Below are 115,343 nucleotides of genomic sequence, written 5' to 3'. Positions count from 1 at the left end.
CGAAGGTGGTCGCTCTCCAGCATCTGGTGCTCTCCCACCACAACCTCGGCGAGTGGGGCAGCCCCGTTCAGCCGCAGACCGCCGAGGCGGTCGCGCTTCATCATATTGACGCTATGGATGCGAAGCTGCAGATGGTGGAAGATGCGCTGGATACGACACCCGACGCCGAGGAGTGGACGCCGTTCATCCGGGGTCTGGAGAACAAGGCGATCTACCGTCAAAAACTCTGAACAGCTCCCGGCAGGGGAGTCAGGCAACAAGCCAACCGGAAATCCGGTTGGCTTGTTGGCGCTGGAGCAGAAGGCGTCCCTAGCTGATCTTGAATTGTCCCACATAGGTCTCGAGTTCATCGACGAGCGTGCTTAACTCCTCCATCTCGTCGGCAATGCCTTGAGCCGCCTGGGCTTGTTCGCCGATTGCCGCGGCGGCTTCGCTGATCTGGCCGGAGATTTCCTGAATCAGACCGCCGGCGATCTGCATGGACTGATTCATTTCTCCGCCCGCGACTTTCTGCCGGGCGGCATCTTCATACATCTGCCCGGACATGGTGCCGAATTCGGCCGCATCCCTGGACAATTGGTCGAACTGCTCCAGGATGGTAGAAGCTTCGGCCTGTACGCCGGTCATCTGCTCGAAGACGGCGCTGGAACCGAGCATGGCCCGGTCCGTCTGGCGGTAAATATCCTGAAGCTCGCCCGCGATGCGGCGGGTCTGCTCATTGCTCTTCTCGGCCAGCTTGCGGACTTCGCCGGCCACTACGGCGAAGCCGCGGCCGGCCTCTCCGGCCCGGGCGGCTTCGATGGCGGAATTGAGCGCGAGCAGATTCGTCTGTTCGGCAATGTCGGCGATAACCGCCACGATCTCCTGAATACTCCGGGTCTTCTCATACAGGATGCTGACCGTCTCCCGGGTATCGTGGGACTGATTCACGGCTTCTTCGATAGCCTCCGACATCGCATGCGCCGCTTCGGTGCCTCTGCCCACAGAGTCGGCTACGAGACCGGAACGTTCGCGAATGTCTCCCGAGAAGGCGCTGACCTGACCGGCGATATCCGAGATATGCCCGCTCTGCGCGACGATCTCCTGAATCCGCTCGGCCACTGTACAGGCGTTGCCTTGCATCTGCTCGGAGCTGGCCGACAATTCCTGGGTCGTGGCGCTCGTCTGTTCGGCAACGGCCGAGACGCTGAAGGTAGAGTCATGCAGTGTGGCAACCGTCCGCTTCAGCGTCGACAGCATGGACCGGAAGTGCTCCATCAGCACGTTGAAGCCGTCGATCACCCGGCCGATCTCCCCGTCCTGGACCAGATCGATCCGTCCGGTGAAATCGTTGACCAGCACCTGCTCCGAGCAGTCCGTAATCTTGCGGAAGGCCAGCCGGATCTGGCCGGTAAGCAGCACGGTCGCGATGCCCGACATGACCAGGGAGATGACGAGCAGCAGCGCAATGCCGGGTACCGCCGATTCCAGAGCGAGATAGCCGGACGCGCCCAGCCAGATGAGAATGAGCAGCATGCCGACCGGGTAGATCACGGAGAGCAGCAGCGTCAGTCCGATGCGATGCACGATGCCGATGGATTGGTAGGGAAGAACGGCTTCGGTGGCGCGGATCTCGGGCAGTCCCAGAAAGCGCGACACTTCTTTCCCCGTGAGAAAATAATAGAGCGGCATGGAGACCAGGCCGGTCAGGGCGAAGAAGGCCATCATCACTGCGAACTCCTGCCCGGTGGCGTAGCCCAGCGTCAGAGCGGGCACATTCATAAGGCTGCCGGCTAGGACTAACCAGCGCAGCAGGATGGTCATTGCTTCCGCCACTGGCAGCCGGGCGGCATTGATTTTGGCGGTGCGAAACAGGTCTTCGTCCCGCTCCCCGCGTTCAATCAAACGAACTGCCGACAGAATCGGCCGCATGTAGTAGGACTTGACGGCAAGGCCCGCAGCAAGCGTGACAAGAACGGCTGCGGTAGCGGCAATCAGGATATATCCCCAATGCTTCTGGCCGATCTCCATATGAACCAGAATGAAATAGAGGAGAACCGGAACCGGCAGCAGATAGGTGCTAAGTTCCTGCTTAATCACAAGTCTTCGATACATGTGTTGAAATTGAGTCATGGCAATCCCGCCTTATTCGGAGTAGTCTTGATGCTTGGGGAAGTCCCCTCTCTTTCTTTTATCGGCCTGAAAGATCTTATACTTAAAGAATTTGTGAGTGGATAACTCTGGGAATGGGGTAAGCGCCTTCAAAACGGTTAAGCTACTAATATCCGATTAAATTCCAGTCTGTCGATTTGATTCGTGAGCGAGGAGGATGCAAGATGGAGCAGCTTCCCGAGGTGATGTCTACTCTGTACGTGGTCGCTTATGCGTTCTGCCTGTTTCTGGGCATCTATACGTTCGCCGCCAGCGTGAACCGGATGCTCGGGTTCTTGTGCCTTGCTCTGTCGTTGTCGCTCTGCATATGGGCGTTCGCCTGCGCAGCGGGACTGCCGGCCCTCGAGTTCGGGTCCGTTCGCTTCCGGCGCGTTCTGTCCATTCTGGGACTGGGGGTCTGTTATACGCTTGCCTCGCTGCTGATGATCCGGCTTCGCCGTTCCCGGGTGACTGCGCAGCGGGAGCGCAGGCTGCTGCTTCTGGCCGCAGCTCCTGCGCTTGGACTTGCTCTCCTGACGGATGAGCTGCTCCGGCTTGCGTCTCCCGGCCCGATGGCGAGGCTCGCAGGGCTTGTTCCGATGCTCCCCTACCTTCTGGTCCTGGCCGCCGTTCGCCGGAACGGCATGCTGCGGCAGACGGAACCCGAAGACGAGGAGATTCTGTCGGGAGCGGGCACGCTCGGACTCTATAACCGGCTCGCCCTGCTTGCGGTCGCCGCCGGTATCCTGCACGCGGTCGTTCCCTATTTCGTAAGCGGCCCCGGGCCTGCGCCGGCTGCGCTTCGCTTCAGCGCTCTGCTGCTGCTGCTCGGAGTGCTGATCCGTCTGATCGGCCAGCTCCGCTTCAACTCGGCGGCCAAGCTCTACATGAGCCTGGCTCTGTTCGTTCCGGTCATTCCGGCGGTTACCCTGAATTTCCAGCGGGAAGCGGCCTTGAATGTCTGGGCATTCCCGCTTGCCTTGATGCTGTTCGCCCTTGTCTTCAGACGCCGGCTGCTGCTGGTCGCACTCACCCTGACGGCGGTACTGACCCAGAGCGCCCTCTGGCTGTGGGTCCCCCGCACTGCCGTGGAAGTGGGGGCAGGCGATTATCTGGCCCGGATCGGTATCTTCGCCATGTGCTTCGTTATCGCCTACTACGTACATAGAACCTATGTATACCGGCTTCGCCATAACGAGCGCCAGCTTCAGCTTCAGAAGCTGATGACGGAGATTTCCTCTGATTTCGCAGCCGCCGGCCGAGGCGGGATCGAGCAAGCGGCACATCGGACGCTGGAGGCGCTGGGACGGCATTTTGAACTGGACCGGGTCGTCATCTTCCGCAAGGACCGGGAAGACGGAGGAGCCACCAGCCTATGGGAATGGCACCGCCGCGATCTGGTGCCGCTCCGGCCGTTTCTGCCGCATCTGACGCGCAGCCGGCTGGAGTGGTGGTTCGAGCGGATGAAGGACGGCGGAGCAGCGATCCTCGACGTTCATGACTTGCCTGACGAGCCGCCGGTTCAGAAGGACAAGCTTCATGCGGAAGGAACGGCTTCCGTCGCCATGCTTCCGATCCCCGGGCAGAAGGAATGGCTGGGCTGTATGGGGCTCGCCGCCGGGAAGCCGGGCATCCTCCGGGACTCGCTGTCCGACTTCCTGACCATCATGGCGAATCTCTTCTCGGGGGCGCTGAAGCGGATGGACAGCGAGGAAGAGGCGGATCAGCTGGCCTTCTACGATTATTTGACCGGCCTGCCGAACCGGATTCTGTTCCGGCGCAGAGCCGAAGAGGTCCTGAGCCGGGAACAGGCGCGGGGCGGAATGGCGGCTGTCCTGTTCGTCGATCTGGATTCGTTCAAGAATATCAATGATACGCTCGGACATGAAGCGGGGGATGAGCTGCTGGTCTGTGTGGCCCGGGAGATGCAGGCGGCGCTTGGCCGATCCTGCATGCTCTCCCGGTTCGGGGGAGACGAATTTCTGGTGCTTGCGCACGGAATCCGGGACAAAGGCGAGGCGATCGGCGCAGCGGAGCGGCTCATGGCGGCTTTTCGGCGGCCGGTCCGGCTCCAGGAACAGAAATTCTATATTACGGCCAGCGCCGGAGTAGCGCTGTATCCTGCGGACGGCAGAGATGCCGAGACGCTGGTGAAGAATGCCGACATCGCCATGTTCCGGGCGAAGGAGAGCGGCAAGAACCAGTACCGGTTCTGCTCGGCGGCGATGAAGGAGGAAGTATCCGAACGGCTGAGTGTGGCCAACAGCCTTGCGGGGGCGCTGGAGCGGGGAGAGCTGCGGCTGCTCTATCAGCCGCAGCTCAGCCTGCATAGCGGGCGGATCATCGGCATGGAAGCGCTGATCCGCTGGGAGCGGCCGGGGATCGGCAGCGTGCCGCCGCAGCTCTTCATTCCGATTGCCGAGAGTACCGGGCTGATCAGCGCAATCGGCGATTGGGTGCTGCGTACCGCATGCGAGCAGAACAAAACGTGGCAGGATTTGGGGCTGCCCCGGGTCCGCATGGCCGTGAACATCTCGGTGCATCAGCTCCGGGACCCGGGATTCGCCTCCAAGGTGACCGGGACGCTGGTTGCGACGGGGCTTGATCCCGAAGACCTGGAGCTGGAGGTGACGGAGAGCGGAGCCATTCGGGAACAGGATCAAATCGTACAGGTGCTGGGGGAGATCAAGCAGAAGGGCGTATCGATCTCCATCGACGATTTCGGAACGGAATATTCGTCGCTGAGCCGGCTGAAGCAGCTGCCGGTAGACAAGGTCAAACTGGATATGGAATTCGTGCACGGTATTGAAGAGAGCCCGAAGGATCAGGCGATTACGAGAGGAATGATCTCGCTGGCCCGGAATCTCGGGCTGAAGGTGGTTGCCGAAGGGGTGGAGACGCAGGCCCAGCTCGACTTCCTGGAGAGCCGCATGTGCGATGAAGTGCAGGGCTATTATTATTATCGCCCGTTGAGTGCGGAGGAGATGGAGGAAGTGCTTCGGACAGCCGCCGCCGGCGAGCGGGAACCGGACCGCAGGGTAATCGGTCCCCGCTAAAGCGGGCGGTCGCGTTTAAGACGGGCGGATACCCGGCGAAGCGGGCCGTTAGCCCAGCAGCTTCAGTCCGATGGCGGAGCCGACGATGGCCGCTATGCAGACCAGCCGCCGCCAGTCGCGGGATTCGCCGAAGCGGACCATGCCGAGAAACGCGGCCCCGGCGGTTCCGATGCCCGTCCAGATGGCGTAGGCGGTAGCCATCGGGATGCTCCGCATGGCCAGCGAGAGCAGCGAGAAGCTGCATCCGAAGGCGGCCAGCAGCATAAGGGCCGAGAGGAGGCCCGGCTTTCTCGTCATCCGCTTGATGCCGGCAACGCCGGCGATTTCACAGCATCCCGCCAGGATCAGAGCGATCCATTCCATCAGGAGCGCCCCCCTTCTCCGGCCGGTTGGTCGGTCAACAGCTTCAGACCGATGATGCCGGCCAGCAGGACGGCGGTCAGCAGCATTTTGGAAAGACGGAAGGGCTCTCCGAAGAACCAGACCTCGGCGACGGCGGAACCGGCCGTTCCGAGTCCCGTGAAGACGGCATACACCGTGCCTACGGGCAGACGGGAGGACGCCCGGATAATCAGCCAGAAGCTGGCGGCGATGGCGGCTGCCGTGAGCGCCCATTCGGCGGCGGTGGAAGCGTGCTTCAATCCGGACACCCAGAACACTTCCACCAGGCCGCCGACCAGAACATAGAGCCAGTTGCGATTCATGATGATCTCTCCTTGCGGTTAGCTGTTACATTCCAATCGCTTGGAACTCTTCACACTATAAAGTATCCTATAAGGGTAGAGTCAACTGTCCGAAGAAAGGAAAATCATGAGAGAATATCTGTCGATCGGCGAAGTCTCGAAGCTGAAGGGAGTCAGCGTCAAATCGCTGCGCTACTATGATGAGATGCACATTCTGAAGCCGGCTTATGTCAACCCTGACACCGGCTACCGCTATTATACCCAGGAACAGCTCGTAACACTGGATGTCATTATGATGTGCGTGGAGCTGAATATCCCGTTGAAGCGCTTCGGAAGGTATCAGGATGAGGGCGGGGCGCTCCGTCTGGACCGCATCCTGGAGGACGGGCAGGAGATTGCCAGACGCCAGGCCGCCCGGATTCAGGCAACGCTTGCCCGGATGCGCCGGCTGGCGGACAGCATTGAAGCTTATCGGAGCTATAAAGACCGGAAGGGCGAGTACCGCCGCTTTATCGGTGAACGGCACCTGCTCACCGAGCCCTGGAACGGAGCTCCGGACGATGCGCGGCTGTTCATGCGCACCGCAAGCGGCTTGTTCCTGCGCGCCGAAGAAATGGGACTGACGAGCGTCTATCAACAGGGACTGGTTTATTTTTACCGGCAGGGGCGGACGGACAAATATGTATTCATTGAGGTGCTGGAGCCGGGTCCGGAGGCGCCCGGCCGGATTAAGCTGCCGGGAGGCGAGTACCGGTGCCTGCGGCTGGACGTCAGCGGAATCGAAGGGACCGCCGGGCGGTTCGGATGCGCCGGGGAGGAGCTGGAAGGCTTGTGGGCTGTAGATGTGGACCTCTATGATGCCAGTCTGGAGCGCGGCGGGTATCCGGTCGAGCTGCAGCTCTTCGCCGGGGGAGCGGACCGCGCCTGAACAATATAACCGGCGGCAAGCAGCCGCCGGTTGCAGGAGGATATCAGGCCGACGCGTTATACCAGTTCTTCCTCCGGTTCCGCCAGCCCGATCAGCGGGCCGGCTTCGGCGGACGGGAGCTCTTGGACGGAGCGGAGCTTTCGCTCGATCGTCCGCGTTTTGCGGGAAGCGGTCTCGATGGTATTGCTGGCTTCCTGCAGCTTCTTGTAGGTCTTGTCCAGAATGCCGCCGAAGGTGCCGAACTCGGTCTTGACCGCGCCGAGAAGCTGCCATACGTCGCTCGAACGCTTCTCGATGGCAAGGGTGCGAAAGCCCATTTGGAGACTGTTCAGCAGGGCGGCCAGCGTCGTCGGTCCGGCCGGCGTCACGCGGTATTCGCGCTGGAGCGTGTCCGCCAGACCGGGGCGGCGCAGCACTTCGGCATAGAGGCCCTCCGTCGGCAGGAACATAACGGCAAAATCCGTCGTATGCGGAGGGTCGATATACTTGGCCGTAATCGTCTTGGCCTCCAGCTTGATGCGCTGCTCCAGCTTGCCGACGGACTCGGCCGCAAGGGCCGCATCCCCGGCCTCCTGCGCCTCCAGAAGCCGCTGGTAGTCTTCCAGCGGAAATTTGGAGTCAATGGGCAGCCAGATGAACGGCGCATCGCCGCTTTTGGACGGCAGCTTGATGGCGTATTCCACGCGGTCCGCCGAACCCGGACGCGTGACAACGTTCGCTTCGTACTGCTCGCTGGTCAGCGTCTGCTCCAGCAGGCTGCCCAGCTGCACTTCTCCCCAGGTGCCCCGGGTCTTCACATTGGTCAGCACCTTCTTCAGATCGCCGACTCCGGTCGCCAGCGTCTGCATTTCCCCCAAGCCCTTGTGCACCTGCTCCAGCCGGTCGCTGACCAGCTTGAACGATTCTCCGAGCCGCGTCTCCAGCGTGTGCTGGAGCTTCTCGTCGACGGTGGCGCGCATCTGCTCGAGCTGGCCGCGGTTGTCTTCCCGCAGCAGCCGCAGCTGCTCCTCGACCCGCTCCCGCAGCTTGTCGATCCGCTCCTCGTTGTGCCTCATGTCGTTCTTTAGGAGAACCGACAGTTCCCCGATCCGGCCCGTGACCGCATCGCTCGACGTCTTCAGCGCAGCCGAAAGCTCCCGCTTCTGCATCTCCGACAGCCGGGTCATCAGATTGAGCTGGGCGCTTCCCGCAGATTCCAGCCGGGCGTTCAGCTCGTCCCGGGTAAGCTTGAACTGCTGCTGAATCTCGGAGCGCAGCTGCGCAGCGCCTGAGTCGGTGCGCCGGAACAGCAGCAGGCCGATCACGGCCAGATTGAGCAGCAGGCTTGCTGCGAGCAGGGCATTTTCCATAGAATCCATCTCTCCTTCTCTATTTAGATTCTTCTCTATTAGAATCATTGTACACCGGCGGCTATCCGGCGGTAAGAGACATTTCCGGCGAGTGGAGATAGAAGGATGGAGCAGGGTGTGTTATAATTTGGGAATTTCTAGTGTGGGGGTCCTATGAGGACCTGTCCCTGGATGTGAACAGAGGAGAAGTGCTGGCGATCGTCGGCAAGAACGGGTCGGGCAAAAGCACGCTCCTTAAGCTGATTGCCGGTCTGGCGAAGCCGGACCACGGCCGAATCGTCTTTCAACGATGTCTTAAAGGCTACTGGATCGTTCTCCCTTCCAGCAGGATATACTGGGGGGTCTGATTTAGAGTGCGTTCCCATTCACGTGTGAAGATTTCATTGCTCTTTATCGCGGGCCGTGGACGAGGGAGCGACTCCAGGGTGACCCCGCCTTTGAAGAAATAAGTCGGATGCAGATCTTCCTGTCCTTCGGGAATCAGGTGTCCGGATATATTTTTGGCGGTTACCGATAGTCTCATCTTATGGTGGCCGCTGAAGGTCACCTGATTCCAAGTGAAGGAGAGCGGCCGAAACGCTTCGTTGGATAGGATGGATGTCTGATCCAATTCGGATGCCAATTGAAATCGTTCCAGTGTTTGTACGCGATCCTCCTGGATCGTCAGCATCTTCGTTTGTTGATCCCAAACGCCATTGAGCCCAAGCCCGTTCAGGAGGAGGCGGACGGGGACGTAAATGCTTTGTTGCCGGATCTGAACCTGGTCTGCTTGGTTGTGGTTATGAATTTGAAGCCGATTGGATTTGAACAAGATATTTGCAGTTGCAGTATCTGAATCGTAGGTCACCTGGGCACCCAGCAATTCGCTCAGGGAACGCAGCGGCAAATACAACCGGCCGTTGTCCACATAGGGGGAAGCAGGAGCGGTGTAAAGGACATAGTATTGATTTATGCGAAGATGAACAGGAGTGGCTGCTGATTTTCCCAACGCGCTGCAAGGTATGGGGAGAGAGAGGATCAATAAGAAAGTAACAAGAGAGGACCTTTTTAACCAATTCATCGTTTGTTCGTCCTTTCAACAAAAGGGAGGAGGGTTATTAGGTTTGCTTTCAACGTAGTACATAACTTCATGATTTTTCCTCTTTTTTTGCATAAATTACAATATAATCATATGGATAAAATATAAAAAATTCAAATTCATCCATCGGCAAATGATTAAGATTTACGTTTGCTGGTTTAGTATATTGACGTTATACAGCTTGATTTAACCCCGTATGACTAATTTTACTAGTTGATTTACTAAATTATCTTTATTAGAATTCCCGGGCAGATCGCTGTTTTTCCCCGGTACAGGCACTTCCGGGCACCCGCCTACATAGAATGAACTGACCATGAAGCCGAAGCGAGACGGAGTCACGGGTACATGTGCGGGAGGTGTCGCTTAAAGTGCCGGGATTGCTCAGCACCATTGCGCTGCTGATTCGAGAACTGACGCTGCTGGTATCGTACGTGAGGAACAATGCGTTCCCCCAGCCTCTCTCGGAGCAGGATGAAGCCAAATACTTAGGAATGATGGCCGAGGGAGACGCCAAGGCCCGTAATTTGCTGATTGAACATAACCTGCGGCTGGTCGCGCACATCGTCAAGAAATTCGACAACACCGGTGAAGACATGGAGGACCTTATCTCCATCGGCACGATCGGGCTCATCAAGGCGATTGAGAGCTACCGACCGAACAAAGGGACGAAGCTGGCGACGTTCGCGGCGCGGTGTATCGAGAACGAGATTCTGATGCATCTGCGCTCGCTGAAGAAGACCAAGAAGGACGTCTCCCTGCACGACCCGATTGGAACGGACAAGGAAGGCAACGAAATTACGTTAATTGATATTCTCGGCTCGGACGCGGACGACATCGTGAAGGAAGTCGATCTTAAGATCGAGAAGAGCAAGATTTACCGCAACCTCGACATTCTAGATGACCGGGAAAAAGAGGTCGTGGTCGGCCGCTTCGGCCTGGACACCGGCGGGGAGGAGCGGACGCAGCGGGAGATTGCGAAGGAGCTGGGGATTTCGCGGAGTTATGTCTCAAGAATAGAAAAAAGGGCGCTCATGAAGTTGTATCATGAGTTTTATAAGGCGAAGCGGTAAGAGGTATCGGGTCTGTCTTTTGACAGACTCTTTTTTGTCGAAATTGAGAAGTCTAGTCCTAAAGAATTGCATAAAAAGTAGGATTTCCATGTAAAAAATTTGAAGTCCGATGTTATAATTTGGATATACATGATTCTATCTAACGCAATTTGGAGGGGTAAAGGTGGCTCGTAGTTTCGGAAGTACAGTTAACAAAATCATTAAAGAAACTGCAAAAGCGCAGCGCGCAGCAGAAAGATCAAGGAATGCTGCTATTCGGGAGCAGGAAAGACATTTAAGGCTGCAACGACAATATGAACGCGAGAATGAGCGAGTTATTAAACAGTCTATACGTGAACAAAAGGCTTATGAAAAAGAACAAAAGGCACTCTACATAGAAGGACGTAAAGAGGAAACGAATGATTTAAATGCTGAGGTCCTTTACCGGATAAACGAATTTAAATCGATTATAAGTGAAACGCTCAACGTTGATGACACGATTTCTTATGAAACATTATATAAGAAGGATGAGTATCCTGCATACGTGGAACCCTATGTTAAGCCCGTGCCAGAAAACCCTGTACCGCTGAGAGAAAATTATTTTACAAGAGTTACTATGAAACCCTCTTTTATAGAAAAGATTAGTGGCCTTGGGAAAAAAGCGCGCCTAAGAGTAATTGAAATAGCGGAGAATACATATAATTATGCCCTTCGTGATTATGAGTCTGCAGAAATGAGAAGAAACGAACTGATTAAGGAAAATGAAAAATTCCTCAGCACTGCTAGAGCAGAATATGACGAAGCAAAACGTTTGTATTTAGAGGAAATAGCATCTCATAATAGTTCGATTGATGATTTTAGAATAAGTTATTTCAATAAGTATAAAGAGGCAATTGAAGCTTACAATACAATGGTTCTGGAACGTTCTAATTACAGTGACATTTTTCCACAAACCTTTAATCTGTTTTATTTAGAAGAGAGTAAAGAATTATTAGTAGAGTATGAATTGCCGGATGTGACGGCTGTACCACAGAATAAGGAATATAAGTATACACAGAGCCGGGATGAGATCAAAGGAGTTCCTTTTAAACCCAAGGAATTGAATGAGATTTACTCTTTACTTGTAGCCTCCATAGCTCTCCGTACACTTCATGAGCTGTTTGAAGCTGACCAAGGCGCACATTTGGATTCAGTCGTGTTTAATGGAGTGGTATCCACGGTGGACTTAAGTACAGGTCTCGACATCCGGCCGTGCATAGTAACCATTCAGACCGGGAAAGAAGAATTCATGAAATTTGACCTTGCCAGAGTGGATATTCTTGCCTGTGTAAAAGGCCTCAAAGCCCAGCTCTCCCCTTCAGTAACTGAACTCACTCCAGTCAAACCCATTGTCGATCTCGACATGTACGATAAACGATTTGTGAATGAAAGAGATATGATATCTACACTTGATACACGAACTAATCTTTTGGATATGAACCCTTTTGATTTTGAACATTTGGTATGTAACTTGTTTTCGGAAATTGGTCTTGAATCCAAACTGACACGTTCTAGCCGAGACGGTGGAGTCGATGTCATTGCTTTCGACCCGCGCCCTATATTTGGCGGAAAATATGTGATTCAAGCAAAAAGATATAGAAATACTGTTGAGGTAGCTGCAGTCCGCGACTTATACGGAACTATGATGAACGAGAATGCATCGAAGGGGATCTTGGTTACCACATCTACGTATGGTCCTGATGCCAGAAGCTTTGCAAAGGACAAACCTATTGAGTTAATTGATGGCCGGGTGCTGTTGCATATGTTAGAGGAGCAGGGGATCTATGCGAAGATTCAGTTGTAAAGTGCTCAGTGTAGTTGATGATAAATAGAAGCTATTAAGGAGGAGGAAATAATGAACCCGTATCGCGAATTTGTCGCAAGTATTTCAGCTACAGAATTTGAAACGTATTGTTTGGAAATATTGAATGCATATGCTGAGGCTGAATCGCTTAAAGATTTTTCTATACTTCATAACCAAAAAGTTCAGACTAATGATGCAGAGTACCAGATTGATATTATTGCTGAATTTGTGGCACTGTCTGTAGGCTTTAAAGTTATTGTAGAATGCAAGCGATATACACGACCAGTAGAACGTGAAAAGATAATAGTTTTGGCGGACAAGGTACGCACCTTAGGTGCACATAAAGGAATATTAATTTCCACCTCTGGCTTTCAAAGTGGAGCAACAGAATATGCTAAGAAGCATGGAATTGCATTGTTGCAAATATTTAATAAGGAAGTAATGCATATTCAAGCCTCGAGCAATCCCCAATTAGATTCAAAATTTATAGAATTTATTAAACAGTCACCTAAATTCTACGCTTATCAATGGAGCACGATGTTAGAAGATTTCCCTGACAAAAGAATCTTCCCCTCAGAAACGATGTTATTAGAAATTAAAAAGAAAATAGTGGAGGGCTAATACCCAAATGACCCTACTCTAACGTTTGTTCATTAGTAGTCTATAAAGAAAAAGTTGAATAACAATAGCTGTTAACCTATTTAACATCTTGGTAAATAAAAGGAGAGTACTGAATGGCTGTTTATTTTGGTAAATTGGCTGGAAAGGTAGCCTATTTCGCTTTAACATTCTTTACGTTATATTTTTTGAGTTTCTACTATGCTCTAAGAATCGTAGACACATTTGGTATAGATGAATCTATGCACTCAATAAGAATTTTAGCGTATGGAACTATGATCGCTTCAATTCTATCATTTACGGGGACTATATTTTTGCATGTTCTTTATAGATATATTGGTAAAGCTAACAACTTTGCCCCGTGGTTTAGAACAGTTAATCTTATATTTTTATATGCTTCTGGTCTTATAACAGCCATAGCAGCAATGAAGGGACTCTTACTAACTAACAATTTTATTAAAGGAAATGAAAGTATTTTTGATGATAGATTTAGCTTAATGGCAGTAATTTTCTTTATTGGTGTATTTAACTACACCCTTTATAATGCTGTTGTTTTATCTAAACCGAGAGAGATCCCGGTGATTGAATGGTTTTCTGAATTGCGTGACCATTGGAGAAGACAATTGTGATGTGGTATGAGTTTAAGTGTTGGGTGAAAATGACGGCTTCTGCTCTTGTTTATGACACTTTAGCTCTACTTTGGGAAAAAATTATACAGCCAGTACACTGCTTGCATCTTCGAGAAGTTTAGTGGGAAGAATCACACTATGCAAAGAGGACATATCATATAATTTAATAGAAAAAATTCAGAAATACTGGATTTGAGGGATGAGTATGGATAAGGATCGATTATTATATGCACTTGCTGAGAATGGCTATAATGTTGTTTTTGGTGCAAGAAAACACTTTGCTACTTACGACATCATTGAAAAAATCCCAGGTATTTTTGCCTTTTTTGGTTTGATTATTGGGGTGTGGCAAATTTACTATCCGACATTTAAATATAATACTGAAGTTTCATTAGTGTTGATCTTCCTTAGTATCATTGCCCTGTATATTGATCCATATAAATCTTCAAAAGAAGGCTACAAAGACCGTGGAGAAAAATTAATCCAATTACATAATCAATTACGCCAATTGTACTACAGTGTCAAAAGTAAATCAGTCAATGATAGCTTTATACAGGAAGAGAGTGAAATGAATCAAATTCTTACACAGTACAATACAGGTAATATCGCCAATCAAATTTTGTTTAGTGATTGGTATGCACATTATAAATTGTTTGCAAAATCGCAGTATGACTGGATTGATGAACAGAAGCACTTTAAATTCAGGGATAAGTTCCCCCTTTCTTTCCGTTTTTTTGCTTTTATAGTCATTATCGGAATTTTACTTTTGTATGTATATCGTTATTTGTAAAGGACGGATAAATATGCTCTCAAGTTCCTTTGAAACGTTTGTTAATAGTCTAAAAGTGACCGACGATGACCATTCAAAATTTAAGGTACATTATGACGAAATCGCCAAAAAACTTAATGAAATTTATTGGAAACTTGAGGACTCTCTTGATCATGCTAAATATGTAGGCTCAATTGGCAGAAAAACTGCTATTTCAGGTGTTAGTGATCTTGATATGCTATTTATCTTGCCAAAAACGGAAAAAAAACGTTTTGACGATTATCAGGGTAATGGACAGTCTGCATTATTGCAAGAAGTAAAACGGAAAATTAAAGAAATACCATCTGTAAAAGACGCTATTGTGCGTGGAGATGGGCAGGTTGTTGTAGTTGATTATTCAGAAGAAGGTTATTCTATCGAAGTATGTCCCGGATTTGAGCGCACCGACGGAGCTTTTGATTACCCAGATAGTAACGATGGTGGTAAATGGAAAAAGACTGATCCCAATCCTGAAATTGATGAAAGCATTGCCATGTCTAAGGAAACCAACGAACACTTTAAATATCTTACCCAACTCCTTCGATCGTGGAAGAATAATGAGGGCTTTAAATTTAGTGGGTTATTAATTGATACTCTCGTTTATAATTTTCTTGAAGAAAACCCATCACATAAAAGTACATCCTTCAATCTCTACCTACCTTTAATGAAAGACTTATATTTATACTTAAAAAACCAAAAAGGAGAGCAAAAGTATTGGTATGCTCTTGGTAGTAATCAGCATGTATACAACAAGAAAGGAAAGTTTATAAAGAAAGCTAAATCGGTCTATGAGAAAATTAAAGATTTGACTGAAACAAGCGAAAATGTTTATGAAGTTCTCCAAGAGGTATTCGGATTAAGCTTTCCGATGGAAGAAAGCTTTGCCAAAAGCACTATTTTTGAAACTGCAAGCTTTTCAAGAACCGAACAATACATTGAATCGACGTACCCTGTGGACATAAAATTCACTCTTCGTATAGATTGTAAAGTCGAGCAAAATGGTTTTCTTGTGGATACCCTTAGAAATGTATTAAGAAAGGGGTTTAAACTTCCACAATCTCGAAATTTAACTTTTAAAATTGAAGAAAATGAATTGAAAGACTGGCTCGATAAATCAGGTTTGTCAAGGAATTATAAAGTTTATTGGAAGGTACTTAATCGTGGGGAAGAAGCCATTCGGAGAGATATGGTACGTGGGCAGATACTTAGAGATGATGGTAAAGAGCAAAGAAAGGAACACTCTGATTTTAATGGTGAACACCTAGTTGAGTGTTACATCATTTATCGTGGGGTTTGCGTTGCGAGAGATCGAATACACGTTCCAATTATGACATAGACAAGTATCGGCAGCCTTGTCGATCAGACCACTACACGCCATTCCTGAAAAAAGATTCCTAACGATTAAAAGGAGAAGGCCACACATTATTAATTGCTGATTTTTATCAATTGAAACATCGCTAAATGAGTTTTTGACATCGTATCGTGTCCACAACCTCAAGAAATTCGACAACACCGGTGAAGACATGGAGGACCTTATCTCCATCGGCACGATCGGGCTCATCAAGGCGATTGAGAGCTACTGGTCGAACAAGGGAACGAAGCTGGCGACGTTTGCCGCCCGGTGTATCGAGAACGAGATTCTGATGCATCTGCGCTCGCTGAAGAAGACCAAGAAGGACGTCTCCCTGCACGACCCGATTGTAACGGACAAGGAAGGCAACGAAATTACTTTAATTGATATTCTCGGCTCGGACGCGGACGACATCGTGAAGGAAGTCGATCTGAAGATCGAGAAGAGCAAGATCTACCGCAACCTCGATATTCTGGATGACCGGGAGAAAGAAGTGGTGGTGGGACGCTTCGGCCTGGACACGGGAGGGGAGGAGTGGACGCAGCGGGAGATTGCGAAGGAGCTGGGAATCAGCCGCAGTTATGTGTCGCGGATTGAGAAGAGGGCGCTGATGAAGCTGTATCATGAGTTTTATAAGGCGAAGAAATGAGCATATCGGGCCTGTCTTTTGACAGGCTCTTGGTGTTGTCTGAATTTGGACATGTAGGTCCAAAGAAGAAAAAGGCGTGATCTTCCAATAACAGGAGAACCGCTGCCTCTTTAATAACAGTTAGAATCAAAATGGCTTGGTCAGCCCCTTTGCAGATAGATGGCAAGAATTCAATTCACGCTTTGGTTGAGCGGCAGAGCGGAGTACGGATGAACCGCGATACGCATTGGAGGCTCGGCGAGGAGATCAATGATCTCGTCACGGAGTTCGTCGGCAAGGGCGCTGGTTTCGTAACCTTCCTTCGCTTCGGCGGAACGGAATACCTCGACGTTCCAGAGCACATCCGGGTCGTCGTCTTCGCGAAGGATGATGAACCGGTCGGACGCACCGGACTTTTCCATACCGATGGTGGCGAGTTTAAACAGCTTGTCGCCGTTTCCGGACTTGGCGCGCATCTTGATGATGTACGCGGGTTGGTCTTGAAGGTTTACGGTTTCTGATATGGTTTTTATAGTCATGCTAATCATCCTCCTTCGGGTGTTTATCATTGGTTATCGCCGCCTGTTGACTTTGCTCAAATAGAAATTTTAAGAAATCCCTCCTTTACAAAAAATCTAACACTGTAAGATTAAACCTTACAGTGTTAGATGGTATCATGGACTTTTGAACTTTGTAAAGCTTAAACTTACACCGTTAGATATAAAAGTGTCTGTCTTGCCTGCGTACCTTTGGCCTGAAGAGTCAGGCTTCCGCGCGGACAGTGATTGCTGTAATCAAGAAGGCGCATCTCCTCTGCTTGTCATGCCTCTTGCCGGCTCACTTCGTCTCTTGGATCGGCGCGGTCTTGTTTCCACCTTTCCATGCGGCGCCTTGGCAAGGACGATCACTGTCGATAGAATCAGCCCAAATCCTACCAAGTCGATGATCTCAAAGGTTTCATGGAGCCATACCGCGGAAAGGATGGTAGCGATTACCGGTTCTACAGAAGAGAGAAGGCTTCCTTGGGTCGCTCCGATCCGCTTCACCCCTTCCAAGTACAGGGTGTAGGATAATAGAGTTCCGATGAATATGATCGCGCCCATGGCCATATAGGCTTGTGTACTGTGGATACCGCTCGAATGCCAAGGTCTAAATATCAAGAAAAGAACCGCGCCGCCCACCAGCATTCCCCAGGCCGACACGACCAGAGTCCCCATCTTGTTCATTAACCGCTGCGGCTGAGTGCTATAGATGCCAAAGGAGGCGGCGCTTACCAATCCCCAGATTAAAGACTCCCGAGAGATGGATAAGGAATGGATATTCCCATGCGTAGCTACAACAAAAATTCCTGCCAGGATCAGACATACGGCGATAACTTCAAAGATGGCGGGTTTTCTTCGGGTCCCTATTAAAGTATAGAAGATAATAAATATGGGGCTGGTGTAGCTGATAAATGTGGACGTAGCGGCATTCGAAGTGGCGACCGACGAGAAATACGAGTATTGGCATAGAGCGGTTCCTAATATTGCGAAAATCAGCATATCTATCCTGTTGTTTCTCTCTTTCCAGACAGCCAATACGGGTTGGCCTTTGAGGATAAGCAGGATAAGCAGAAGAGCGCCTGCGCTTAGAAGTCTGACCGATACGAGCCATTCGGAAGTTAACTGCTGATACTGAAAAAGGTATTGACCGCATACCCCCGATAGCGCCCAGCACGCGCCTCCTAATATCGCGAACAGACGCCCTACTTTTTTACTGTCTTGCATTCCATCTCCTCCGGTATTTCAATATAATATATACCAAAAAATAACATGGATTGTTCAGCTTACCTGTAGTATAGGCTACAATCCAGTGAATCTTGTCGGGAGGGTAGAATGGTAACAATAAAGGTACCGGAGTCGTTATATCCCTATTTCCAGCAGGCCGGGAACAGCATGGGAGTCCGCCCCGGGGAACGAATCTATATGCAGGGGGATCAAGCCAACCGCCTGTATCTGATTACCAAAGGACGAGTGAGAGTCTACTGCATATCTAAGGAAGGGGAGGAACTGACGATTGAAATCGTGGAGAAGGGACGTATCTTCGGGGAGTCCTCCTTTCTCTACGAAGCGACAAGGCAAACAACCGTAGATGCCGTGAATGAGGTGGAATTGGTATCGTGTACCCTGGAAAGTCTCTCTCCTTATCTGAATCAATCGAAGGAGCTTACCTTCATTCTGTTCCAACTCTTATCCAGCACATGCAGTCATTTGTCTCATCAGCTCAAGCGTTCGAACTTGTATAATCGCTATGAAAAAGTAGCCAGTTTCCTGCTGGATGAAACGGTATACCCGAATAAAGACAAGGGAATCCGGGAGAACTGCATTCCGTATTCTCATGAGGAACTGGCTGTATGCCTGGGATTGAACCGGGTTACGGTTACGAAGGTGCTGAATGACTTCAAGCAGCGAGGATGGATTGATTTGCAGTATAAGAAGGTCATTATCCTCAATCGGGCGGCATTGAGCGAATTTATAGGATTCTAGACGATCCCTTGAATATCGAGGAACAAAGCGCCTGATACGAGGCGAGCTCGTCTCCAAACATCTCACGGATGGTATTCAATACATCGGTAAAATCATGGAAGGCGGGTTCGGCCGTCGTCAGCACATGCAGTCGATCGGCAGCGGCAATCAACATGCTGCGCGCTGTCGACGCATTCGGGTTCGCCGTTTGTACATCCCAATAGACCTCCGGAGTGCCCGAACTGATCCGGGCCAGCAAGGCAAGCAGGGTGGAATGGGGAGGCGGCGCAAGAGCGCTTAATTTGGCGATATCGACATGGAGAGCAGAGAGCGCCAGTCCAAAAGATAGGATACTGGCATGGGTAAGCGCCTGCATGGCCGCCACCAGTCCATCATGTTCTTCGGCTTCCAGCCGTTCTACGCGTCCCCCCAGACCCGATAATAAGTCGAGCAGTTCCGCCGCACGAGGCCCCTCGTTCCGGATAATGGCTGCGACCGGACGGCCTGCGATGCCTAGATCCGGTGCGAACATCGGATTCAGCCCCACGACCTCCTGTGAGATGCCCAAAGCTTCAATCTCCAGGGCCATAGGCTTCTGTACCGAAAGCGTATGAACGAGCAGCGAGTCGCTCTTCATCAGACGGCTTACCGGGAACACCGCGTGCAGAGCCGCTTCTTCCGGCAGGGACAGCATCACCAAATCTGCCGATTGGATCGCTGCTGCGGCTTCGGGAGTCGGCGAGGTGATATCACATTGAACCAGTTTATATTTGACAGCGGAGAAGTGAAGGTCGATCAGAGAGACTTCCGCTCCGGCTTTGGCCAGAAGAGCGGCGAACATGCTGCCGACACTGCCGGTTCCCCCCGCTATGACGCATCGACGAAGGAGCCGGGTCATGTGAAGTCACCCGACCAAGCCAGACTTGCCGCGTCCTGACTCGACATGGTAATGGCCGAGATCATAGCCCGAGCCTTCACTTGTGTCTCCTCATACTCTTCTTCGGGGTCCGACAAAGCCGTTATGGCGCCCCCGACTCCAAAAGTAACGCTATCTGCACCGACGACAATCGTTCGTATAACGATACTGAGATCGGCGAGGCCGCTTAGTGCGAACCAGCCAATTCCTCCCGAATAGATCCCGCGCGGCCCGTCCTCCAGCCGGTCAATGATCTCCATGGTGCGGATCTTCGGAGCGCCCGTCATGGATCCCCCCGGAAAAGCTGCCCGTATACAATCCACCGTCGATTTATCCGGACGGAGCGTGCCTCGAATCGTTGAGATGAGCTGATGCACAGGTTTGTAGGTTTCGACATAGAAAATTCTGGGGACATGGACGGAGTTGACCGTACATACGGTGTTGAAATCATTCCGGACCAGATCGACAATCATCAGATTCTCTGCGCGGTCTTTCTCCTGGCTAAGCAACTCATTGCGTAATTGTTCATCCTCTGAAGGAGTGATGCCGCGTTTGCGCGTGCCTTTAATGGGCTTGGATTCCACCACGCGTTCCTCATTAATGGTCAGAAATCTCTCGGGAGAGGCGCTGAGCACCGAGAGGTCAGGGTAATGCAGGAACGCGCCATAAGGGACCGGACTTATGCGACGCAAATGAGTATACGTAGTCCATGGGTCAATAGTGGTAGGTAGGGTGGCCATGTTAGTCAGACAAATTTCGTAAGATTCCCCATTCCGTATCTTCTCCTTACACGCGTCAATTAATTTCAGGTAGGATTCACGGTCATGACGGAATTTGAGGTTCAAATTATGCTCGGGGACCGCCGTAAGCGCCGGGGACGGATCTTGCGTGTTCAACTGGCGCGGGAGCCGGGCCAGGCGCCGCTCCATGGAATCGAACCAGGCGATCGCTTCGCGATCATCCGCATCGACCGAGAGGCATACCAAATACGTGGTCTTCTCCAGGTGATCCAGAACCATGAACCGATCGGCAAACAGCAGGGCCGCATCCGGGGTGGCGGAATCGTTCCGATTCCTTCCGCATGTCTCGGCTTTCAGTTCGTAGCCAATATACCCTACATAGCCGAGATTGAAGGCAAAAGGAAGACCTTCCGGCGCTGGCGTATGGCGAAGCTGAATTTGCTCATCGAGGTAATCAAAGAACGGCTGGTGAACGGACAAGGTTTCTTGGCCGTTACGATGAATTCGGACTACGCCTTCGGCAACTCGATAGGTCATGTACTCTGCGTGTACGCCGCTGCCGTCGCCCATGTAGGAGAAACGCGAGAGACCTTCGACAACATGGCTGCTGTCCAGCCAAAAGCCGTGTTCGGAAGTTAAGAAGAGTTCCCGGAATGTTGTCTCGGCATCCGGAAAGACGTCGAGTCTGCGGTATTGAATCCGGTACTTCGCAGAACTGGAGGCTGCAACTGGATCGACCGCTTGCTGAGAGCGTACCCGCTCGGTGCGAGAAGGGGTCAGATCGCGGAAATTGGTTAATAGTTCTCTCCCGAATTCACTGCAGATTGATTCCGGGTGAAACTGTACGCCCCAAATGGGAAGAGAGCGATGCCGAAGGCCCATCACTAAGCCATCCGGACTCCACGCGATAGCCTCCAGGTCTTCGCTTAGCTCTGTCGCAACCAGGGAATGATAGCGTACCACGGAGAACGGAGAGGGCAGGCCGGAGAAAATGTCTGTACCCTTATGGAACACCGGTGAGATACGTCCGTGCATAGGTTCGGGAGCGTGATGAATGCGGCCTCCGAACAGATGCGCAATCCCTTGATGGCCCAGACAGACCCCCAGAACGGGTAGTCCGGAATGGAGTATGGCCGTTGCGCTGATTCCAAAATCATCCTCCCTGTCCGGTCTGCCCGGACCCGGAGAAATGACAATGTTGTCTATATTCTCAAGCGGAATGGTCCTCCAGTCCGCATCATTGCGAACAACAACGGGGGGCGTGCCATTCACTTCGCTGATAATTTGGTACAGATTGTAAGTGAATGAATCGTAGTTGTCGATCAGAAGGGTATGAATCTGGTTAGGCATTACGGTTGTCCTCCAACTCCTGTATGGCCGATGATGATATCTTCAACCCGGCAGGTCTCTGAAATGATAAGTTCGTACAATTGCCTTAGAAAGTCTGCTCGAATATGAGAGGCTTCAGCAAACTGTGCCGCTCGTTCATGAACAAAGTGAATCCGGTTCGGCTGCATCATCGGAATGTGATGTTCGCGCTTATGCAGCGCAATCTGAACGCAACAATCCAGACGGGCTTTTATCGTATTCAATAATTGTACGTCGATCTTGTCCAGTTCCCCTCGTAAGGCTTCAAGCGTGTGGTCCTCTACCATAGTGGTTCCTCCTTTATAATCCTTTACAATCCTAAGTCAACACTACGTTGGCTTCCTGAATTTGTAAATAGATAGATTGGACTAAGGAGATGAGATTAATGGAGATAATCCCTATCTATTAGTAGAAATGAATATAGACTCATTCACGAATATGCAGACTAGATCCTTTTGGAAGTCTGTCCCAGCAGTTCCGCCCGGTAGTGCTGGGGCGAGGAGCCCTTTACCTTCTTGAACATCTTGGAGAACAGCAGAGCGTCGTTATACCCGACGGATCGGGAAATGTCAGCAATCGAGAGCTCGGCATTCCCCATCATTTCGCATGCTTTGCGGATTCGGTGGCGGATCAGATACTCCTGAATGCTGAGATGCATGCTCTGCTTGAACAAGGTGCAGAGGTAGCTTCGGTTGAGGCCGATGGATTGGGCAATATCCTCTACGGTAATTTTGTAGGGATAATTCATTTCGATAAAGCTTCGGACTCTCTCGGCGTAAAGCTCGCCCCTTGATCCCGCGGGCTCGGCGGAAGCCGACGGTGCCGGGCTGGACTCAATGAGCAGGGAGAGCAGCAGATAAATCAGACCGGTCAGCGCAGCTTCCCGCGCTTGGCCTAACCCCTTGGAATCCTGCATCCACTGCAAATACTGCTCGATCCGGTTGTCCTTCCCGTAGCGGAAGACCGGGGAATTCCGGGATAAGCCCGCTTGCTTCAGCAGCAGCTCGGAGGAGGTCCCGGCGAACCCGAACCAGCAATAGGACCAGGGATTCGACGTGGAGGCCTGATAATAGGTAATGACCCCCGGACAAATGAGAAATCCCTGTCCTTGGCGCAGCGGATAACGTGCGCCGCCTACCTCGTAGAACCCCTCTCCGTCCAGCACATAATGGAGCAAATAATGCGTTCTTATGGCCGGTCCAAAGAAGTGGCCCGGAATGCAATCCTCCCTGCCGAACTGCGTCAGGTGCAGCTCCGAATGCTGTTGGCTGCCGGGCAAATATTCAATCACTGCAAGGCTCCTCTCTTGAACATATCTAGTATTATGCCATATTTAGTGATCATCTTGCTATGTACTTGATGCTTGAAGGTGGTTTATCCTTGCAAGTATTAAACCATAAAGGGAGTTGCGGTCATGGGCATCATCGTTCAGGAACAGACCGGCCTGTTCCACCTGACGTCTACAGGCATGAGTTATATTTTACAGATTATAAACGGGTATCCGGCGCATATATATTGGGGCAGCCGGCTGAAGCACCGGGAATCGCTGACGGATCTGCTGATCCATACCCCGAACCAAGCCGGACTGGACCGTCTTCCGCAGGAATATCCGCAATACGGGAGCGGGGATTTCCGGAATCCGGCCTATCAGGTTGAGCTGGAGGACGGAACCCGGATTACGGAGCTTACCTACAAGGGATACCGGGTGAATCCGGGAAAGCCGGCTCTGCCCGGTCTTCCCGCTGTCTATACCGAGGACGAGACGGAAGCGGAGACGCTGGAACTGGAATTGGAGGATGCTTACTCCGGTCTGCGGGTGAAGCTGTCCTACACGATATTTGCGGAGCGGAATGTGATCGCCCGCTCTGTCCGCTTCTGCAATGAAGGGCAGAAGAAGCTGCGGCTGCGCCGCGCTCTGAGCGCAAGCGTCGATTTTGCCGGAAAAAGCGATTATGAAATGGTCTATCTGTCCGGCGCCTGGGCCCGGGAAGGCAACCTGACCCGCAAGGCGCTGCATCAGGGAGAAATCCGCATCGACAGCAAAAGAGGGATGAGCAGCCATCAATTCAACCCGTTCGCCGCTCTGGTGGCTCCAGGGACGACGGAAACCCAAGGGGAAGCCTACGGCTTCAGTCTGGTCTACAGCGGCGGCTTTGAAGCGGACGCCGAACTGGACTCCTTCGGTTCCGTGCGTCTTGGTATCGGAATGAACGCTTTTGACTTCGCCTGGCTGCTGAATCCCGGCGAGAGCTTCCAGACACCGGAGACGGTGATGGTCTATTCCGCGCAAGGATTGGGCGAAATGTCGCGGACTTATCATCGCCTGTACCGTACCCGGCTGTGCCGGGGACAGTACCGGGACCGGGAACGTCCGGTTCTCGTCAACAACTGGGAGGCTACTTACTTTAACTTCCATGCGGATAAACTCGTAGCGATCGCGGAAGAAGGGGCCAAGCTTGGCATCGAACTGTTCGTGCTGGATGACGGCTGGTTCGGTCAGCGCGATTCCGACAATTCCTCTCTCGGCGACTGGTTCGAGGACCGGCGGAAGCTTCCTGGCGGATTGGCGGATGTGGCGAAGCGGATCAACGGGCTTGGATTAAAGTTCGGGCTCTGGGTGGAGCCGGAGATGGTCTCTCCGGACAGCGAGCTCTACCGCAAGCATCCCGACTGGTGTCTGCATGTCCCGGGCCGCAGACGCAGCGAAGCCAGATGGCAGCTGGTGCTGGATTATACCCGCCGCGAGGTGCGCGATTATATCTTCAATTCGCTCTCGGCTATTTTCTCCATCGTGCCGGTTGCTTATATCAAATGGGATATGAACCGCTGCCTGACGGAGATCGGCTCGGCCGATCTGCCGCCCGAACGCCAATCGGAGACGGCCCACCGCTATGTATTGGGGCTGTATGAACTGCTGGAGCGGATAACGAAGGCCTTCCCGGACATTCTGTTCGAGAGCTGCGCAAGCGGGGGCGGACGCTTCGATCCCGGTATGCTCTACTATATGCCGCAGACCTGGACCAGCGACAATACGGACGCCGCAGAGCGGCTGAAGATTCAATACGGCACCAGCCTGATCTACCCGGCAAGCGCTATGGGAGCGCATGTATCGGCCGTGCCGAACCACCAGGTTGGCAGAGTGACGCCGCTTGATTTCCGCGGCCATGTCGCGATGTCCGGGAACTTCGGATACGAGCTGGATCTGACGGCGTTTACCGAAGAGGAGAAGACGGCGGTCCGGCGTCAAGTTGCGGATTACAAAGAAATTCGCGGTCTGGTGCAGAAGGGCGATTTGTACCGGCTGAAGAGTCCGTTCGAAGGAAACGAGGCGGCTTGGATGTTTGTATCGGAGGATAAGGAAGAAGCCTTGGTCTACTGCTTCCAGGTCATGGCGGTGCCCAATGCGCCCCGGCGCACCGTACGTCTGGCTGGCCTTGAGCCGGAACTGGAGTATGAAGTCAGGTCCGGAAATGACGGGGCTTGCTCCGTCTACGGGGGGGACCGCCTGATGGAGTTGGGCTTGCCCCTGGACATGAAGCAGAACGATTATGAGAGCGTCTGGTTCCGATTGAAGACGGCAGGCGCGATGAGAAAGTAGACCGGAGCTTTATCATACTTCAGTTGGGATAAAGATGTGTAAATAAGGGGATAAACCGAAGATTGAAGAGGCTCGTTCCAACAGGGAACGGGCCTCTTTATTGCTGATGGAAGGAAGGGACCGGCCGTGTTATTCTATTAGGCAACAGGGAGGCGACGACCATGGAAGGACCCCATATCAAGGTCAGGGAAATCACGCCGGACGAAGCGCCCGCGCTGCTTGAGCTGCAGCTGGAGAACCGCGACTGGTTTGAACGCTTCTCGCCGGCGCGTGCACCCGGCTTCTACACGCTGGAGCATCAGCTCCAGCTAATCCGGAAGCAGGAGGAAGCCAGAAGGCAGGATCAAGCCTACGAGTTCGGAATCTTCACGAACACCGGCGGCAGGCTGATCGGGACGATCAGTCTTTTTCAAATCCGAAGAGGTCCGCTTCAAAGCGCGCTGATTGGATATGATCTGTCCCGCGCCTGTAACGGCAAAGGCTATACGACAGAAGCCGTCCGGCTTCTGGTGGACTGCGGCTTCCGCCGGCTGGGGCTGCACCGGATCGAAGCGGGGGTCATGCCGCATAATATCGCCTCCATCCGGGTGCTGGAGAAATCCGGCTTTCAGAAGGAGGGCCTTGCCCGGCAGAACGTCCGGATCAACGGCCGGTGGGAGGACCACCAGGTGCTGGCGATTCTTAATCCTGACGACGGAGAAGAAGGCGCAGAGCCGGAACCAGGACAGGCCACGGATAAAATGGAGAAGCGCCAATAAAGGGGACACTCGGATGAATCAACTTCAGTTGCTGCAGTTCTATCAATCCTATACGCCCAGCACGAACCCGCATGAACTTGCTTACTTGTACGAAGATATGCCGGAGGACTGGAGCGAGCTGTGCCGCTTGATTAAGTGCCAGTTGATTCACCCGGCGGCGGTCAGCAAAGTCCGGCACTTGCTCGCTTCCCATACGAAGAATGAGGACGAGCATTTCTATACGGTCCATGACATGCTGGAAGCGCTGCTGGACCGCAACGCGAACGGCCTGATCGATGAACGGCTTCCCCGGGAAAGGCTGATCCTCTCCTGCCGGTTCCATTCGATTCTGCTTCTGTCCATCGCCCGTTCCAAAGGGATACCGGCCCGCGGAAGAGTAGGATTCGCACGCTACCTCTCGGAGAATGAACTGAAATATATCGATCACTGGATTTGCGAGGTGTGGGACGAGAGCGGGGGACGGTGGGTACGGATCGATCCCGATATGCAGATTGTCGATCTCCGGGGAGACGGATATTTGCTGGCGGGAGAGGCTTGGCTGATGGCCAGGGACAAAGAGATCAACCCGAAGCTGTTCGGGGTGAAGAAGTCCTGGGGAATGCATTATATCCGCAACAATCTCTGCTATGACCTGCATGCGGTTCTGGGCCGGGAGCTGCGTTACTGGGACTATCCTCCGATCTGTCAGAGGAATATGGAAGACCTGGATTTCGAAGAGCTGCAGCTGCTGGATGAAATTGCGGTCTGTCTGGAAGATCCGGACTCCCACATGGAAGAATTGCAAAGGATTCTTGAGGAGAATGAAGCTCTGCAATTCTAAGCCTGAGAGAAGGGACAAAGAGAATGAAAGACCTTGAAGTGTACAATGCCAGACTGCATAATCTCCGGAACATCACAACGTCGATTCCGAAGAATCAATTTATCGTCGTCACCGGGGTGAGCGGATCGGGCAAATCCAGCTTTATCTTCGATACGCTCCATCAGGAAGGGCAGCGGCTCTACCTGGAGGCGCTGGGCATGGCGCATGAAGTAGTCAACTACGATTCGTTCGACATGATCCAGGGACTGAGTCCGACCATTGCCGTGCAGCAGAGGACGGTCAGCAATATGAACCCAAGGTCCATCGTAGGAACGGTCACCCGGCTCCTGAATCTGATGGCGCTGATCTATGTCAACGAAGGGACCCGGGAAGGGGAAGAACGAAGTTCGTCCCCCGGTTATATTCCCGGAATGTTCATGTTCAACTCTCCTCACGGCGCCTGTCCGACCTGCAGCGGCAGAGGGACCATCAGCGAAGTGAACATGGCCCGCATTCTTCCTTCGGAGCAGGAGACCATCGAGGCCTGGCATGAGCAGGCCTATCAATTTCCGCAGCGCAAGAAAGAAGAGAAGGAATATGTGTCCAAGCGGTTCGATAACTTTATCAAGCAGTACGAAGTGGCCGCAGATACGCCATTCTCGCAGCTGACCGATGAAGCCAGAGAGGTGTTTCTGCACTACCGGCCCAAACGCTCCCAGAGCAAGGGACATCTCATCTTCTACGGCGTGAAAATCGTCATCGAGGAGAAATTGAAGAAGGTGAACCTGCAGCAGCTGCCGGATCTTCATACGACCCGGACCTGTCCGGCCTGTCAGGGCTACCGGCTCGGGGGAAGAGCGCTTTCGATCAAGATAGAAGGGAAGCATATCGGAGAGCTATGCCGGCTGAATCTGTCCGGGCTGGGCGCTTTCTTTCGGCATTACCTGGATTCCAGACCGCACAACGCCTTTGTAGCTCATCTCCTGAAAGAGATCTTGAGGAAGCTGGACGGTATGGAAAGGGTCGGATTGTCTTACCTGGATTTATACCGGGAGCTGCCATCGTTAAGCGGCGGAGAAATTCAGCGGCTGCACATGATGACCCATCTCTCCGCTCCAATCGACTCCATCATCTATATCTTCGATGAACCGACGGCCGGCCTGCATGAGAGGGAGAAAGACAAACTGATCGAGAGCTTTCGTTCCCTGCAGCAGCAAGGCAATACCGTGATTGTGGTAGAGCATGATGAGAGCGTCATCCGCGAAGCCGATTATATTCTGGATTTCGGGCCGGAGGCGGGAAGCTTGGGCGGTTCGATTGTCTATCAAGGCGACTTGGCCGGGTTCCTTGGGAGTTCGGAGTCGATAACGTCACGATATCTGCGTCACAAGCCGATGCCGCCCAAGGATTATGTCTTTCAGACCCAGACGCCGGGTCCGAAGCTCTCCATCCGGAATGCGCAAATCCATAATCTGAAGAGCGTCGATGTGGATATTCCGCTCGAGGGAATCGTCGGAATCTGCGGGATGTCCGGGAGCGGCAAGAGCTCCCTTATGATGGGCACGCTCATTCCGAAGCTGCAGTCGCACTTCAGAGAGAAGCAGGCGGACAAGCGGCAGCCGGACGGCGAGGATGAAATCTATGGCGAAAGGGAGACAAATGAGCCGAATTCGGAGGCTGTGCTGGAAGGCGCCGAGAATGTGGAAAGCTGGATCATCGTGACCCAGCAGCTGGCCCGCAGACATGAGAATTCAATCGTTGCGACGTTCCTCGGCATATGGGAACCGATCCGCCAGCTTTTTGCCATGCAGGAAGAAGCAATCCGCCGGGATTTCACCAAAGAGTCCTTCTCTTTCAATTCGGCAGGCTCCTGCCCGGTATGCAACGGATACGGGTATATCAAGAGAGCCATGGGACCCCTGGCCTTCAATGAGGAATGCCCGGGTTGCGAGGGAACCCGCTTCAAGGCGGAAGTGCTCCAGGTGAAATACAAGGAGCGCAGCATTTCCGACATCCTGGGAATGTCGGTTGCCGAGGCCCATGCCTTTTTTGAAGATCAGTCCAAAGTGCGGAGCCTGCTTGCCGTCATTGAAGAACTGGGGATGGGCTACATCCTTCTGGGGCAAAGTCTTACGACCTTGAGCGGCGGGGAGGCCCAGCGGCTGAAGCTTGCCAGAGAGCTGGGGAAAGAGAGCAAAGACGGACGCTGTCTGTATATTCTGGATGAGCCTACGGTCGGCCTCAGCTACTACGACGCCGAGAAATTGCTGATGATCTTGAGCCGCTTGGCAGGCAACCGTCATTCGGTACTTCTGATTGAGCATGATCCTTATGTTCTGTCCTATTGTGATTATCTGATCGAGCTCGGACCGGGTTCGGGGGAACGCGGGGGAGAGATCATCGCAACCGGAACTCCGGAACAATTGAAGGCCTGCCCGGGATCGGTCATAGGTCCGTTCCTTCTATAGAGCAGGAAAGTGAAAAGGGGAGAAATCCAGCGTGGTAATCGACCGTTTATTCCGTGCTTTTCCTGAAATCGAATCCGGGCGTCTTGCGCTTCGCGAAATCGAAGACAGACATCTGGATGGGGTGTATGAGCTCTACAGCAATGAGAAGGTATTTGAATACTGCGGCATTCTTCCCAAGAACAACAGAGCAACGCTGAAGACGATGATCGGGCGCTTCAGCCGTGACTTTCAGAAGAAATCAAGAGTGAAATGGGGAATCTTCTACTCTGACGATCCGAATTCTTTATTAGGAATTATAGAGGTTTTTGAGATCCATCAGAAAGTGAACGCTGTAACCCTGGGCTACTACTTGTCGGAATCCCGCTGGGGGCAGGGCATAGCTTCGGAAGCGGTGGGACTCGTGGTGCGCTTTCTGTTTCAGCAAGTGAAGGTGAACCGGATTCAGGCGGAGGTCATGCCGGGAAACGGTGCGTCGAAGCGGGTGCTGCTGAGAAATGGCTTCAAATATGAAGGAACGTTGAGACAAGCGGCTCTCTGGTCCGGGCAAGGTATTGTGGATTTGGAGATATACGGATTGCTTCTGGAAGAGTATGCGCTTTAGCGCTGGTCCCCCATGAGGGAGACGCGATAATCTCCTGGGCGCTCTTTTTTGTTGTCCGGGCTATGTTTCAATAGCTCGAAATGTGGGTATATAAGCTATATTTTGCAGGATAAACGTCAGCTACTATGCGACAACAAAGGGGCAGGTCTAGAAGATGAAGGATCAGAATCCAGCCGGAGCAGCCGGCGCCGACCAAGTGGATATCGGGGAGCTGCTGAACGCCTTGATGGCAATGAAGAAGGGGAATTTCACCTATAGAATGCCTTATGACCGGACGGGAATCGCCGGCAAAGTGGCGGATACATTCAACGAGATCATGGAGATTCAGGAAGGCATGGTCAACGAGGTTGAGACGGTGGCGAAGGTGGTCGGCAAGGAAGGGAACCTGTCGAAGCGCTTCGTCCAGAAGAATCTGGGCGGCTCCTGGGACACGATTACGGATTCGCTGAACGGACTGGTCATGGATCTGATTCAGCCGACCAGCGAGATGGTTCGCGTCATTAACGCAGTGGCCAAGGGCGATCTGTCCCAGAAGGTGGAACTGGAGATTGAAGGCCGGGCGCTGACCGGCGAGTTCCAGCGGACGGCCAGCAACATCAACATGATGGTCAACCAGCTCAGCACGTTTGCCTCCGAGGTGACGCGCGTGGCGCGTGAAGTCGGTACGGAAGGCATTCTCGGCGGCCAAGCCGACGTGAAGGGCGTGTCGGGAACCTGGAAGGATCTGACCGACAGCGTGAATTACATGGCGACCAATCTTACGGACCAGGTGCGCAATATCGCGGCGGTCACGACCGCCGTTGCGAAGGGCGACCTCTCGAAGAAGATTACGGTCAATGCGCGCGGCGAAATTCTGGAATTGAAGAATACGATCAACACGATGGTGGACCAGCTCTTGATGTTCTCATCCGAGGTCACGCGGGTGGCGCGCGAAGTCGGGACGGAAGGCAAGCTCGGCGGGCAGGCCGACGTGAAGGATGTGTCCGGCACGTGGCGGGATTTGACCGAAAGCGTGAACTACATGGCGACCAATCTGACCAATCAGGTGCGCAACATCGCCGTAGTCACGACGGCCGTCGCCAACGGCGATCTGTCGAAGAAGATTACGGCCGACGTGCAGGGCGAAATTCTGGAATTGAAGATTACGATCAATACGATGGTGGATCAGTTATCGACCTTCGCCTCTGAGGTTACCCGGATGGCGCGCGAAGTCGGTACGGAAGGCATTCTCGGCGGACAGGCGGATGTGAAAGGCGTATCGGGCACCTGGCGGGATTTGACCGAGAGCGTCAATTACATGGCCTCGAATCTGACGAACCAGGTGCGCAATATCGCCGAGGTGACGACGGCGGTCGCCAAGGGCGACCTGTCCAAGAAGATCACCGTCGATGCCAAAGGCGAGATTCTCCAGCTGAAGAGTACGATCAATATCATGGTCGATCAGCTTAGCAATTTCGCCTCTGAAGTAACGCGCGTCGCGCGCGAGGTCTCGACGGAAGGCATTCTCGGCGGCCAGGCGGACGTGAAGGGCGTGTCGGGCACCTGGAAGGACCTGACCGACAGCGTGAATTTCATGGCGGGCACGCTGACCGATCAGGTGCGCAATATCGCCGAAGTGACGACGGCGGTAGCGAAGGGAGACCTCTCGAAGCAGATCACGGTCAACGCCAAAGGCGAGATTCTGGAGCTGAAGAACACGATCAATACGATGGTGGACCAGCTCTCGACGTTCGCCTCCGAAGTAACGCGCGTGGCCCGAGAGGTCGGCACCGAAGGGATGCTGGGCGGACAGGCGCAGGTGAAGGGCGTCGCCGGCACGTGGCGGGATTTGACCGAGAGCGTGAACTACATGGCCTCGAACCTGACGAACCAGGTGCGCAACATCGCCGTGGTTACGACGGCGGTTGCGAACGGCGACCTGTCGAAGAAGATCACGGCGGATGTACAGGGCGAGATTCTGGAGCTGAAGAACACGATCAATACGATGGTGGACCAGCTCTCGACGTTCGCCTCCGAAGTGACGCGCGTGGCGCGAGAGGTCGGCACGGACGGCAAGCTCGGCGGCCAGGCGCAGGTGAAGGGCGTCGGCGGCACCTGGAAGGACCTGACGGAAGGCGTTAACAACATGGCCCGGAATCTGACCGACCAGGTGCGCAACATCGCGGACGTCACGACGGCGGTGGCGAAGGGCGACCTGTCGAAGAAGATTACGGTGGACGTCAAAGGCGAAATCCTGGAGCTGAAGATTACGATCAATACGATGGTGGACCAGCTCTCGACGTTCGCCTCCGAAGTGACGCGCGTGGCGCGCGAGGTCGGCACGGACGGCAAGCTCGGCGCTCAGGCGGAAGTAAAAGATGTGTCGGGCACCTGGAAAGACTTGACCGATACGGTGAACTACATGGCCAGCAATCTGACCATCCAGATGCGCAATATTGCCGGAGTCACGACGGCTGTCGCGAACGGAGATCTGTCGAAGAAGATCACCGTTGACGTGAAGGGCGAACTGCTGGAGCTGAAGAACACGATCAATACGATGGTGGATCAGCTCAATTCGTTCGCATCCGAAGTGACGCGCGTGGCGCGCGAGGTCGGTACGGACGGCAAGCTGGGCGTTCAGGCCCAGGTGCGGGGCGTCGGCGGGATCTGGAAGGACCTCACGGACAACGTGAATATCATGGCGACCAATCTGACCGATCAGGTGCGGGGCATCGCCAAGGTCGTAACCGCAGTCGCGAACGGGAACCTGAAGCAGAAGCTGACCGTGGACGCCAAGGGCGAGATCGCCGAGCTGACCGATACGATCAACAACATGATCGAGACGCTGGCGACCTTCGCGGACCAGGTAACCACCGTGGCCCGCGAGGTCGGCGCGGAGGGCAAGCTGGGCGGACAGGCCAATGTGCCGGGCGCGGCAGGCACGTGGCGCGATCTCACGGACAACGTTAACTATATGGCGAGCACGCTGACCACCCAGGTCCGCGCCATCACGAACGTCGCCACCGCCGTAACCAACGGCGATCTGTCCCGGACGATTGACGTCTCCGCTTCCGGAGAAGTGGCGACGCTGAAGGACAACATCAACGAGATGATCCGCAATCTGAAAGAAACGACCCGCATCAATACGGAGCAGGACTGGCTGAAGACGAATCTGGCCAAATTCTCCCGGCTGCTGCAGGGCCAGCGCGATCTGTACGCGGTCAGCCGCATGATCCTCTCCGAACTGGCTCCGCTCGTGTCCATGCAGCACGGCGTCCTGTATATCAACGAGCCGGTGAACGGGGAACCGGTGCTGAAGCTGTTCGCCAGCTACGCCTATCAGAACCGCAAGCATCTGGCGAACGAGTTCCGGGCCGGACAGGGACTGGTGGGACAGTGCCTTATCGAGAAGCAGCGCATTCTGCTCACCAATGTTCCGCACGATTATGTGGTGATCTCTTCGGGGCTCGGCGAAGCGACGCCGCTGAATATCATTCTGCTGCCGATCATATTCGAGGATCAGGTGCTGGCCATTCTGGAGCTGGCGACCTTCCGTTCCTACAGCGATATTGACATCGCCTTCTTGGATCAGCTGACGGAGTCGATCGGGATTGTGATTAATACGATGCAGGCGAACCAGCGGACGGAGGAGCTGCTGATCCAGTCGCAGTCGCTCACCGAGGAGCTGCAGAAGCAGCAGATGGAGCTGCGCAATACGAACGACGAGCTGGAAGACAAGGCGAAGCTGCTGGTACTCCAGAAGGCGGAGGTCGAGAGCAAGAACCACGAGGTGGAAGTGGCCAAGCGTTATCTGGAGGAGAAGGCCGAGCAGCTGGCCCTGACGTCCAAGTACAAATCGGAGTTCCTGGCGAATATGTCGCATGAGCTGCGGACGCCGCTGAATTCCCTGCTGCTGCTGGCCGAACAGCTGGCCGAGAATCCGGATGACAATCTGAATGACATTCAGGTGAAGTTCGCGAAGACGATTCAGGACTCGGGTCTGGAGCTGCTCAATCTGATCAATGACATTCTCGATTTGTCCAAAATCGAATCCGGCACCGTGACGCCGGACTACAGCGAGGTTCCGCTCGCGGAACTGACGGGCGGTCTGGACCGGACCTTCCGGCACATGGTGAACGCCAAGAAGCTCGATTATCGGATCAGTGTCGATCCCGGGGTTCCGCCCCGGATCATGACCGATCCGAAGAGGCTGCAGCAAATCCTGAAGAACCTGCTGTCCAATGCCTTCAAATTCACGGAAGAAGGCCAGATCATGGTGCAGATCCGCAAGGCGGAGGAAGGCTGGAATCCGGAGCGCGAATCGCTGAACCGGGCCAGAACTGTGCTGTGCTTCTCGGTCAGCGATACGGGAATCGGCATTCCGCACGAGAAGCAGCAGATCATCTTCGAGGCCTTCCAGCAGGCGGACGGCAGCACGAACCGGGAATACGGAGGAACGGGGCTGGGACTCGCCATCTCCCGCGAGATCGCCGAAATGCTGGGCGGAGAAATTACGCTCTACAGCGAAGTCGGCAAGGGAAGCGTATTTAACCTGTACCTTCCGACGGAAGCGGAGTTCACGGAGCCGGAACCCAAGAAACCGCATATGCCGGAAGTGATTGATATTACGCCGTCCAAGCGCAGAAGCAGTCTGGTCAAGCCGGCGGAGGAGACGCTGGAGGACGACCGCGACCGGATCGAACCGGGAGACCGGGTGTTCCTTATCATTGAGGACGACCAGAAATTCAACGAGATTATTCTGGACCTTCTGCACAAGAAGGGGATCAAAGCCGTCATAACCGCCGGCGGATGGGATGCCCTGGAGCTGGCGCACCGGTACAAGCCGATCGCCATTACGCTGGATCTTCATCTGGGCGGGGACACCAACGGATGGCTGGTCATCGACCAGCTGAAGAATGACATTCATGTCCGGCATATTCCGATCTGCGTCATGACCGTCGATGAAGACGAAGTGCTGCTGCTGCAGAAGGGAGTCCATGATTATTTCCGCAAGCCGGTGACGAACGAAGAACTGGAGAATGCGCTGGACCGGCTGAACGAATTCGCGGACAAGAAGGGGCGGAGCCTGCTCGTTGCGGTCCGCAACGAGGAAGAGCGCAAGGGGATTGCCGATCTTCTGAACAATCCCGATCTCAAGATCACATCCGTGGACACGGGGCGCAAGGCGCTGAACCAGATTAACGCCAAGGATTTTGACTGCGTCATTCTCGACAATGCGCTTCCGGACATGGACCTGATCCGCTTCGTCCGGGATATGCACAAGAATGCCAAGAACAAGCGGGTACCGGTTCTGGTGCGTCTGAGCCGGAAGCTGACGCCGGACGAGGAGAATGAGTGGGATGAGCTGACCCGGATGGCCGTGCTCAAAGAGGTGAAGTCCAATATTCAACTGCTGGACGAGTCCTCGCTCTTCCTGCACCTTCAGGCAGAGAATCTCCCGGCCGAATCGAAGGAGAGACTGGTCAAGCTGCATAACTCCGATGATATGATCGAGTACAAGAAAGTGCTTGTAGTGGACGACGATATCCGGAATATCTTTGCGCTGACGTCGATTCTGGAACGGCATCACATGAAGGTGATTCCGGCGGAGAACGGCCAGGATGCAATCAGTCTTCTGGAACAGACCCCGGACATCGAAATTGTGCTGATGGATATCATGATGCCGGGAATGGACGGCTATGAAACGACCCGCTCCATCCGGGAGAACGGGCGCTTCGAAGAGCTGCCGATCATCGCTCTGACAGCCAAGGCGATGAAAGGAGACAGGGAACTGTGTCTGGAAGCCGGATGCTCGGATTATATTACGAAGCCGGTTAACAGTGCCCAGCTGCTGTCCATGATGCGCACCTGGTTGGACCGATAATTTAATTATTCTGGGTGTAAAGCCGCAGTTCGCAGTTCGCGAACTGTGGCTTTTTTTGGGGTTTCTATGAGATGAATCACGAAAATGCCGAAAAAAGAAATCAATTGGTTCTTAAGTATCAGTTTCATTTATTAATCAGCGGTTTAATATACAATTATAAAATTCAGAAACTTCCAATTATTTCTGTTATTTATTTTTTATTCTCCGTCTTGAGCCATAGAAAGGCTCCTACGGACGGACCAGCTTTGGTTCCACAGTTGAATGCATCAGGATTGGATACATAAGGATTGGATACATAAGGAGGGACCCGTGAGACTGCTATTGATTGCCGGCGGATACGGATCCGTCGCACGCCAGTACATAACCAGTTCCACCGAATTGATTAACGAAGAACCGTTGACCCTCGCCGAAGCCATCGGTTACATAGCGGAGTCCCCTCTCCGGCCGGACGGCGTTCTGATTACCGAAGAGGCGCTGACGCTGGCCGCAGAACGCGACAGGCGCGATCTGGAGAGCCTCGTCGCCGGGCTGGCCGCCATTCTTCCGGCGCCGGTGCCGGTCGTGGTCCTCACCGGCGACGGCTGGAGACCACGGGAATGGGAGGGGCTGCTTGCCCGCTGCCCGCAGATCCGGGTGGAGGCGGGGGATTACATACGGATGACTCCCGGGCTGCTCGCCCGTGGAATCGAGCTTGCCGCCTCAACGCCGCAGCGGTCTGCGGCCAAGGGCAAGAACTCCACTTCGGAGCCTGCACTGCCGCTGAATGCCGCGCAGCATGCGGGTTCCCGGCCGACCGGGGAACCGGCAGCTCTGCGGAAATCGTTCCTGGACCGGTTCCGTTCAAAGAGCAAGGAACGCCATACGCTGGAGCCGACCGATGCGTTGACCCGGGAGCTTAACCGGATCAGCCGGGGAATCAGCCGCGTCGTAGCTGTAACGGGACACCGCGGCAGCGGAGTGACGAGCACGGCCGTCAACCTGGCAAGCGAGGCGGGCAGACGGGGGCTGAGCGCGCTGATCGTGGATCTCGACATGGATTACCGGAGCACGAATATGTACTTCGGAAGCTTCCACGAAACGACAAAGCGGGACGACGACATCAACGCCTCGCTGATCCGGACTCTGGCAAGACCCCAGGATTTTGCGGCGACCGCCTATCCGATCAAAGAGAATGTCTGGCTGACCGGACTCGGGTACGGGTTCGACGATGCGAGATTGATCGGGCAGTTCGTGACCGAAGCCCGGCTTACCGCCCTTCTGTCGCTGTTGCGCAATCGTTTTAACCTGATCGTACTGGACCTGCCGCTCGATCTGCTGGGGAAGTACACCGAAATCATGATACATATCGACAGTTTTGGATTATGCGTTCCGAATGACCTGTATTCGGTGCTCAGCACGCTGCGCAATGTGGAGAACAAGCTCCCGAAGGAGCAAGCCGCCTACCTCAACGCCAAATCGAAGCTGGTCGTGACAAGGTACAACGACCGGTCCCGCTTCCAGGGAGAAATGTTCACGCCGGATGCGGTAGCCCGGGTGCTGACTTCGGGGCTGATGGACCGCTTCACCTATGAAATGAAGGTGGCGGGCCATGTTCCCTACAGCAGCGAGTTCGATTCCCAGATCGAATCCGATGTGCCGCTTGTGTATACCAGCGCCCATTACGAACGCGCCTACGGCAATATACTTCTTCGACTACTGGAGGGAACGGGATAAATGGATTTGAGCGGTCTCAAAAATGCGGCTCCCAACCGGCAGCTGTTCAAACGGGGAGCAGCGCTGCTCTTCAGTCTGCTCATCATTGTGGCTTCCTACCTGGCCATCACGAAGGCGAGCAAGGAAGCGAGCGATGTCGTGACCGTGCTGCGGGTAAAGCCGAGCGAGGGGATCCCCGCTTTTGTTCAATTGAACGACCATCTGATTGAGAAATACAAGCTGATTCGCAGGGAGTACACCGAGGACATGGTGCTCGCCGAGGATCTGGAAGAGGTCAAGGGCAAGCTGACCGCCAACTTTTTACGGAAGAATACGGTTCTCTACAAGGATCAGCTGATTGAAGAGAAGCCGCAGAAGAACGAATGGCTGTACCGGGTGGAGGACAAGAACGAAGTGCTGACGCTGCCCTACAACTTCCTGGAAGTCGGGGGCGACATTCTGATGCCGGGCGACCGGGTGCGAATCCGGGTGACCTACGACGTCGACTCGGCCGGCGGAACCGGCAATCCGAACGCGGTCTATTCCCAATCGCCGAATAAGGTGAAGAAGACGGAGGTGCTGTTCGACAGCATCATCGTCAAGGACATGCTGAACGCCAACAGCCACTCGATCTACGAGGTGTATAAGGAAGTCCAGAAGCTCGACGAGAACAAGAAGCAGGAAGTCATGAAGAGCAAGGAGTTCCTGAAGAACATTCAGCCCCGGGCGCTGCTGCTGGAAGGGACGACGGAGCAGATCAACAAGTTCGCCAAGTATAAGGGCCTGGACGGGAATTCGTTCCTGATTACGATACTTAGCCGGAAGGACAGCGACGTCATTGTCGATCAGCTGCCCACCTTGGAGAAAGAGGTGGAGTCATGGATCGGAAGCGGCGAATAGGGCTGGACAGCATCTTTCAGAAGATCTCGTCGAAGGAACTGGTCGGAGCCGAGCTCCAGGAGAACAGTCTGATCTACAGCGTGGTCGGCTTCCTGCCGGCGACGGACTGCACGGACAATGCGCTGCTCATCAGCAATCTGGCCTACCTGCTCTCACAAAAAGGACTGAATACCTGCGTCGTCGATCTCAAGGTATTCTACCCCAATCTCTATCAGTATCTGGACGCGGCGCCGCCCAAGAGAGGAAGCGGACTGCTCCGGCTGCTCAAGAGCGACAAGGTCGATTTCCGCGACGAGTTGATAGAGACGAAGTACGAGCGGCTGTATCTGCTCTCGCCCAGCCAGCAGGATTTGATGGAGGAATATTTTGATTTCGAGTTCGGCCATCTGGAGCGGGTCATTGATACGCTGAAAAGCATGTTCGACCTGGTGCTGATCGACATTCCGAACAACCCGCCGCTGGAATTCTGCCTCGGGGCGATGAAGTTCTGCCACATCGGCTTCTTCACCGCCGCGGAACGGATGGAAGCTGCGGTCAATATGGTCAAATTGCTGGATTTTGCCCAATCGGTCGGCATCAGCACCGCCAAGTTCATGAGCGTTGTCATGATGAACCTTCAGAACATCGAGTTCGACTATAAGGTCATGCGGGAAATGGGCTTCCAGATCGCAGCGGCGCTGCCGCTGGTCAAGGAGGCGACCGTCTGCGCCCATGACGGCAGGCTCTATATCAAGGATAGTCCGATCGTCAATAAATACTTCAAGAGAGACATTCAGAAACTGGCCGACCGGCTGGCGGACCAATAAGGGAGAGGACAGCCTTGCTGACACGCGGAAAAATCAGCGATATGCAGCAGAAGGTGCTGCACCAGGCCCATCCCAAGGAGAACCTGGAGGATCTGGCCACCAAATATACGACCATCAGCTTTGAGGAAGCGCTGGAGCTGTGCCAGAAATACATAACCAAGATTACGACCCATGCCTACCGCCGGGAGACGGACCCCGGCCGGAAGCGGGAGATGACGAAGGCCTACATCAACGAATTTGTCGATTCGCAGATGCCTTCGGTCGAAGGCTATTATGAGCTGCCGCAGCTCAAGAGCGCGCTCATCAATGAGATCACCCACTACGGTCCGATTACCGAGGCGATGGAGGACCCCTCCATCGACGAGATTCGGGCGAACGGGCCGGATCAGATCTTCGTGGAGAGCGGCGGCAAGTCGATCCCCTGGGAGCAGCATTTTACCGACCGGGAGCATATGGAGCGGATTATCGCCAAGCTGATCGGCGTATCGAAGATGCGGCTCATTCCGAAGATGCCGATGGTCAACGCCCGCACGATTGAGGGGTACCGGGTCAATGCCACCCATGCCGATATTTCGCCGTACGGACAGCCGGCCTTCGTGATCCGGAAATTCAGCAAGAAGAGCATCAATCCGAAAATGCTGGTCGAGAACGGGTCGTTCTCGGCGAATATGTACCGATTGCTGTCGCTCATTCCGAAGTCGGACCTCTCCTGGATTACGGTCGGACCGACCGGCAGCGGCAAGACGACGCTGAACGAGATCCTGGTCAAGGAGATCAATCCGATGCAGCGCATTATCACAATCGAGAATCCGTCGGAGATGCGGCTGATCCGCCGCGAAGGCGGAAGCGAGCACGGACGGATTCTGAACGATGTGCTCCAGTACGAATCGGTGCCGGAGGACGACGATGCCAGCCCGGCGACGATGGAGAACCTGCTCATCAACGCGATGCGGCAGTCGCCGCACTGGATCGGTCCGGGGGAGCTGCGGACGCCGGGGGAATTCGCCACAGCGCTGCGCGCGGCGCAGACCGGGCATTATTTCTTCTCGACGCTGCATGCGGAAGGCGACCGGGAAGCGATCTACCGCTTCCTGACGGCCTATCTGATGGCATCGAACGAGCCGGCGGAGCTGGCGCTGCGCAATATTTGCAGCGCGGTGAAGTTCGTGATTTTTCAGGAGAAGCTCGCCGACGGCACCCGCAAGATCACGTCCATCTCCGAAGTCACCGGAGCCGACGGACTGAACCCGCTTATTAATCAGATCTACCGCTTCGAGTACGAGGACGTGGTTGAGGAGTGGGACGGAGACCGGAAGATTATCCGGATCGCCGGACGGCACCGCCGGGTGGGCAAGCTGTCGCAGAAGGCGCAGCAGCTCATGATCAAGGCGGGGATCAAACGGAGCCGCTTTGAGCTCTTCACGGCCGATCCCGCGGATGATGAAACGGAGGTGTATGCGCTCAGTGAGTACGCCTCTTACGATTAGTCTGATGCTCGGCCTGGCCGGCTTCCTCCTGTTCAACGCCGTGTTCGGCGTAAGGTTCTTTCAGGGGCTGGGGGGCTATATTCTGGAGCAGGTCGATACGCTCGCCGAATATCTGGGCCGTTACAATACGAAGCGCTATGTGGACCGGGTCAAGCGGGAGCGGATCGTCAAGCGCAAGGAGAACCTCTACGCCAAGTACAACCGGATGGTCGAGGGCCTGATTCTGGATTTCAACATGCCGTTCACGCTGGAGAGCTTCACTTCGATTCTCTGCATCTGCTTCGCGATCGTCATGCTCCTGATTGTGCTGTTCATGAAGAGCCTGACCCTGTCGGTGCTGATTACGATCTCGGTCTTTATCGGCCTGCTTACCTTCTTCGTGATGCAGTCGCGGGCGATCCAGGCCCAGCGGCTCGAACAGATCATGGATGCGGAGGATGTCATCTGTCCATTGGCCCGCGAAGGCGTGCTGGTGGCGATCAAGAAGGTGATGGAGACGGACGAGTACATCAGCCCCGGCCTGCGGCCCTACTTCCAGCAGTTCATCGACAATTGCGAGAACAACGGCTATTCGTTCAAGCAGGCGATCCAGCTGCTGAACCGGCAGCTCGGCCCGAAGTTCGACAACTTCGCGAAGAAGGCAATTGTGTTCGAATACAACGAGCGGAAGGGCATGGCGGATATTTTCCTGGACATTGTGGACGAGAACGCGGTGCTGCGCGAGATTAATCTCAAGAAAGAGATGATCTTCCGGAAGATGAACCGCAGCTTCCTGATGAAGACGGCCGTAATTGTGCTGTTCTTCCTGTATGCGCTGACCGTGCCCGACTTTCGGGCGTTCATGCTTCATACGGATGCCGGCAAAATGATCAACACGGTCATGATCAGCGCCGTGTGCCTGAGCTTCGCCAGAAGCCAGGTGCTTCAGGGAAGCATGGGCGGAGGCGGGACGAAATGATTCTGCTCGCCAAGCTGGCCGCCATGCTGTCGATTCTCTATCTGGTGCGGGTGCTGTTCTATCCGATGATGCGCTCGGTTAGCCGCAGTCAGAAGAAACGGGCCCGCCAATACGTCAAGCAGCGCAAGAACGAGAAGTTCAGGCAGCGGGTCAGACGCTTCAAGCTCCGTCTCGCCCGCAAATATGCCGGAGCGCTGCTGAGCGCGGCCGAACGGGCCCGCTTCAAGAAGATGATCGACCGGCTCGATCTGAACAAAAGCCCGGAGGAGGTACGGACGGAGCAGATTCTTTATCTGCTGGGAGCGCTGCTGCTGACCGCCCTGATGCTCAAGCTGAATCCGGTTCTCGGCTATCTGACCGCCATCTTCGTTATCCTGGGCTGGCTGTATCCGGTATCGGAGCTGGAACGGGCAATCGAGCGCAAGAACAAGAACATCGCTCTCGACTTTCCGGCCTTCTACAGCATGGTGTACTACCAGTACATCAAGTCGGTCAATATCCATCTGGCGGATGTGCTGAGAGACTATATTCCGAACGCCAATCCCGACATCGGCGAGGAGCTGGGCGTGATGCTCGACAACACCGAGTACGGCGAGGAGTTCGCGCTGAAGCAGCTCAAGAAGCGGGTGCCTCTGCATTATGTCATCAAGTTCTGCGACATTATGGAGACCCGGCTGAAGGGCTATGACAACGTCGCCCAGATGGCTTATCTCAAGAACGAGCTGGACGGCTTCCGGGTGCGGGCGCTGGAAGAAGAGCTGGAGCGGCGGGAGAGAAGCGGGGCCCGCATCCAGATGGCGCTGATCCTGGTGCTTGCCGCCTATATCCTGATCTACTACCTGTTCACGATTCTGGGTTCCATCAAAATGTTTCAATAGCATGAGGAGGACAATGAAATGAAGAAGACAGCGGATACGAAATTGCAGAGATTCCTGGCCGACGAGCGCGGAGCGGTCGGAGTGAAGGAGATCGCCGCTACCGTGGCGGTCATTGTGGTCATCGGCGCGGCGATCAGCCTGATCACCGGAACCTTTTTGAATACGTGGATCAGCGAGGTCTGGGATCTGTTCATGAAGCAGATTGAGAATATGACGACCTGACCGGAGGCTGGCGATGCGTGGTGTTGCGAAAGGCGTGCTCGGCGTGATTCTATCCTCGGTCGCGATTCTGCTTCTGCTGAATCTGGCCTATTTCTTCCCATGGTATTTAACGCTGATTACCGAGACCTATAACGTCTCCCAGGTTGTAGCCGGAGATAATTATATGAAGGAAAGCTACTATGAAGAGGCGCTGGACCGGCTCCAGGAACGTCCGGTCTACCGGGACAAGGCGGACGACATCGAGATTCGGATCACGAATGCGGACGGACGCAGCGCCATCGGGGACGACGACGAGACGGTCTATTACGACAGCGCCGAGAGCGACAAGCCGTACCTGCAGCGGGGGGAGCCGCTGGAGGTGGAGATCCGTGCGGTCTATCCGTTCACGGTCACCTTGTGGGGCAAGAAGCTGGAACGGGAATATCCCGTCTCCTTCAAGATGTCGACCACGGGCCTGAAGCATTACAAGGATCTGGATTACTATAGGGACTGATGGGAAGGGGAGCCAGTGAGAAATATTGCGATCGCTATTCTCGTCGTCGTTATGGCGTCCATTGTCATTGAGCCGCTGGTGGAATTCGCCAATGTGTTCAGGGAGAAGGTGACGGTCAGCTCCGCAGTCTCGAACGCGCTGCGGGCGGCGAGGGACCGGAGCCTCGAGGATGAGCTGATGCGGGATCTGGATGCCCGGGTGGACGAGGACCGGTTCAAGGCGTATTTTGCCGAAGCTTTCGGAGATGCGCTGCATCTGCGGGTGTCGGGCAGCAGCGGCGACGAGGTGACGTTCCGTTCGGAGAAAGAACGGTTCCATCCGTTCACGGTCCGGTTTGAATTCGACGAATCGACGGATTCCCGGAACCGGATCGTCACCCGGGTTCACGTCTGCGCGGAGTCCAAATACCTGTACAAGACCAAGTACCTGAAGCTGGCCGAAGCCGCAGGCAGTCCCGGCGACTACAAGCTGGTCAGCGAACGGACCTATCTGCTCTCGGTCCGCAACTAGATCACTTAAGGGAGAGTCATTCGTGGACTATATCATGATTACTCTGCAGACGGCGGACGGCAGGCAGGCGGATCTGAAGGTGCCGGCGTTCGTGCCGGTCGGCGATCTGCTGGATATGCTGGAGGAAGCGCTTCAGCTCCGCAAGGGGCCGCAGACGCGGCTGCAGGCCGAACCGCTTGGACGGATTCTGCAGAGCGCCAAGACACTGGGGGAACAAGGCGTCTGCCACGGAGCCCTGCTGACCGTCATTTCATGAAGGAGCGATTGCATGAACGGCAACCTGTACAACGGAGGACTGGTTCACAGAGACGGAGACCAGCTGCTTGTCACCGATATCAAGACCTACTCCGGCACTTATCTGATTCATAACGGGACCGGCTTCGACCTGTTCACGGACAGCCTGATGTGGTTCATGAACGAAGGGGAATCCGGCATCCTGTACAGCGACCAGCGCAGAGGGAACCGGCTGTACCGTTCCGTCTCCGCCGCGCGCGGGGATGTGCTGGTGCTGGACAAGCCGTGCGCGCAGCCGGTGGTCCGCGGCGGGCTCATCTATTATCTCGATGAGCGGGACGGAAGTCTCTGCTGCTGCTCCGAAGACGGGCGGCATGACCGCAGGCTGTCCGAAGACAGGGCCGGAGGGTTCCTCCTGCTGGATGATGAGTCGGTGCTCTATTCGACTCCGCTCGGAATCAAGCGGGTTCTGGCCGGGGGAGGCCGGGCCGAGACGGTCAGCCCGGCCGTCACCGGGCGGATGATCCAGGCGGGCCGGAAGGTGGCCTATGCGGACAGGGAACGGGAATTCGCGCTGACGCTGCTCGATCTGGACAGCGGGGAGACCTCTGCGGTAGGCGGTATTGCGGCGGCCTCGATCAATACGGACGGACGCTATCTGTACTGCGCCAACCGGCGCAACCGGAGCAGCCTGTACCGGGTGGACCCGGCGGCGGGAACCGGCATTCGGATCAGCGGCGACAGCGCCGATTATCTGCATCTGGACGGGGATGACATTTACTTCAGCAGCGGCCGCGAGTGGTACCGGCTGCCGCTGACGGGCGGAGAAGCGGAGAAGCTGCCGGCCCCGGGAGGGGATGCCGATGCAGACTGAATTCAGCCGTCAGCCGCGGTTCCTTCCGGAAATCCCGCGCGGCGAAGTTGAAGTGCCTAACCCGCCGATGCTGCAGGAGAAACCGGAGATTTCCTGGTTCGGCATTCTGCTTCCGCCGATTGTCATGCTGGTAATCACCGTGCTGATCGCAATGACTTCCCAGTCACTCTTTCTGCTGATCTCGGTCGCTACGACTGTGATGACGCTGATCGGTTCGCTGGGAACGGCGATTTCACAGATTCGCAAATACGCCCGCAAGAAGAAAGAGCGGGAGCAGAAATACCTGCAGTTCATCGCCGACACGCGCAGCGAGCTGTCCGTGGCCCGGGAGCAGCAGAGCGCGGCAATGAATGAGATGTTCCCGGAACCGGAGGAATGCGTGCGCCGGATCATGGAAGGGGACCGGCGCTTGTGGGAGAAGACGCCGGTCCACAATGACTTCCTGGCCGTGCGCGTCGGGGTCGGCAGCGCTCCGCTGGAAATGGAGATCCGCTATACGAAGCAGGCGATTATCCTGGAGAGCGATCCGCTGATTATGGAGCCCCAGCGGCTGGCGATGGATTATGCCAAGGTTCCGGGCGTGCCGATAACGGTCAATCTGCTGGAATCGGAGATCTGCGGCCTGGCCGGGGAAGAGGCCAAGACGCAGGCGCTGCTGACCTCTATGATGCTCCAGCTCGTTACCCATCAAGGGTACGACGATGTCCGGATTGTACTTCTGACAAGCGGCGATGGCATGGAGCGCTGGAGCTGGATGAAATTCCTTCCGCATCTGTGGGACGACGGAATGAATGTCCGCTTCCTGCTCTGCGGGCAGGCGATTGCGCATCAGGTGCTCTCCGAAATGTATGCGCTGCTGAAGGACCGTGAGCTTCGCGCGGCGGGCGGCGGCATTCTGCCGCACTACCTGTTCGTGGTCGAAGACATCTCTCTGCTGGAGAATGAACCGATCGGCAGATACCTGTACAACGGCAGCTCGAAGCTTGGCGTATCGACCCTCTTCGTAGCTCCGAATGCCGCCTATCTGCCGATGAACTGCAAGGTTGTAGTCTCGCTGCAGGGCAAGCATGGAGAAATGGCCGACCGGGTTACCGGCGGGAAGACGGCATTCACGCCGGATCAGACGCAGCTCGGCGAGCTGGATCTGGCCGCGCGGAAGCTGGCCCCGCTTCGGATCAAGCAGACGAACGCGGGCTTCGCGCTTCCGACCTCGGTGTCGCTGCTGGACATGCTTGAAGCGGAGAAGGTCACGGATACCGATTTGCTGCTGAACTGGACGCGGAACCGGACCTACAGGGGCATGAGCGTGCCGATCGGCGTGCGCGCCGGCGGCGAGCCGCTTCACCTTGATATGCACGAGACGGGCTTCGGTCCGCACGGCCTGGTGGCGGGAACGACCGGCTCCGGCAAGAGCGAGCTGCTCCAGAGCATTATCGTGTCGCAGGCGGCTCACTACCATCCGCATGACATCGCCTTTGTGCTGATTGACTACAAAGGCGGCGGGATGGCCGACGCCTTCCGGGGAATGCCGCATCTCGTGGGCACGATTACGAACCTGGGAGGCAACCAGACGACGCGGGCTCTGCTGTCCATCAAGAGCGAGCTGATGCGAAGGCAGCGCCTGTTCTCGGAGCACGGAGTCAACAACATTGATAAATACCAGAAGCTGTACTACAGCCGCTCCGATCATGCGGGCATGCCGGCGATCCCTCATCTGATTATGATTGCCGACGAATTCGCGGAGCTGAAGCAGGACCAGCCCGACTTCATGAAGGAGCTGGTCAGCACGGCGCGGGTCGGCCGAAGCCTGGGCGTCCACCTGATTCTCGCCACCCAGAAGCCGGCGGGGGTCGTCGACGACCAGATCTGGAGCAACTCGAAATTCAAGATCTGCCTCAAGGTGCAGGACGAGGCGGACAGCAAGGATGTCATCAAGCGGCCCGACGCCGCCATGATCAAGGAGCCGGGACGCGCATACATTCAGGTCGGCAACGATGAGATCTTCGAGCTCTTCCAGTCCGCTTACTCCGGCGCGGATTATGATCCCGAAGGAGAGCTGCGGAAGGTGGAGAACCGGACGAAGCGCCTGTACAAGCTGTCCGTCACCGGTCGAAGCGAACAGATTTATCCCCTGGAAGAGGAGAAAATCGCCCGCCATGAACTGCCGTCCCAGCTTCAGGCGATGGTGGAGCATATGATCCGGACGGCCGAGCAGTCCGGCATCCGGCCGGTCAAGGGTCCTTGGCTGCCGCCGCTGCCCGAGACCGTCTATCTGGACGCTCTCCTTCCGGCGGAGAGCGCGGAGGGCATCCGGCCGCGCCGGGAAGCGCTGCTTCGGATTCCGGCCGGACTGCTGGACGACCCGAGAGGACAGCGGCAGGAGGCGCTGGAGCTGGATTTTGCCGCAGAGGGGAATCTGTTCGTCTACGGCGCTCCCGGAACGGGGAAGACGGTGCTGCTGCGGACGCTGCTGCTGTCGGCTGCGCTGCTCTACACGCCGGATGAATTCCATGGCTACATTATGGATTTCGGCGGCGGTTCGCTGAAACCGCTGGAGCGGCTGCCGCATATCGGCGGCGTCATGACGCTGGAGCAGGAGGAGAAGATCGACCAGTTCATGCGGTTCGTGTTCCGGATCATGGAGGAGCGCCGGGCGCTCTTCGGGGAGACGGGCAGCGAGGGCTTCGCGGATTACCGCGCGAGCGGCGGGACTCTGCCGGCGGTGATGCTGGTCATCGACAATTATTTTGCCCTGTCGGAGACGTATGAAGAGATGGATGCGCAAATGGTCGTGCTGGCCCGGGAAGGCTTCAAGTACGGCATCTACCTGGTCGCCACGGCGACGAACAGCGGTCTGGTCCGCTACAAGTTCTCGGTCAACTTCACGATGGCGATCAGCCTCCAGATGACGGAGAAAAGCGAGTACGACGGCATTGTCGGACGGACCGAAGGCCTGGAGCCGGCCAGAACGGCCGGGCGCGGTCTGGTCCGGGGCAAGCCGCCGCTCGAATTCCAGACGGCCCTCCCCGAATTCAGGGAGGTGCGAACGGACGGGCTGATCGAACGGCTGGAAGGCCGGTTCGACAGCCGGGCGGTTCCGATTCCGGTCATGCCGGCCTGGATCGACCTCCGGTCGCTGGAAGGCGAGGGGACACGGCTGGGAATCGGACTGGCCAGCAATGATCTGCAGCCGGTCCACCTCGACCTGCAGACCCATCCGGTCTTCATGGTTGCCGGGGATGCGATGTCAGGCAAGAGCACGCTGCTGGTATCCTGGATCAGTCTTCTCGCAGAGAAAGAGCCGGAGCTGGAGGTGTATGCGCTGGATTCGTCCGGCATGGGCCTGTTCGAGCTGATGAAGCGCCCCTATGTCACCGACCTGGCCGGCGTGGAAGACTTCTACGACTTCAGCTCGGCGTTCCGGGAGAAGCTGGACGCCCGCCGGTCGGAGCTGCTCGCCTGCCGGATGGCGGGAGGAGATGCCGCCGAGCTTGCGGCGGGATGGAACCCTATCGTGTTCGTGATCGACAAGCTCGGCGAACTGACGGGCAACGACATGTACGCGCTGCATGAGCTGCTGGAGCGGATGATCCGCCAGGACCGGGGACTGAAGGTCTCGGTCATCGCCGCCGACAATACCGCGGAGCTGGCCTCGAACTGGGATACGCTCGGCAAGGTGATCCGGGAGGAACAGACCGGGCTGCTGCTCGGAAGAATCAAGGAGCAGAATCTGTACAACGTCTCTTTCCCTTACGGTTCCCAGGAGCGGAATATGGAGCTCGGCGACGGATATCTGATTGTGAAGAACCGGTACACCGGGCTTCGGTGCGGCGTGCTGCGATAACCTATTTCTTATCCTGAAGGAGGTATGCCTGTGTCAATCAGTCCTTCCGAAATCCGGCGCAATGCGTCGCGGATCAGCGGACTCACCGGCGATGTCCGGCAGGTCCAGCGGGAGCTGGGAACCCAGTACCGGCAGGTCGGAGAGTTCTGGACGGGCACGGCGTCGAAGACGCTGCAGAGCGAGTACCCGGGACTCGACGGCGAGATCAAGGCGCTGATCCGCAGTCTGGAGCGGCTGGAGAGCGGCGTGGAGCGCGTCGCCTCCCAGGTGCAGCGGGCCGAGCAGGAGCGGGCCGAGAAGAAGCGGCTCGCGGAGAAGCTGGCGGCCGAGAAGAGAGAACGGGAACGCAAGGAACAGGAAGAGAGAGCCCGGAGCAGGCAGCGGTAACCGCGTTCAGCCGGGATACTCCTTGAAAGGAGGTGAACACACATGGCGGGCAACAATTTGACATTCAGTCCTGATCAGGCGACAAGCGTCGCCAAATCGATCAGCAACAAAGCGAACAATGCAGACACCTTGATCAAGAATCTGCAGAAAGAAATCCATGCCGTAAGCGGCTGGTGGCAGGGCGAATCCCAGACGGCTTTCGTTCAGCAGTTCGACGGACTTATGCCAAGCTTCAACGAGCTGGTGAAATGCGTAGAGAACATCAGCAAGAACCTGATTCAGATCGCGAACATCAAGCAGCAGGCCGAGCAGGAAATGGCCAGCAAGCTGCGCAGCAGATAATGAAGCACAGTGCCAACCTTGGCGGGGCAAGCGGACCGGTGCGTTACGGTCTGCTTGCCCTGCCGTGTACGGCTGGCGAAGGAAGACGATACACAACCTGGGGGGAGCTTTGAAGTGGAGCTGACCGATAAGGAATATTTGACGCTGGCCTTCATGGAACCGTCCGTTCTTCGGGAGGGAACGGCAGGGATGACCGTGCGGGACCTGCTCGGCGGCGAACCGGCGGAAGCCGGAGCGGCGGCCGGAAGCGGCGGAATGTACGGGCTGAAGCTGGCTGACCGCTGGATCGCGCCGGAAGCCGAAGGCTATGCTTTTAGGAATGAAAATGACGATAGATGGCTTATCTTCTTATATACAGCGGAATTCTCGCTGAGCACTCTGAAGGGCATGCTGTCCGGTGAGAGCGCTCTGTTGAAGCAGTCCGCGGAATTTCGGAATACGGCCGGCGGCAGCGGACGCCTCGCCGTAACCGGCTTCGGCCTCGGTGGCGCGCTCGCCCTGTTCGCAGCCGGTTCGTCCGGCGGCGCGGCGGCCGGCGTCGTCTTCGACGCGCCGGGCGTCTCCCACCTGCTGCCGGAAGAAGGAGCGCTCTTGTCCGGCATTCGCAACATCGCCGCGCCCGGCAGCGCCGGCACAGCGCTGGGCACACACGGCGAGACGCTGGAATTCGCTCTGCCGGAAGGCGGAACGGGCAGGAAGGCAGGGCCGGAGGCTGCGCTGCTCGGCCAGCCGGACCAAAGCGCCTACCGGACCGATGATGCCGGCCGGGTGCTGACGGGCCGGCCGGACGAGACCTATGCGCTGCTGGCCCATTTGGGCGTGCTGCTTGAGGAAGGGCCTGCCGTCAGAGCGGTGGCGGAGGCGTTCATCCGGGCTGCGGGACTTGCGAACAGCGGGGCGCGCGAGCTGGTTCACGCGCTGGTGCCGCTGATCGAGCGGGCCGATCTCCAAGGTATCCGGGAAGCACTGCTGGAGATTGCCGCCGGCTACGACCGGGAGGTGCAGCAGATCTGGACCGCCTGGAAGCGGGACCTGTCGGAGGACGCGAGGAAGCTCGGACCGACCGAGCTGTCGGAGCTGTTCGAGTCCCGCAGCGAAGCCGCCATGCGCGAGGCGTCCGAGCGGCTGGAGGATCTGATCCGGGTAACGGAGGCGTTCCTGGTCGTACTGGTGCTCCTGGAACCGGAGCACGGCAGGCTGGCCGACCGGCTCGAGGATCTGCTGGAGACGGTCACCGGAGGCATGACGGCGAGACTCAAGCTGTTGTCCCGGCAAATGCCTGAGGAGCTCGCCGGCTTGATGGAGCAATCCATGAGCAGAATGTTCGTATGGCCGGATCTTCAGTTTGCACCCAGATTGCCTTAAGGGAGAGTGGACCGGATTGAATCCATTAATCAGAAGGACGGTGTGTATACCAATGGCTCTCATAACACTGCTCAGCCTGTTTGGCTGCGGGAAGTCCCGGGACGAACGGGCGGCGGACCGGATTGTCGAGGCCCTGCAGGAGAAATACGGCGAAGAATTCGTGCTGGACGGCATCGGGGGAAGCTGGGGGACGATGAACCCCAACACCTTAAAGGCGATTGCCCGGCCCAAGGCCGACCCCACTCTCAAGGTGCCGGTAGAGATTACGAAGGATTTGAAGCAGATCTATGACCAGTACCTGAATCAGCGCGTCGCCCGCAGCGAGGAGCCGAAGATTCAGGAGCTGGCCCGCAAGCATTGGCCGGACGCCCGGATTGTGAACGTGAACGACACCCGGCTGGCCTATCCGGAGAGCAGCGACACCTCCATGACCTACCCGGAGTTTCTGAAGCAGAATCCGTCGAATACGCTGCTCGTCAAGGTGTACCTCGATGCCAGCGGCTATGTGGATCCGAAGGGAAATATGGACCAGGAGGCGGAGATTGCGAAGTATCTGGCTTTTGCCGAAGAACTGGCCGCAAGCGGCTATGTCAGCAGCAGGATCTCCTGGGTCTATCTGACCCCTGACGCGTTCAGCCGGTTGGAGGAGGCGAAACAGTCGGCGAGCTCTGTGGATGCGTTCTTCAATGAGGAGGAGGAAGAGACCGGTGTTCCCCGGATGATTACCCGGGTCGGCTGCGAGATCGACGCTTCGGGCCGGGTGAAGCAGACCAAGGCGGAGCTTCAGGCGTATCTGGACCAATGGAGAGAGAAGAGGCTGGAGAGCCTGCATCACTGGAGGTGAGCGTACATGGCGGATGACCAAAAACTGACCGAAGTGGAACTCAAGCAGATCTCCCAGCTCGTCTACCTGGACGTCATTGACTCTAAGGGCATCGGCTCCGACCTGGAAGACCTCTACTTCGACAACGGCAAAAGAATCACCGTCGGCCAGTTGATTGACTACTATACCGCGGGCGAGGGACTGGACAAGCTCAAGGCCCGTTATCCGGATAAGCTGAACGGAACGAAGGAATCCGAGCAGTGGATTCAGCTTCTGGAGTCCATGGACACGGACAAATACCGGAACTGGGAGATCACCGACGTGGTCTCGCACAATAAGCTGGATCAGTCCGGCTTCGTCGCCTTTACCGTCGATACGAAGAACGGGGCCAAGGTCGCTGCCTTCCGGGGGAGCGAGCCGATCAATGATCCGTATTACCGGAACGACTGGAAGAACAACGGCACCACGGCCTACGAGCTGGAATCGCTGCAGCAGAGAGAGGCCAGAGCCTATATGCAGAAGTTCGGCCTGCACGGAGAGGACCTGTATATCACCGGCCACTCGCTTGGCGGCAATCTGAGCCTCTTCTCTTCCTTTGTAATGACGGATGACCAGCGCAGCCGGTTGATCAGCGTATCCACCTTCAATGCGCCCGGCTTCAACAAGGCGCTGCTGGACCAGTACCGGAGCCAGATTGATGCCATGAACGGGAAAGGCCAGATTCTGGAGTACCGCAACAAGCATGATCTCGTTCCGGCTCTGTTCCTGAACCCTTCGGACGGCATTTACATTGATACCACTTCCGATGCGGTGACCGGCTTCTCGCATCATTCGCTCTTCTCGTTCGCTCAGGACGACGGCTCCACCTTCCACCGGTCGGACTCGCAGATGCGCGCCGTGATTCCGAACCTCGTGCATCATGTGACCGTCGGGCTGGAAGCGGTGCCGAATTTTCTGAAGGAGACGCTGGTTACGGAGGTCTTCAAAATCTGGGACGGCGACGTCGAATGGTACCATGTTCTGTTCGGAGCCGCGGCCGTAGCCGGAATCGCCCTTGCCGGTCCGTGGGCGGTCCTGTTAGGAGCGCTGAAAGTTGTAGCAGCGCTGTATGTCATCGGCTTTGTCATCGACAAAGTCATTCCCTGGATCAAGGAAGGCATCGCGCATATCGCAGAGCTCGTCGAGACCTTCTTCAACGAAGCGGTGGATGTGATCACCGGGCTGTACTTCCAGGCGGTGGACGCCGCCAAGCTGATCGGAAGCCAGATCGCCGAGTTCTCGCGTCAGGTGAAGAGCGCGGTGACCCAGTTCTTCCACGAGCTCAAGGAAGGCTTCCAGCAGTTCGTGGCCGATACGATCCAGTTCGTTGAAGCCCAGAAGGAGAAGTTCATCCGGATGAAGGAGCAGGTGGCCCGCAAGCTTGGGGCTATCTTCGAGTCGGTGAAATCGACCATCACCCGCAAGAAGGACGAAGTGGTGGACGGGGTGCGCACATTCAAGAACAAGCTGATCGGGGGCTTGAAGGCTAAGATCAAGACCGTGGCGAAGTACGCCGTCTCGGCGGCCGGAGCGGTCCGGTCGGCGCAGATCAAGGCGACCGTCAGCCGGATCGAAGCTCTTCATCAGCTCCTTAGGCAGAAGGAGGAGCGAATATCGGATCTGGTCGCCCGAATCCGAAGCGTGGCCTCCGGGGTATCCTCCAGCGTCGGAGGAGCCTACCCGGAATCCTATGTGCAGTCTGCGCTCCGGGAACTGGAACAGACCCAGCAGGAGATCCGGTCCCAGGAACGCCGCGTCTCCGAGACGCTCAAGCAGCAGTCGGACGGCGTCAAGTACTCGGTGAATACGTACCGCAGCACCGAAGCGAAGCTGTCGGCCATGGCCCGTGCCTAGGCCCGAAGACAACCCCATCCCGAGAGGAGCTCTTATTCATGAAATTGCTTAAAGCAGCGAAGCTGCAACAAATACTGGCGGTCCTTCTCATGGCCGCTCTGCTTGCTGTTCCGTTCCAGGCGTCGGCCGCCAGCCTGCCTCTGCGGGTCGTGGTGGACGGAGACAAGGTGTACTTCCCGGATGCCCAGCCGTTCATTGATTCCAAGCAGCGGGTCCAGCTTCCGGTACGGTTCGTTACCGAAGCGCTGGGCGCGAAGGTGCTGTGGAACGGCCCGGCCAAGAAGGCGAGCATCCTTCTGAACGGCAAGACGATGGAGGTCTATATCGGCAAGTCGAGCTATACCGTGGACGGGAAGACGAAGCGCATGGACACCGCTGCGGTGTTCAAGCAGTCCCGTACCTTTGTGCCGCTGCGTTTTCTCTATGAAGGGCTCGGCGTCAGCGTCAACTGGGACGATTCCGTCAAGACGGTCTACATCAGCACCAAGAGCGGCGGAAGCGAAGCTGGTGGCGCGCCCGCGCAGCCGTCCGGGGGAACCAAGACCGCCAATGTCCACGGGTTCAAGGTGAACTATGTCGAGATGGGGCCGAATCTGGACCCCGTCTATATTACCGCTTCGCGGATGACCGTCTATGAGAACGATGACTGGAAGGCCGGTCAGGTTCTGCTGCAGCTGACCATCGTGTTCGGCGATGTCGGGTCCGACCCCGTCCAGGGGGCGAAGGATGCCGAGAACGTCCTGAAGCAGAAGGTGGAAGCCGATGTGGTGGCTGCGGTTATGAATTATGCCCGCACGAAGAAGCAGCGGAGCGACATTTTGCCGGACAAGACGTTCCAGTCGAAGGACTACAAAATTCTGGTAGGCTCGCGGGAATACGAAGATGTTGCCATTATTCTGTACCCCCGCTAGAACTTCCGGCAGAGGCTAAACGATATCACGAAGAGGACGGAACCGATGTTGAGGAGAAAATGGATCAAGCGATCGCTGTGCCTGGCGCTGCCGGCCGTAGCGGCGGGCATGCTGTTGTCGGGCGTGTTCTTCCAGGTGAAGGCTGAGGACGGCGTGCCGGAAGATTACCCGAAGACGCCGGCGGAGGTGCGGGCTTACATTAATAACGACATGAAGGAACTGTACGGACTCGCGAATTATTACCCCCAGGAGACTGGCAAGGGGAGGCTTCGCGAGGATCTGCTGAAGAAGCGGATTCAGTCCGGCGACTTCACCTTTGAAATGATCTACGGATCGAGCCACGGAGAACCGCTGGATCACAAGAACAATATGTATCCGTATGCCGGATACAACCTCTACGGCGAGTCCGTATCGGCGGAAGGCGTTCCTTGGTACGCCGGCTGGAGCGGCGTGAAGATTCAGAACTTCGATCTGATCAAGACGCCGTGGAACGACGAGCGGTTGGGCGACCGGGCGAAGCGGAACAAATTCAACCAGTATAAGGACCGGTCGAACAAGTACCTCGCCGATTCGGGCGGCAGCTTTGAACAGTCGATCCTCTACGGACTGAACGAAGCTTACGCCGGAAGGAAATACAGTGAATTCATCTATAACGGCATGAACCGCGAATATGCGGACCGTGTCGTCTATGACGCCAACTCGGCGCCTTCCAAGGGCGGGCAGTGGATCGATTATGTCCAGATTATTCAGCCGCCGACGTACCTGTCCTGGGGGACGGGCCGGATCTTTATCGATCATTCCAGCGGCAGCATCACCTATCTGGACATTCCGATCGCTCCGTTCATTCTTCAGGCGGATGATCTGGCGCCGCACTTCGAGAACCTTCCGTCCGGCGCGCTTGCCGGAGATTCGGTAACGGTCGGCGTCCGTGTCCGTTCCACCTTTGACGGCGAGCGGTCCACCGATTACGACTGGCAGATTACCGACTCGTCCGGCCGGGCGGTTCAGGCCAACTATCGAGGACATGCTTCCTCGGCATCCGGCGACCTGACGATTCCGGGCAACCATGAGCGGATGCTCTACGCGTCCTTTGTCATGCCGGAGGACAGCGTTCGGATCAAGTTCACGGTCAATGCGGACAAGAATCCGAAGGAAGCCCTTTATGCCAACAACACCGTCCAGTCCACGTTGAAGGAGGTCCGGCCTATGGCCGGCGCCAAGCAGAAATATGATCTGGACTACAATGTGCTGTCAAAGGAAATCCGGTTCCCGCTGGCTGACGGCGCCGCCATTCAGGCGGTTCTCATGCTGCCGGGAAGTTCCCGCTGGTCGGGCAACGCCACCGGCGCGCTGAATGTCGGCAACGGAGCGCCCGGCCTGCTGCGGAGCTTCACGGTGCTGAACAATCCGCCGGTGAACGACGCGGCTTCAACAATTACGCGTAGGCCGGTGGTTGAAGCGAAGCTGCTGCGGACGGACTTCGGAGACAATCCGCTCGGAAGAGCCTGGCTGAACCCGGGCAATGCCTATACTCCCCGGACCAAGAGCGGGACCGTGAATTTCTCGGGAGCCGTCTCCAGAGGCTACATCCGTACCTATGAGACCTGCCGAACCGCGACGAATACCCAGGGCAAGTCCGAGCGGGTCTGCACGACCCGCGAAGAGAACGGGACCACGGGCGCTCCGTTCACTCCGGGGCAGGATACCGTATCGGTCCATGCATTTGTCTACAATGGGCGGACGGAGGTTCCGGCCAAAGAGTACGAGGACAAGATCGAGGACAACGACAAGGATGCTCTGCTCAAAAAGCTGCTGTGGACCAGCGAGGCCTATCCGATCCGCACCGTCCGCTGGATGGCGCATGAAGACCAGAACGGCCGGCTGTTCGACTGGACCGACGTGCCGGGACAGTATGAGCGCAGCTTCACGCAGCAAGCCTCCGGCAAGCTGGTCTGGAAGAAGGAGCAGACGATGGAGGCGGCCTACAGCCAGGGACGGGAAGCCGCCCGGCGGATGACCAACAACAAATCGGACTATGACAAGGCCGTGTTCGCCACGGACCGGCAGCTCCAGGGCTACGATTATCCGATCAAATCGGGCTACTATTTTAACCCGGCCGGGGTTTACAGCTTCACGCTGGAGACCGTTACCTACAAGCCGACCGACGCCGATACGAAGGACCACCGCGATCTGGTGAACGCCGTCATCGACTCGTTCCGCTACGAGAGCAATCTGGTCTACATTAACAACAATAAGGAAGCGGTCAATCTGCTGAATGAGCCGCTCGAACGGAACGGCAATACGATTGTGCCGAAGCCGGCTGCCTTGAGCGTGAAGAAGGCCAAAGGCGTCAATGCGCTGCCGCTGATTGTCGTCGAAGACCGTTCGACCGACGATTCCCGCTACACGAAGAAGGCGGAGGAAATCTATCATTCGCAGAACCGGGAGAACCTGGAAGAGACCCACGCCTTCTGGCGGAACATCATGGAGGGGTATGCGGAATCGAGCACCAAGGGCAGCTTTGATGCGTTCAAGTATCGGGAGTTCGTCAAGGACGGCCAGCATATGTATCGAATCACGGAGAAGACGACGGTCAGCATCCGCGTCAATCCGAACAACACGCCGGTCTATACGGATGCCCGCATGGCGGACGGCAGCTACTATGTCAGAGCCTGGATTGCCGACACCGAGCTGTCGGACAGCTCCAATGCCTACAAGAAGCTCGGCAAGCTGGTCGGCGTGAAGCCGCTGGACGAGATCCGGATCAGCGTCAAGGGTTCCATGTATGATGATTTGAACAACTGAGATCTTACGGCAGGGCAGGCGTCCATACTAGCGGGACGCCTGTTCCTGTACGAACCGGCGGATTCGGGATAGAACTCTCGCGATCAGAAAGGAGACAGCGGAGGATGAAGCGAATCGGGACAAGGACGGTGACGATTATAGTGGCGCTGTGGACGGTATTCAGCCTTTTCGGCTGCGGGCTCTCAAGAGAACGCGCGGCTGAGCGCATTCTGAAAGGACTGGAGGCGAAGTACGGAGAACCGTTCACCCTGGACGGCATCGGCGGAAGCTGGGGGACAATGAACAACCATACTCTGAAAGCGATTGTACGGCCCAAGAGCGATCCGAATCTCAAGGTAGCGGTGGAAATGACGAAGGACGGGAAGCAGCTCTTCGACAAGTATTTGAACCAGCGTGTGGCGAAGAACGAGGAGCCGAGAATCCGGGAGCTCGCGCAGCGACTGTGGCCGGCGGCGAGTCTGAGCGTCGCCAACGACACCCGGCTGACGTATCCGAAAGAGCGGGACATCTCGATGTCATTTGCCGAGTTCATGGAGCGGTATCCCACCAACATCCAATTGGTGTCCATTTATCTTGACGCCAGCGGGCACTTGAACGGCGAAGGACGCATCGACTCCGGACAAGAGCTGCCGAAATACCGGGAGTTCGCCGGGCTGCTCAAGGATCAGGGCTATTACCGCACCTCGGTCAACTGGGTGTACCTGACTCCTGAGGCGTATTTGCGTCTGGGCGAAGCCAGAGCCTCAAGCGATACCATCGATCAATACCTGATGAAGCTGGAGGAAGACACCGGCAAGCCCCAGATTCTGGCGGTATCCGGCCTTACGCTGGATGCAGGAGGAACGATAGAGGAGACGGAGCAGGAGATTCTCTCATATTTTGATGCCTGGGAAGAGCAGTCCCCCGGCCGGACGGAATAGGCCGGTTGAACCCTTCGGTCATTTCGGCGAAGTGAGCGAAGGGAGCAGAAGCGTAAGAAGAGCCTGCCGGGAGCAACTCCCGGCAGGCTTGGGGAAGACTAGACTGTGCGCCGGATCGGGCGGGGGAGGCGGACTGCGGGAGCGAATTCATGCTCCAGTACGGTGACCTCATACCGCTCTTCCGGCGTGCGGATCTTCACTTTGTCGCCGGGCCGGCTGAGCAGCAGCGCGCGGCCGACCGGGGACAGGCAGGAGATGCTGCCGCTCTCCAGCGAGCCCCCATCGGGCAGTGCGATGACAAAGCGCTCCTGATCCAGCGTATCCTCGAACCGGATCATCACCCGGGAACCGACCAGAACGACAGAAGGCGGCGTCTCTTCGGCAGCGGCTACAAGCTCTTCCAGGGTCTGTTCGTAGCGGATCAGAAGCTGTTCCATCTCCAGCCTTTCGGGCAGGGCGTATGCTTGCAGCTTCTCCATAAGGGTATAGCGGTTCTCGTCGAAATAGAGAAGCTGGCGAATCCACTCTTCCCGGACAGCAGCGGCGTGAAGGCTATGGCTCATAGTAGGTTACCCCCGCTTTCTCGGTAAGTCTGTTCAGAAGCGCAACGTCTTGTAACTTCTTCATGGATCATTCCTCCTGATATAGATAAATAGGTCCCTGACGGGACCTTGCCTGTATCATAGCACAGAAGGCTGTTTACCGCATTCCGATAGAGGGTTATAAATACAAAGTTTGGTCATCCTGAATGAAGTGAAAGGTGGGGGAAGTATGTGGAGCGCGGCGATGTGGGGCGGTATCTCCGGCTCGGCCGTCCTGCTCGGGGCCTTGCTGGCCCTGTTTCTGGAGATTCCGAAGACAATCATCGGGTTCATTATGGCCTTCGGGACCGGGGTGCTGATCGGCGCCGCGACCTATGAACTGGTGGGCGAATCGGTTCAGTCCGGCGGTCTGGAGCCGACGCTGATCGGGTTCCTGGCGGGCGCGCTGGTGTTCACGGTCCTCGACTGGCTGGTATCGGCCAGAGGGGGAGCGGGGCGCAAGCGCTCCGAAGGAGGCAAGGCGGCAAAAGGCGGAGCCGCCGGAGGCCTGGGCATTTTTATCGGTACGGTGATGGACGCCATTCCGGAGTCAATTATGATCGGCGCCAGCCTGATGTCGGGGGAAGGCGTCAGTCTGCTGCTGGTGATCGCGATCTTCATCAGCAATATTCCCGAAGGACTGTCCAGCACGTTCGGTCTGAAGAAAGGCGGCTATGCCAAAGGCGTTATTATGTTGCTGTGGGTTTCTGTTCTGATCATCTCCGCGCTGTCTTCCCTGGGCGGATATGTCTTCATGGAGCATGCGGGAGAATACACGACAGCGCTGATCGCCAGCTTTGCGGGAGGCGGGATCATCGCCATGGTCGCTTCGACGATGATGCCCGAGGCGTATGAGGAAGGCGGACCGTTTATCGGCCTCATGGCCGCTCTCGGTCTGCTGGCGTCTGTAGTATTGGACCGGCTTTAAACGGCGGAATTTAGGAGGAACAACATGACGATGACAGGCTGGCTCGGCAACCGGGTGATTACGCAGATTGGCATCCTGGTACATGACATTGAACAGGTAAGCGGCGCCTACGCCGAATTCTTCGGAGTAGACAAGCCGCCGATTGCAGAGACGGATTCCCCCGACATGGCAAAGACCCGTTACCGGGGCCAAGAGACGGCGGCCAGAGCCAAGCTGGCTTTCTTCGATATGGGTCCGCTGCAGCTGGAGCTGATTCAGCCGGACAGCGAGCCCAGCACATGGAGGGAATACCTCGACCGGCACGGAGAGGGTCCTCATCATATCGCCTTCGTAATCGAAGGGATGGAGGAGAAGGTGATGCTTCTGGAAGGCCGCGGATTTCCGCTGCAGCAGCGGGGCGAGTACGAGGGCGGCCGGTATGCGTATATGGATACGCTCAAGGATTTGAAGGTCATCATCGAGCTGCTGGAGAACGACAAGCGTTAGACAACATCAGGACCTGCCGTTGCCGGCAGGTCCTGATTCATCCTGCAGACGCGCTGGCCCGACAAGATCCCTGTGGAGTGGATGGCACGGAAGCGGATTGCCGAAGGACTGCCATCTTGGGCCGGGGCGATCAGTCTCCGCCGCCGCCGCCGGAATCGCCGCCGCCGAAATCTCCGCCCCCGCCGCTGTCATGGCCTCCGTGGCTTGATCCGCCGTGCCCGCTGTCCCAGCTTGAACTGCCGTGACTGTGTCCGCCGTTGCTGTGCCCGCCGGAATGGCTGTGCGAGCTTCGGCCGTCGTCATGGTTATTGTCGGAACCGGGGTCCTGCGAATACAGCATCGTGGAGGCCAGGAAGCCGGAGCTGGCGTCATCCCTGCCGCTGTTGCGGGAGGAGGGACCCCGTGGCTTTCGCCCGTTGTCGGCCACAAAAACAACGATTACCAGGACAAGAACTACAATCGCAACTAATCCGACCATCATGTGATTGCTCCTTTGCTTGGGTAGGGGATGGATGAAGCCGTTCAAACAAATTATACCAGATTCGCCGGGGCCTCCGCGAGGAAGATTCGTTGTTTAGGTATTCAAAATCATTGACAACCTCTCTGCCGCTCTACAATTAAAGCGTTTACATTATTGGGGCAGCACCTCAAACCAAATTCAGACAAGGGAGGAAATCGAATGAGCTTGGCGGTTAAGAAGAAAGGAGCGGCGCTGATTGCGTTGCTGGCCATCGCGCTGGTTCTGGCTTCGCTGTCAGGAGCGGGAATGAAGCGGGCGGACGCGGCGCCTGCATTTGCCAAGGGGGCGGACATCAGCTGGGTGGCGGGGCTGGAAGCGCAGGGGTACACCTGGAAGGACAAGAACGGCAAGGTAAGGGACATCTTCGATATTCTCAAGAATGATTATCAGATTAACTCGGCCCGTATCCGGGTATGGGTGAATCCCAATATGAGCGATTACGCCAATGGTTATATGAATGCCGAGAAAGCCGCTGCTCTCGCCAAACGGGCCAAGGCGGCAGGCATGAGCGTCATGCTGACGCTGCATTACAGCGACTCCTGGGCGGACCCCGGGCAGCAGACCAAGCCGTACGCCTGGCAGAGCTTCAATTTTACCCAGCTGATGGATGCGGTCTACAGCCATACGGTCTATGTGATGAACACGATGAAGAACGCGGGCGTCACGCCGGACTGGGTGCAGATCGGCAATGAAACCAACAACGGCATGCTCTGGGAAGACGGCAAAGCGACGGTCAGCATGAAGAATTACGCCTGGCTGGTCAATACCGGCAACAATGCGGTTAAGAGCGTATTCTCCTCGACGAAGACCATTGTTCATATTGCAGGGGGGAATGACAATGCGCTCTTCGTCTGGAATATCGGCGGATTGCTTGCGAACGGCGCCACTTTCGACTATATCGGCATGTCGCTCTATCCTTCGACCTCCGACTGGTCCGCCAAAGTCGATCAGACGATCAGCAACGCGAACGACCTGATCAACCGCTACGGCAAGAGCGTCATGATCTGCGAGATCGGGCTCGATTACAGCCAGCCTGCAATTGCGAAGAATTTCGTCAGCACGATCAAGACCAAGGTGCGCAACATTTCCGGGGGCAAAGGCCTCGGCGTCTTCTATTGGGAACCGGAATCTCCGCCCAATTATAACGGCGGCTACAAGCTCGGCGCCTGGGGAGCGGACGGCAAGCCGACTGCGGCGCTGGAAGGCTTCCTGAACTAAAAATAACGGTTAAACAGGGTTCATCCGGACGGGTCCGGAAGACTGACGCTGCTTCAGGCGAAGAGTCTTCCGGGCTTTTTTTGCATGGGCATTTATTCTGAAATTGACCGGTTATGTTCTGGCAAATCGGCGGCAAATCTGCCGTTTGATGTCAGCTTGTTTTGGTGAAATATAAATATTATGGCTGTTTCTTAGCTGTCAATACCAATCGCCTAAGGGGGAGTTCCGAATGATCAAGCTGCCGCTCGCCGGTGCAAGCCGGGAAGATATACGCCGAGTGAATCTGGAGAAACGCGTTGTACTGAGGGACGGCACGCCGGTAGCCGGCATCGGGCAGGGAACCTGGAATATGGGGGAAGACCGCGCCCGCCGGGAAGAAGAGATTGCTGCGCTGCGGCTTGGCGTGGAACTGGGCATGGACCTGATTGACACCGCCGAAATGTACGGGGAAGGCCGTTCGGAAGAACTGGTCGGCGAAGCGATCCGGGGCATTCGGGACGAGGTGTTCCTGGTATCGAAGGTGCATCCGCAGAATGCGGGCGGCGAACGGCTTGCCGCCAGCTGCGAGAACAGTCTGAAGCGGCTGGGCACAGACCGCCTGGACCTGTATCTTCTGCACTGGCGGGGCGACATTCCGCTGGAAGAGACGGTAGAAGGCATGGAACGGCTGGTTCGCGAGGGTAAAATCGCCCGGTGGGGCGTCTCCAACTTCGATATGGCCGATATGTTGGAACTGGAAGGAATTACGGGCACGGCGTGCGCCGTAAACCAGGTGCTCTACCATCTCGGCTCGCGCGGCATCGAGACGGACCTTATGCCTTGGCAGCGTTCGCGCGGCATTCCGGTCATGGCCTATTCGCCGCTGGCCCAGGCGGGAGCGCTCCGCCGCGGAATGACCGGCAGCGAGGCGGTTCGCCAGGTGGCTTCCAATCACGGCGCGGAGCCGCTGCAGGTGCTGCTGGCCTGGAGCGTCTGCGACGACAATGTCTTTGCCATTCCAAAGGCTTCAACGCCGGACCATGTGCTTCAGAACGCGGCGGCCCGCCTGATTGAGCTGACCGAAGAAGAGCGCGTCCTTCTGGACAACGCCTTCCCGAGACCGGCATGGAAAGTGCCGCTTGATATGATTTAATGACAGCAGAATAGAACCGAAGAAGAAATGGAAAATAAACGAAGAAGCCTCCGTGCGCCCGGCGCACGGAGGCTTCTTCGCAGGTTGCGGGGTCCCTTCAGACCGCCGCTGTCTGGTCCGATGCTTCAGCCCTTGACGGGCACAGGGACGCGGCGATCAGCTTCGCTCAATAATGGTAGCCAGCGTCGTCCGATCCAGTCCCTCGACGAGCTTGACCAGCAGTTCCTTCGCCGCCTCGTAATCATCCGTATGAATGATCGACGAAGAGGTATGGATATAACGGGAACAGATGCCGATGACTGCGGAAGGGACGCCGATGCCGCTCAGATGAACCTGTCCGGCGTCGGTTCCGCCCTGGGATACGAAATACTGGTATTTGACACGGTGCGTGTCGGCGGTATCCTGCACATACTCCAGAAGCCCGCGGTGGGTAATCATGCCGGGGTCGAGAATGCGCAGCAGCGCGCCGCCGCCGAGCTGGCCGAAGGCTCCCTTGTCGCCGTACATATCGGCGGCGGCGCTGGCATCCAGTCCGAAGAAGATGTCGGGCTGCAGAAGGCTGGCCGCCGTCCGGGCGCCGCGCAGACCGACTTCTTCCTGTACCGTCGCTCCCGTAAAGACGATGTTCGGGTGCTTGCGGTCCTTCAGCGCCTGAGCCAGCTCCAGTGCAAGGCCTACGCCGTAGCGGTTGTCCCAGGCCTTGGCCATGATCTTCTTCGGATTCACGAGCGGAGTGAAGGGACATACCGGCACAATCTGCTGGCCGGGCGCAACGCCCGCTTCCTCGGCTTCGCGGCGGCTGTCCGCGCCGATGTCCAGCAGCATTTTGCCGAGATCGCCGGCCTTGTTCCGCTCCTCTGCGCTCAGCAGGTGGATCGGAATGCTGGCGACCACGCCCGGAATCCGGCGCCCGTCCTTCGCTATAATCTCCAGCCGCTGGGCCGACACGGCCGAAGCCAGCCAGCCGCCGAGGGGCTGGAAGCGGATCATGCCGTTATCGGTAATGCCGGTAACCATGAAGCCGACTTCATCGAAGTGGCCGGCGACCATGATTCTGGGTCCGGATTCGTCGCCGCGGAAGACGCCGAAGCAGCTTCCCAGCCGGTCATGGACGAATTCCTCTGTATAGGCGGACATCGCATTCTTGAAATAAGCGCGCAGCTCGCGCTCGAAGCCCGGAGCCGAAGGGAATTCGGTTAAGGTTCTGAATAAGTCGAGAGTTTCCTGATTCATGGGGCAATCGCTCCTTTAAGAGAGTTCGGGTCTGCTGACGGGTCTGCTGAATAGTATGAACCGAATGACGGGGATTGTCTATCCGAAGGAACCGGCATGGCAGCACCCGCAGAGGAGCCGCCGAATACAATGGAGAAGCCGGGCGGGAGGCGCCGCGCGGCCGAGGCAGCGGCTGCCCGGGGAAAGGAAGCGACGGTTCATGGGCAAGAGTGTGAGGGTAGCGGAGTGGAAACGGAGAGAACGCCGCTTAGGCGGGGCGGAGCGCGAAACGGTGCTGATTCTGATCCTGTTCCTGCTGCTGGTTGCCGCGCTGTTGTATTTTACCTGAAGGGGAAAAGACATAAGCGGCGGCATGCCTGCCAACAATAAAGAAAACTTCTTATAGCGGAGGTGTCTTTATTGCCGGCAAATACCAAGGAATCGGGTGTCAAGCTCCGCCTTGACACCCTGACGCCGAAAGAATACCAGAAGATGGCGGACAAGCATGTTCCGTCCCGCCCGGTATTCAAGAACTGCATCCGGGCCTTCCTGTCGGGCGGTCTGATCTGCGTCATCGGACAGGGCATTCAGGAGGCGCTCATGGCGGGATTTGATCTGAGCTCCAAGGAGGCGGCCAGTCCGACGGTTGCGCTGCTGATTCTGATCTCGGTCATTCTGACCTGCTTCGGCGTCTACGACAAGCTGGCGCAGTGGTGCGGCGCAGGGACGGCCGTTCCGGTAACCGGCTTCGCCAACAGCATGTGCTCGGCGGCGCTGGAGCACCGCTCGGAAGGCATCGTGCTCGGCATGGCCGCCAATATGTTCAAGCTGGCCGGCTCGGTTATCGTCTTCGGTACGGTTGCCGCGTTTATTGTCGGCATCATTTATATTTTTCTCGGCCACGGGGGTGGGCATTTGTGAAGCAGCTTGGCAAGCAGACCTGGGAATTCACCACCCGTCCCGCCATTGTGGGCGCTGCGGCGGTTACCGGACCGGAAGAGAAGGAAGGCCCGCTTGGGGCCGATATGGACTTCAGCTTCGATTCGCTCGATATGGACGAGAAGAGCTGGGAGAAGGCGGAGCGCAAGCTGTTCGAGAAGGCCTCCCGGCTCGCGCTGGTTCATTCGGGTCTGGAAGAGAAGGAGCTGGAATTCTTCGTCGGCGGAGATCTTATGAACCAGATCATCAGCACGACCTTTGCGGCCAGAAGGCTCGGCGTTCCGTATCTCGGAACATTCGGAGCCTGCTCTACTTCAATGGAGAGTCTGGCGGTCGCCTCGATGATAGTGGATTCCGGCGGCGGCAAATATGCGCTGGCGGGAACCTCCAGCCATAACTGTACGGTCGAGAAGCAGTTCCGCTACCCGACCGAGTACGGCTCCCAGAAGCCTCCGACGGCGCAGTATACCGTTACCGGTTCGGGCTGCGCGGTGGTCGGCTTCAACGACGGCAGCCGGCAGGGGCCGTTCGTGGCCAGAGCCACCATCGGACGCGTGATGGATATGGGCCTGAAAGACCCCTTCAATATGGGGGCGGCGATGGCGCCGGCGGCGGCGGATACCTTGACCGCCCACTTCCGGGATACGGGCCTGTCGCCCGATTACTATGATCTGATTGTTACCGGAGACCTTGCCTCCATCGGACTGCCGATTGCCCGGGAGCTGCTGGCCAAGGAGGGCATTCCGATGGAGAAGACCGAGTTCGGCGACTGCGGGCTTATGATCTATGACCGGGAGAAGCAGAAATATGTCATTGCCGGAGGGAGCGGCTGCGGCTGCTCGGCCGTGGTTACATACGGCCACATTCTGAAGCGCATGCGCCGGGGCGAGCTGAACCGGGTGCTGGTGGCCGCGACGGGAGCGCTGCTGTCGCCTCTGTCCTATCAGCAGGGCGAGTCCATTCCCTGCATTGCCCATGCCGTGGCGCTGGAGAACGGAGGTGGCAAGGCATGATTTATCTCTGGGCTTTTATCGTCGGCGGACTGATCTGCGTCATCGGCCAGCTGATGTTCGATGTGCTGAAGCTGACGCCTGCGCATACGATGAGTACGCTTGTCGTCATCGGGGCGGCCGCAGACGCGTTCGGCCTGTACGACCCGCTCGTGAAGTTTGCGGGCGCGGGCGCATCGGTTCCGATCACGAGCTTCGGCAATTCGCTTGTGCACGGCGCGCTGACCGAGCTGCAGCGGGACGGCTGGCTCGGCGTCGTCACCGGCATCTTCGACATTACGAGCGCCGGTATTTCGGCGGCGATCGTCTTCTCGTTCCTGGCCGCCCTGATTGTGCGGCCGAAAGGATGAACAGGCAAGCCGGGGCCAGCGCCCCGGCTTTTTTTGGCGCACCGGAAGACAATGCTTGGGGTAAGGAAAAATCAGCAGGAATATGCGGGCGTTTTGGCCAGGCGAATGTACTTTCGCCCCTCCTTTCATGTAAAATAGTAGGCATACTGTCATATCGACATAGGAGGTACATGCCAATATGCCACTGCGTCCCGAGTCCACGGCAATCGCAAGCTCCATACGCGCCAATCTCGAATCCTGCATTCTCGGAAAATCGTTTGAAATACAGCTTCTGCTTACTGCCCTCCTGGCGGGGGGCCATATCCTGATCGAGGATGTTCCCGGCACCGGCAAGACCCAGCTCATCCGGGCGCTCGCGCGCTCCATGTCCGGCGATTACCGGCGCATCCAGTGCAACCCGGATATCCTCCCGAGCGATATTACCGGCGTGTCGGTCTACCATCCGCGCGACGAGATGTTCCATTTCCGGCCGGGTCCCGTAATGACCAACATTCTGCTCGCCGACGAGATCAACCGGGCGACGACGAAGACCCAGTCCGCTCTGCTGGAGGTTATGGAAGAACGGAACGTGACCGTCGACGGCGAGACTTACGAACTGCCGCATCCGTTCATGCTGTGCGCGACGCAGAACCCGATTGACTTCGAGGGAACCTATACGCTGCCGGAGGCGCAGCTTGACCGGTTCATGCTGAGAATCAGCCTGGGCTATCCCGACGCCGAGACGGAGCGGAATCTGCTGCTGACCCATCAGCAGGGCCAGCCGGTCGATACGCTCCAGCCGGTTACGGGCATGGAGGAGATTGCTTTCATCCAGCAGGAGGTCCGCGATATTTATATCAGCGAGCCGGTCCTGGACTATCTTCTCGACATCGTCCGTCAGACCCGTGAGCATCCTTTGGTGCTGCTTGGAGCGAGCCCGCGAGCGGCGCTGTCGTTCATGATGGCCTGCAAGGCGTACGCGCTCCTTCAGGACCGCGACTATGTGCTGCCCGACGATGTGAAGACGCTGACGCCTTATGTGCTGGGTCACCGTATTCTGCTGCGTCCCGAATCGCGGCTGGACGGTACCGACGCCGGCGCGCTGCTGGACAAGCTGCTGCAGACGGTGCGCGTGCCGGTCTCGATGAGGAAGTAACATGCGGTCCTTACTGGCCAAGGCGGCGGCCTCTGTTCAGCCTGCCAAACTGGCCGCCATGCTGGCGGTCTGGGTTGTCACTCTGCTGTACGTCCTGTTTCAGGGCGGCAAAAATTCGGTCATGCTCTTCACCATGGCCACGATCCTCATTCTGTACTTGCTGACCGGCGGCCTGCTGGGCGTCCGCCGGGCCAAGGGCGTCCGCACCCTGCTGTCGGCGGGCGACAGCCCCGAGCCGCTGGCTGCCGGCGGCTATCTTCAGGTCCGGCTCCGGCTGAACGTCCCCGGCATTCTGCCGCTGCCCTATCTTGTTGTCCGGGAGATGCTGAAGAAGCATAACGGGGAGAGCTGGAAGTTCGAAGACAGCCTCATCCCCGATTACCGGGGACGCAGCGAGCTCCGCTTCCAGACGCCGCCGCTCGAGCGCGGCATCTACACTTTTCAGGCGACGGAGATTGGAAGCATTGATGTATTCGGGCTGGTGGAGCACAAGGGATCTTTCCTCGCGGAGGGCCGCTTCCGGGTGCTGCCGCGGACCGTCTACCTGCCCCGCTGGAATCTGTACGAGCGCTCTTCGCGCCGTTCGGGCTTGCAGACGTCCCTGGCGCAGTCGCGGCGCGAATCGGTGCAGATCAACGGGGTCCGGGACTATGTCTACGGCGACCGGCTGAGCCGGATTCACTGGAATGCCACCGCGAGGACCGGGGCCTGGAAATCCAAGGAGTTCGAGCATGAATCTGTGCCGCGGACGATGGTCGTCCTGGACGGGACGGCTCGCGTGTACTCCAATTCGGCCCAGTTCGAGCTGGCTGTATCGGCAGCGGCGTCGCTGCTCGGCTTCGGCCTGCGCGAGCGGATCGGAGTCGGACTGTGCGCGATCGACCGGGAGATCCGCTTCTTCGCGCCTGCCGAAGGCGCGGCGGACCGCCGCCATATGACGCATGCGCTGATTGACCTGAATGCGGAAGGCAGCGGACGCCTGCTGGAGAAGCTGGAGAAGAGCAAGCAGCTCTTCCCCCGTGGCTGCCATTTCGTGTTCGTCAGTCCGCAGAGTGGAGGGGCTGCGCTTGAAGTGCTGCGCTGGGCGGAGAACCGGGGGATGATGCCGGTCCATCTGCATGTCCGCAACCCGGCTTCACCCGGCCGCTATGCCGAATGGGCAGGCACGCTGGATTCCTGCGGAATGGCCGGTTATTCGGTCGCTGCGCTTGAAGAGCTGCCGGCCGCCCTGGAAGGGAGAGAAGCAAGATGAGAATCTGGCGCAATCCCTTGAAAGACTGGTCCCGCGCTTTGGCTGTTCTCTGGCTTGTCATCTTCGCCATGCAGTGGATTTCCGTCACGGAATCTTACTGGCTGCAGCAGACAACCGACGCTGTGAGGACCGCGCTGCTCGCTGCCGCATTGCTGGAGATTCTGCTGCCGCTGGCCGCGCCGCTGCGGCTGGCGGCGGTTATCGCCGCAAGCCTCTATACGACGTTCCGCGCCATCAACGACTACGGCTTATACCTGCCGTTCCCCGGAGCTCCGCCCTTGGAGAAAGCCAGGGATCTGGTGTCGCAGATGGAGCCGTACCTGTGGTTCGCGCTCGGAGCGGCAATTCTGCTTCTTCTCCTGTCCCGGTCGGTATCGGGGCGGATTCGAATTCTGCTGTTCCTTGGGCTGAATCTGGCGGCGCTGGCGGCGCTGGATTCCTTCACGGTGTCGGAACTCTGGCAGGAGACGGCCTGGTCGGTGTTCGCCGGATTGGGCTGGCTCGTTACGGACCATCTTGCGAGCTTCCGCAAGCGCTATCCGCACAGCTGGAGCTATATGCTGGAATATCCGTTCAAGATTATCGCCAATCTGGTGGTCGTCTTCTCGCTCATCCTGCTGGCCGGAGTATCCGTTCCCAGCGTCAGACCGACGCTGACCGATCCGTATACCGCCTGGACGCATTGGCAGGGGGAAGGCGGGGGCAGCGGGGCCTCGCAGTCGGAGAGCGCGGGGAAGGCCGCAGCCAAGACCGGGGGAACCGGCTCCGCGAATACGACCTCGGGCTACAGCAACAATGATACGCGGCTCGGCGGAGGCTTCGCCTATGACTATTCGCCCGTTATGACGGTCGTGTCGGATACGCGAATCTACATGCGGGGCGAGACCCGTGCGGTCTACTCGGGCAAAGGATGGACGGACGGCAACCGCCAGGAGCGGGGAGCGCTCGAGGAGGCCGAGGCGGAGCGCGAGCTGGCCAACAGCTTCACCCCGTCGGTCCCCGTCAAGAAGGTTCGTTATTCCGTCCGGATGCTCAACAGCAACCGGTATCCCGTCATCTTCGGCGCTTACTCTATCTCGCGGATCGAATCCATGGAAGACGGCGGACAAATGCCGTCGTTGTCGTGGCGTCCGCGCGACGGGGAATTGATCGTCAATAATCCGAAGGCTTCGCCGTATCCGCGTTCCTACATTCTGACTTCCGAAATCCCGATCGTCCCGATCCGGGAGCTGGAGACGGCTACCTATGAAGAACTCTACGGGGGACGCGACGTTCCCGAACTCTTCCTTCAGCTCCCCGACTCGTTCCCGGAGCGAGTGCGGGAGCTGGCTCGGAAGGTGACGGCCGAAGAGGAGACGCCGTATGAAAAGGCGCGCGCTCTGCAACAATATCTACAGCAATCGTTTCCTTATACGAATGAGCCGAACCTGTCGCTCAAGAAGAGCCGGGATTTCGTAGACGGCTTTCTGTTCGAGGTTCAGTCGGGCTACTGCGATTATTATTCCACGGCAATGGTAACGATGGCCCGGTCGCTGAACATTCCGGCCCGCTGGGTCAAAGGCTATGCACCGGGCTCCCAGGCATCGCTGCCGGACAACCTGGAGATGCGCGGTGCCGCGAACAACAGCTATACCATTACCAACGCGGACGCCCACTCCTGGGCCGAGCTGTATTTCGGCGAGTACGGCTGGCTTCCGATCGAGGCGACACCGGGCTTCAACGCGCCGCTTCTGACCGAGAAAGAAAAGACGCCGGCCGGAGAGGAACCGAAGCCGTCGGAGACACCGGCCGCCAATCCGGCAGGCCCAACGCAGACGGATGATTCGGGCTTCCTGAACGGCGCTGGTCCCTGGCTGATCGGCGCAGCAATCTGCGTGCTCGCCCTCTGGGGAGGCTTCCTGCTCTGGAACAGCCGGATGACGCTTCGTTTCCTGCTTGACCGGCTTCGCCGCGGCCGGCCGCTGACGCCGGACGAGAAGGTTCTGGCTGAGACGGAACGCTGGCTCGCCTTCATGAAGCGGCGGGGCTTTGGCCGCGGCTCTCACGAGACACTCCGGGAGACGGTCGCCCGCTGGAGCGGTGAGAAGCCGGCCGTATCCGCTCCGCTGGAACAGCTGCTGGCCTGGTTCGAGAAGGCCCGGTACAGCCCCGAAATTATAGAAGACAAAGACTGGCAAGCCGTGTATACTGAGGTTTTGCGGCTGCGCAAATTGGTGAAGGCCGGGAGGTGAAGTCATGTTTGAAAGACTGGTTCCGAAGCTGAGGGTAAATACCGTCTTTGATATTGATCTGGAAGGTCTGTATGCGAAGGGATACCGGGGAATCATTACGGACCTGGACAACACGCTGGTCGGCGCCAAAGCGCCTCTGGCAACGCCGGAGCTGGTGCTCTGGTTCGAGAAAGTCAAATCGATCGGCTTCAAGCTGGTCATTGTATCCAACAATAATATGCAGCGGGTATCCAAGTTCGCGACTCCCCTGAACATTGAATTTGTACATGAAGCCCGCAAGCCGAGCAACGCGCCTTTCCGCAAGGCGATGAAGCTGATGGATCTGGCGCCTGAGCAGACCATTGTCGTGGGCGACCAGATGCTCACCGACGTCTACGGCGGCAACCGTCTGGGGCTGTATACCGTACTGGTTCTGCCGATCTCCGCCGCCGATGAAGGCATCGGCACGCGGATCAACCGCCGGGTAGAACGAATTGCCTTGACCCGGCTCCGCAAACAAGGATTGTGGCATGAGGAGGAAGAACGGAAATGAATGAAGGAAAAGAAGAGGCCCGTCCGCCGCGCTGCAGCGGCTGCGGCGCCCTTTTGCAGACAGAAGACCCGGGGCGCACGGGCTATGTGCCGGAAGCGGCGCTGTCCCGGGAACCGGTGATCTGTCAGCGGTGCTTCCGCATCAAAAACTACAACGAGGCTTCGACGGTCTCGCTGGATCAGGACGAGTTCCTCCGCCTGCTGTCGGGCATCGGCGAAAAAGACGCGCTGGTTATCCACATTGTGGACCTGTTCGACTTCGAGGGCAGTCTGATCAGCGGGCTGCAGCGGTTTGTCGGCAGCAATCCGGTCATTCTGGCCGTGAACAAATGCGATCTGCTGCCGAAGGTGACGAACTGGAACCGGCTGCGCAACTGGGTGCAGCAGCGGGCCAAGGAGCTGGGACTGCGCACGGCCGAGATTATTCTGTGCAGTGCGAAGCGCAATCAGGGCTTCGACCGGCTGCTGGACACGGTATCGGCGCTGCGCGGCTCGCGCGACGTCTATGTGGTCGGAGCAACTAATGTCGGCAAGTCGACGCTGATCAACCGGCTGATCTCCGACTACAGCGATCTGGAGCAGGAATTGACCGTCTCCCGCTATCCGGGGACGACGCTCGGCACGGTCAGCATTCCGCTGGACGACGGACATTTTATCGTGGATACGCCGGGGATCGTCTACCCTTGGCGGTACAGCGAACTGGTTGACCGCCGGGATCTGGATGCGGTCATGCCGTCGCAGCCGCTGAAGCCGGCTTCGTATCAGCTGAACGAAGGCCAGACGCTGTTCTTCGGCGCTCTGGGCCGGTTCGATTTCGTGCAGGGGCCGCATCAGTCGTTCACCTGCCATATCAGCGGCAGTCTGAAGATTCACCGGACGAAGCTGGAGCGGGCCGATTCGCTCTACGCCGAGCACCGGGGCGGGCTGCTCACGCCTCCCCAGGGCGAGGCTGCGGCCAAGCTGCCGGAATGGCAAAGGCACGAATTCCGCATTCCCAAGGGGAGCCGCAGCGATGTCTTTATCTCCGGCCTCGGCTGGATCAAGGTGAATTCGCAGGAAGGGGCGGTAGTGGCCGTCCATGTGCCCAAGGGCATCAAGGTGCTGGTGCGCCCTTCCCTGATCTGAGGGCGGAAGGAGGATGAGCCATATGAACGCTGAAGCCATTGCCCCGAAGGCGGAAGGCTATCTGCTGCTCGGGGTTATCGGCTGCCCGGTGGCGCAGTCGAAATCGCCGCTCATGCACGGCGCTGCGCTGAAGGAGATGGGGCTAGAGGGAAGCTATGTTCCGCTTCATGTGGAGCCGGAGCGGCTTGGAGAGACCATCGCCGCCATGCGGACCCTTGGCTTCCGGGGATTCAATGTCACGATTCCGCACAAGCTTGCCATTATGGATTATCTGGACGATGTGGACGAGCGGGCGCGGGAGATTGGAGCGGTCAATACGGTGCTGAACGAGGGCGGCCGCCTCAAGGGATACAATACGGACGGCATCGGCTATGTCCGGTCGCTGAAAGCGGAGGCGGCGCCCGAGCTGGCCGGCAAGCGGGCCGTCGTCATCGGAGCCGGAGGGGCAGCCCGCGGTATTGTCGATGCGCTTCTGCGGGAGAATCCGGCCTCGGTCACGATTGTCAACCGCGATGCCGCCAAGGCGGCGTCGCTCGCGGATGCAATGGCAAGCCGGGGAAGAGTGGCGGCTCTCGGAACGGACAAGCTTCAGGAGGCGGCTTCCGCTGCCGATATTCTCATTAATACGACTTCCGTCGGGATGTATCCCCAAGAGTCGGCGACTCCGATTCCGGCGGAATGGATTCCTGGCGGCATTGTCGTCAGCGATCTGATCTATAATCCGCTGGAGACCCGGATGCTCCGGGAGGCGGCGCAGCGCGGCTGCACGGTTCACGGCGGCCTTGGAATGTTCGTCTACCAGGGAGCTTACGCGCTGGAATACTGGACGGGACGCCCGGCGCCCGCCGGGGTTATGCGGGAAGCGCTTCTGCGGAATTTCGGGTAATACGAATTTAGAGGACTACGAAGGAGCACAACTATGTTAACAGGCAAGCAAACCAGATATCTGCGCGGTCTCGCGCACCATCTCGATCCGGTCTTCCAGATCGGCAAAGGCGGGCTGAACGACCATCTCGTCCGCCATGTCGAGGAAGCCATCGAGAAACGGGAACTTCTGAAAGTAAGCGTATTGAACAACTGCGGTGAAGATGCCAAGGAATTGGGGCCGGAGCTGGCGAAGCAGGCCGGCGCCGAACTCGTGCAGGTGATCGGCAAGACGATTATTCTCTACAAGGAATCCCGGGATAACAAGACGATTGAACTTCCCCGCTGAGTAGCCCAGGGGAGGACGGGAGCTTGCCGGATGTCTGATTATACAGGCGGGAGATGATGACATGAAGGTCGGTATTATGGGCGGCGCGTTCGATCCCATCCATGTCGGGCATCTGCTGGCGGCCGAGACGGCGCGGGAGGCGTGCGGACTGGATGAAGTCTGGTTCATGCCTTCCCATGTTCCGCCCCACAAACAGGCCTCCGGCGTCTCCGGAGAGGAGCGGCTGGCGCTGGTGGAAGCGGCGGTGAAATCCCATCCCGCCTTCCGCAGCCTCGATCTGGAACTTCGCAAAGGCGGCGTCTCCTATACGATTGAGACGGTCCGCCTGCTGCAGGAGCGGCATCCCGATGTGGCGTTTTATTTTATTATCGGAGCCGATATGGTCGCTTATCTGCCGAAGTGGAAGGAGATCGGGGAGCTGGCGCGCCGGCTTCGGTTCATCGGTGTGGCAAGGCCGGGAACGCCCCTCGATCTTGACGCGCTGCCGCCGGAGATCGCAGGCAGCGTAACCGTCGCCGATATGCCCCAGATGGATATCTCGTCCACGGCTATACGCAGACGGGCGGCGGAAGGCCGGTCCATCCGCTATCTGGTGCCGGATGCGGTTCATGATTTGGTGAGCAGGAGGGGATTATATGGAGTACAACCGTAGGGAATTGATGCAGTCCGTGTCTGCCCAGATGCCGGAGAAGCGCTGGCAGCATACGCTCGGAGTCATGTCTTCCGCAGCGGAGCTGGCGCACCGGTATGGAGGCGACCCGGACAAGGCGGAGCTGGCGGCGATTCTGCACGATGTCGCCAAATACTGGCCGGTGGAGCGGCAGCGCGCCGTAATCGAAGAGAATGGGCTGAACAAGGAGCTGCTGCTCTATGACAAGCAGCTGTGGCATGCCGAAGTCGGCGCTTTCGTCGCGGAGCATGAATACGGCGTAACCGACCGGGAAGTGCTGGATGCGGTTCGCTACCATACCTCGGGGCGCCAGCAAATGACCCTGCTGGACCGGATCGTCTGTCTTGCCGACTATATCGAGCCGGGGCGGGACTTTCCGGGCGTGGACCGCATCCGCGAGCTCTCGATGAAGAGCCTTGAAGAAGGGCTGATTGCCGGACTTGACTCGACCATCAGCCTGCTGATCGCCAAGCGCCGGATTATATTTCCGCTGACGGTGCTGGCACGAAATGATCTAGTGCGAAAATTGGAGGGAACGGAATGACCATTACATCCGAAGAGCTGCTGCGCAAGACGCTGACGGCTGTGGAAGACAAGAAAGCGATGAATGTTGTCGCGCTCGATCTGCGCGGCGTGTCGCTGATCACCGATTACTTTATTATTTGCCACGGCAACTCCGATACCCAGGTGCAGGCCATCGCCGCCGAGGTCCGCAAGGTGGCCCAGGAAGCGGGGGCCGCGATCAAAGGCATCGAAGGCATGGATGCGGCCCGCTGGGTACTGATGGATCTGGGCGACGTGGTGGTTCATGTCTTCCACCGCGACGAACGCGAATACTACAATATTGAGCGCCTCTGGTCCGACGCCAAGGTCGTGACGCCGGTATGAGTCTGATTGCCGGAACGACCGTTACTCTGGATGTGGCGCGCGAAGTGTCGCCTTACGGGTATTTTCTGAGCGCGGGCGACCAGGATGTGCTGCTTCACTATACGGAACTCACCGGGAAGATCAAGCCCGGAGACAAAGTGGAGGTCTTCCTGTTCTTTGATACGGAAGACCGGCTGGCCGCCACCATGAAGAAGCCGTATCTCCAGCTTGGCGAGATGGCGCTTCTGGAAGTAGCGGATATCCATCCGCGTCTGGGCTGCTTTCTCGAGATGGGCCTTGGCCGCCAGCTCCTGCTGCCGATTCGCGAACTTCCGGACCTGAAGGAGCTCCATCCTAAGGTTGGAGACAAGGTATTCGTGATGATGGAGCATGACAAGCAGGGACGGCTGCGGGCCAAGCTGGCCGGCGAACCGGAGCTGGCTCCTCTGGCCTTCCCCGCTCCGGCGTCCTGGAGAGGCCAATGGATGAAGGCTCGGGTGTACAAGCCTCTTCAGATGGGCACCTTCGTGCTGATCGAGGGCGGCGTGCTCGGCTTCGGCGTCATCGGCATGATTCATGCTTCCGAACGGCCGCGCCTGCTTCGTCTCGGCGAGGAATTCGAAGCCCGGGTCTCGCATATCCGCGAAGACGGCCGGGTAAATCTGTCGATGGCCCAGCGGAAGGAAGTCGGGCGGGATCTGGATTCCGAGCGGCTGCTGACCTTCCTGAAGGAACGGCCGGGCGGCGCAATGCCGTATTCCGATGCGACGCCGCCGGACATTATCAAGCAGCGCTTCGGCATCAGCAAGTCGGCCTTCAAGCGGGCGTTGGGCAAGCTGATGAAGGAAGGGCTGGTTACCCAGAAGGAGAACTGGACCTATCTGGCCAAGCCGGAAGAAGAATCGGGCGAGCCGTCATGAATGCCTACGGCAAATTCGCCTATGTCTACGATGAACTGATGGCCGACATGCCGTATGCGCGCTGGCTGGCCTTCGCCGAGGAGGCGTGGGAGCGCTTCGGCCGCCGTCCGGGATCGGTGGCCGAGCTGGGATGCGGAACCGGCAGTATTGCCATTCCGCTCTCCGAGCGCGGATATGAGGTGACAGGCATTGATCTGTCCTCCGACATGCTGGCGGTGGCGCAGCAGAAGCTGGAGGAGCGTCCGGGAGGACTGCGGCGTCTTCGAGAAGGCGGCGTGCGCTGGGTTCAGCAGGATATGACGGAATGGGAACTCGGCGAACCGGTGGATGCCGTGATCTCGTTCTGCGATTGTCTGAACTATGTGCTGGACGAGCAGGACGTGGAGGCCGTCTTCGCCCGTACGTACGAAGGACTTGCTCCGGGAGGGCTGTTTCTGTTCGATGTGCATCATCCGCACACGCTGGTGCGCTACGACGAGGAGCAGCCTTTTATCTATGATGAGGAACGGATCTCTTACATCTGGACCTGCGAACTGGATGTTCCCCGCCGCGAGATCGAGCATCGTCTGTCGATCTTTGTCCGCGAAGAGGGTGACCGGTACCGCCGCTTCGAGGAGATTCATGTGCAGCGGGCGTATGAACCGGAGTGGATCGTCGCAGCACTCGCGCGGGCAGGCTTCACCGGAATCGAAAAGGTTGCCGACTTCGAATGGCTGCCTGCCGGAGACGATGCGGAGCGGCTGTTCTTCGCTGCCGTCAAGCCGGAGTAAGGAAGCGGGCAGGAAATCGCCCGACAACGAGTCTGCCGACAGGCATTGATTCGGGATGACCTCACTCAATAACTGGTTAACAAGCCAAAGGGCCGCCCCTCCGGGGACGGCCCTTTGTGTTGTCTTCCCATCCTTACCGGTGCTCGACGAGATCAATGGCCCCGAGCACGATATGGGCCAGCCCGAACCCAAGCACGCCGGTGGCGGCGAGCTTGTATTTGCTGCCCAGAAAGGCGGCGCTTCCTGCAGAGACGACGGTTCCAAGCACAGCGGGAATCAGACCTTCACGCATTGGAGACACACTCCTTCTCATAGTTTGGGAGACAAGTTCTAGTGTCTGCCGGAGAAGGCGTTCTTATGCATGTACGGCTCGGATCACTCTACGCCCGCTTCGGTCAAAGAAGAACGTCCCGCCGCTTGTTCGACATCATGGACGTTATACAGTACACGGGCCAGCAGATCCTGGCTGTAGTTGCCGAAATGCTTGCCGTAGATCGTCAGTCCGCGCTTGTTGACCGATTTGTCCGACACCGCGAGCCGGAAGGTCAGCTCGCTCTTGTAATCCAGCTTGATGTCGCCTAGCGTTACATCCGAGATCCGGCAGCCGTCAATGAAGCTTCCTTCATTGTTGATCCGGATCAGCTTCAGCATGCCGTACTGATTGAGATGCGGCGGCCACCAATCGGGATTGAAGGTTCCTCTCGCATCGCCGAAATCGCCGGGACTGGTCCAGTACCCGATCTCAATGCCGTTCAGGTAGAAATAAATATCGGACGGATAGTTGTCGGCGAAGCCCGGGGCTTCCGAGCCGAGTTCCATGGAGAATTGGATTTCGCGGAAGGTCTGGTTGGCCTTCAGATAATTCGGAATCCGGTATTCCAGGAAGCCCTCCGCCATCCAGATAATCTCCGAGTCAATCCGTTGCGGATCGGCAAAATAACGCGGCTCATCGAAATCGCCGATAATGCTGTCCTTGGTAGCCAGCCCGCAGGTCGGCACGGCCTGATAGTTGCTGTAATGCCCGACCTGAATCTCCACTTCGTACAGATTGTCGGTTTCTTTGCTGCGCAGGTCGACCAGCAGCTTGTCTTTGTTCAAATAACAGATCTTCTGGATGCCGTGTTTGCCGACCGACGTGTTGATCTCGATCAGGCCGCTCTCTTCGAGCTTCTTGATGTGCATCGTGATGGCGCCGTTGCTGAGATTAAGCCTCTTGGCAATTTCATTGAGGTTCAGGGCCTGGTTGGCGGCCAGCATTTCGAGGATTTGAATCCGGATTTCGGAGCTGAGCGCTTTGAAAATGTCGATCCCGCTCATCAGATCTTTAATATAGATCATGGATGGATACCTTCTCCCAGTGACTTTGTGAAAAGAGGAATAATGTTGTTTTAAACAATTATAAACTTATGTACAGAAAAAGGAAAGCTTTATTACCCATCACCCCACAATAAAGTAAGTTTTAATCTTTTCTGTGGATAAACATGATTATATTTTATATAAATATGTAGTAAAAGGTCGAAAATCGAGTCAATAACAAACGTATTTCTGCTTTACAGAGGCTTTTCCTAGTTAAATTCAAATAAAACTAAAATGTTTTATATATTATTATTTACAAGGGTCCTTCTATGTGTTATTTTATACCTGTAAGCGGATACATTCAATTCATTTTTAATCATTTTACTAATACATAAAATGGGAGATGGTGAACTTGCCAGCCGACAAGCTGCAAGCCCGGCTTACGGTCGATAAATCCTTTGTGATTTCGGCGATCGACAAGCGCATCTATGGTTCTTTTATCGAGCATCTCGGACGCGCCGTATATGGAGGAATCTACGAGCCCGGACATCCTGAAGCGGATGAACGCGGATTTCGAAACGATGTGAAGAAGCTGATCCGGGAGATCGGCGTTCCGATTATTCGCTACCCCGGCGGGAATTTCGTATCCGGTTACAATTGGGAGGACGGCGTCGGTCCCGTGGAAGAGCGGCCGCGCCGGCTGGAGCTGGCCTGGCGGACCGTCGAGCCGAACGAAGTCGGTACGAACGAATTCATGAAGTGGGCTGCCGAGGCCGGATCGGAGCCAATGATGGCGGTCAATCTCGGAACCCGGGGTGTCGATGCCGCCCGCAATCTGCTGGAGTACTGCAATCACCCCGGCGGAACGAAATGGAGCGACCTCCGACGCAAGCACGGTTACGAGCAGCCGCACCGGATCAAGACCTGGTGCCTCGGCAACGAGATGGACGGTCCCTGGCAGATCGGCCAGAAGACGGCGGCCGAATACGGCCGGCTGGCTTACGAGACCGGCAAGGCCATGCGTCTGATCGACCCGCAGATCGAACTGGTCTCCTGCGGCAGCTCCAGCTCCGCGATGCCGACCTTCCCGGAATGGGAAGCGGTTACGCTGGACCATACCTACGAGGTGGCGGACTATGTATCGCTGCATCAGTACTATGGCAACCGGGATCATGACAGCGCGAATTTCCTGGCGCGTAGCATGGATCTGGATCATTTTATCAAGACGGTCGTCAGTACCTGTGACTATGTGAAAGCCAAGAAGCGCAGCAAGAAGACGATGAATCTGAGCTTCGACGAGTGGAACGTCTGGTATCACTCCAATGAGGCCGATATCCGGATCGAGCCTTGGACGGTCGGTCCGCCGCAGCTGGAAGACATCTACAATTTCGAGGATGCGCTCCTGGTCGGCAGCATGCTGATTACGTTCCTGAAGCACGCCGACCGCGTCAAGATCGCCTGTCTGGCCCAGCTCGTCAATGTCATTGCGCCGATTATGACGGAACCGGGCGGCGCCGCCTGGCGGCAGACGATCTTCTACCCTTACCTGCACGCCTCCCGTTACGGACGCGGCGTATCGCTTCAGCCAATTATAGATTCGCCGAAGTACGACGCCCAGGATTATACGGATGTCCCGTATCTGGACAGCGCCATCGTCTTTAATGAAGAGAATGACGAACTGACCCTCTTCGCGGTCAACCGCCACTTGAGCGAGGGTCTTCCGCTGACCTGCGATATCCGGGGATTCGAGGGATACGGGCTGCTGGAGCATATCGTGCTCCACCACGAGGACTTGAAAGCGTTCAACCGCGCCGGAGAAGAGCGGGTTGCCCCGCGCCGGACCGAAGGAACCGTCTGCCGCGACGGGTATGTCGAGACGGTGCTGCAGAATGCTTCCTGGAATGTGATCCGGCTTGGCCGGGTTCAATAACCGCCGGTAGTTAGAGCCGTTTATGGCTCTTCTATATAGCAATTCTTCTATAAACAGCTTCCAGCTAAATATTTCTAGGAGGGGTTAGTGTGTTAAAGAAAAAAGGTTGGTTCACCGTCATGTCTCTGGTGCTGGCATCCTCCGCAGTCCTCGCCGGCTGCGGCGGCAACAACGATAACGGCAACGCGGGCAGCAGCGCGGGCGCAACGGCCGGCAGCAATGCTTCCGGCAAATCGTCCAGCGGTGAAACGAAGAACCTGACATTCATGTTCAGAGGAGGCACCGACGAGCAGGCCGCCTACAAGAAAGTCGTCGATCAGTTCGAGAAAGATCATCCCGGCGTCAAGGTTAAAATCGTCGTTACGGCAGCCGATCAATACGCCACCAAGCTGAAAGCGGCAATTACCGGCAACAACGTTCCCGATGTCTTCTACTACGGCCCCGGCGATATTAAAGCCTACGTGAACAGCGGCATTCTGCTGAACCTGACCCCTTATATTGAGAAGGACAGCAGCATCAACCTCGACAACATCTGGAAATATGGCATTGACCTGTACCGGTACGACGGCACAACCGCCGGCCAGGGCGACATTTACGGCATGCCGAAAGACGTCGGCCCGTTCGCTCTCGGCTACAACAAGACGATGTTCGAGAAGAGCGGCGTTCCGCTCCCTGATAAAGATAAGCCGTACACCTGGGATGAGTTCATCAAGGTCAACCAGCAGCTGACAAAGGACACCGACGGTGACGGCAAAGTGGACCAGTTCGGCACAGGCTTCAACGTGAACTGGTCGCTGCAGTCGATGGTATGGTCCAACGGCGCCGACTGGCTGGATTCCACGAAGACCAAGGTTACGATCGACGATCCGAAATTCGCGGAAGCGCTTCAGTATTTTGCTGATATGCAGAACAAGTACCACATTACCCCGTCGACGGAACAAGCGCAGACCCTGGATACTTACCAGCGCTGGATGAAGGGCGAAATGGCGTTCTTCCCGGTCGGACCTTGGGATATGAGCACCTATGACAAACTGCCGTTCGAATATGATCTCATCCCGTGGCCGGCCGGCTCCACCGGCAAATCGGCAACCTGGACCGGATCGCTCGGCATCGGGGTATCGGCCAAGACGAAATACCCGGAAGAAGCGGTGGCTCTGACCAACTACCTGACGACCTCCAAGGAAGGCATGGACCTGCTCGTCGGAGCGAAGGTGCAGATTCCGAACCTGATCGACATGGCCGACACGTGGGCGAAGGATTCCTCCATCAAGCCGGCCAACAAGGAAGAGTTCCTGCAAGTCGTGAACGAGTACGGCCGTTCGCTGCCGGGCAACTACACGTACAACACCGAATGGTATGACCTGTTCTTCACGGACATTCAGCCTGTGCTCGACGGCAAGGTTACGGCTGCCGATTATGTGAAGTCCGAACAGCCGAAGATGCAGAAGCTGCTCGACAAGGCGATTGCACAGGAGCAGAAATCCAAGAAGTAATCCGTCTGCAAGTCAAGTGAAGAATGTTGCCGGCGCTGATGCCAAGCGGCCCGGCAGCATTCTTCATTCTAATCAGAACTTGAGGTGATACGTGCAATGTTCAAATCCAGCCTCTACCGGAAAGAGCGGATCTATGGATTCCTGTTCATTCTTCCGCCGTTGATCGGTCTGCTCGTCTTTACGCTGTATCCGATGATCTATTCCATCTACGGCTCGCTGACCGACTGGGACGGCCTGGGCCAGATGAATTTCATCGGCCTGAGCAATTTCAAGGACCTGCTCACCGATGAGCTGTTCCACAAGGCGCTGTTCAACACCCTGTACATGATGCTCGGCATTCCGGTCGGCATTACGCTGGCGCTGCTGCTGGCGCTCGGTCTGAACCGGGGCATTCCCGGCACGACGGCCTTCCGCGTGATCTATTATGTTCCCGTCATTTCGTCGCTGGCCGCCATCTCTATTATGTGGAGCTGGGCGTATAACGGCGACTTCGGTCTGGTTAACCAGTTCCTCGATCTGTTCGGCATTTCGGGACCGAACTGGCTGGCCAACAAGCATACCGTCAAGCCTGCGCTGATTATGATGGCCGTCTGGAAGGGTCTCGGCTATACGATGCTGCTCTATCTGGCTGCCCTTCAGAGCGTCTCCCGCTCGTATTACGAAGCGGCGGAGCTCGACGGCGCCGGGGGCTGGAAGACCTTCTGGCATATCACCTGGCCGATGGTCCGCCCGGTTACGTTCTTTATCGTAGTAACGAACATCATCGGGGGCTCGCAAATCTTCACCGAAATGAACATTATGACGCCTACAGGGGGACCGGAGTATGCCTCCGCTTCCGTCGTGTTCTACATTTGGCAGAAGGCGTTCGGCAATTTCCAAATGGGGTATGCGTCTGCGATGGCCGTCGTACTCGGATTGTTCATCTTTGTTGTGACACTGATCCAATTCCGGATGAACGAGAAATCTTCGTTCGACGTCGACTGATCGCGTAAAGGAGGAGACCCTATGAACTCATTGTCCTATTCGGGCAGAAGAAAACTGACCAATGCCCTGATCTTTATTCTGCTGGCCATCGGCGCCGTCTTCATGATCGGGCCGCTGCTGTGGATGCTCTCCACGTCCCTGAAGGAGAAGCAGGATGTGTTCGCCCTGCCGCCGGTGTGGATTCCGCATCCGTTTGTTTTTGACAAGTACAAGGAAATCTGGACGGCTGGTCCGCTGCTGAACGGCATCAAGAACAGCGTCATCATTGCGGTGTCCGTAACGGTGGTCGGAACGCTGACCTCCAGTCTCGCGGCCTTTGCGTTCGCCAAGCTGCAATTCCCGCTGAAGAACAAAATTTTTCTGCTGATGCTGTCGTCCCTGATGATTCCGTATCCCGCGGTCATGATTCCGCAGTTCTTCCTGTTCTCCAAGCTGGGCTGGATCGACACGCTGCTGCCGCTGATTGTACCCGGTCTGTTCGGCAACATTGTCATGATCTTCTTCCTGCGGCAGTATCTCAGCAGCGTGCCCAACGCCATTATCGAGGCCGCGAAGATTGACGGCAGCTCCTATTTCCGGCTGTACAGCTCGATTACCTTCCCGCTCATCAAGCCGGCCGTTGCCGCCCAGCTCATTCTGTGGTTCATGGGCATCTGGAATGATTATCTGGCGCCGATTATCTATCTGAATTCGCCGGAGAAGCAGACGCTTCAGCTGGTCATTGCGAACTTTAATGCGACTTATGCCATCCAGACCGATTATCCGCTCATTATGGCCGCATCCATTATTGCGCTGCTGCCGATGCTGATTACCTTCCTGATCTTCCAGAAGCAGATTATCGAGTCGGTCGCCATTTCGGGAGTCAAAGGCTAGAGGAGGCGAATCATGGACGAGAAGCCGGTGTTTCCGGATTCTCCGGTCGTGTTCCCGCTCCTATGACCTGTCGATCTCCGGCAGGGAGGAAGCGTGGACGATCAACAGCGCCCCGGGCGCATATAGAGATTAGGAGGGAACGGCTTGACCACTGTAATGAAATTGAAGGCGGACAAGAGCAAAGGCCGGATCAGCCGGCATATCTACGGTCACTTCGCCGAGCATCTCGGCAGGTGTATCTATGAAGGAATCTGGGTAGGCGAGAATTCGGATATTCCGAATACAGAAGGCTACCGCACCGATGTCCTGGAGGCGCTGCGGAATCTGAAGATTCCCGTGCTGCGCTGGCCGGGGGGCTGTTTTGCCGACGAATATCACTGGAAGGACGGCATCGGCCCTCGGGAAGGGCGCAAGCGGATGGTCAACACCCACTGGGGCGGCGTAACCGAGAACAATCATTTCGGCACCCATGAGTTCTTCCGCCTGTGCGAACTGCTGGACTGCGAGCCTTATATCTGCGGGAACGTCGGCAGCGGCACCGTTCAGGAGATGTCCGAGTGGGTGGAATATATGACGTTCGACGGCGAATCGCCGATGGCGGACTGGCGCCGCCGGAACGGCCGCGAGGAACCGTGGCGGCTGAAGTATTTCGGCGTCGGCAACGAGAACTGGGGCTGCGGCGGGAATATGCGTCCCGAGTATTACGCCGATCTGTACCGGCGGTATCAGACGTATACCCGCAATTACGGCGACAACCGGCTGTACAAAATCGCGGGAGGCCCCAATGTCGATGACTATCATTGGACCGAGACGCTGATGAGGGAAGCCGGCCGGTTCATGGACGGCCTCAGCCTGCATTACTACACCATCCCGGGCAGTTGGGAACAGAAGAAGTCCGCTCTGGGCTTCGACGAAGCCGACTGGGCCGAGACGATGGGCAAAGCCCTCCATATGGATGAGCTGATAACCCGGCATTCCGCGATCATGGATCAGTACGATCCCGAGAAGCGGGTCGGGCTCATTATAGACGAATGGGGAACCTGGTTCCTCTGCGAGCCGGGCACCAACCCGGGCTTCCTCTACCAGCAGAACAGCCTGCGCGATGCGCTGGTGGCGGGCATTCATCTGAATATCTTCCACAAGCACTGTGGCCGCGTCCATATGGCAAATCTGGCCCAGGCCGTCAATGTGCTGCAGGCTCCTGTGCTGACCGAAGGCGACAAGCTTGTCCTGACGCCCACCTATCATGTGCTGGAGATGTACAGCGTGCATCAGGACAACGAGTATCTGGAGCTTGTCTTTGACAGCCCCATGTATACGCACGGCAGCCAGCCGCTGCCGCAAATCAGCGCAACCGCATCGCGGGATGGGGAAGGACGCATTTATCTCTCTCTCTGCAACCTGAGCCACTGTGACGGAGCTTCCTTGACGATTCAGGTGGAGGGGGCCGAGACGGCCTCCGTAACGGGCCGGATTCTGACCCATTCCGATCTGGAAGCCCACAATACCTTCGAGGCCCCGGACCGGATTCAACCGGCGGCATTCCGCGGCGCTTCCTTGGCGAACGGCCTTCTATCCTGCGCCGTCCCGGCCGCATCCGTCATCGTGCTTGAGCTGTCTTGACACCTGGGTCCAATTCATACGAAGGAGATAAGCCGATATGAACAAGAAGACATTCAACAACCCTTTGATTGAACAGCGCGCCGATCCCTGGATTTACAGACATACGGACGGCTTCTACTATTTCACGGCATCCGTGCCGGAATACGACCGCATCGAGCTGCGGCGGGCTTCGTCCCTCGAAGGACTGGCTGAGGCCGAACCGGCCATTGTCTGGCGCAAATACGAGACCGGGCCGCTGAGCGCCAATATCTGGGCGCCGGAGATTCATTTTAATGCGGGCAAATGGTATATCTATTTTGCCGCCGCCCGCACGACCGAGACGAATGACGGATTGTTCGACCACCGGATGTTCGCGCTGGAGAATGCTTCGGAGAACCCGCTGGAAGGGGAATGGACCGAGAAAGGACAGGTCAAGTCCGCATGGGAATCCTTCTGTCTGGACGCGACTACCTTCGAGCACAAGGGCAAGCTCTACTACGTATGGGCCCAGAAAGATCCGGAGATTGAGGGCAATTCCAATCTGTATATTTCAGAAATGAGCAATCCGTGGACGCTGACCGGGAAGCAGACGATGATTTCGCAGCCGGAATACGACTGGGAGATTATCGGATTCCGCGTGAACGAGGGCCCGGCGGTTCTCAAGCGGAACGGGCGAATCTTCATCAGCTTCTCCGCCAGCGCCACCGACTTCAACTACTGCCTCGGCCTTCTGTGGGCGGACGAGAACGCCGATCTGTTGGAGGCGTCCTCCTGGACGAAGCTGCCGGAGCCGGTATTCCGGACGAACGAAGCCCACAGCCAGTACGGACCGGGACATAACAGCTTCACCGTGGACGAAGACGGCAGCGATGTGCTGGTCTATCATGCCCGCAGCTACAAGGAGATTACGGGCGACCCGCTGTACGATCCGAACCGCCATACCCGCGTCAAAATCTTCGGCTGGACCGAAGACGGCCTGCCGGAGTTCGGCGAGCCACAGCCCGATACCGAGTCGGGCCGCTGAGAAATTTACAACCTGATCGAGAGAGCCGCTTCATAAGAAAATGAAAGTGCCAGCCCGGATAATAATGGGCTGGCACTTTGCTGTTCCAGACTTCGAACAGACGGAACGTTGTATGCGTGCAGCAGGGTGCCGGTTACGGAACGTACTGCTGCACGATGGAGATAATCTGTCCGTTCTGCACGGTAATGTGATACGGGAAGGCTCCGAGGTCAATCACATCCGAGGAAGCGAACTGTCCGATGAACGTTCCCAGATTGACCGGTTCATTCCACTGGATATCGAGATCGGCGGGATCGCCGGTATGGTCGAACAATTGAACCTTCACGGAGGCGTCGGCTGCGACCGGATAGGTAATGGTATTGTCGCTGTCATTCACAATATAGTAGCCGTCCGGCGCGCCGCCGATTTCCCGGTAGGATTCCGGGTCTTCCTTGGCGAACATGGCGTCGGCCGCCTTGCCTTCATACCAATCAATCGGATCGGTGGTTACCGAGAAGCCATTGCCGTCGGTATGGAAGGCCTTCAGATAGACGGTATAGGTCTCGGCCGGAGCTGCCTGGTCCGCAGCCGCGCTTCCTGCGCTTCGGGCCACTGCAAAGGTTCCGCCCGTGCTGGCCGTACTGACGAGGGTTAGAAGCAGCAGGACCAGGACGGACAATATGTACGCTCTCTTCTTCATCAATCGGTTCTCCCCCTTGGCTAAAGCACGGTATAAGGCTTATATACCCGCTTCATCCGTTCTCAAACGCTTCTTTTCCTCTATAAACGTAATTTCGGGCAAAAAGGTTGCAAACCGTTCACACGGCAGACAAGGCTATTCATCAAACGGGGAGATTCCGGGCATAGTAAATATCGGAATTTATGCCAAGGGAGAGTGAGATCATGCCGGGGATTCTGCGGATCTACCGGACCGACTGGCGCCGCCTCTTCCGGGCTCCGGTCGCTCTGCTGCTGATAGGGGCGCTTGTGGTTCTCCCGTCCGTCTATGACTGGGTGAACGTTGCTGCGGTCTGGGACCCGTATACCCGCACATCGGGCATTCCGGTGGCGGTCGCGAACCTGGACCGGGGAAGCGCCGCTGCGGGAACTGTCTTCAATGTCGGCGAAGAGGTCGTGGCGAGCCTGCGGAACAACCCTTCGCTGGGCTGGCGTTTCGTAAGCCGGGCAGCTGCCGAGAGCGGCGTCCGGCGGGGCGATTATTATGCCGCCATCGTCATTCCGGCCGACTTCTCCGCCCGGCTGGCCGGGGTTCTGGAAGGCGGGGAGAACAAGCCGGAGCTGGTCTATGAGGTCAACGAGAAGCTGAATGCCATCGCGCCCAAGATTACCGATAAAGGCGCCTCGTCGATCACGGCCCGGATCGACGAGCATTTCACCCGGACGCTCAGCGAGACGGTGCTGGCTGCGCTGCAGCGCGCCGACCGGGAGCTGGTCTCGAAGCTTCCGATGATCCGAAGGGTGGAGGCGGGGCTGTTCGCGCTGGAGAAGCGGCTGCCGGAGCTGGAAGAGGCAGGGCAGAAGGTGCTGGAGGTGGAAGCGAAGTGGCCGGAGATTGCGGCCGCAGCCGAGCGGATCGCGGATCTGACCCGCCTGCTCCCGGAAGCCGATGCCGCCGCCTCTGCCGTCCTGCTGCTGCAGGAGCGCTGGCCGCAGATCGAAGAAGCGGCCGCGGGTCTGGCTCCGCTGCGGGACCGGCTTGCGCCCGGCCTGGAGCAGGCCGGAGCGATCGCCTCGCAGCTCGAGCAGGGCGCGGCCGATACCGCCGGCCGCCTCGAAGCGGCGCTGGCCGGGCTGGAAGCGGCCCGGGCGGCGCTGGAGGCCGCCGCCGAGCCGCCGGCGGCCGCTGCGGAACCGGCGGCAACCGCTCCGCCGGTTGAGGCGCTGGCGGCCGCGAAGCAGGCCGCCGACGCAGGCAGCGCCGCAGTTCAGGCGCTGCAGGGCAGCCTGCCGGAGCTGCGGCAGGCGGCGGAGACCGCCGCGTCGATAGCGGCGGAGGCGCGCCGGCTCGGCGAGCTGGCGAAGGCCGAGCTGCCGCAGGCGCTCTCCGGCCTGCCGGCGGCCGGAGCGAAGCTGGATGCCGCGGCCGTCTGGGTCCGCGGCGAGTGGCCCGCCGCCGAGCAGCGGCTGCGGGAGGTGTCCGGCCGGATCACGGCCGGACTGCCCGAGACCGGCCGCGACGTGCACCGGGCGGCTTCGCTCGTTCGCGGCCGGCTGCCGGAACTGACGCAGGCGGTGCGCCGGGCGGCGGATGCCGTCCGCCGGGTGAAGGGCGCGGCCAACCTGGACGAGGTGTCGGCGCTGCTTGCCGGAGACATGGCGGCGAGAAGCGATTTTCTGGCGAGCCCGGTCCTTCTGAAGGAGAAGAAGCTGTTCCCCATTCCGAACTATGGTTCGGCGATGACGCCGTTCTATGTAGTGCTGTCCCTCTGGGTGGGCGGGACGCTGCTGGTCTCGCTGCTGCGGATTTCGGTAGAGACGGATGAAGGCCGGTACCGGCCGTATCAGCTCTTCTTCGGCCGGCTGCTGACCTTCTCTACCATCGGCGTGCTGCAAGCGCTGGTAGCCGTTCTCGGCAATCTGTACCTGCTGCACTGCTATGTGGCGAGTCCGGCCGTCTTCGTCCTGTCGGCGGTGCTGATCAGCCTGGTGTTTGTTACCGTGCTGTTCGTTCTGGTCTCGGTGTTCGGCAATGTCGGCAAGGGCATCGCCATTATCTTCATGGTGCTGCAATTCTCCAGCTCGGGCGGGACGTTCCCGGTCTCCACCGCCGGTCCCTTCTTCGAGGCGCTGCATCCGTTCATGCCTTTCACCTATGCCATCGGCCTCCTGCGCGAGGCGGTAGGGGGAGCGGAGTCTGAAACGGTTCTGCGGGATGCAGCCGGGCTGCTCGGATTCGCAGCCTTGGCGCTGCTCGCCGCGCTCGCGCTGAAGCGCCCGCTGGAGCGGCTGGTTCGGCATTCGGCCGAGCAGGCTGCCCGGTCTCGTCTGATTTCATAAGGGTCCGGGCATCAGGCGCTAAGAGCCGAAATTGGCGAAGTCTGGAATTTATCCACCGAAGGGAGAGAAAGAGCATGAGCGGCAGCATGAAGAACGGCGGAGAGCCGGATTCCCTGTCCGGCAAGCTGGATCAGGATATCGAAGAGATCGGCCGCAGGCTCGGAGGAAGCTCCGATCTGGCCGTCAAATCGCTGGTGGTCTCGGGGCGCTATCCATCGGCCCTGGTCTACCTGGAGGGGCTGGCGGATCAGACGCTGCTTCAGACTGCCCTCGAGTCGCTGATGCGCGTTCCCGGGGATGGCGGTGAGAGCGAAGCAGTGCAGGCGGGACAGCCGCCGGAGGACGATCTGCTTCGCCGGATCTGCGAGCGGGTCCTGACGACCGGCGGAAGCAGCCGGGTGAAGGACTTCAACGAGCTGTTCCAGTCGCTTCTGTCCGGCGACAGCATCCTGATGGTTGAAGGACAGAGCGAAGCGATCGCGGCCGGAACCGGCGGGGCCGAGGAGCGGTCCGTCGGTGAGCCGACCTCGCAGGCGGTCGTCCGGGGTCCGATGGAAGGATTTACGGAGAATATCCGAACCAATATATCGCAGATTCGCCGGCGCATCCGCGATACGGGCCTCTGGAGCGAGAAATACATCATCGGCCGGCGGACCCATACCGAGGTCGCAGTGCTGTATATGAAGGACATTGTGCGTCCCGAGGTGCTAGAGGAGGTCCGAATTCGTCTCGGCTCCATTGACATCGACGGCATTCTGGAGAGCGGTTATATAGAAGAATTCATTCAGGAGACGACCTTCACCCCGTTCCCGACGGTCTTCAATACGGACCGTCCCGATACGGCGGCGGGAGCGCTGCTGGAGGGCAGGGTCGTCATCATTGTGGACGGCACCCCGTTCGTTCTGCTGGTGCCGGCGCTGTTCGTTCAATTCTTTCAATCCGCCGAGGATTACTATCAGCGTGCCGACATCAGCTCGCTGCTTCGGTTGGTACGGGTCATATCCCTGTTCATATCCATGCTGCTTCCCGCTCTCTATGTATCGCTGACGACCTATCATCAGGAGATGCTGCCTACGGCTATGCTGATCTCGCTTGCCGCCCAGCGCGAGGGGGTTCCCTTTCCGGCGTTTGTCGAAGCGCTCCTCATGGAATTCATCTATGAGGTATTGCGCGAAGCGGGTGTTCGAATGCCCCGGACCGTCGGCCAGGCGGTATCCATTGTCGGTACACTGGTCATAGGCCAAGCGGCGGTTGACGCGGGAATCATCTCCGCTGCCATGGTCATTATCGTCTCGCTTACTGCTATTTCCAGCTTTGTTATTCCGTCCATCAGTATGTCGATCTCCGTCCGTATTATCCGGTTCGGCATGATGATTCTGGCAGGTTCCTTCGGGCTGGTGGGCATATTTTTCGGATGCGTCCTGCTGACCGTTCATATCTGCAGTCTTCGTTCATTCGGGGTTCCGTACTCCATGCCGTTCGCGCCTGCGGCGGAGGACGAATGGCAGGATACCATTCTTCGAGTCCCCTGGCCGCGGATGAAGCGGCGGCCGACGACGGCGGTTGCAGGCAATCGCCAGCGTCTGGGAAAGCGGGGGCATAAGGGAGGCGGCAGGTCATGAGCGGGCGGGTTCGTATCTGGCGGAGAACCGCGCTCGTGCTGCTTCTCCTTCTGCCGTGCCTTACCGGCTGCTGGGACCGTCACGAGCTGAACGAGCTCGCGCTTGGCGTCGGCCTTGGAATCGATAAGACGGGCGACGGCTACAAGCTGACCGCCCAAGTGGTAATTCCATCCGAAGTTGCGGTGAACATGAACAGCTCCGGGGGACTGCCGGTTACGGTCTATGAAGAGTCCGGACCGACCATATTTGAAGCTCTGCGCAAAATGACCATACGAAGTCCCCGGAAGGTCTATCTGGCGCACCTTCAGGTAGTCATTCTCGGAGAGGAGCTGGCCCGGGAGGGAGTCGCCGATTTTATCGACTTTCTCGTAAGGGACCCTGAGGTCCGCGGAAATTTCTATATGATTGTCGCAAAAGACACCACCGCCGAACAGACGCTGCGGATCCTGACGCCGCTGGAACGCATTCCGGCCAACAAGCTGTTCAGTTCACTGACAGTCTCCACCAATTACTATTCACCCACTTCGAACGTCAACATGATGCAGCTCTTGGACGAACTGTTGGCCGAGGGACGTGATCCCGTGCTGACCGGACTTATGATCACGGGCGATGCGAAGAAGGGGGAGGAAGCGAACGGAGTCAAAAGTACGCTTCCTTCCGCACGGCTGGTCTACAAGAACCTCGCGGTATTCCGGTCCGACAAGCTCATCGGATGGCTGGATGAGAATGAATCCAAGGGCTTCAATTATGTGACAAATCAGATTCAGAACTCGGTCGGCCACATCGTGGTCAACGGAAATAAAATTACGACCGAGGCGACCAACAGCACGACCAAGATCCGGGTACGGGAAGTAGAGGGACGCCCGGTGTTTGACATTCATGTTCAAAATACGGTCAATTTGGCGGATGTCGCAAGTCCGATTGATGTCACCGAGAAGAAGAATCTCAGGATGATTGAGAAGAAAGCGGCGGAAAAGATTGTATGGCTGATGAATCAGGCCATTGAAGCGGAGAAGACAAGGATGCACAGCGATTTCCTGGGACTTGGACGTGCGGTGAAACAGCAGCAGCCGGCTCTCTGGCTCCGTCTCGGAGAGGGCTGGAATGACCGGCTGAGCGAGCTGGATATTCACTGCCGGGCGGATGTTCATATTCTTCTGTCAGGTTCAAGCGGAGCTTCGATTAAGCATTCATTGGAGGAATAAGAGATGGTGATTGCGTTCATCATTCTGGTCGGCATGCTGATTGCCTTCAAGGAACTGTGGCCCTTGCTGCGAAGGAAGCAGTACCGGGATGCAGTGGTGTGCGGGCTGCTGTCCGGCGCAGGCCTTTTCTGTTCCGCGGCGGCGGGGGCGGGGGTGAAATGGCAGAGCCCGCTAGAGCTTCTGGTCTTTTTGTATGATCCTGTAGTGAAGTGGATGCGCTGGATTCTGTAGCGCTGCGGAAGGGGAGAAACGCTTGTGAAACCGCCAGGTCAGGAAAGAATCAGTACCCGACAAGTCGCTTGTCTGGTCTTCTATATGATTGTCGGAGATATGCTGTTTGTTCTGCCTCCCCTCACCGCTGCCAAGAGCGGGTCTGCGGCCTGGCTCTCGGCGTTGATAGCCGTTCCGGCCGCCCCGCTGATTATGTGGCTGCTGCTCGTTGTGAGCCGGCTTCATCCGGAGCTGCGACTGAGCGGACTGGCGGAGAAGGTGCTCGGCAAATGGCCGGGAAGGATCGTCTCCGGCGGGTATGCGGTGTATTTTGTGCTCGGCGGCGCTACCTATGCCCGGGAGACTGTGGATTTTCTCAGTACGGAGATTCTGACGGATACGCCGATCCGGGTGCTGGATATTTTGGGACTCCTCGCCATCGCCTATGTGCTGCGCAAAGGGCTGGAGCCGCTCGCCCGCTCGGGCGAGATCTTCTTCGGGATCTTCATCGCGGTGCTGGTTGTGGTTATCATCCTGACGATTCCTAATTTCACATGGACGAACCTTCAGCCGGTAACCGGTAACGGCGCACTCTCGATTGTCAAGGGAGGAATATACAATGCGCTGTTTCCCTGGACGGAGCTCTGCCCGTTGCTCGTACTGATGCCTTATGTCAAGCGGCGGAAGCACACCGGCCGCGATCTGCTGCTGACCAGTCTACTGGGCTCGTTCCTGATGGTCGGCATTATTGCTGCGTGTCTGCTGGTGCTCGGGGAGGGGCTGTGCCGGACCTTGCTCTATCCGGCTTATGTGCTTGCCCAATCCATAGATATCGGCCACTTTCTGCAACGAATCGAAGTGATGCTGGCGATCAACTGGCTATTCGGAATCTGCTTCAAAGCGACTCTGTACCAGTTCGCCTTTCTGGAAATGCTGGCGGGGATGACAAGGATGAAGGACAAAAAGCCGCTCATTTATCCCGGCATCCTGCTGATGTTCGGCTTGACTTACCTCATTAGCCCCAACATGCTGTACTATGCCTTTTATATCACCGACTACTATTTAATGTGGGATATTACGTTCGGCATTCTGCTGCCGCTCCTGATCCTTGCCGTTGCTCTGGTCCGCAGGAAGCGTGCGGCCGCTTGAACCGGCTCTCCCGCTGATTTATGATCGGAGTAGAAGGGGAGGTGCCGGCATGAATCTGTTTCTTGAAATCCCCAAGCTCAACCGCCATTTTCCGTTTCGCTGCTTCACGAATCAAGGGGACACGCTGGTCTACCCGCATTGGCACAAAGAGATCGAGATCATCTACGTGACCAAGGGCACGCTTCAGCTCGGCATCAATGACGAGCCGGTCCAGATGCGGCAGGGCGAAATCCAGTTCATCAACGGCGGGGAGGTGCATTTTTTCCTGGCCTCTCCCGACAGCGAACGCGCGGTCATTCAGTTCGATCTCCAGCTCTTCCAGGAGGTGCTGGCATGGAGCGGCGAAGATATCGCGCTGCGCGATGTCTTCACCCAGATGGCGCATTCCAGTCTGGAATGGCCGGAAGAGACGGCTTCCCGCATGAGGAAGCTGATCGAAGATATTTTCCGCGAGAATGCAGAGCGGGGCCCGGCCTGGGGCTACCGGTTGAAGGCGCGCGTATTTGATATGTTCGCGCTTATTGTGCGCGAGGTCCCGTCCGATCCCCATGCCGCAGACCCCCGCATCTCCGAGGATGCGCTGAACCGGTCCCGGGATACGCTCGGGAAGCTGGAGCGGATTTTCAACTATGTGGAGAGCCACTACCGGGAGCCGATTTCGCTGGGAGAGGTCGCCGATTATATGGGGTTTAGCCCGTATTACTTCACCAAGCTGTTCAAGCGCAATACGGGCATGACGTTTATCGAGTTCCTCAATGAATACCGGCTGAACAAAGCCAAATGGCTGCTGCTGAACGAAGAAACCTCGATGGCGGAGGTCGCCGAGAGCGCCGGATTCGGCAGCGTCAAGACGTTCCACCATCTGTTCAAGGAATCGACCGGCGTATCGCCGCTGCGCTACCGGAGGACAATATTCGGGAATAATACGACAAGAATGTAGGAAGAAAGCGCTTCGCCTCTTCGGTATTATAGGAGTGTGAACGAAACCTAACTTTAGAGCGTGGAGGTCTATCTGGCTTATGACACTTCGAATCGGAATTATCGGCTGCGGCGGCATTGCGAACGGCAAACATATGCCCGCCCTGAAAGCAATCAAGGAAGCGCAGATGGTGGCATTCTGCGATATCGTGCCCGAGCGGGCGGAGAAAGCGAAGAGCCAGTTCGGCGACGAGAACGCGGCGGTCTATACGGATTACCGCGAACTGCTGGCGGACGGAAGCATTGATGTGGTGCATGTGTGCACTCCGAATATCTCCCACGCCGAAATCTCCATCGCGGCGATGGAAGCGGGCAAGCATGTCATGTGCGAGAAGCCGATGGCCAAGACGACGGCCGAAGCGCAGGCGATGATCGACGCGTCCAAGCGGACGGGACGGAAGCTGACGATCGGTTACCAGAACCGGTTCCGCGCCGACTCGCAGTACCTGCATACGGTATGCGAGAACGGAGAACTGGGCGAGATCTACTATGCCAAGGCCAAAGCGATCCGCCGCCGCGCCGTTCCGACCTGGGGCGTCTTCCTGGACGAGGAAGCGCAGGGCGGAGGACCGCTGATCGATATCGGCACGCATGCCCTCGACCTGACGCTCTGGATGATGGACAATTATAAACCGAAATATGTAGTAGGGAACGCCTACCACAAGCTATCTGGTCGCAAGAACGCGGCGAACGCCTGGGGACCTTGGGACCCCGAGAAATTTACGGTCGAAGATTCGGCCATCGGTTTCATTACGATGGAGAACGGAGCGACCATCGTGCTGGAAGCAAGCTGGGCGCTGAACACGCTGGATGTCGGCGAAGCGAAGACCACTCTTCACGGAACAGAAGGCGGCGCCGATATGGAGAAGGGGCTGCGCATCAACGGCGAGGCGCACGGCCGTACCTACGAGAAGACGATCGGTCTGGATGCGGGCGGCGTCGATTTCTACGACGGCGCAGGCGATGATCCGGCGGTGGCGGAAGCCCGCCAGTGGATCAGCAGCATTCTCGACGGCACCGAGCCGGTCGTGAAGCCGGAGCAGGCTCTGATCGTGACCCGGATTCTGGAGGCCATTTATACCTCCTCGGAGACCGGACAGCCCGTTTATTTTGACTGAATGACTGTGTGAGTAACTGATTAACTGATTAATTAACTGATTGACATAACCTATATATGATCCTTGGGGAGAGAAGTTAAGACGATGACCAGAGTAACCGTATGGAACGAGTATCGGCATGAGCTGCAGGAAGAACGGATTCGGGAGATCTACCCGGCGGGCATCCACAATCAGATTGCAAGCTTTCTGATTGCAGCCGGGATGGAAGTCGGTACGGCCACGCTGGATGAGCCGGAACACGGGCTGACGCAGGAGGTCCTGGACCGTACCGACGTGCTGATCTGGTGGGGACACATGGCCCACGGAGAAGTCAGCGACGAGATTGTGAACCGGGTGCACGACCGCGTGCTGAAGGGAATGGGCCTTGTGGTTCTGCACTCGGGCCATATGTCCAAAATCTTCATGAAGCTGATGGGCACAAGCTGTGATCTGAAATGGCGCGACGCCGGCGAGAAGGAACGCATCTGGGTCATGAATCCGAGCCATCCGATCGCGGAAGGCATCGGAGAGTACATTGACCTCGAACGCGAGGAGATGTACGGAACGCATTTCGATGTGCCGGCTCCTGACGAACAGATCTTCGTCGGCTGGTTCGAGGGCGGCAACGTCTTCCCGAGCGGATTGACCTACCGCCGCGGCAGCGGCAAGATCTTCTATTTCCAGCCCGGCCATGAAGCCTATCCAATCTATTATCATCCCGATATCCAGCGCGTCATTGTCAACGGCGTCCGCTGGTGCGAGCCTACACCGCGCGCATATCCGGTATACGGCCATTCGGAAGCTCTGGAACCGATCAAAGGAGGCGCAGTGCTCTTATGAAACTCGGCGTATTCGATCCCGTATTCGCATCATTGACTTTGGAAGAAATGCTTGACAAGCTGGAAGCGGCCGGCCTGCAGGCCGTAGAAATTGGCTCCGGCGGCAATCCCGGCAACAGCCATTGCCCGACGGACGATCTGCTCGTAAGCGAAGCCGCACGCAAGGCGTATCTGGAGAAATTCGAGCGCCGCGGTCTGACAATCAGCGCGTTCAGCTGTCATAACAACCCGATATCACCGGACCCGGAAGAGGCGAAGGCCGGCGACGAGATTCTCCGCAAAAGCATTAAGCTCGCTTCGCTGATGGGCGTGCCTGTCGTCAATACGTTCTCCGGCACGGCCGGGGACAGCGACGACGCCAAGGCTCCGAACTGGCCGGTCATTGCCTGGCCGACCGTCTATTCCGACATTCTGGAATGGCAGTGGGAGCAGAAGCTCATTCCGTACTGGAAGGAGATCGGCAAGTTCGCCGAAGAGCACGGCGTCAAGATCGGCATCGAGCTGCACGGCGGCTTCCTCTGCCATTCGCCGTATACGATCCTGAAGCTGCGCGAAGCGACCTGCGACGCCATCGGCGTCAATCTGGACCCGAGCCATCTCTGGTGGCAGGGTATTGATCCGGTTGCCGCCATCAAGATTCTCGGCAAGGCCGGAGCCATCCATCATTTTCATGCCAAGGACACGTATCTGGACCAGGACAACATCAACCTGTACGGCGTGCTCGACATGCAGCCATACGGCAACGTGCAGACGCGCGCCTGGACCTTCCGGTCCGTGGGCTGCGGCCACAGCATGACCGAATGGTCGAACATCATCAGCGCGCTGCGGACCTATGGCTACGACCATGTGGTCAGCATTGAGCACGAAGATCCGCTGATGTCGGTCGACGAAGGCTTCCAGCGCGCCGTGACGAATCTGCAGTCGATTCTGATCCGCGATCAGCCGACGGATATGTGGTGGGCTTAAGCCCGCCGCCCCTCGCTTCATCGGGTTATCAGGTCACCGGTTCAGTCCGCCCAGCGGACCGCCGGTGGCCTTTGCTTCAATTTCGGGAACGTACAAGACCAGAAATCCAGAAGGGAAGTTAATGAAATGGAGAACAAGACCTATAACGTTGTGGTCGTCGGTTACGGCGGCATGGGCAGTTACCACGGACAGCTGATCGCGCCGGTGCCCGGCATCGCGCTTACGGGCGTATACGATATTGTGGAATACCGGATGGAGCTGGCCCGCAGCCAGGGCTTCCGGACTTATGGGAGCTACGGGGAAGTGCTGGCTGACGAGAGCGTCGATGTGGTCGTGATTGCGACTCCGAACGATGTTCATAAGGATCTGGCCATTCAGGCGCTCCAGGCCGGCAAGCACGTCGTCTGCGAGAAGCCGGTTACGGTGACCAGCGCCGAGCTGCTGGAGATTGTTCAGGCGGCCAAGGAAGCGGACCGGGTATTCATGGTTCATCAGAACCGGCGCTGGGATGAGGACTTCCTCATGGTCAAGAACCTGGTCGAGAACAAGAAGGCCGGCGAGGTCTTTCATGTAGAGTCCCGCGTACAGGGAGCGAACGGAATTCCGGGAGACTGGCGTCAGCTGAAAGCCTACGGCGGCGGCATGCTGCTGGACTGGGGCGTTCATCTGCTCGATCAGCTCCTCCTGCTTACGGACAGCGAGATCGAGACGGTGACGGCCAGCCTCAGTACAATTTTGGGCACCGAAGTGGACGACGGCTTCACTGCCCACATCCGGTTCAAGGACGGTCTCACCGCAGTGATTGAAGTCGGCACCACGAACTTCATTAAGCTGCCACGCTGGTACGTCAAGGGCACGGAGGGAACGGCAGTTATCTATGACTGGGACCTCAGCGGCGAGATTGTGACCCGCAACCAGGCAGTGGCCCATGTGGAGCCGAAGCCGATCCAGGCCGGCGTCGGCCTGACGAAGACCATGGCCCCGCCGAGCGAGGAATCGACGATCCGCGAGCCGTTCGAACGCGTTCCCTCGAAGACCGAGAGCTTCTACGAGAATCTCGTCTCTGTAATCGAGGGCAAGGCTCAGCCGCTTGTGCGGAACGAGCAGGTTCTCCGCGTACTGATGCTCATCGAAGCGATCTTTGAAGCGGCCGAGACGCGCAGCGTGGTTCACCGCACGATCTGATTCATCCGAAGATAAAGAAGCCTTTCCCGGGAGGAATGGAGAGGAAGATCATCCATTCTGCGGGAGGGCTTCTTTGATGTGCCTGTCAGCGGGGATGCGCAGTCCAAAGACGGCTACCGGAGACTCAGGCGCGGATTACCGGATAACAGACCTCTGTGACCCATTCGTCCGGATTCGAGGTCTGCGACGGGCTGACATGATAGATGTTGAACATGGGACCGTCAAATTGGTAGCCGGTGTCGCGAACCCATTCCGCGATGGCCCGGTTCACCTCGCTAAGCTGGGCATAGCTCCCCTGGTAAATGACTGTGGCCGCTAACATGGACGGCTCTCTTTTGAAGACCACATCCCCGGTGCTCCGGAAGCTGCCCTGCACGGGCAGCTGGATTTCCACATCCGGATTCTGCTCCTTGTAATCGGAGTCGTGAAAAATCGCCATGCTCAGGCAGGGTTCATCCGCAGGCAGCGGAACCTGCTGCATAGCCAGCTCCCGCATCATTTTCTCCCACAGCAGCCCCTCCTGGTCGTAGGCGGGAATGATTGCTCTCAGACTCGCAACCTGCCGTTCCGGCATTTCCTTCAGAGTAATGCTGTACTTCATCAGGCTCTCTTCCTTTCCGATTTGTAGAATCGCGTCTTCGATCCGTTGCAGCTGATCGCCGATGTGCGCCGCCTGCGCCGCCAACTGACTCTGCTGATTCAGCAGGTATTGACGCATCGTCCGGGAATCCGGGCAATTCCGGATTATTTCGCGGATGGAATTCAATCCGAAGCCCATGTTCTTGAAAGCCTGGATCCGCGCGGCAAGGAGAAGCTGGGCTTCGCTGTAATAGCGGTAACCCGTCGACTCGTCGATGCTCTCCGGCACAAGCAGTCCGATCTCGTCATAATGACGCAGCATCCGGATGCTGATTCTGGATAAATTCGAGAATATTCCGATTCGCAGCATGCTGGTTCCTCCACATGTGGATATAGATTTGAGCTCAATTCGAGTATGGGGTCTCACACGGTGTGAGAGTCAATGACTTTTTTGCAGAACAAAGAAAAAAGACTGCCTGAAGGAGACAGATCTGTTTGGTCCCGGTGCGGATAACGGAGGGAGACGGCCCGACAGGATCCGAGGCCCGCTGAAGGCTGACCGGGATATGAATCTCCAGACTGCGGGTCCGCCCGGCGGTGTGATATACTGGCTGAAAAACAAAGCAGGGATGTGTCGCGAGTGAATGAACTGCGTTTCCGCCCGCGCTGGCGGGCGGACAAGCTGGACCGGCTCGGCTCTTCGATCTTCGCCGAGGTGGCCGTCTGGCGCTCGGAAGCCCGCCGCCTGGGCCGGGATATCATTGATCTCGGGATCGGCAGCCCGGACCGGGGTCCGTCTCCCGAGATCCGCGCGGCGCTTGGCCGCGCCGTTCAGCGCGGGGACGCCTACGGGTACCCGTCCTCGCAGGGGAGCGCGGCTTACCGGCGCAGCGCCGCGGCGTGGATGAAATTCCGGTTCGGCGTCACGCTCGATCCGGACGAAGAGGTGCTTGCCCTCATGGGCTCGCAGGACGGACTGGCCCATCTGGCGCTGGCGGTCTGCAACCCGGGGGATATCGCCCTTGTCCCGGACCCTGGGTATCCGATCTACGCCGGAGCGCTGGAGATCGCCGGTGTGACGCCGTGGCCGCTGCCCCTTCGGGCCGGGAACCACTTTCTGCCCGATCTCGCGGCCATACCGGCGGAAGTGCTGGAGCAGGCCCGGTTCATTCTGCTTAATTTCCCGGGCAATCCCGTGTCGGTTCGGGCCGACGCAGCGTTCTTCCGGGAGCTGCTGGAGCTGGCGCGCCGCTACGGGCTGCTGGTGGTCCACGACTTGGCTTATTCGGAGATGGGATTCGACGGCTACCGGCCGATGAGCATACTGGAGGTGGAGGGGGCGGCAGATACAGCCGTTGAATTTCATTCCTTCTCCAAAAGCTTCAACATGGCCGGCTGCCGCATCGGCTTTATTGCGGGCAACCGCGAAGCCGTCTCGGCGCTCGGCGAGCTGAAGAGCAACATCGACTACGGCGTCTTCGAGCCGATTCAGGAGGCGGCCATCGCCGCGCTGGAGCAGGCGATGGGACCGGCCCCCGGTCCGGGCGTCGGACCGGTGTATGAACGCCGGCGCAATGTGTTCGCGGCGGCGCTGGAAGAGGCGGGCTGGCCGGTGCCGAAGCCGGCCGCCACGATGTTCGTCTGGGCGCCGCTGCCGCCCAGACTTCCGGGTGCGGACGCCGGGGCATCGGAAGGCGCTTCCCGGAGCTTCGCCCGGGAGCTTCTGCTCGCCACCGGGGTAGCGGTGATTCCGGGAAGCGCTTTTGGCCGCGAAGGAGAGGGGTATGTACGGATCGCCCTTGTCGAAGAGGAGGATCGGCTGCTGGAAGCGGCCCGCCGGATCGGCGCGTTCATCCAGTCCCGCTGACCGGGGCGGCTGCCTCTACTCTTCGAGGGTAACCCTGTAGTGCATGGCGGCGAACGGCCGTTCATTCTATCCCCTCCAACGGCGGTATGGTCCTGCTTATGCCGGGAGTATAACAGACCCGGCGGAGGAGCAGAAGCGGAGCGGGAAAGGAACGACAAACAAGGCGATCCGTTTGGCCGGATCGCCTTGTTTGCGTTTTCCCTGTCAGGGCAGGATTTCAGATTAATATTCGTGGAACATCTCGCCGATGCGCAGATAATCCGTCGTCTGGGTCAGGGCGAGGGAGAGCAGGATGCGCGCTTTTTGCGGGACCAAGCTGTTGCAGGGGATGGAGTTGGCCGAAAGGTCGATGTACGCATCCTTCAGCGTAATCCCGCTGGAGATGCGCGAGCAGCGCACGACCGGAATGTTGTTCTCCTTCAGCTCCCCGACCTTGTCGATCCAAGGCTTGCTGTAGATTCCGCCGCCCGCGCCCGCAATGACGATGCCGTTCGAGGTCGAAGCGAAATAGTCCAGAATGCCGGGATCGGCGTCCACGTGGAAGTAGGCGACCGGAACTTTCGGCAGCTCCGTCAGGCCGGTGACGTCGAACTGGGCGGCGGTAGTATGCCGCTTGATGGAGCGTGTATAGAAGAAGGCTTCGGCGTCCCGCATATATCCGAGACAGCCGAAATCCCGCTCGTCAAAGGCGTTCGCCTTGAAGGTATTGACCTTCTGCACATCGCGGCCGCTGTAGATGCCTTCTGCGAAGACGACCATAACGCCTTGTCCGTGCGCCTCGGGATTGACGGCCAGCGCAATGGACTGGTACAGATTAAGCGGTCCGTCGGCGCTGAGCGCGGTAGCCGGACGCATGGAGCCGGTCAGGATGACCGGCTTGTCCGTTTTGACGGTCAGATTCAGGAAGTAGGAGGTCTCATCCAGGGTGTCGGTTCCGTGGGTAATGACGAACCCGTGGACATCGTCGCGCAGCGACAGACGGTTGATCAGCGATGCCAGTGTCAGCCAGTGGCTGCCGGTAATGTCGGCGCTGCACAGATTGCTGACCTGAATGCCCGCCATATTGGCCAGCCGATCCAGATGGGGGACGCTGTCCAGCAACGCCTGAAAGTCCAGCGTTCCCGGCTCGTAATTGGTCGTCCGGTGATTCTCGCCGCTCCCGGCGATCGTGCCTCCGGTGGCAAGCAGCACAATGTTCTTCAGGTTCGGGTTATAGTAGGGGGAACTCTCGAAAGAGACGTCCTCTTGATGTAGGTTCATGCGGTTATCCTCTCCAGGGCGGGGGGCCCGTATTCAATATTCATAGATGTAGGAAAACTATCGCATTTGCAGCGGAATGTCAATGGTCCGACTGCCCGTTTAACGCGGTGTTCCTTTAATTGAGTCCCGGTAATTACTCTGCGTGTTAACTGTATGTTAAGCAAGTCATACAAACAAACGCGGACTTTACACAAAAATGATCTTTTTTGTGAAAAATCAAGAAGACCTTCTCTCAAACTATGCTATAATATCGCCGTGTAGCAGGTAGAAATAGGCATCATTAATATTTTCTTTTTGGGAGGAGCAAGCAGATGATGAAGGGCAGGAAGAATGGGAACAAGCCGCTGGCTTCGATCCTGGCCGCCGCCGTGTTGTCGGTCCAGGTTCTGGGCGGAGCGGTTGCGGGATCTTTGGTGGGAACGAAGAAGGCGGAGGCCGCTCCGGCTTCGGGGACCTCGGTACAATTGAGAGTGTTAAGCACTACCGATGTACACTCCAATGTCTATGGCTTTGACTATTTCTCCAATACTCCGACTGTGACGGTCGGTCTGGATCGAACTGCGAGTCTGATCAAGAAAGCACGTGAAGAGGTGCCGAGCACTAACAGCGTACTGCTGGACAATGGAGACCTGATTCAAGGAACTCCGATGGCTACATATTTTGTTAAGGAAAATCCGGGATTCCCACAAGATGCAGAAAGTATCCAGCCGATGATTGCCGCGCTGAATGTCATGAAATATGATGTGGCGACGCTGGGTAACCATGAATTCAATTATGGACTGGATTTTCTGAAACGCAGTATTTACGGCTACGATACAGGAAGTGGTGCCAAGGCCGGTACGGGTGCAAATTTTGATTATATCAATGCCAATGTTTATGAGACCGACGGAGTGACTAACGCCTTTCAGCCTTACGTTATTAAAGAAATGAAAGTAAAAGACAGTAAAGGCGATGACCAGACCATCCGGGTGGGATACCTGGGACTGGTAACTCCGCAGATTATGGATTGGGACAAAGCCAATCTAAGCGGCAAGGTGGTCACCAAAGGAATTGTAGAGACCGCTCGGAAATATGTGAAAATTCTGAAAGAAGAGGAACATGTCGATGTCGTGATTGCCATGGCTCACAGCGGCTTTGACGGAACTGCCAGCGATAACGACCCCAACGTCGAGAATGCGATTAACGGGCTGAGCAAGGTGGGTGGCATTGATGCCATCACGTTCTCTCATACCCACAAAGCTTTCCCTACCGGGGATGACAAGACGCTTGATTCCTCCTTTAAAGATCCGGCAACCAATCTTCCTTACAACAAGGATAATGTCAAAATAGACAACATTAACGGCCACATCAACGGCACACCTGCGGTTCAGGCCGGCTACGGCGGAGCCTATCTCGGCCAGATTGACCTGACCATTAAGTGGAATGGGAACGGCTGGTCGGTAGATAAGGAAGCCTCCAAGGCTTCGACCCGCTCCATTTATCAGACCAAAACGATTGATAACAAAAAGGTGAACATAGCTAATGTGGAACCCGACCAGAGTGTCGATGACGCGGTAGCGGCGGTTCACGAAGGAACGATCGGGTATACCGGCACCAAACTGGGCGAAACTACTTCGCCTATGAATAGCTATTTTGCTATGGTGCAGGACAATCCAACTGTCCAGATCGTGACTTATGCTCAGAAAAGGTATGTAGAAGATATGATCCAGCACGATGTGACGCTGGCGACCTATAAAGATTATCCTATACTCAGTGTAGGAGCTCCTTTCAAAGCGGGGCGCAACGGGGTTACGGAGTATACCAATATCAAGAAAGGGGACCTTACGATTCGCAGCGCAAGCGATCTGTATCTGTATGACAATACGCTAAAAGCGCTGGTTCTGAAGGGCCGAGATGTTAAAGAGTGGCTGGAAATGAGCGCCGGGGCCTACAATCAGATCAAGACCGGCATTACAACGCCACAACCGCTGCTGAACAATAACTTCTCCGTGTTCAACTTTGATGTGATCGACGGGATCAAGTATAAAATTGATGTAACCAAAAAAGCCAAATATAAGGCGGACGGCACGATCAACGACGCATCCTCGAGTCGTGTGTTCGACGTTACCTACAACGACAAGCCATTGGACGACGATATGGAATTCGTTGTGGTGACCAATAACTACCGTGCGAGCGGAGGCGGCAACTTCCCGGGTGTCAAGAACGGAAAGCTGATAATTGACTCCCAGATGGAAAATCGTCAAGTGCTGATGGATTATATTAGCAGCACCGATAAAGTGAACCCGGAAGCTGACAACAACTGGTCAATCGCTCCGATCAAGGGCAATGTGAATGTAACCTTTACTACAACTCCGGTTGCTGTTGATTTCCTTCCGGCCGATCAGAGCATTACCTATAATCCGGAATTGAATGAACCGGGGAATCGGTTCTATGCCGCGAATTCCAGAACCGGCGGTTTTGGCATTTACAATATCAATCTGAAGCAAACGGCTGCGGCTCCTACCCAGGACGTGGAAGTTCACCTGCTTGGCGTGAACGACTTCCATGGACAACTGGATACGACGAATACCGTGAGCGGCAAGAACGTGGGCACGGCGGCGATTTTGGCCACCTACCTGAAGCAGACCCGCGCTAAATACGACAACGCGCTTCTGTTCCATAACGGCGATTCCGTAGGGGCTTCCGCTCCGGTGTCCGCACTGGAACGCGATGAGCCAACGATGGAATGGATGAATATGATGGGCTTTGATGTCGGTACACTGGGCAACCATGAGTTCGACCAGGGCGTAGCCGCGCTGAAGGCCCAGATCTTCGGCGGATTGAATCCGAAGGATGGCAAGATTCAGCATGCCGGAGCGAACTTTGACTACATTAATGCGAATGCCATTGACACAGCGACCGGCACACCGATTCTGAACCCTTACGTCATCAAGGAAATCGGCGGGGTGAAGATCGGCTTTATCGGCACGGTAACCAAAGCGACACCGTCCAAGGTGGCCCCTTCCGGTCTGGTTGGCGTTAAATTCCTGAGCGCCGACGAAGAAGCGGATGCCATTAACGGCTATGCAGCCGAACTGCAAAAACAAGGCGTAGAGACGATCGTTGTTCTGGCCCATGATCCGGCTACGACCAAAGGCGGAGCCGTTACCGGTGAAGCAACGAAGACGGCTGGTACGACTACCGGCGAAGCGGCAGAGCTGTCGGATAAGCTCATCGCCAAGCTGAAGGAGAAAGACCCGAACGCGAAGTCTCCGATCGACGTGATCGTCGCCGGCGACAACCACGCTCTGGCCAACGGCTATGTCAACGGCATGCTGATTGTACAGGCGTACTCGTACGGGACAGCCTTTGAAGACATCAAGCTTGTCATTGACCCTGCGACCGGCGACGTGAAGTCCAGCAGCGCCGTGGTAAACAGCACCTTCCAGGAAGGCGTAACGCCTGACCCGGATACGGTTGCTCTGGTCAACAAATATCTGAACAAGCATCCGGAACTGACCAACCCGGTCGGCAGTACGGACGGCACGATTACGAGAACCGATGCGTACACCAAAGAGACGGCGCTCGGCAACCTGATCGCGGATTCCATGCGCTTTGCCGACTTCGGAGACAAAGCCGGCCCTGCCGACTTTGCCTTCATGAATCCGGGCGGTATCCGCGCCGATATGCCGAAGGGCAGCGTCACTTACGGCGATCTGGCCAAGATCCAGCCGTTCGGCAATACGCTGGTGAAGCTGGAACTGACCGGCGCCCAGATCAAGACGCTGCTGCAGCAGCAGTGGGGAGCAACCGATGCGGATACGAAGACGCTGCAGATTTCCGGCCTCAAGTATACGGCCAATCTGAAGCTGCCGATTGCCGACCGTGTCCTCTCCATAACCAAGGCGGACGGCACACCGATTGACATGAACGCGAAGTACACGGCGGTTGTGAACAACTTCATGGCCGACGGCGGAGATAACTACAAGGTGCTTCCGCAGGCATCGTCCAAGCTGATCGGACTCACGGACCTGGAGGCTCTGTATAACTACATCGTTCAGACCTTCAAATACGGGCCGATTACGGCAAAAGTCGAAGGACGCATTACGAACCAGACCGACTCGGGTACGGGTACGAACCCGACACCGGCTCCGGTGTCGACTACGAGCCCGGCCGCAACGCCGTCGCCGACTCCGGCTGCTTCCGCAGCGCCTTCGGCCAGCCCGACTCCGTCGGCCACTCCGCTCCCAAGCCCTTCGGCAGCTCCGGTATTCAAGGATCTGGCCAAGGTGGCCTGGGCTCAGGAGGCTGTCTCCTCCCTGGCTTCCCAGGGAATCATCAAGGGCGTGAGCGGCTCCGACTTCGCTCCACTGAAAGAAGTCACCCGCGCCGAGTTCATCACGATGATCGTGCGCGCGCTGAACCTGCAGCCGACGGGCGCGGCATCCTTCAAGGATGTGAAGCAGGGCGCCTGGTATACGGATGCCATTACGGCAGCCGTGAACGCCGGCATCGTCAAAGGCTCCGGCAGCGGCAAGTTCGAACCGTCCCGGGCCATCACCCGCGAGGAAATGGCGATTATGATCGCCAACGCGCTCGGCGACAAGCTTCCGGCGGTCAACAAGACGACGGCGCTGGCCGATTTTGCAGACAAATCGAAGATCGCTTCCTATGCCCAAGAGGCGGTGGCGAAGCTGGCCCAGGCCGGTATCGTCAACGGCGTTGACAGCGACTCCTTCGCGCCGAAGGGGATCGCGAACCGCGCCCAGGCGGCGGTTATTGTCTACCGCATGCTGGACCAAGCCTCCTGATCCACCTCTATCCAGGCCATGCGCCAAGAAGAGCCTTCCCGGACATCGGGAAGGCTCTTCTCTTTGCATCGGTTTCTCTTTGCATCGGTCCCGGGACGGAGTCTTCTTCCATCCCTGGCTGCTGTCTGAAACGCCGTTTCTCCGATACAATCAGATGGAGAAGCAAATCCTGGAACATACGGAGGTTCGGAGTATATGGATAAACGCACACTGTGGGGGCTGCTGCTGGTCATTCTGGGAGTGCTCCTGTTCGCGGGCAGGGGCGATATTATGGATCCGGGCAGAGTCTTCACCTATTTCTGGCCAAGCCTGTTCGTCATTCCGCTCGGCATTCTGATGCACTGGCTGTATTTCTACGCCACCCGGAGACGCGGCAGCGGGCTGCTTATTCCCGGCGGCATTCTGCTGGTCAGCGGGATCATCTTCCAGATTTCGATGCTGCTGGACGCCTGGGAGTACACCTGGCCCGGCTTTCCGCTTGCGGTTGCCTTCGGGCTGCTGGAATTCTACTGGTTCGGCGGACGCAACCGCTGGATTCTGATTCCCGTCTTTATTCTCGGCGGAGCTTCGCTGACGTTCTTCATGATCTTCACCGTAGGGACGCTGCTGAGCGTGAGCGTGCTGGGACAATCGGTGGGGGCTGTGCTGCTGGTGGCCGCGGGCCTTGCCCTGATGATGGGCCGCAGACGGGGAGAACGGTACTGAAGCTAACGGCATTGACAATGAAATTGGAAGTGGGCTATACTTTTAGCTAATTCGATAGCGGAAGTACGTTGAACGAGTCAGTAGCAGCCTTTGTCCCTGTCCCAGAAAGCCGGGGGGCGATGGAACCCGGTACATACAAGGACTGCGAATTACACTCCGGAGTATCTTGGGTAATGCCGAGCGGATCAGGCGAACGTTAACTCGCCAGGAGCGGTGCGTTCCTGTCCCCATACGGGAAGGGGCGCGCAACCAGGGTGGTAACGCGGTGTATCCATCGTCCCTGTGCCGATATGAATCGGCGCACGGGGCGATTTTTTGCGTTCCGGAGGCGATGTCCGGCGGTGTGAAGACCGGCTCCGTTCAACAAATTCTGCAGAATCCGACCCCAAAAGGAGCTGTGCAATTTGAACATTATCGACGAATTGGAATGGCGCGACGCCATTAATCAGCAGACCGACGCAGAGGGCCTGCGCGAGCTGACGGAGAGCAAGTCGATCTCGCTGTACTGCGGCGTCGACCCGACCGGCGACAGCATGCATATCGGCCATTTGATTCCGTTCATGGTACTGAGACGTTTCCAGATGGCCGGACACCGGCCGGTCATTCTGATCGGCGGCGCCACCGGTACGATCGGCGATCCAAGCGGACGGGCGACCGAGCGTTCGCTCCAGACGATGGAGCAGGTGCAGGCGAACGTCGATGCGCTGACGGCCCAGATGAAGAAGCTCTTCGTGACGGATGGCGACAACACGGTACGCATGGTCAACAACTACGATTGGACCAAGGACATGAACGTGATTGAATTCCTCCGGGACTTTGGCAAAAACTTCAGCATCAATACGATGCTGGCGAAGGATGTCGTGGCGAGCCGGCTGGACAACGGCATTTCGTTCACCGAATTCTCCTACCAGATTCTCCAGTCGATCGACTACCTGCATCTGTACCGGCATGAGGATGTGCAGCTCCAGGTCGGCGGGTCCGACCAGTGGGGCAACATTACGAGCGGCCTGGATCTGATCCGCAAAAAAGAAGGCGCCGAAGCGAAGGTATTCGGCCTGACCATCCCGCTCATGCTGAAGGCCGACGGCACGAAGTTCGGCAAGAGCGCGGGCGGCGCGATCTGGCTGGACCCGAAGAAGACGACGCCGTACGAGTTCTACCAGTTCTGGGCGAACGCCGATGACCGGGATGTGGTCAAGTACCTGAAGTACTTCACCTTCCTGACGAAAGAAGAGATTGAGGCGCTGGAGGAGAAGGTACGGACCGAGCCGCACAAGCGCGAGGCGCAGAAGGCGCTGGCCGAGGAAATGACCCGGTTCGTGCACGGCGAGGAGCTGCTGGAGCAGGCCAAGAAGATTACAGCGGCGCTGTTCAGCGGCGATATCTCGGCGCTGACGGCCGATGAGATCGAAGAGGGCTTCAAGGAAATGCCGACGTACACCGCTGCTCCGGAGACGAAGAATATCGTCGACTGGCTCGTGGAGCTGGGCATTGAGCCTTCCAAACGGCAGGCCCGCGAAGATATTACGAAGGGTGCGATTTCCCTGAACGGGGAGCGCGTGAGCGAGCTGGAGTTCGAAGTCACGCCGGATCACGCCATTGGCGGCCGGTTCCTCATTATCCGCAAAGGCAAGAAGAACTACAGCCTGGTGAAGCTGGCGCAGCAATAAGGGCAGCAGCAAGAGGAATCAGGCGGAACGAGCGAAGCGCGAAATCGAAGCGCGAACTAAGGCCAGGCACATGCACGGCAGAGGAGCTCCCGAAAGGGAGCTTCTTTTTTGGCTATTCTTTGATGGCTGCGCAAGGAAGAAGGAGGCTTCGGAGAGATGAACGGGAAGGATCTTGCGCTTGAGTGGCTGATACAGGCACGCTTCCGGCCCGTCACCGGCGCAGACTGGAAGGTGTCTGTCCGCGGAACTGCCGGAAGACGCGGTTAAAAGTGCGCACATTCGTGAATCCGCATTCCAGCGCAATGTCGGTTAAGGTCCGGTTCGTATGAAGAATGAGCTCTTCGGCCTTGTTCACCCGAATATGATTGAGATAGGACACGAAGCTCAGACCGGTGGCGTTCTTGAAGAAGCGCGAGAAATGGAACCGGCTCATTCCCGCTTCCCGGGCCGCCTCGTCCAGCGTGACGGGAGCGGAATAATGCTTCTCCAAATAATCAAGCGCTCCCTGCATCGCCGTAAGTCCCGTTCCCAGCCGCCGGTCCCTGCCGGGCTCCGCCGGCTTGCTTCCGATGCTGCGAAGAATCAGACCGCACAATTCATACAGCAGGCCGGTAATCAGCAGCTCATAATGCGGGGGCCGCTCTTCGGCTTCAAGCTTCATGCGCGTTATCCGGTCATGGGCGGCGGCCGACAGCAGGGCTTCCGGGCTCTCCGGCGGCTTGCCGCTGCTCTCCACAAATGGCGACGACAGGCGAACCTCCTGCGGCCAGCCGCCCGGATACCCGATTAGCCGCGGATTGAACACAATAATGAGGATCGTCGATTCGAGTCCCCGGCTGTCGTAGTAATGGATATCTCCGCTGCAGCTGATCGCCATGTCTCCCTGGCGGAGCAGCCGGCTCTCCGAATTGACCCCTGCCCGGATGGAGCCCTCCGCCACATACATGAACTCCAGGTCGTTATGCCAGTGAGCGAGAAAGCTGAAGTTGCGCAGCAGCATCGGCGTGAACGGCAGAGTGGAATTATAGGATCGATTCTCGTGATAGGCTTTCATAAGCTGGATAATAGCAAAAAATGACCGGTCTCGCAACTGAATTGGCGAGCCGCATGAGCTCCTGACCGCCTACAATAAGAGTGTAACGGCGGAAGGCCGGACAGACCGACAACCGGGAAGGAGCAAGACAAATGACCAAGAGAGCATTAATCGTAAGAGGCGGATGGGACGGGCATGAGCCGGTGCAGGTATCCGAAATTTTTGACGGACTGCTTCGCTCCGAAGGCTTTGAAACCGAGATATCCGATACGCTCGACAGCTTCCGGGACGAAGAGAAGCTAATGGGCCTCGATCTGATCGTCCCCATCTGGACGATGGGCGAAATCGCGGAGGAGCAGCTGCGGCCGGTGCTCAAGGCCGTGGAGTCGGGCGTAGGAATCGCCGGCTGTCATGGAGGGATGTGCGATTCCTTCCGTACCAGCGTGGATTGGCAATTTATGACCGGTTCCCAGTGGGTAGCCCACCCGTTCAACGACGGGGTGGAATATGAGGTGAATGTGGTCCGTAACGGTTCCAGCCCGATTGTGGAAGGAATCGGAGATTTCAAAGTGGTCTCGGAGCAGTATTATCTGCATGTGGACCCTTGTGTCAATGTGTTGGCAACGACGACTTTTGCCGTCAGCGAAGGGCCGCACTCGGCCAACGGAGCCATCACCATGCCGGTCGTCTATACGAAGAAATGGGGACAGGGGCGGGTGTTCTACAACTCGCTCGGACACCATGCCGATATCTTCGACATCCCCGAAGCGAAGGAGCTGATGCGCCGCGGATTTCTCTGGGCAGCGGGAGAGGGGAGGAAGCAGGCATGAACAAGATCCGGATCGGCGTTATCGGCTGCGGCAACATCAGCGGGATCTATTTCGAGAATCTGACGAAGCTGTTTTTGCATACGGAGGTGTATGCCTGTGCCGACAGAAACCGCGAGCGGGCGGAAGCTGCGGCGCAGGCATACGGTATCCCGAACGTGTGGAGTACGGAAGAACTGCTGGGTTCGGAGGAGATTCAGATTGTTCTCAACCTGACCACCCCGGAAGGACACTTCGAGATCTGCCGGCAGGCGCTGCTTCAGGGCAAGCATGTCTATGTAGAGAAGCCGCTCTCGCTGACGCCTCAGGAGGGACGCAAGCTGGTGGAGTTGGCCCGGGAGCGGGGGCTTATGCTGGGCTGCGCCCCAGACACTTTCCTTGGAGCCGGTCTGCAGACGTGCCGCAAACTGATCGACGACGGTTTCATCGGGGAGCCGGTCGCGGCGACCGCCTTTATGGTCTGCCACGGGCATGAGAGCTGGCATCCGGCCCCGGCTTTTTATTATCAAAAGGGCGGCGGTCCGATGTTCGACATGGGACCCTACTATCTGACTGCGCTTGTCTCGCTGCTGGGACCGGTCCGCACGGTATGCGGCATGGCCCGGACTTCTTTTGCCGAACGGACCATTACCAGCGAGCCGAAATTCGGAGAGCGCATTCAGGTGGAGGTGCCGACGCATGTCGCCGGGACCTTGGAGTTCGCTTCCGGTCCAATAGCGACTATGATTACCAGCTTCGACGTCTGGGACAGCACGCTCCCGCGGATTGAAATCTACGGGTCCCGGGGAACGCTGATCGTTCCCGATCCCAATACCTTCGGCGGTCCGGTTCTGTTCAAGCCGGCGGGGGGAGCGGAGTTCAAGGAAATCCCGCTGCTGTTCGGCTACAGCGACAACAGCCGGGGCCTTGGGATTGCCGATATGGCGGAATGCGTGCTCCGGGGCGGCAAGCCCAGAGCAAGCGGCGAGCTGGCAGACCATGTGCTGGAAATTATGCAGGCCTTCCACACCAGCTCGGATACGAAGCGGTATGCAGAGCTTGAGACCTCCTGCGAGCGGCCGGAGCCGCTGGCCATGGGTCTGATGCGGGGCGTTTTAAGATAGCAGCGAATCCCAGGATTATGGTATAATCCGCAGCAAATGGTTTATTACCGGAGGGATCACGTTGAAGCCTGTTGCGGAATTTCACAATGCGCATATTATTCTGGATATGCCTTCGCCTGCCGCTGAGGAAATCAAGCGAATCAGAGAGCGGCTGCGGGATGAATTCCGCGCATCGCTTCCCGTAGAAATCACCTTGGCGGGCTCCAGCGGAATCGGAGTGCTGGAGCCCGGCCAGGACCCGGGCGAAGTATTCTCGATCCTGGATGCTATCGGAGCGGAGACAGCGCCGATTACGGGCGCATTCGGCAGCGTTCTGCGGTTTCCGGGTACGGATATTTTTGTGTTCACCTTGCAGGAGGAAGGCCCGTTCCGTCTGCTGCATCAGCGGATTGCCGATTCAGGACTCCGGTTTCAACAGAGTCCTTTTCCCTATACGCCTCACTGCACGTTGTCCAGCTGCTCGCCCGTGTCCGAATCGGAGGCGGAGGAGATCTACAGACTCCAAGTTCCGGGCGAGTTCATTCTGGATACCCTGTCTGTCGTTTCCATGTATGTGGATGAAGCGGGCCAGGCGCGGGTGCCTGTGCTGCATCAGGTTCGGTTAGCCGGGGCGGCGGTGTGAGCGTCATCCCGCCGCTCTAATCGCAACCCCTACACAAAGACATCGCCTTCCGGCTAACCGGAAGGCGATGTCTTTGTGACGATTTGGAACTAAATAACTCCTGGAAATAACGAAATCGAGACGACAGGATTTGAACCTGCGACCTCTTGCTCCCGAAGCAAGCGCTCTACCAAGCTGAGCCACGTCTCGTTGTTAAATTCGGTTGTATATCGCCCGAACAATAGTTGATTATACGCTCATGAGATTTGTTTGTAAAGTGTGATTTTGGGCATCCGGGCCGGCCGGTTCAAGGGCACCCGGACGCGCCCTGCGGATTGACAGCGGGCGGGGGCAGTGGATATACTTGTACTGTTATAAGGAACAATATAGCGCAAATGCGATGATGAAAAGAAGTACGCCGGCCGCAAGGCTTGACCAGAGAACGGATTCCCCGACGGCCCGCCGCCGGGAGCTGGAAGAATCCGCGGGACCGGGACGGCGGAAAGCTGCTTTCGGAGCGCGGGTATAAAGCCCGCCGGGTTGCCCCGTTACCGGCTGAAGCAAGGCGATCGCCTGCACAGGAGCTTGACCGCAATGCCCGAGAGGGCAGGGCCGATAAGCACCGTGGCGATAACCAGGGTGGTACCGCGATAACAATCGTCCCTGATCCATTGGATCAGGGGCGTTTTTTATGGTTACTCAAGTTATAAGAGACAGGAGTGTTCCCACTATGAAGAAGGCAAGTGAGATCCGGTCGAAGTGGCTGGAGTTTTTTGCAAGCAAGGGCCACAAGATCGAACCGAGCGCTTCGCTCGTGCCGCACAACGATCCGTCGCTGCTGTGGATCAATGCGGGCATGGCGCCGCTCAAGCAGTATTTTGACGGTCGGGTGAAACCGGAGAATCCGCGGATCGCGAACTCGCAGAAATGTATCCGCACCAACGACATCGAGAATGTCGGCAAGACGCGCCGGCACCATACGTTCTTTGAAATGCTCGGCAATTTCTCGATTGGAGACTACTTCAAAGAAGAAGCGATTACATGGGCATGGGAATTCCTGACCGGCAAGCAGTGGATCGGCTTTGATCCCGAGCGTCTGTCGGTAACGGTCTATCCCGAGGATGAGGAAGCGTTCAAGCTGTGGAACGAGAAGATCGGTCTTCCCGCAGAGCGCATCATCAAGCTGGAGGACAACTTCTGGGATATCGGCGAAGGCCCGTGCGGACCTTGCACCGAGATTTTCTACGACCGCGGGGAAGCCTACGGCAGCGACATGTCCGACCCCGAGATGTATCCGGGCGGCGAGAACGAACGCTATCTGGAAGTATGGAACCTGGTGTTCTCCCAGTTCAACCACAACAAGGACGGCAGCTATACGCCGCTTCCGAACAAGAACATTGATACCGGGGCGGGTCTGGAGCGTCTGACCTCGATTCTGCAGGATGTCGATTCCAACTTCGACACCGACCTGTTCCAGCCGATTATCCAGGCCACCTGCCGTCTGGCGGGAGTCGAATACAAAGAGAACAACGATCAGGACGTGGCGCTCAAGGTCATAGCCGACCATATCCGCACGGTGACCTTTGCCGTGGGCGACGGCGTGCTGCCGTCCAACGAAGGACGCGGCTATATTATCCGCCGTCTGCTTCGCCGCGCGGTCCGCTACGGGAAGACGCTGGGTCTGGACAAGCCGTTCCTGTACAAGCTGACCAGCGTGGTCGGCGACGTAATGGGCGTCTACTACCCGAATATCGTGGAGAACCGCGATTATATTGCCAAAATCATCCGCACCGAAGAGGAGCGCTTCCATGAAACGCTGTCCGACGGCCTGGCCATCCTCGCCGAGATCAGCGCGAAGGCCAAGGAGAACGGACAGGCGCTCATCGCCGGCGCGGACGCGTTCAAGCTGTACGACACGTACGGATTTCCGTTCGACCTGACGGAAGACTTTGCCGCCGAGCAGGGTCTGGGCGTGGACCGCGAGGGCTTCGATGCCGCGATGCAGGAGCAGCGCGACCGGGCCAGAGCGGCGCGCCAGGATACGGGCAGCATGAAGGTGCAGGGCGGCGTGCTGTCCGACCTGACGGAAGCCAGCGAGTTCGTAGGCTATGACACGCTCACAGCCGAGACGAAGGTCGCTGCTATAATCGTTGGCGACGAGCTCGTAGAATCAGCTCCGGAAGGCGCGGAAGCCCAGGTTATTCTGGCCTCCACGCCGTTCTATGCCGAGAGCGGCGGCCAGGTCAGCGACCGGGGCGT

Annotated in this window: 102 protein-coding genes and 1 tRNA gene (2 of these 103 cut by a window edge); 82 read left to right on the top strand and 21 right to left on the bottom strand. The window is 57.1% G+C overall.

What is annotated here, in order from left to right; all coding sequences use genetic code 11:
• Positions 1-230, top strand: partial view of a 3'-5' exoribonuclease YhaM family protein gene (locus tag F4V43_RS08470; protein ID WP_150457805.1) — the 3' portion only. It extends 727 nt beyond the left edge of the window; the window shows 230 of its 957 coding nt (coding positions 728-957); the start codon falls outside the window, past its left edge; it ends in the stop codon at positions 228-230.
• A gap of 79 nt (positions 231-309) precedes the next feature.
• Here the strand turns inward: F4V43_RS08470 and F4V43_RS08465 are convergent, their stop codons facing one another.
• Positions 310-2,112 (bottom strand): methyl-accepting chemotaxis protein, encoded by a 1,803-nt coding sequence (locus F4V43_RS08465; RefSeq protein ID WP_150457804.1) that lies wholly within the window; start codon positions 2,110-2,112, stop codon positions 310-312.
• Between the two features lie 203 nt (positions 2,113-2,315).
• On the opposite strand from F4V43_RS08465, the gene F4V43_RS08460 reads away from it, so the two are divergent.
• Entirely contained in the window at positions 2,316-5,186 is a 2,871-nt protein-coding gene (locus F4V43_RS08460) for a putative bifunctional diguanylate cyclase/phosphodiesterase (RefSeq protein ID WP_150457803.1), read from the top strand.
• A gap of 48 nt (positions 5,187-5,234) precedes the next feature.
• On the opposite strand, the gene F4V43_RS08455 is transcribed toward F4V43_RS08460, so the two are convergent.
• A complete protein-coding gene (locus F4V43_RS08455; RefSeq protein WP_150457802.1) occupies positions 5,235-5,549 on the bottom strand; it encodes a DMT family transporter in 315 nt (104 codons plus the stop codon).
• Positions 5,549-5,890, bottom strand: coding sequence for a DMT family transporter (locus F4V43_RS08450; RefSeq protein WP_150457801.1), 342 nt, complete (start codon positions 5,888-5,890; stop codon positions 5,549-5,551). Before F4V43_RS08450 ends, F4V43_RS08455 begins: the two co-directional genes overlap by 1 nt.
• 106 nt (positions 5,891-5,996) lie before the next feature.
• On the opposite strand from F4V43_RS08450, the gene F4V43_RS08445 reads away from it, so the two are divergent.
• Positions 5,997-6,797, top strand: a complete 801-nt coding sequence (locus F4V43_RS08445; protein WP_150457800.1) for a MerR family transcriptional regulator — start codon at positions 5,997-5,999, stop codon at positions 6,795-6,797.
• Positions 6,798-6,853: 56 nt separating this feature from the next.
• On the opposite strand, the gene F4V43_RS08440 is transcribed toward F4V43_RS08445, so the two are convergent.
• A complete protein-coding gene (locus F4V43_RS08440; protein WP_223879822.1) occupies positions 6,854-8,146 on the bottom strand; it encodes a DNA recombination protein RmuC in 1,293 nt (430 codons plus the stop codon).
• Between the two features lie 140 nt (positions 8,147-8,286).
• On the opposite strand from F4V43_RS08440, the gene F4V43_RS08435 reads away from it, so the two are divergent.
• Positions 8,287-8,493 (top strand): ATP-binding cassette domain-containing protein, encoded by a 207-nt coding sequence (locus tag F4V43_RS08435; RefSeq protein WP_223879821.1) that lies wholly within the window; start codon positions 8,287-8,289, stop codon positions 8,491-8,493.
• Here F4V43_RS08435 and F4V43_RS08430 read toward each other — a convergent pair.
• Positions 8,448-9,206: a stalk domain-containing protein gene (locus F4V43_RS08430; protein WP_150457797.1), complete on the bottom strand. Its 759-nt coding sequence runs from the start codon at positions 9,204-9,206 to the stop codon at positions 8,448-8,450. The genes F4V43_RS08435 and F4V43_RS08430 overlap by 46 nt on opposite strands.
• 386 nt (positions 9,207-9,592) lie before the next feature.
• Between F4V43_RS08430 and sigK (F4V43_RS08425) the strand changes: the two genes are divergently transcribed.
• The 7 genes from sigK (F4V43_RS08425) (at position 9,593) to sigK (F4V43_RS08395) (ending at position 16,171) form a co-directional block, all read left to right on the top strand.
• Entirely contained in the window at positions 9,593-10,294 is a 702-nt protein-coding gene (sigK, locus tag F4V43_RS08425) for an RNA polymerase sporulation sigma factor SigK (protein WP_150457796.1), read from the top strand.
• A 163-nt stretch (positions 10,295-10,457) separates the two neighbouring features.
• Entirely contained in the window at positions 10,458-12,116 is a 1,659-nt protein-coding gene (locus F4V43_RS08420; protein WP_150457795.1) for a restriction endonuclease, read from the top strand.
• A 51-nt stretch (positions 12,117-12,167) separates the two neighbouring features.
• On the top strand, positions 12,168-12,737 hold the full coding sequence (locus F4V43_RS08415) for a restriction endonuclease (RefSeq protein WP_150457794.1): 570 nt from the start codon (positions 12,168-12,170) through the stop codon (positions 12,735-12,737).
• Positions 12,738-12,850: 113 nt separating this feature from the next.
• Positions 12,851-13,363, top strand: a complete 513-nt coding sequence (locus F4V43_RS08410; RefSeq protein WP_150457793.1) for a hypothetical protein — start codon at positions 12,851-12,853, stop codon at positions 13,361-13,363.
• Positions 13,364-13,568: 205 nt separating this feature from the next.
• Positions 13,569-14,153: an SLATT domain-containing protein gene (locus F4V43_RS08405; protein ID WP_150457792.1), complete on the top strand. Its 585-nt coding sequence runs from the start codon at positions 13,569-13,571 to the stop codon at positions 14,151-14,153.
• A gap of 13 nt (positions 14,154-14,166) precedes the next feature.
• Entirely contained in the window at positions 14,167-15,507 is a 1,341-nt protein-coding gene (locus F4V43_RS08400; RefSeq protein WP_150457791.1) for a nucleotide-binding domain-containing protein, read from the top strand.
• A gap of 109 nt (positions 15,508-15,616) precedes the next feature.
• Complete coding sequence (sigK, locus tag F4V43_RS08395; protein ID WP_150457790.1) at positions 15,617-16,171, top strand: RNA polymerase sporulation sigma factor SigK; 555 nt, start codon at positions 15,617-15,619, stop codon at positions 16,169-16,171.
• 170 nt (positions 16,172-16,341) lie between these two features.
• On the opposite strand, the gene F4V43_RS08390 is transcribed toward sigK (F4V43_RS08395), so the two are convergent.
• Both F4V43_RS08390 and F4V43_RS08385 read right to left on the bottom strand, forming a co-directional pair.
• Entirely contained in the window at positions 16,342-16,689 is a 348-nt protein-coding gene (locus tag F4V43_RS08390; protein ID WP_150457789.1) for a putative quinol monooxygenase, read from the bottom strand.
• Between the two features lie 255 nt (positions 16,690-16,944).
• Positions 16,945-17,916 carry a DMT family transporter gene (locus tag F4V43_RS08385; protein ID WP_150457788.1) on the bottom strand — a complete coding sequence of 324 codons (972 nt, stop codon included), beginning with the start codon at positions 17,914-17,916 and terminating at the stop codon, positions 16,945-16,947.
• A gap of 108 nt (positions 17,917-18,024) precedes the next feature.
• On the opposite strand from F4V43_RS08385, the gene F4V43_RS08380 reads away from it, so the two are divergent.
• Positions 18,025-18,675, top strand: a complete 651-nt coding sequence (locus F4V43_RS08380; protein WP_150457787.1) for a Crp/Fnr family transcriptional regulator — start codon at positions 18,025-18,027, stop codon at positions 18,673-18,675.
• Here F4V43_RS08380 and F4V43_RS08375 read toward each other — a convergent pair.
• The 4 genes from F4V43_RS08375 to F4V43_RS08360 all read right to left on the bottom strand — a co-directional run bounded on the left by F4V43_RS08375 (position 18,662) and on the right by F4V43_RS08360 (position 22,969).
• Entirely contained in the window at positions 18,662-19,552 is an 891-nt protein-coding gene (locus tag F4V43_RS08375; protein ID WP_150457786.1) for a prephenate dehydrogenase dimerization domain-containing protein, read from the bottom strand. The genes F4V43_RS08380 and F4V43_RS08375 overlap by 14 nt on opposite strands.
• A complete protein-coding gene (gene pabB, locus F4V43_RS08370) occupies positions 19,549-21,660 on the bottom strand; it encodes an aminodeoxychorismate synthase component I (RefSeq protein ID WP_150457785.1) in 2,112 nt (703 codons plus the stop codon). The genes F4V43_RS08375 and pabB overlap by 4 nt, the downstream gene beginning before the upstream one ends.
• Positions 21,660-21,965, bottom strand: a complete 306-nt coding sequence (locus tag F4V43_RS08365) for a chorismate mutase family protein (RefSeq protein ID WP_150457784.1) — start codon at positions 21,963-21,965, stop codon at positions 21,660-21,662. The genes pabB and F4V43_RS08365 overlap by 1 nt, the downstream gene beginning before the upstream one ends.
• 158 nt (positions 21,966-22,123) lie before the next feature.
• A complete protein-coding gene (locus F4V43_RS08360; RefSeq protein WP_150457783.1) occupies positions 22,124-22,969 on the bottom strand; it encodes an AraC family transcriptional regulator in 846 nt (281 codons plus the stop codon).
• 123 nt (positions 22,970-23,092) lie between these two features.
• Between F4V43_RS08360 and F4V43_RS08355 the strand changes: the two genes are divergently transcribed.
• The 26 genes from F4V43_RS08355 to F4V43_RS08230 all read left to right on the top strand — a co-directional run bounded on the left by F4V43_RS08355 (position 23,093) and on the right by F4V43_RS08230 (position 58,109).
• Positions 23,093-25,276, top strand: coding sequence for an alpha-galactosidase (locus F4V43_RS08355; protein WP_150457782.1), 2,184 nt, complete (start codon positions 23,093-23,095; stop codon positions 25,274-25,276).
• 161 nt (positions 25,277-25,437) lie between these two features.
• On the top strand, positions 25,438-26,034 hold the full coding sequence (locus F4V43_RS08350) for a GNAT family N-acetyltransferase (protein ID WP_150457781.1): 597 nt from the start codon (positions 25,438-25,440) through the stop codon (positions 26,032-26,034).
• A 13-nt stretch (positions 26,035-26,047) separates the two neighbouring features.
• Entirely contained in the window at positions 26,048-26,854 is an 807-nt protein-coding gene (locus tag F4V43_RS08345; protein ID WP_150457780.1) for a transglutaminase domain-containing protein, read from the top strand.
• 23 nt (positions 26,855-26,877) lie between these two features.
• Positions 26,878-29,301, top strand: coding sequence for an excinuclease ABC subunit UvrA (locus F4V43_RS08340; protein ID WP_150457779.1), 2,424 nt, complete (start codon positions 26,878-26,880; stop codon positions 29,299-29,301).
• Positions 29,302-29,332: 31 nt separating this feature from the next.
• Positions 29,333-29,902: a GNAT family N-acetyltransferase gene (locus F4V43_RS08335; RefSeq protein WP_150457778.1), complete on the top strand. Its 570-nt coding sequence runs from the start codon at positions 29,333-29,335 to the stop codon at positions 29,900-29,902.
• 154 nt (positions 29,903-30,056) lie between these two features.
• A complete protein-coding gene (locus F4V43_RS08330; RefSeq protein ID WP_150457777.1) occupies positions 30,057-35,765 on the top strand; it encodes a HAMP domain-containing protein in 5,709 nt (1,902 codons plus the stop codon).
• A 309-nt stretch (positions 35,766-36,074) separates the two neighbouring features.
• A complete protein-coding gene (locus tag F4V43_RS08325; RefSeq protein ID WP_150457776.1) occupies positions 36,075-37,478 on the top strand; it encodes an AAA family ATPase in 1,404 nt (467 codons plus the stop codon).
• On the top strand, positions 37,479-38,357 hold the full coding sequence (locus tag F4V43_RS08320; protein WP_150457775.1) for a flagellar biosynthesis protein FlgA: 879 nt from the start codon (positions 37,479-37,481) through the stop codon (positions 38,355-38,357).
• Positions 38,336-39,163, top strand: a complete 828-nt coding sequence (locus F4V43_RS08315; RefSeq protein ID WP_150457774.1) for an ATPase — start codon at positions 38,336-38,338, stop codon at positions 39,161-39,163. Before F4V43_RS08320 ends, F4V43_RS08315 begins: the two co-directional genes overlap by 22 nt.
• 14 nt (positions 39,164-39,177) lie before the next feature.
• Complete coding sequence (locus tag F4V43_RS08310; RefSeq protein WP_150457773.1) at positions 39,178-40,650, top strand: CpaF family protein; 1,473 nt, start codon at positions 39,178-39,180, stop codon at positions 40,648-40,650.
• Positions 40,628-41,608 carry a hypothetical protein gene (locus F4V43_RS08305; protein WP_150457772.1) on the top strand — a complete coding sequence of 327 codons (981 nt, stop codon included), beginning with the start codon at positions 40,628-40,630 and terminating at the stop codon, positions 41,606-41,608. Before F4V43_RS08310 ends, F4V43_RS08305 begins: the two co-directional genes overlap by 23 nt.
• Positions 41,605-42,486 (top strand): hypothetical protein, encoded by an 882-nt coding sequence (locus F4V43_RS08300; RefSeq protein WP_150457771.1) that lies wholly within the window; start codon positions 41,605-41,607, stop codon positions 42,484-42,486. The genes F4V43_RS08305 and F4V43_RS08300 overlap by 4 nt, the downstream gene beginning before the upstream one ends.
• 18 nt (positions 42,487-42,504) lie before the next feature.
• Positions 42,505-42,708 (top strand): hypothetical protein, encoded by a 204-nt coding sequence (locus tag F4V43_RS08295; protein WP_150457770.1) that lies wholly within the window; start codon positions 42,505-42,507, stop codon positions 42,706-42,708.
• A gap of 13 nt (positions 42,709-42,721) precedes the next feature.
• Entirely contained in the window at positions 42,722-43,201 is a 480-nt protein-coding gene (locus tag F4V43_RS08290) for a hypothetical protein (RefSeq protein WP_150457769.1), read from the top strand.
• A 15-nt stretch (positions 43,202-43,216) separates the two neighbouring features.
• Entirely contained in the window at positions 43,217-43,711 is a 495-nt protein-coding gene (locus F4V43_RS08285; protein ID WP_150457768.1) for a hypothetical protein, read from the top strand.
• A gap of 22 nt (positions 43,712-43,733) precedes the next feature.
• The gene (locus tag F4V43_RS08280; protein WP_150457767.1) at positions 43,734-43,967 is read left to right on the top strand and encodes an EsaB/YukD family protein; all 234 of its coding nucleotides are present in this window, start codon (positions 43,734-43,736) and stop codon (positions 43,965-43,967) included.
• Positions 43,968-43,979: 12 nt separating this feature from the next.
• Positions 43,980-44,819: a DUF5050 domain-containing protein gene (locus tag F4V43_RS08275; RefSeq protein ID WP_150457766.1), complete on the top strand. Its 840-nt coding sequence runs from the start codon at positions 43,980-43,982 to the stop codon at positions 44,817-44,819.
• Entirely contained in the window at positions 44,809-48,663 is a 3,855-nt protein-coding gene (gene essC, locus F4V43_RS08270) for a type VII secretion protein EssC (RefSeq protein WP_191089524.1), read from the top strand. Before F4V43_RS08275 ends, essC begins: the two co-directional genes overlap by 11 nt.
• A gap of 30 nt (positions 48,664-48,693) precedes the next feature.
• Positions 48,694-49,050, top strand: a complete 357-nt coding sequence (locus tag F4V43_RS08265; protein ID WP_191089523.1) for a WXG100 family type VII secretion target — start codon at positions 48,694-48,696, stop codon at positions 49,048-49,050.
• Positions 49,051-49,092: 42 nt separating this feature from the next.
• Positions 49,093-49,392 carry a WXG100 family type VII secretion target gene (locus F4V43_RS08260; RefSeq protein ID WP_150457763.1) on the top strand — a complete coding sequence of 100 codons (300 nt, stop codon included), beginning with the start codon at positions 49,093-49,095 and terminating at the stop codon, positions 49,390-49,392.
• A gap of 114 nt (positions 49,393-49,506) precedes the next feature.
• The gene (locus F4V43_RS08255) at positions 49,507-50,757 is read left to right on the top strand and encodes a hypothetical protein (protein WP_150457762.1); all 1,251 of its coding nucleotides are present in this window, start codon (positions 49,507-49,509) and stop codon (positions 50,755-50,757) included.
• A 52-nt stretch (positions 50,758-50,809) separates the two neighbouring features.
• Positions 50,810-51,601, top strand: coding sequence for a hypothetical protein (locus tag F4V43_RS08250; RefSeq protein ID WP_150457761.1), 792 nt, complete (start codon positions 50,810-50,812; stop codon positions 51,599-51,601).
• Positions 51,602-51,607: 6 nt separating this feature from the next.
• Positions 51,608-53,473, top strand: a complete 1,866-nt coding sequence (locus F4V43_RS08245; RefSeq protein ID WP_150457760.1) for an Mbeg1-like protein — start codon at positions 51,608-51,610, stop codon at positions 53,471-53,473.
• A 38-nt stretch (positions 53,474-53,511) separates the two neighbouring features.
• Positions 53,512-54,384 (top strand): copper amine oxidase N-terminal domain-containing protein, encoded by an 873-nt coding sequence (locus F4V43_RS08240; protein WP_150457759.1) that lies wholly within the window; start codon positions 53,512-53,514, stop codon positions 54,382-54,384.
• A 45-nt stretch (positions 54,385-54,429) separates the two neighbouring features.
• Positions 54,430-57,189: a hypothetical protein gene (locus F4V43_RS08235; protein WP_150457758.1), complete on the top strand. Its 2,760-nt coding sequence runs from the start codon at positions 54,430-54,432 to the stop codon at positions 57,187-57,189.
• 104 nt (positions 57,190-57,293) lie between these two features.
• Positions 57,294-58,109, top strand: a complete 816-nt coding sequence (locus F4V43_RS08230; RefSeq protein WP_150457757.1) for a hypothetical protein — start codon at positions 57,294-57,296, stop codon at positions 58,107-58,109.
• 98 nt (positions 58,110-58,207) lie between these two features.
• Here the strand turns inward: F4V43_RS08230 and F4V43_RS08225 are convergent, their stop codons facing one another.
• Positions 58,208-58,672: a GreA/GreB family elongation factor gene (locus tag F4V43_RS08225; protein ID WP_150457756.1), complete on the bottom strand. Its 465-nt coding sequence runs from the start codon at positions 58,670-58,672 to the stop codon at positions 58,208-58,210.
• 208 nt (positions 58,673-58,880) lie between these two features.
• Here F4V43_RS08225 and F4V43_RS08220 point away from each other — a divergent pair, with 208 nt between their 5' ends.
• Together F4V43_RS08220 and F4V43_RS08215 are read left to right on the top strand one after the other, a co-directional pair.
• Positions 58,881-59,618, top strand: a complete 738-nt coding sequence (locus F4V43_RS08220) for a ZIP family metal transporter (protein ID WP_150457755.1) — start codon at positions 58,881-58,883, stop codon at positions 59,616-59,618.
• A 30-nt stretch (positions 59,619-59,648) separates the two neighbouring features.
• On the top strand, positions 59,649-60,104 hold the full coding sequence (locus tag F4V43_RS08215) for a VOC family protein (RefSeq protein ID WP_150457837.1): 456 nt from the start codon (positions 59,649-59,651) through the stop codon (positions 60,102-60,104).
• Positions 60,105-60,234: 130 nt separating this feature from the next.
• Here F4V43_RS08215 and F4V43_RS08210 read toward each other — a convergent pair whose 3' ends face one another.
• Entirely contained in the window at positions 60,235-60,585 is a 351-nt protein-coding gene (locus F4V43_RS08210; RefSeq protein WP_150457754.1) for a hypothetical protein, read from the bottom strand.
• A gap of 198 nt (positions 60,586-60,783) precedes the next feature.
• On the opposite strand from F4V43_RS08210, the gene F4V43_RS08205 reads away from it, so the two are divergent.
• Together F4V43_RS08205 and F4V43_RS08200 are read left to right on the top strand one after the other, a co-directional pair.
• A complete protein-coding gene (locus tag F4V43_RS08205) occupies positions 60,784-61,842 on the top strand; it encodes an arabinogalactan endo-beta-1,4-galactanase (protein WP_150457753.1) in 1,059 nt (352 codons plus the stop codon).
• Between the two features lie 229 nt (positions 61,843-62,071).
• The gene (locus F4V43_RS08200; RefSeq protein WP_150457752.1) at positions 62,072-62,974 is read left to right on the top strand and encodes an aldo/keto reductase; all 903 of its coding nucleotides are present in this window, start codon (positions 62,072-62,074) and stop codon (positions 62,972-62,974) included.
• Between the two features lie 156 nt (positions 62,975-63,130).
• On the opposite strand, the gene F4V43_RS08195 is transcribed toward F4V43_RS08200, so the two are convergent.
• Positions 63,131-64,207 (bottom strand): M42 family metallopeptidase, encoded by a 1,077-nt coding sequence (locus F4V43_RS08195; protein WP_150457751.1) that lies wholly within the window; start codon positions 64,205-64,207, stop codon positions 63,131-63,133.
• Between the two features lie 199 nt (positions 64,208-64,406).
• Between F4V43_RS08195 and F4V43_RS19975 the strand changes: the two genes are divergently transcribed.
• The 16 genes from F4V43_RS19975 (at position 64,407) to F4V43_RS08120 (ending at position 77,199) form a co-directional block, all read left to right on the top strand.
• The gene (locus F4V43_RS19975) at positions 64,407-64,535 is read left to right on the top strand and encodes a hypothetical protein (protein WP_263406097.1); all 129 of its coding nucleotides are present in this window, start codon (positions 64,407-64,409) and stop codon (positions 64,533-64,535) included.
• Positions 64,536-64,654: 119 nt separating this feature from the next.
• Complete coding sequence (spoVAC, locus tag F4V43_RS08190; RefSeq protein ID WP_408638336.1) at positions 64,655-65,107, top strand: stage V sporulation protein AC; 453 nt, start codon at positions 64,655-64,657, stop codon at positions 65,105-65,107.
• A complete protein-coding gene (gene spoVAD, locus F4V43_RS08185; protein WP_150457750.1) occupies positions 65,104-66,138 on the top strand; it encodes a stage V sporulation protein AD in 1,035 nt (344 codons plus the stop codon). Before spoVAC ends, spoVAD begins: the two co-directional genes overlap by 4 nt.
• Positions 66,135-66,485, top strand: a complete 351-nt coding sequence (gene spoVAE, locus F4V43_RS08180; RefSeq protein ID WP_150457749.1) for a stage V sporulation protein AE — start codon at positions 66,135-66,137, stop codon at positions 66,483-66,485. Before spoVAD ends, spoVAE begins: the two co-directional genes overlap by 4 nt.
• Positions 66,486-66,663: 178 nt before the next feature.
• Positions 66,664-67,620 carry an AAA family ATPase gene (locus tag F4V43_RS08175; RefSeq protein ID WP_150457748.1) on the top strand — a complete coding sequence of 319 codons (957 nt, stop codon included), beginning with the start codon at positions 66,664-66,666 and terminating at the stop codon, positions 67,618-67,620.
• Position 67,621: 1 nt separating this feature from the next.
• Positions 67,622-68,872, top strand: a complete 1,251-nt coding sequence (locus F4V43_RS08170) for a DUF58 domain-containing protein (RefSeq protein WP_150457747.1) — start codon at positions 67,622-67,624, stop codon at positions 68,870-68,872.
• Complete coding sequence (locus F4V43_RS08165) at positions 68,869-71,103, top strand: DUF4129 domain-containing transglutaminase family protein (protein ID WP_150457746.1); 2,235 nt, start codon at positions 68,869-68,871, stop codon at positions 71,101-71,103. Before F4V43_RS08170 ends, F4V43_RS08165 begins: the two co-directional genes overlap by 4 nt.
• A gap of 4 nt (positions 71,104-71,107) precedes the next feature.
• Positions 71,108-71,635 (top strand): YqeG family HAD IIIA-type phosphatase, encoded by a 528-nt coding sequence (locus tag F4V43_RS08160; protein ID WP_150457745.1) that lies wholly within the window; start codon positions 71,108-71,110, stop codon positions 71,633-71,635.
• Positions 71,632-72,759: a ribosome biogenesis GTPase YqeH gene (yqeH, locus tag F4V43_RS08155; protein ID WP_150457744.1), complete on the top strand. Its 1,128-nt coding sequence runs from the start codon at positions 71,632-71,634 to the stop codon at positions 72,757-72,759. The genes F4V43_RS08160 and yqeH overlap by 4 nt, the downstream gene beginning before the upstream one ends.
• A gap of 22 nt (positions 72,760-72,781) precedes the next feature.
• Positions 72,782-73,645, top strand: a complete 864-nt coding sequence (locus F4V43_RS08150) for a shikimate dehydrogenase (protein ID WP_150457743.1) — start codon at positions 72,782-72,784, stop codon at positions 73,643-73,645.
• Positions 73,646-73,678: 33 nt separating this feature from the next.
• Positions 73,679-73,972 carry a ribosome assembly RNA-binding protein YhbY gene (gene yhbY, locus F4V43_RS08145; RefSeq protein ID WP_150457742.1) on the top strand — a complete coding sequence of 98 codons (294 nt, stop codon included), beginning with the start codon at positions 73,679-73,681 and terminating at the stop codon, positions 73,970-73,972.
• A gap of 61 nt (positions 73,973-74,033) precedes the next feature.
• A complete protein-coding gene (gene nadD, locus F4V43_RS08140; RefSeq protein WP_150457741.1) occupies positions 74,034-74,624 on the top strand; it encodes a nicotinate-nucleotide adenylyltransferase in 591 nt (196 codons plus the stop codon).
• Positions 74,608-75,186 carry a bis(5'-nucleosyl)-tetraphosphatase (symmetrical) YqeK gene (gene yqeK / locus F4V43_RS08135; protein ID WP_150457740.1) on the top strand — a complete coding sequence of 193 codons (579 nt, stop codon included), beginning with the start codon at positions 74,608-74,610 and terminating at the stop codon, positions 75,184-75,186. The genes nadD and yqeK overlap by 17 nt, the downstream gene beginning before the upstream one ends.
• A complete protein-coding gene (rsfS, locus tag F4V43_RS08130; protein ID WP_150457739.1) occupies positions 75,183-75,530 on the top strand; it encodes a ribosome silencing factor in 348 nt (115 codons plus the stop codon). The genes yqeK and rsfS overlap by 4 nt, the downstream gene beginning before the upstream one ends.
• Entirely contained in the window at positions 75,527-76,429 is a 903-nt protein-coding gene (locus F4V43_RS08125; protein WP_150457738.1) for a S1 RNA-binding domain-containing protein, read from the top strand. Before rsfS ends, F4V43_RS08125 begins: the two co-directional genes overlap by 4 nt.
• A complete protein-coding gene (locus tag F4V43_RS08120) occupies positions 76,426-77,199 on the top strand; it encodes a class I SAM-dependent DNA methyltransferase (RefSeq protein WP_150457737.1) in 774 nt (257 codons plus the stop codon). Before F4V43_RS08125 ends, F4V43_RS08120 begins: the two co-directional genes overlap by 4 nt.
• A 133-nt stretch (positions 77,200-77,332) precedes the next feature.
• Here F4V43_RS08120 and F4V43_RS08115 read toward each other — a convergent pair whose 3' ends face one another.
• Entirely contained in the window at positions 77,333-77,491 is a 159-nt protein-coding gene (locus F4V43_RS08115) for an asparagine synthase (protein ID WP_150457736.1), read from the bottom strand.
• An 83-nt stretch (positions 77,492-77,574) separates the two neighbouring features.
• A complete protein-coding gene (locus tag F4V43_RS08110) occupies positions 77,575-78,537 on the bottom strand; it encodes an ArsR/SmtB family transcription factor (protein ID WP_150457735.1) in 963 nt (320 codons plus the stop codon).
• A gap of 361 nt (positions 78,538-78,898) precedes the next feature.
• On the opposite strand from F4V43_RS08110, the gene F4V43_RS08105 reads away from it, so the two are divergent.
• The 6 genes from F4V43_RS08105 to F4V43_RS08080 all read left to right on the top strand — a co-directional run bounded on the left by F4V43_RS08105 (position 78,899) and on the right by F4V43_RS08080 (position 86,401).
• Positions 78,899-80,425 carry an alpha-N-arabinofuranosidase gene (locus tag F4V43_RS08105; RefSeq protein ID WP_150457734.1) on the top strand — a complete coding sequence of 509 codons (1,527 nt, stop codon included), beginning with the start codon at positions 78,899-78,901 and terminating at the stop codon, positions 80,423-80,425.
• Positions 80,426-80,514: 89 nt separating this feature from the next.
• Positions 80,515-81,918 (top strand): ABC transporter substrate-binding protein, encoded by a 1,404-nt coding sequence (locus tag F4V43_RS08100; RefSeq protein WP_150457733.1) that lies wholly within the window; start codon positions 80,515-80,517, stop codon positions 81,916-81,918.
• A gap of 96 nt (positions 81,919-82,014) precedes the next feature.
• Positions 82,015-82,902, top strand: coding sequence for a carbohydrate ABC transporter permease (locus F4V43_RS08095; RefSeq protein ID WP_150457732.1), 888 nt, complete (start codon positions 82,015-82,017; stop codon positions 82,900-82,902).
• 21 nt (positions 82,903-82,923) lie between these two features.
• Positions 82,924-83,775, top strand: a complete 852-nt coding sequence (locus F4V43_RS08090) for a carbohydrate ABC transporter permease (protein ID WP_408638335.1) — start codon at positions 82,924-82,926, stop codon at positions 83,773-83,775.
• Positions 83,776-83,931: 156 nt separating this feature from the next.
• On the top strand, positions 83,932-85,398 hold the full coding sequence (locus F4V43_RS08085; RefSeq protein ID WP_150457834.1) for an alpha-N-arabinofuranosidase: 1,467 nt from the start codon (positions 83,932-83,934) through the stop codon (positions 85,396-85,398).
• Positions 85,399-85,435: 37 nt separating this feature from the next.
• Positions 85,436-86,401 (top strand): family 43 glycosylhydrolase, encoded by a 966-nt coding sequence (locus F4V43_RS08080; protein ID WP_150457731.1) that lies wholly within the window; start codon positions 85,436-85,438, stop codon positions 86,399-86,401.
• A gap of 133 nt (positions 86,402-86,534) precedes the next feature.
• Here F4V43_RS08080 and F4V43_RS08075 read toward each other — a convergent pair whose 3' ends face one another.
• A complete protein-coding gene (locus F4V43_RS08075) occupies positions 86,535-87,080 on the bottom strand; it encodes a hypothetical protein (RefSeq protein WP_150457730.1) in 546 nt (181 codons plus the stop codon).
• A 203-nt stretch (positions 87,081-87,283) separates the two neighbouring features.
• Here F4V43_RS08075 and F4V43_RS08070 point away from each other — a divergent pair, with 203 nt between their 5' ends.
• The 10 genes from F4V43_RS08070 to F4V43_RS08025 all read left to right on the top strand — a co-directional run bounded on the left by F4V43_RS08070 (position 87,284) and on the right by F4V43_RS08025 (position 98,649).
• On the top strand, positions 87,284-89,398 hold the full coding sequence (locus F4V43_RS08070; protein ID WP_191089522.1) for a YhgE/Pip domain-containing protein: 2,115 nt from the start codon (positions 87,284-87,286) through the stop codon (positions 89,396-89,398).
• 74 nt (positions 89,399-89,472) lie between these two features.
• The gene (locus F4V43_RS08065) at positions 89,473-91,020 is read left to right on the top strand and encodes a spore germination protein (protein ID WP_150457728.1); all 1,548 of its coding nucleotides are present in this window, start codon (positions 89,473-89,475) and stop codon (positions 91,018-91,020) included.
• The gene (locus tag F4V43_RS08060) at positions 91,017-92,225 is read left to right on the top strand and encodes a Ger(x)C family spore germination protein (RefSeq protein ID WP_150457727.1); all 1,209 of its coding nucleotides are present in this window, start codon (positions 91,017-91,019) and stop codon (positions 92,223-92,225) included. Before F4V43_RS08065 ends, F4V43_RS08060 begins: the two co-directional genes overlap by 4 nt.
• A 3-nt stretch (positions 92,226-92,228) precedes the next feature.
• Positions 92,229-92,456, top strand: coding sequence for a hypothetical protein (locus F4V43_RS08055; protein ID WP_150457726.1), 228 nt, complete (start codon positions 92,229-92,231; stop codon positions 92,454-92,456).
• A 24-nt stretch (positions 92,457-92,480) separates the two neighbouring features.
• Entirely contained in the window at positions 92,481-93,584 is a 1,104-nt protein-coding gene (locus F4V43_RS08050; protein ID WP_150457725.1) for an endospore germination permease, read from the top strand.
• A gap of 49 nt (positions 93,585-93,633) precedes the next feature.
• Positions 93,634-94,524 (top strand): helix-turn-helix transcriptional regulator, encoded by an 891-nt coding sequence (locus F4V43_RS08045; protein ID WP_150457724.1) that lies wholly within the window; start codon positions 93,634-93,636, stop codon positions 94,522-94,524.
• 79 nt (positions 94,525-94,603) lie between these two features.
• Positions 94,604-95,680: a Gfo/Idh/MocA family protein gene (locus tag F4V43_RS08040; RefSeq protein WP_150457723.1), complete on the top strand. Its 1,077-nt coding sequence runs from the start codon at positions 94,604-94,606 to the stop codon at positions 95,678-95,680.
• Between the two features lie 84 nt (positions 95,681-95,764).
• On the top strand, positions 95,765-96,499 hold the full coding sequence (locus F4V43_RS08035) for a ThuA domain-containing protein (RefSeq protein WP_150457722.1): 735 nt from the start codon (positions 95,765-95,767) through the stop codon (positions 96,497-96,499).
• Positions 96,496-97,464: a sugar phosphate isomerase/epimerase family protein gene (locus F4V43_RS08030; RefSeq protein WP_150457721.1), complete on the top strand. Its 969-nt coding sequence runs from the start codon at positions 96,496-96,498 to the stop codon at positions 97,462-97,464. The genes F4V43_RS08035 and F4V43_RS08030 overlap by 4 nt, the downstream gene beginning before the upstream one ends.
• 126 nt (positions 97,465-97,590) lie before the next feature.
• Entirely contained in the window at positions 97,591-98,649 is a 1,059-nt protein-coding gene (locus tag F4V43_RS08025; RefSeq protein WP_150457720.1) for a Gfo/Idh/MocA family protein, read from the top strand.
• A 124-nt stretch (positions 98,650-98,773) separates the two neighbouring features.
• Here the strand turns inward: F4V43_RS08025 and F4V43_RS08020 are convergent, their stop codons facing one another.
• Entirely contained in the window at positions 98,774-99,598 is an 825-nt protein-coding gene (locus F4V43_RS08020) for a MerR family transcriptional regulator (protein WP_150457719.1), read from the bottom strand.
• A 270-nt stretch (positions 99,599-99,868) separates the two neighbouring features.
• Here F4V43_RS08020 and F4V43_RS08015 point away from each other — a divergent pair, with 270 nt between their 5' ends.
• Positions 99,869-101,095, top strand: a complete 1,227-nt coding sequence (locus F4V43_RS08015; protein ID WP_150457718.1) for an aminotransferase class I/II-fold pyridoxal phosphate-dependent enzyme — start codon at positions 99,869-99,871, stop codon at positions 101,093-101,095.
• Between the two features lie 222 nt (positions 101,096-101,317).
• On the opposite strand, the gene F4V43_RS08010 is transcribed toward F4V43_RS08015, so the two are convergent.
• A complete protein-coding gene (locus F4V43_RS08010; protein WP_150457717.1) occupies positions 101,318-102,355 on the bottom strand; it encodes an asparaginase in 1,038 nt (345 codons plus the stop codon).
• 311 nt (positions 102,356-102,666) lie between these two features.
• On the opposite strand from F4V43_RS08010, the gene F4V43_RS08005 reads away from it, so the two are divergent.
• The 3 genes from F4V43_RS08005 (at position 102,667) to tyrS (ending at position 109,520) form a co-directional block, all read left to right on the top strand.
• Entirely contained in the window at positions 102,667-107,145 is a 4,479-nt protein-coding gene (locus F4V43_RS08005) for a bifunctional 2',3'-cyclic-nucleotide 2'-phosphodiesterase/3'-nucleotidase (RefSeq protein ID WP_223879819.1), read from the top strand.
• 195 nt (positions 107,146-107,340) lie between these two features.
• Positions 107,341-107,850 (top strand): LiaF transmembrane domain-containing protein, encoded by a 510-nt coding sequence (locus F4V43_RS08000; RefSeq protein WP_150457716.1) that lies wholly within the window; start codon positions 107,341-107,343, stop codon positions 107,848-107,850.
• 404 nt (positions 107,851-108,254) lie between these two features.
• Complete coding sequence (gene tyrS / locus F4V43_RS07995; protein ID WP_150457715.1) at positions 108,255-109,520, top strand: tyrosine--tRNA ligase; 1,266 nt, start codon at positions 108,255-108,257, stop codon at positions 109,518-109,520.
• A gap of 211 nt (positions 109,521-109,731) precedes the next feature.
• On the opposite strand, the gene F4V43_RS07990 is transcribed toward tyrS, so the two are convergent.
• On the bottom strand, positions 109,732-110,574 hold the full coding sequence (locus F4V43_RS07990) for an AraC family transcriptional regulator (protein ID WP_150457714.1): 843 nt from the start codon (positions 110,572-110,574) through the stop codon (positions 109,732-109,734).
• Between the two features lie 131 nt (positions 110,575-110,705).
• On the opposite strand from F4V43_RS07990, the gene F4V43_RS07985 reads away from it, so the two are divergent.
• The 3 genes from F4V43_RS07985 to F4V43_RS07975 all read left to right on the top strand — a co-directional run bounded on the left by F4V43_RS07985 (position 110,706) and on the right by F4V43_RS07975 (position 113,105).
• A complete protein-coding gene (locus F4V43_RS07985) occupies positions 110,706-111,383 on the top strand; it encodes a ThuA domain-containing protein (RefSeq protein WP_150457713.1) in 678 nt (225 codons plus the stop codon).
• On the top strand, positions 111,380-112,483 hold the full coding sequence (locus F4V43_RS07980) for a Gfo/Idh/MocA family protein (protein WP_150457712.1): 1,104 nt from the start codon (positions 111,380-111,382) through the stop codon (positions 112,481-112,483). Before F4V43_RS07985 ends, F4V43_RS07980 begins: the two co-directional genes overlap by 4 nt.
• A 61-nt stretch (positions 112,484-112,544) precedes the next feature.
• A complete protein-coding gene (locus F4V43_RS07975; RefSeq protein WP_150457711.1) occupies positions 112,545-113,105 on the top strand; it encodes a 2'-5' RNA ligase family protein in 561 nt (186 codons plus the stop codon).
• A 115-nt stretch (positions 113,106-113,220) separates the two neighbouring features.
• On the opposite strand, the gene F4V43_RS07970 is transcribed toward F4V43_RS07975, so the two are convergent.
• Positions 113,221-113,294, bottom strand: a tRNA-Pro gene (locus F4V43_RS07970).
• 520 nt (positions 113,295-113,814) lie between these two features.
• Here F4V43_RS07970 and alaS point away from each other — a divergent pair.
• On the top strand, positions 113,815-115,343 hold the 5' portion of the coding sequence (alaS, locus tag F4V43_RS07965) for an alanine--tRNA ligase (RefSeq protein ID WP_150457710.1). The gene runs 1,105 nt beyond the window's last position; the window shows 1,529 of its 2,634 coding nt (coding positions 1-1,529); its start codon is at positions 113,815-113,817; the stop codon falls past the right edge of the window.

The organism is Paenibacillus spiritus (genome assembly GCF_008710135.1).
GTDB classification, from domain to species: Bacteria; Bacillota; Bacilli; order Paenibacillales; family Paenibacillaceae; genus Paenibacillus_AQ; species Paenibacillus_AQ glufosinatiresistens.
Note: the sequence above shows the minus strand (reverse complement) of the source record. Positions and strands in the feature narration are given on the sequence as shown.

Excerpts from the sequence above, each read along its gene's own strand:
- F4V43_RS08465 (WP_150457804.1), bottom strand. The coding sequence starts at position 2,112 with ATGACTCAATTTCAACACATGTATCGAAGACTTGTGATTAAGCAGGAA.
- F4V43_RS08460 (WP_150457803.1), top strand. The coding sequence starts at position 2,316 with ATGGAGCAGCTTCCCGAGGTGATGTCTACTCTGTACGTGGTCGCTTAT.
- F4V43_RS08455 (WP_150457802.1), bottom strand. The coding sequence starts at position 5,549 with ATGGAATGGATCGCTCTGATCCTGGCGGGATGCTGTGAAATCGCCGGC.
- F4V43_RS08450 (WP_150457801.1), bottom strand. The coding sequence starts at position 5,890 with ATGAATCGCAACTGGCTCTATGTTCTGGTCGGCGGCCTGGTGGAAGTG.
- F4V43_RS08445 (WP_150457800.1), top strand. The coding sequence starts at position 5,997 with ATGAGAGAATATCTGTCGATCGGCGAAGTCTCGAAGCTGAAGGGAGTC.
- F4V43_RS08440 (WP_223879822.1), bottom strand. The coding sequence starts at position 8,146 with ATGGAAAATGCCCTGCTCGCAGCAAGCCTGCTGCTCAATCTGGCCGTG.
- F4V43_RS08430 (WP_150457797.1), bottom strand. The coding sequence starts at position 9,206 with ATGAATTGGTTAAAAAGGTCCTCTCTTGTTACTTTCTTATTGATCCTC.
- F4V43_RS08415 (WP_150457794.1), top strand. The coding sequence starts at position 12,168 with ATGAACCCGTATCGCGAATTTGTCGCAAGTATTTCAGCTACAGAATTT.
- F4V43_RS08410 (WP_150457793.1), top strand. The coding sequence starts at position 12,851 with ATGGCTGTTTATTTTGGTAAATTGGCTGGAAAGGTAGCCTATTTCGCT.
- F4V43_RS08405 (WP_150457792.1), top strand. The coding sequence starts at position 13,569 with ATGGATAAGGATCGATTATTATATGCACTTGCTGAGAATGGCTATAAT.
- F4V43_RS08400 (WP_150457791.1), top strand. The coding sequence starts at position 14,167 with ATGCTCTCAAGTTCCTTTGAAACGTTTGTTAATAGTCTAAAAGTGACC.
- F4V43_RS08390 (WP_150457789.1), bottom strand. The coding sequence starts at position 16,689 with ATGACTATAAAAACCATATCAGAAACCGTAAACCTTCAAGACCAACCC.
- F4V43_RS08385 (WP_150457788.1), bottom strand. The coding sequence starts at position 17,916 with ATGCAAGACAGTAAAAAAGTAGGGCGTCTGTTCGCGATATTAGGAGGC.
- F4V43_RS08380 (WP_150457787.1), top strand. The coding sequence starts at position 18,025 with ATGGTAACAATAAAGGTACCGGAGTCGTTATATCCCTATTTCCAGCAG.
- F4V43_RS08375 (WP_150457786.1), bottom strand. The coding sequence starts at position 19,552 with ATGACCCGGCTCCTTCGTCGATGCGTCATAGCGGGGGGAACCGGCAGT.
- pabB (WP_150457785.1), bottom strand. The coding sequence starts at position 21,660 with ATGCCTAACCAGATTCATACCCTTCTGATCGACAACTACGATTCATTC.
- F4V43_RS08365 (WP_150457784.1), bottom strand. The coding sequence starts at position 21,965 with ATGGTAGAGGACCACACGCTTGAAGCCTTACGAGGGGAACTGGACAAG.
- F4V43_RS08355 (WP_150457782.1), top strand. The coding sequence starts at position 23,093 with ATGGGCATCATCGTTCAGGAACAGACCGGCCTGTTCCACCTGACGTCT.
- F4V43_RS08350 (WP_150457781.1), top strand. The coding sequence starts at position 25,438 with ATGGAAGGACCCCATATCAAGGTCAGGGAAATCACGCCGGACGAAGCG.
- F4V43_RS08345 (WP_150457780.1), top strand. The coding sequence starts at position 26,048 with ATGAATCAACTTCAGTTGCTGCAGTTCTATCAATCCTATACGCCCAGC.
- F4V43_RS08340 (WP_150457779.1), top strand. The coding sequence starts at position 26,878 with ATGAAAGACCTTGAAGTGTACAATGCCAGACTGCATAATCTCCGGAAC.
- F4V43_RS08330 (WP_150457777.1), top strand. The coding sequence starts at position 30,057 with ATGAAGGATCAGAATCCAGCCGGAGCAGCCGGCGCCGACCAAGTGGAT.
- F4V43_RS08320 (WP_150457775.1), top strand. The coding sequence starts at position 37,479 with ATGGATTTGAGCGGTCTCAAAAATGCGGCTCCCAACCGGCAGCTGTTC.
- F4V43_RS08315 (WP_150457774.1), top strand. The coding sequence starts at position 38,336 with ATGGATCGGAAGCGGCGAATAGGGCTGGACAGCATCTTTCAGAAGATC.
- F4V43_RS08300 (WP_150457771.1), top strand. The coding sequence starts at position 41,605 with ATGATTCTGCTCGCCAAGCTGGCCGCCATGCTGTCGATTCTCTATCTG.
- F4V43_RS08295 (WP_150457770.1), top strand. The coding sequence starts at position 42,505 with ATGAAGAAGACAGCGGATACGAAATTGCAGAGATTCCTGGCCGACGAG.
- F4V43_RS08290 (WP_150457769.1), top strand. The coding sequence starts at position 42,722 with ATGCGTGGTGTTGCGAAAGGCGTGCTCGGCGTGATTCTATCCTCGGTC.
- F4V43_RS08275 (WP_150457766.1), top strand. The coding sequence starts at position 43,980 with ATGAACGGCAACCTGTACAACGGAGGACTGGTTCACAGAGACGGAGAC.
- essC (WP_191089524.1), top strand. The coding sequence starts at position 44,809 with ATGCAGACTGAATTCAGCCGTCAGCCGCGGTTCCTTCCGGAAATCCCG.
- F4V43_RS08260 (WP_150457763.1), top strand. The coding sequence starts at position 49,093 with ATGGCGGGCAACAATTTGACATTCAGTCCTGATCAGGCGACAAGCGTC.
- F4V43_RS08250 (WP_150457761.1), top strand. The coding sequence starts at position 50,810 with ATGGCTCTCATAACACTGCTCAGCCTGTTTGGCTGCGGGAAGTCCCGG.
- F4V43_RS08245 (WP_150457760.1), top strand. The coding sequence starts at position 51,608 with ATGGCGGATGACCAAAAACTGACCGAAGTGGAACTCAAGCAGATCTCC.
- F4V43_RS08240 (WP_150457759.1), top strand. The coding sequence starts at position 53,512 with ATGAAATTGCTTAAAGCAGCGAAGCTGCAACAAATACTGGCGGTCCTT.
- F4V43_RS08235 (WP_150457758.1), top strand. The coding sequence starts at position 54,430 with ATGTTGAGGAGAAAATGGATCAAGCGATCGCTGTGCCTGGCGCTGCCG.
- F4V43_RS08230 (WP_150457757.1), top strand. The coding sequence starts at position 57,294 with ATGAAGCGAATCGGGACAAGGACGGTGACGATTATAGTGGCGCTGTGG.
- F4V43_RS08225 (WP_150457756.1), bottom strand. The coding sequence starts at position 58,672 with ATGAGCCATAGCCTTCACGCCGCTGCTGTCCGGGAAGAGTGGATTCGC.
- F4V43_RS08220 (WP_150457755.1), top strand. The coding sequence starts at position 58,881 with ATGTGGAGCGCGGCGATGTGGGGCGGTATCTCCGGCTCGGCCGTCCTG.
- F4V43_RS08215 (WP_150457837.1), top strand. The coding sequence starts at position 59,649 with ATGACAGGCTGGCTCGGCAACCGGGTGATTACGCAGATTGGCATCCTG.
- F4V43_RS08210 (WP_150457754.1), bottom strand. The coding sequence starts at position 60,585 with ATGATGGTCGGATTAGTTGCGATTGTAGTTCTTGTCCTGGTAATCGTT.
- F4V43_RS08205 (WP_150457753.1), top strand. The coding sequence starts at position 60,784 with ATGAGCTTGGCGGTTAAGAAGAAAGGAGCGGCGCTGATTGCGTTGCTG.
- F4V43_RS08200 (WP_150457752.1), top strand. The coding sequence starts at position 62,072 with ATGATCAAGCTGCCGCTCGCCGGTGCAAGCCGGGAAGATATACGCCGA.
- F4V43_RS08195 (WP_150457751.1), bottom strand. The coding sequence starts at position 64,207 with ATGAATCAGGAAACTCTCGACTTATTCAGAACCTTAACCGAATTCCCT.
- F4V43_RS19975 (WP_263406097.1), top strand. The coding sequence starts at position 64,407 with ATGGGCAAGAGTGTGAGGGTAGCGGAGTGGAAACGGAGAGAACGCCGC.
- spoVAE (WP_150457749.1), top strand. The coding sequence starts at position 66,135 with ATGATTTATCTCTGGGCTTTTATCGTCGGCGGACTGATCTGCGTCATC.
- F4V43_RS08175 (WP_150457748.1), top strand. The coding sequence starts at position 66,664 with ATGCCACTGCGTCCCGAGTCCACGGCAATCGCAAGCTCCATACGCGCC.
- F4V43_RS08170 (WP_150457747.1), top strand. The coding sequence starts at position 67,622 with ATGCGGTCCTTACTGGCCAAGGCGGCGGCCTCTGTTCAGCCTGCCAAA.
- F4V43_RS08165 (WP_150457746.1), top strand. The coding sequence starts at position 68,869 with ATGAGAATCTGGCGCAATCCCTTGAAAGACTGGTCCCGCGCTTTGGCT.
- F4V43_RS08160 (WP_150457745.1), top strand. The coding sequence starts at position 71,108 with ATGTTTGAAAGACTGGTTCCGAAGCTGAGGGTAAATACCGTCTTTGAT.
- yqeH (WP_150457744.1), top strand. The coding sequence starts at position 71,632 with ATGAATGAAGGAAAAGAAGAGGCCCGTCCGCCGCGCTGCAGCGGCTGC.
- F4V43_RS08150 (WP_150457743.1), top strand. The coding sequence starts at position 72,782 with ATGAACGCTGAAGCCATTGCCCCGAAGGCGGAAGGCTATCTGCTGCTC.
- yhbY (WP_150457742.1), top strand. The coding sequence starts at position 73,679 with ATGTTAACAGGCAAGCAAACCAGATATCTGCGCGGTCTCGCGCACCAT.
- nadD (WP_150457741.1), top strand. The coding sequence starts at position 74,034 with ATGAAGGTCGGTATTATGGGCGGCGCGTTCGATCCCATCCATGTCGGG.
- yqeK (WP_150457740.1), top strand. The coding sequence starts at position 74,608 with ATGGAGTACAACCGTAGGGAATTGATGCAGTCCGTGTCTGCCCAGATG.
- rsfS (WP_150457739.1), top strand. The coding sequence starts at position 75,183 with ATGACCATTACATCCGAAGAGCTGCTGCGCAAGACGCTGACGGCTGTG.
- F4V43_RS08125 (WP_150457738.1), top strand. The coding sequence starts at position 75,527 with ATGAGTCTGATTGCCGGAACGACCGTTACTCTGGATGTGGCGCGCGAA.
- F4V43_RS08120 (WP_150457737.1), top strand. The coding sequence starts at position 76,426 with ATGAATGCCTACGGCAAATTCGCCTATGTCTACGATGAACTGATGGCC.
- F4V43_RS08115 (WP_150457736.1), bottom strand. The coding sequence starts at position 77,491 with ATGCGTGAAGGTCTGATTCCCGCTGTGCTTGGAACCGTCGTCTCTGCA.
- F4V43_RS08110 (WP_150457735.1), bottom strand. The coding sequence starts at position 78,537 with ATGATCTATATTAAAGATCTGATGAGCGGGATCGACATTTTCAAAGCG.
- F4V43_RS08105 (WP_150457734.1), top strand. The coding sequence starts at position 78,899 with ATGGTGAACTTGCCAGCCGACAAGCTGCAAGCCCGGCTTACGGTCGAT.
- F4V43_RS08095 (WP_150457732.1), top strand. The coding sequence starts at position 82,015 with ATGTTCAAATCCAGCCTCTACCGGAAAGAGCGGATCTATGGATTCCTG.
- F4V43_RS08090 (WP_408638335.1), top strand. The coding sequence starts at position 82,924 with ATGAACTCATTGTCCTATTCGGGCAGAAGAAAACTGACCAATGCCCTG.
- F4V43_RS08085 (WP_150457834.1), top strand. The coding sequence starts at position 83,932 with ATGAAATTGAAGGCGGACAAGAGCAAAGGCCGGATCAGCCGGCATATC.
- F4V43_RS08080 (WP_150457731.1), top strand. The coding sequence starts at position 85,436 with ATGAACAAGAAGACATTCAACAACCCTTTGATTGAACAGCGCGCCGAT.
- F4V43_RS08075 (WP_150457730.1), bottom strand. The coding sequence starts at position 87,080 with ATGAAGAAGAGAGCGTACATATTGTCCGTCCTGGTCCTGCTGCTTCTA.
- F4V43_RS08070 (WP_191089522.1), top strand. The coding sequence starts at position 87,284 with ATGCCGGGGATTCTGCGGATCTACCGGACCGACTGGCGCCGCCTCTTC.
- F4V43_RS08065 (WP_150457728.1), top strand. The coding sequence starts at position 89,473 with ATGAGCGGCAGCATGAAGAACGGCGGAGAGCCGGATTCCCTGTCCGGC.
- F4V43_RS08060 (WP_150457727.1), top strand. The coding sequence starts at position 91,017 with ATGAGCGGGCGGGTTCGTATCTGGCGGAGAACCGCGCTCGTGCTGCTT.
- F4V43_RS08055 (WP_150457726.1), top strand. The coding sequence starts at position 92,229 with ATGGTGATTGCGTTCATCATTCTGGTCGGCATGCTGATTGCCTTCAAG.
- F4V43_RS08045 (WP_150457724.1), top strand. The coding sequence starts at position 93,634 with ATGAATCTGTTTCTTGAAATCCCCAAGCTCAACCGCCATTTTCCGTTT.
- F4V43_RS08040 (WP_150457723.1), top strand. The coding sequence starts at position 94,604 with ATGACACTTCGAATCGGAATTATCGGCTGCGGCGGCATTGCGAACGGC.
- F4V43_RS08035 (WP_150457722.1), top strand. The coding sequence starts at position 95,765 with ATGACCAGAGTAACCGTATGGAACGAGTATCGGCATGAGCTGCAGGAA.
- F4V43_RS08030 (WP_150457721.1), top strand. The coding sequence starts at position 96,496 with ATGAAACTCGGCGTATTCGATCCCGTATTCGCATCATTGACTTTGGAA.
- F4V43_RS08025 (WP_150457720.1), top strand. The coding sequence starts at position 97,591 with ATGGAGAACAAGACCTATAACGTTGTGGTCGTCGGTTACGGCGGCATG.
- F4V43_RS08020 (WP_150457719.1), bottom strand. The coding sequence starts at position 99,598 with ATGCTGCGAATCGGAATATTCTCGAATTTATCCAGAATCAGCATCCGG.
- F4V43_RS08010 (WP_150457717.1), bottom strand. The coding sequence starts at position 102,355 with ATGAACCTACATCAAGAGGACGTCTCTTTCGAGAGTTCCCCCTACTAT.
- F4V43_RS08005 (WP_223879819.1), top strand. The coding sequence starts at position 102,667 with ATGATGAAGGGCAGGAAGAATGGGAACAAGCCGCTGGCTTCGATCCTG.
- F4V43_RS08000 (WP_150457716.1), top strand. The coding sequence starts at position 107,341 with ATGGATAAACGCACACTGTGGGGGCTGCTGCTGGTCATTCTGGGAGTG.
- F4V43_RS07990 (WP_150457714.1), bottom strand. The coding sequence starts at position 110,574 with ATGAAAGCCTATCACGAGAATCGATCCTATAATTCCACTCTGCCGTTC.
- F4V43_RS07985 (WP_150457713.1), top strand. The coding sequence starts at position 110,706 with ATGACCAAGAGAGCATTAATCGTAAGAGGCGGATGGGACGGGCATGAG.
- F4V43_RS07980 (WP_150457712.1), top strand. The coding sequence starts at position 111,380 with ATGAACAAGATCCGGATCGGCGTTATCGGCTGCGGCAACATCAGCGGG.